Source organism: Micromonospora noduli (genome assembly GCF_003264475.1).
Taxonomy (GTDB): Bacteria; Actinomycetota; Actinomycetes; order Mycobacteriales; family Micromonosporaceae; genus Micromonospora; species Micromonospora noduli.
This window is the reverse complement of the sequence record NZ_PYAC01000040.1, coordinates 1-92,051: the sequence shown is the minus strand read 5'-3', so window position 1 is coordinate 92,051 and position 92,051 is coordinate 1. Positions and strand designations below refer to the sequence as shown.

Annotated in this window: 90 protein-coding genes; 25 read left to right on the top strand and 65 right to left on the bottom strand. The window is 71.5% G+C overall.

The window, feature by feature from the left end:
- Nucleotides 1-189 precede the first annotated feature (189 nt).
- Complete coding sequence (locus MED15_RS34375) at nucleotides 190-675, bottom strand: hypothetical protein (RefSeq protein ID WP_146763244.1); 486 nt, start codon at nucleotides 673-675, stop codon at nucleotides 190-192.
- 290 nt (nucleotides 676-965) lie between these two features.
- Between MED15_RS34375 and MED15_RS27485 the strand changes: the two genes are divergently transcribed.
- Nucleotides 966-1,262: a thiamine-binding protein gene (locus MED15_RS27485; RefSeq protein WP_030336432.1), complete on the top strand. Its 297-nt coding sequence runs from the start codon at nucleotides 966-968 to the stop codon at nucleotides 1,260-1,262.
- 189 nt (nucleotides 1,263-1,451) lie between these two features.
- Nucleotides 1,452-2,894, top strand: coding sequence for an NADP-dependent phosphogluconate dehydrogenase (gene gndA / locus MED15_RS27480; protein WP_112588251.1), 1,443 nt, complete (start codon nucleotides 1,452-1,454; stop codon nucleotides 2,892-2,894).
- A gap of 125 nt (nucleotides 2,895-3,019) precedes the next feature.
- Here the strand turns inward: gndA and MED15_RS27475 are convergent, their stop codons facing one another.
- The 5 genes from MED15_RS27475 to recO all read right to left on the bottom strand — a co-directional run bounded on the left by MED15_RS27475 (nucleotide 3,020) and on the right by recO (nucleotide 6,149).
- Entirely contained in the window at nucleotides 3,020-3,781 is a 762-nt protein-coding gene (locus MED15_RS27475; protein ID WP_112588253.1) for a pirin family protein, read from the bottom strand.
- The gene (locus MED15_RS27470; protein WP_225855276.1) at nucleotides 3,778-3,978 is read right to left on the bottom strand and encodes a thioredoxin reductase; all 201 of its coding nucleotides are present in this window, start codon (nucleotides 3,976-3,978) and stop codon (nucleotides 3,778-3,780) included. Before MED15_RS27470 ends, MED15_RS27475 begins: the two co-directional genes overlap by 4 nt.
- A 230-nt stretch (nucleotides 3,979-4,208) precedes the next feature.
- Nucleotides 4,209-4,394: a hypothetical protein gene (locus MED15_RS27465; protein WP_112588255.1), complete on the bottom strand. Its 186-nt coding sequence runs from the start codon at nucleotides 4,392-4,394 to the stop codon at nucleotides 4,209-4,211.
- Nucleotides 4,395-4,465: 71 nt separating this feature from the next.
- A complete protein-coding gene (locus MED15_RS27460) occupies nucleotides 4,466-5,278 on the bottom strand; it encodes an isoprenyl transferase (protein ID WP_091409745.1) in 813 nt (270 codons plus the stop codon).
- Between the two features lie 4 nt (nucleotides 5,279-5,282).
- Nucleotides 5,283-6,149 carry a DNA repair protein RecO gene (gene recO / locus MED15_RS27455; protein WP_091409749.1) on the bottom strand — a complete coding sequence of 289 codons (867 nt, stop codon included), beginning with the start codon at nucleotides 6,147-6,149 and terminating at the stop codon, nucleotides 5,283-5,285.
- A 102-nt stretch (nucleotides 6,150-6,251) separates the two neighbouring features.
- Here recO and MED15_RS27450 point away from each other — a divergent pair, with 102 nt between their 5' ends.
- The gene (locus MED15_RS27450; protein WP_112588326.1) at nucleotides 6,252-7,061 is read left to right on the top strand and encodes a DUF4097 family beta strand repeat-containing protein; all 810 of its coding nucleotides are present in this window, start codon (nucleotides 6,252-6,254) and stop codon (nucleotides 7,059-7,061) included.
- On the opposite strand, the gene MED15_RS27445 is transcribed toward MED15_RS27450, so the two are convergent.
- From MED15_RS27445 to MED15_RS27410, 8 genes are all read right to left on the bottom strand, one after another.
- Nucleotides 7,048-8,220: an acyltransferase family protein gene (locus MED15_RS27445; protein WP_112737325.1), complete on the bottom strand. Its 1,173-nt coding sequence runs from the start codon at nucleotides 8,218-8,220 to the stop codon at nucleotides 7,048-7,050. The genes MED15_RS27450 and MED15_RS27445 overlap by 14 nt on opposite strands.
- A gap of 152 nt (nucleotides 8,221-8,372) precedes the next feature.
- Nucleotides 8,373-9,269 carry a GTPase Era gene (gene era / locus MED15_RS27440; RefSeq protein WP_091409997.1) on the bottom strand — a complete coding sequence of 299 codons (897 nt, stop codon included), beginning with the start codon at nucleotides 9,267-9,269 and terminating at the stop codon, nucleotides 8,373-8,375.
- A 5-nt stretch (nucleotides 9,270-9,274) separates the two neighbouring features.
- Nucleotides 9,275-9,661, bottom strand: a complete 387-nt coding sequence (locus tag MED15_RS27435) for a cytidine deaminase (RefSeq protein ID WP_112588259.1) — start codon at nucleotides 9,659-9,661, stop codon at nucleotides 9,275-9,277.
- Nucleotides 9,654-11,078: a hemolysin family protein gene (locus tag MED15_RS27430; RefSeq protein WP_112588261.1), complete on the bottom strand. Its 1,425-nt coding sequence runs from the start codon at nucleotides 11,076-11,078 to the stop codon at nucleotides 9,654-9,656. Before MED15_RS27430 ends, MED15_RS27435 begins: the two co-directional genes overlap by 8 nt.
- A complete protein-coding gene (gene ybeY, locus MED15_RS27425; RefSeq protein WP_030491788.1) occupies nucleotides 11,054-11,527 on the bottom strand; it encodes an rRNA maturation RNase YbeY in 474 nt (157 codons plus the stop codon). The genes MED15_RS27430 and ybeY overlap by 25 nt, the downstream gene beginning before the upstream one ends.
- A 15-nt stretch (nucleotides 11,528-11,542) precedes the next feature.
- Entirely contained in the window at nucleotides 11,543-12,601 is a 1,059-nt protein-coding gene (locus tag MED15_RS27420; protein ID WP_091409765.1) for a PhoH family protein, read from the bottom strand.
- Between the two features lie 130 nt (nucleotides 12,602-12,731).
- Nucleotides 12,732-14,126, bottom strand: coding sequence for a serine hydrolase domain-containing protein (locus tag MED15_RS27415; protein ID WP_112737324.1), 1,395 nt, complete (start codon nucleotides 14,124-14,126; stop codon nucleotides 12,732-12,734).
- A gap of 76 nt (nucleotides 14,127-14,202) precedes the next feature.
- Entirely contained in the window at nucleotides 14,203-14,562 is a 360-nt protein-coding gene (locus MED15_RS27410) for a histidine triad nucleotide-binding protein (RefSeq protein WP_088988083.1), read from the bottom strand.
- 96 nt (nucleotides 14,563-14,658) lie between these two features.
- On the opposite strand from MED15_RS27410, the gene MED15_RS27405 reads away from it, so the two are divergent.
- Together MED15_RS27405 and ppk2 are read left to right on the top strand one after the other, a co-directional pair.
- Nucleotides 14,659-15,420: an SDR family NAD(P)-dependent oxidoreductase gene (locus MED15_RS27405; RefSeq protein WP_112699482.1), complete on the top strand. Its 762-nt coding sequence runs from the start codon at nucleotides 14,659-14,661 to the stop codon at nucleotides 15,418-15,420.
- A 72-nt stretch (nucleotides 15,421-15,492) separates the two neighbouring features.
- Nucleotides 15,493-16,404, top strand: coding sequence for a polyphosphate kinase 2 (ppk2, locus tag MED15_RS27400; protein ID WP_112737323.1), 912 nt, complete (start codon nucleotides 15,493-15,495; stop codon nucleotides 16,402-16,404).
- A gap of 21 nt (nucleotides 16,405-16,425) precedes the next feature.
- On the opposite strand, the gene MED15_RS27395 is transcribed toward ppk2, so the two are convergent.
- The 4 genes from MED15_RS27395 to MED15_RS33875 form a co-directional block, all read right to left on the bottom strand.
- Complete coding sequence (locus MED15_RS27395; protein ID WP_112737321.1) at nucleotides 16,426-17,160, bottom strand: 16S rRNA (uracil(1498)-N(3))-methyltransferase; 735 nt, start codon at nucleotides 17,158-17,160, stop codon at nucleotides 16,426-16,428.
- A gap of 1 nt (nucleotide 17,161) precedes the next feature.
- Nucleotides 17,162-18,307, bottom strand: a complete 1,146-nt coding sequence (gene dnaJ, locus MED15_RS27390; RefSeq protein ID WP_181518639.1) for a molecular chaperone DnaJ — start codon at nucleotides 18,305-18,307, stop codon at nucleotides 17,162-17,164.
- Nucleotides 18,308-18,382: 75 nt separating this feature from the next.
- A complete protein-coding gene (gene hrcA, locus MED15_RS27385) occupies nucleotides 18,383-19,405 on the bottom strand; it encodes a heat-inducible transcriptional repressor HrcA (RefSeq protein ID WP_112588271.1) in 1,023 nt (340 codons plus the stop codon).
- An 84-nt stretch (nucleotides 19,406-19,489) separates the two neighbouring features.
- Nucleotides 19,490-19,633, bottom strand: coding sequence for a hypothetical protein (locus MED15_RS33875; protein WP_181541894.1), 144 nt, complete (start codon nucleotides 19,631-19,633; stop codon nucleotides 19,490-19,492).
- On the opposite strand from MED15_RS33875, the gene MED15_RS27380 reads away from it, so the two are divergent.
- The gene (locus MED15_RS27380; RefSeq protein ID WP_145792539.1) at nucleotides 19,632-20,258 is read left to right on the top strand and encodes a DUF4870 domain-containing protein; all 627 of its coding nucleotides are present in this window, start codon (nucleotides 19,632-19,634) and stop codon (nucleotides 20,256-20,258) included. The genes MED15_RS33875 and MED15_RS27380 overlap by 2 nt on opposite strands.
- 63 nt (nucleotides 20,259-20,321) lie before the next feature.
- On the opposite strand, the gene hemW is transcribed toward MED15_RS27380, so the two are convergent.
- On the bottom strand, nucleotides 20,322-21,545 hold the full coding sequence (gene hemW, locus MED15_RS27375; RefSeq protein WP_181541895.1) for a radical SAM family heme chaperone HemW: 1,224 nt from the start codon (nucleotides 21,543-21,545) through the stop codon (nucleotides 20,322-20,324).
- Between the two features lie 19 nt (nucleotides 21,546-21,564).
- On the opposite strand from hemW, the gene MED15_RS27370 reads away from it, so the two are divergent.
- Nucleotides 21,565-22,353 (top strand): enoyl-CoA hydratase-related protein, encoded by a 789-nt coding sequence (locus tag MED15_RS27370; RefSeq protein ID WP_112588330.1) that lies wholly within the window; start codon nucleotides 21,565-21,567, stop codon nucleotides 22,351-22,353.
- 42 nt (nucleotides 22,354-22,395) lie between these two features.
- On the opposite strand, the gene MED15_RS27365 is transcribed toward MED15_RS27370, so the two are convergent.
- Nucleotides 22,396-23,160, bottom strand: a complete 765-nt coding sequence (locus MED15_RS27365; RefSeq protein ID WP_112604296.1) for an SDR family NAD(P)-dependent oxidoreductase — start codon at nucleotides 23,158-23,160, stop codon at nucleotides 22,396-22,398.
- A 383-nt stretch (nucleotides 23,161-23,543) separates the two neighbouring features.
- Here MED15_RS27365 and MED15_RS27360 point away from each other — a divergent pair, with 383 nt between their 5' ends.
- From MED15_RS27360 to MED15_RS27350, 3 genes are all read left to right on the top strand, one after another.
- Complete coding sequence (locus tag MED15_RS27360) at nucleotides 23,544-24,344, top strand: hypothetical protein (protein ID WP_373861104.1); 801 nt, start codon at nucleotides 23,544-23,546, stop codon at nucleotides 24,342-24,344.
- A gap of 221 nt (nucleotides 24,345-24,565) precedes the next feature.
- Nucleotides 24,566-25,468, top strand: coding sequence for a phytanoyl-CoA dioxygenase family protein (locus MED15_RS27355; protein ID WP_112604298.1), 903 nt, complete (start codon nucleotides 24,566-24,568; stop codon nucleotides 25,466-25,468).
- Between the two features lie 185 nt (nucleotides 25,469-25,653).
- Nucleotides 25,654-26,838, top strand: a complete 1,185-nt coding sequence (locus tag MED15_RS27350) for a low temperature requirement protein A (RefSeq protein ID WP_112737319.1) — start codon at nucleotides 25,654-25,656, stop codon at nucleotides 26,836-26,838.
- Between the two features lie 20 nt (nucleotides 26,839-26,858).
- Here the strand turns inward: MED15_RS27350 and MED15_RS27345 are convergent, their stop codons facing one another.
- From MED15_RS27345 to MED15_RS27305, 10 genes are all read right to left on the bottom strand, one after another.
- Nucleotides 26,859-28,052, bottom strand: a complete 1,194-nt coding sequence (locus MED15_RS27345) for a low temperature requirement protein A (RefSeq protein ID WP_112737317.1) — start codon at nucleotides 28,050-28,052, stop codon at nucleotides 26,859-26,861.
- 149 nt (nucleotides 28,053-28,201) lie between these two features.
- The gene (locus MED15_RS27340) at nucleotides 28,202-28,843 is read right to left on the bottom strand and encodes an MOSC domain-containing protein (RefSeq protein WP_112737315.1); all 642 of its coding nucleotides are present in this window, start codon (nucleotides 28,841-28,843) and stop codon (nucleotides 28,202-28,204) included.
- Between the two features lie 84 nt (nucleotides 28,844-28,927).
- Nucleotides 28,928-29,761 (bottom strand): carbohydrate ABC transporter permease, encoded by an 834-nt coding sequence (locus MED15_RS27335; RefSeq protein ID WP_112588332.1) that lies wholly within the window; start codon nucleotides 29,759-29,761, stop codon nucleotides 28,928-28,930.
- Nucleotides 29,755-30,741, bottom strand: a complete 987-nt coding sequence (locus MED15_RS27330; protein WP_091409821.1) for a carbohydrate ABC transporter permease — start codon at nucleotides 30,739-30,741, stop codon at nucleotides 29,755-29,757. Before MED15_RS27330 ends, MED15_RS27335 begins: the two co-directional genes overlap by 7 nt.
- The gene (locus MED15_RS27325; RefSeq protein WP_112588286.1) at nucleotides 30,738-32,021 is read right to left on the bottom strand and encodes a sugar ABC transporter substrate-binding protein; all 1,284 of its coding nucleotides are present in this window, start codon (nucleotides 32,019-32,021) and stop codon (nucleotides 30,738-30,740) included. The genes MED15_RS27330 and MED15_RS27325 overlap by 4 nt, the downstream gene beginning before the upstream one ends.
- 251 nt (nucleotides 32,022-32,272) lie before the next feature.
- Nucleotides 32,273-32,557 carry a GlsB/YeaQ/YmgE family stress response membrane protein gene (locus tag MED15_RS27320; protein WP_091410004.1) on the bottom strand — a complete coding sequence of 95 codons (285 nt, stop codon included), beginning with the start codon at nucleotides 32,555-32,557 and terminating at the stop codon, nucleotides 32,273-32,275.
- 107 nt (nucleotides 32,558-32,664) lie between these two features.
- The gene (locus MED15_RS33650; RefSeq protein WP_167457745.1) at nucleotides 32,665-32,823 is read right to left on the bottom strand and encodes a hypothetical protein; all 159 of its coding nucleotides are present in this window, start codon (nucleotides 32,821-32,823) and stop codon (nucleotides 32,665-32,667) included.
- Between the two features lie 250 nt (nucleotides 32,824-33,073).
- Nucleotides 33,074-33,358, bottom strand: a complete 285-nt coding sequence (locus MED15_RS27315; protein ID WP_091409827.1) for a GlsB/YeaQ/YmgE family stress response membrane protein — start codon at nucleotides 33,356-33,358, stop codon at nucleotides 33,074-33,076.
- A 320-nt stretch (nucleotides 33,359-33,678) separates the two neighbouring features.
- The gene (gene lepA, locus MED15_RS27310) at nucleotides 33,679-35,556 is read right to left on the bottom strand and encodes a translation elongation factor 4 (protein WP_112588290.1); all 1,878 of its coding nucleotides are present in this window, start codon (nucleotides 35,554-35,556) and stop codon (nucleotides 33,679-33,681) included.
- A 116-nt stretch (nucleotides 35,557-35,672) separates the two neighbouring features.
- Nucleotides 35,673-36,209: a DUF4240 domain-containing protein gene (locus tag MED15_RS27305; RefSeq protein ID WP_112588292.1), complete on the bottom strand. Its 537-nt coding sequence runs from the start codon at nucleotides 36,207-36,209 to the stop codon at nucleotides 35,673-35,675.
- A gap of 61 nt (nucleotides 36,210-36,270) precedes the next feature.
- Between MED15_RS27305 and MED15_RS27300 the strand changes: the two genes are divergently transcribed.
- Together MED15_RS27300 and rpsT are read left to right on the top strand one after the other, a co-directional pair.
- Nucleotides 36,271-37,257, top strand: a complete 987-nt coding sequence (locus MED15_RS27300; protein WP_112737313.1) for a phosphotransferase — start codon at nucleotides 36,271-36,273, stop codon at nucleotides 37,255-37,257.
- A 298-nt stretch (nucleotides 37,258-37,555) separates the two neighbouring features.
- On the top strand, nucleotides 37,556-37,822 hold the full coding sequence (gene rpsT, locus MED15_RS27295; protein ID WP_030491765.1) for a 30S ribosomal protein S20: 267 nt from the start codon (nucleotides 37,556-37,558) through the stop codon (nucleotides 37,820-37,822).
- Nucleotides 37,823-37,947: 125 nt separating this feature from the next.
- Here the strand turns inward: rpsT and MED15_RS27290 are convergent, their stop codons facing one another.
- The 10 genes from MED15_RS27290 to nadD all read right to left on the bottom strand — a co-directional run bounded on the left by MED15_RS27290 (nucleotide 37,948) and on the right by nadD (nucleotide 47,132).
- Nucleotides 37,948-38,370: a hypothetical protein gene (locus MED15_RS27290; protein ID WP_112737311.1), complete on the bottom strand. Its 423-nt coding sequence runs from the start codon at nucleotides 38,368-38,370 to the stop codon at nucleotides 37,948-37,950.
- A complete protein-coding gene (holA, locus tag MED15_RS27285) occupies nucleotides 38,367-39,347 on the bottom strand; it encodes a DNA polymerase III subunit delta (protein ID WP_112737309.1) in 981 nt (326 codons plus the stop codon). The genes MED15_RS27290 and holA overlap by 4 nt, the downstream gene beginning before the upstream one ends.
- 135 nt (nucleotides 39,348-39,482) lie before the next feature.
- Complete coding sequence (locus tag MED15_RS27280; RefSeq protein ID WP_112737329.1) at nucleotides 39,483-41,924, bottom strand: ComEC/Rec2 family competence protein; 2,442 nt, start codon at nucleotides 41,922-41,924, stop codon at nucleotides 39,483-39,485.
- Between the two features lie 11 nt (nucleotides 41,925-41,935).
- Complete coding sequence (locus MED15_RS27275) at nucleotides 41,936-42,772, bottom strand: ComEA family DNA-binding protein (RefSeq protein WP_112737307.1); 837 nt, start codon at nucleotides 42,770-42,772, stop codon at nucleotides 41,936-41,938.
- 330 nt (nucleotides 42,773-43,102) lie between these two features.
- Nucleotides 43,103-43,477, bottom strand: coding sequence for a VOC family protein (locus tag MED15_RS27270; protein ID WP_112604312.1), 375 nt, complete (start codon nucleotides 43,475-43,477; stop codon nucleotides 43,103-43,105).
- A gap of 234 nt (nucleotides 43,478-43,711) precedes the next feature.
- A complete protein-coding gene (locus tag MED15_RS27265) occupies nucleotides 43,712-44,485 on the bottom strand; it encodes an SDR family NAD(P)-dependent oxidoreductase (RefSeq protein ID WP_112588304.1) in 774 nt (257 codons plus the stop codon).
- A gap of 3 nt (nucleotides 44,486-44,488) precedes the next feature.
- Nucleotides 44,489-45,343, bottom strand: coding sequence for a DegV family protein (locus MED15_RS27260; protein WP_112588306.1), 855 nt, complete (start codon nucleotides 45,341-45,343; stop codon nucleotides 44,489-44,491).
- 48 nt (nucleotides 45,344-45,391) lie between these two features.
- Complete coding sequence (locus tag MED15_RS27255) at nucleotides 45,392-46,021, bottom strand: histidine phosphatase family protein (protein WP_112588308.1); 630 nt, start codon at nucleotides 46,019-46,021, stop codon at nucleotides 45,392-45,394.
- Nucleotides 46,018-46,425, bottom strand: coding sequence for a ribosome silencing factor (gene rsfS, locus MED15_RS27250; RefSeq protein WP_091409872.1), 408 nt, complete (start codon nucleotides 46,423-46,425; stop codon nucleotides 46,018-46,020). Before rsfS ends, MED15_RS27255 begins: the two co-directional genes overlap by 4 nt.
- A gap of 110 nt (nucleotides 46,426-46,535) precedes the next feature.
- Nucleotides 46,536-47,132 carry a nicotinate-nucleotide adenylyltransferase gene (nadD, locus tag MED15_RS27245; RefSeq protein WP_112588310.1) on the bottom strand — a complete coding sequence of 199 codons (597 nt, stop codon included), beginning with the start codon at nucleotides 47,130-47,132 and terminating at the stop codon, nucleotides 46,536-46,538.
- 170 nt (nucleotides 47,133-47,302) lie between these two features.
- On the opposite strand from nadD, the gene MED15_RS27240 reads away from it, so the two are divergent.
- Together MED15_RS27240 and MED15_RS27235 are read left to right on the top strand one after the other, a co-directional pair.
- Nucleotides 47,303-48,046, top strand: coding sequence for a PadR family transcriptional regulator (locus MED15_RS27240; RefSeq protein ID WP_112588312.1), 744 nt, complete (start codon nucleotides 47,303-47,305; stop codon nucleotides 48,044-48,046).
- Between the two features lie 186 nt (nucleotides 48,047-48,232).
- A complete protein-coding gene (locus MED15_RS27235) occupies nucleotides 48,233-49,438 on the top strand; it encodes an FAD-dependent oxidoreductase (RefSeq protein WP_112737305.1) in 1,206 nt (401 codons plus the stop codon).
- 103 nt (nucleotides 49,439-49,541) lie between these two features.
- On the opposite strand, the gene pepN is transcribed toward MED15_RS27235, so the two are convergent.
- Complete coding sequence (pepN, locus tag MED15_RS27230; protein ID WP_112737303.1) at nucleotides 49,542-52,058, bottom strand: aminopeptidase N; 2,517 nt, start codon at nucleotides 52,056-52,058, stop codon at nucleotides 49,542-49,544.
- 69 nt (nucleotides 52,059-52,127) lie between these two features.
- Between pepN and MED15_RS27225 the strand changes: the two genes are divergently transcribed.
- On the top strand, nucleotides 52,128-52,346 hold the full coding sequence (locus MED15_RS27225) for a DUF397 domain-containing protein (protein WP_030336536.1): 219 nt from the start codon (nucleotides 52,128-52,130) through the stop codon (nucleotides 52,344-52,346).
- Between the two features lie 120 nt (nucleotides 52,347-52,466).
- Here MED15_RS27225 and MED15_RS27220 read toward each other — a convergent pair whose 3' ends face one another.
- Nucleotides 52,467-52,862: a hypothetical protein gene (locus tag MED15_RS27220; RefSeq protein ID WP_112737301.1), complete on the bottom strand. Its 396-nt coding sequence runs from the start codon at nucleotides 52,860-52,862 to the stop codon at nucleotides 52,467-52,469.
- Between the two features lie 147 nt (nucleotides 52,863-53,009).
- Here MED15_RS27220 and MED15_RS27215 point away from each other — a divergent pair, with 147 nt between their 5' ends.
- Nucleotides 53,010-54,257: a cytochrome P450 gene (locus MED15_RS27215; RefSeq protein ID WP_112588320.1), complete on the top strand. Its 1,248-nt coding sequence runs from the start codon at nucleotides 53,010-53,012 to the stop codon at nucleotides 54,255-54,257.
- Between the two features lie 45 nt (nucleotides 54,258-54,302).
- Here the strand turns inward: MED15_RS27215 and MED15_RS27210 are convergent, their stop codons facing one another.
- Nucleotides 54,303-55,472, bottom strand: coding sequence for a zinc-dependent alcohol dehydrogenase (locus MED15_RS27210; RefSeq protein WP_112588322.1), 1,170 nt, complete (start codon nucleotides 55,470-55,472; stop codon nucleotides 54,303-54,305).
- On the bottom strand, nucleotides 55,469-56,107 hold the full coding sequence (locus MED15_RS27205) for an SRPBCC family protein (protein ID WP_112734290.1): 639 nt from the start codon (nucleotides 56,105-56,107) through the stop codon (nucleotides 55,469-55,471). The genes MED15_RS27210 and MED15_RS27205 overlap by 4 nt, the downstream gene beginning before the upstream one ends.
- Nucleotides 56,108-56,264: 157 nt before the next feature.
- Between MED15_RS27205 and MED15_RS27200 the strand changes: the two genes are divergently transcribed.
- Nucleotides 56,265-57,335, top strand: coding sequence for a glycosyltransferase family 2 protein (locus tag MED15_RS27200; RefSeq protein WP_112604359.1), 1,071 nt, complete (start codon nucleotides 56,265-56,267; stop codon nucleotides 57,333-57,335).
- 106 nt (nucleotides 57,336-57,441) lie between these two features.
- On the opposite strand, the gene MED15_RS27195 is transcribed toward MED15_RS27200, so the two are convergent.
- The 3 genes from MED15_RS27195 to MED15_RS27185 are packed head-to-tail and all read right to left on the bottom strand — an operon-like array spanning nucleotide 57,442 to nucleotide 59,400.
- The gene (locus MED15_RS27195) at nucleotides 57,442-58,059 is read right to left on the bottom strand and encodes a DUF3618 domain-containing protein (RefSeq protein WP_112585984.1); all 618 of its coding nucleotides are present in this window, start codon (nucleotides 58,057-58,059) and stop codon (nucleotides 57,442-57,444) included.
- Nucleotides 58,056-58,523, bottom strand: a complete 468-nt coding sequence (locus MED15_RS27190; RefSeq protein WP_112585986.1) for a phage holin family protein — start codon at nucleotides 58,521-58,523, stop codon at nucleotides 58,056-58,058. Before MED15_RS27190 ends, MED15_RS27195 begins: the two co-directional genes overlap by 4 nt.
- Nucleotides 58,524-58,554: 31 nt before the next feature.
- Nucleotides 58,555-59,400: a hypothetical protein gene (locus MED15_RS27185; RefSeq protein WP_112737299.1), complete on the bottom strand. Its 846-nt coding sequence runs from the start codon at nucleotides 59,398-59,400 to the stop codon at nucleotides 58,555-58,557.
- A gap of 229 nt (nucleotides 59,401-59,629) precedes the next feature.
- On the opposite strand from MED15_RS27185, the gene MED15_RS27180 reads away from it, so the two are divergent.
- Both MED15_RS27180 and MED15_RS27175 read left to right on the top strand, forming a co-directional pair.
- Nucleotides 59,630-60,121, top strand: a complete 492-nt coding sequence (locus tag MED15_RS27180; protein ID WP_112585990.1) for a DUF4383 domain-containing protein — start codon at nucleotides 59,630-59,632, stop codon at nucleotides 60,119-60,121.
- 66 nt (nucleotides 60,122-60,187) lie between these two features.
- Nucleotides 60,188-60,847: a DUF6766 family protein gene (locus MED15_RS27175; protein ID WP_112585992.1), complete on the top strand. Its 660-nt coding sequence runs from the start codon at nucleotides 60,188-60,190 to the stop codon at nucleotides 60,845-60,847.
- Nucleotides 60,848-60,877: 30 nt separating this feature from the next.
- Here the strand turns inward: MED15_RS27175 and MED15_RS27170 are convergent, their stop codons facing one another.
- The 11 genes from MED15_RS27170 to MED15_RS27120 all read right to left on the bottom strand — a co-directional run bounded on the left by MED15_RS27170 (nucleotide 60,878) and on the right by MED15_RS27120 (nucleotide 74,156).
- Nucleotides 60,878-61,327: a GNAT family N-acetyltransferase gene (locus tag MED15_RS27170; RefSeq protein WP_112737327.1), complete on the bottom strand. Its 450-nt coding sequence runs from the start codon at nucleotides 61,325-61,327 to the stop codon at nucleotides 60,878-60,880.
- A 70-nt stretch (nucleotides 61,328-61,397) separates the two neighbouring features.
- Nucleotides 61,398-62,864 (bottom strand): GTPase ObgE, encoded by a 1,467-nt coding sequence (gene obgE / locus MED15_RS27165; RefSeq protein WP_112585995.1) that lies wholly within the window; start codon nucleotides 62,862-62,864, stop codon nucleotides 61,398-61,400.
- 97 nt (nucleotides 62,865-62,961) lie between these two features.
- Entirely contained in the window at nucleotides 62,962-63,216 is a 255-nt protein-coding gene (gene rpmA, locus MED15_RS27160; RefSeq protein ID WP_030491740.1) for a 50S ribosomal protein L27, read from the bottom strand.
- Between the two features lie 11 nt (nucleotides 63,217-63,227).
- Nucleotides 63,228-63,542, bottom strand: a complete 315-nt coding sequence (rplU, locus tag MED15_RS27155) for a 50S ribosomal protein L21 (RefSeq protein ID WP_007464063.1) — start codon at nucleotides 63,540-63,542, stop codon at nucleotides 63,228-63,230.
- A gap of 166 nt (nucleotides 63,543-63,708) precedes the next feature.
- Nucleotides 63,709-64,191, bottom strand: coding sequence for a hypothetical protein (locus tag MED15_RS27150; protein WP_112585996.1), 483 nt, complete (start codon nucleotides 64,189-64,191; stop codon nucleotides 63,709-63,711).
- A 116-nt stretch (nucleotides 64,192-64,307) separates the two neighbouring features.
- Nucleotides 64,308-67,421: an Rne/Rng family ribonuclease gene (locus tag MED15_RS27145; RefSeq protein ID WP_112737296.1), complete on the bottom strand. Its 3,114-nt coding sequence runs from the start codon at nucleotides 67,419-67,421 to the stop codon at nucleotides 64,308-64,310.
- A gap of 131 nt (nucleotides 67,422-67,552) precedes the next feature.
- Nucleotides 67,553-68,365 carry a TIGR03936 family radical SAM-associated protein gene (locus MED15_RS27140; RefSeq protein WP_112586001.1) on the bottom strand — a complete coding sequence of 271 codons (813 nt, stop codon included), beginning with the start codon at nucleotides 68,363-68,365 and terminating at the stop codon, nucleotides 67,553-67,555.
- 156 nt (nucleotides 68,366-68,521) lie between these two features.
- A complete protein-coding gene (gene mycP / locus MED15_RS27135; RefSeq protein ID WP_112586002.1) occupies nucleotides 68,522-69,946 on the bottom strand; it encodes a type VII secretion-associated serine protease mycosin in 1,425 nt (474 codons plus the stop codon).
- A 10-nt stretch (nucleotides 69,947-69,956) separates the two neighbouring features.
- Nucleotides 69,957-71,441, bottom strand: coding sequence for a WXG100 family type VII secretion target (locus tag MED15_RS27130; protein ID WP_112737294.1), 1,485 nt, complete (start codon nucleotides 71,439-71,441; stop codon nucleotides 69,957-69,959).
- A 10-nt stretch (nucleotides 71,442-71,451) separates the two neighbouring features.
- Nucleotides 71,452-71,892 carry a hypothetical protein gene (locus MED15_RS27125; protein ID WP_112586006.1) on the bottom strand — a complete coding sequence of 147 codons (441 nt, stop codon included), beginning with the start codon at nucleotides 71,890-71,892 and terminating at the stop codon, nucleotides 71,452-71,454.
- Nucleotides 71,893-72,155: 263 nt separating this feature from the next.
- Nucleotides 72,156-74,156, bottom strand: a complete 2,001-nt coding sequence (locus MED15_RS27120) for a TIGR03960 family B12-binding radical SAM protein (protein ID WP_112642074.1) — start codon at nucleotides 74,154-74,156, stop codon at nucleotides 72,156-72,158.
- Between the two features lie 107 nt (nucleotides 74,157-74,263).
- On the opposite strand from MED15_RS27120, the gene MED15_RS34370 reads away from it, so the two are divergent.
- Nucleotides 74,264-75,601, top strand: coding sequence for a hypothetical protein (locus tag MED15_RS34370; RefSeq protein ID WP_244220611.1), 1,338 nt, complete (start codon nucleotides 74,264-74,266; stop codon nucleotides 75,599-75,601).
- A 262-nt stretch (nucleotides 75,602-75,863) separates the two neighbouring features.
- On the opposite strand, the gene MED15_RS27110 is transcribed toward MED15_RS34370, so the two are convergent.
- Complete coding sequence (locus tag MED15_RS27110) at nucleotides 75,864-76,553, bottom strand: lysophospholipid acyltransferase family protein (protein WP_091409949.1); 690 nt, start codon at nucleotides 76,551-76,553, stop codon at nucleotides 75,864-75,866.
- 105 nt (nucleotides 76,554-76,658) lie between these two features.
- Complete coding sequence (ileS, locus tag MED15_RS27105) at nucleotides 76,659-79,805, bottom strand: isoleucine--tRNA ligase (protein WP_112737292.1); 3,147 nt, start codon at nucleotides 79,803-79,805, stop codon at nucleotides 76,659-76,661.
- A gap of 310 nt (nucleotides 79,806-80,115) precedes the next feature.
- Here ileS and MED15_RS27095 point away from each other — a divergent pair, with 310 nt between their 5' ends.
- On the top strand, nucleotides 80,116-81,135 hold the full coding sequence (locus MED15_RS27095) for an ArsR family transcriptional regulator (protein ID WP_112604346.1): 1,020 nt from the start codon (nucleotides 80,116-80,118) through the stop codon (nucleotides 81,133-81,135).
- A 317-nt stretch (nucleotides 81,136-81,452) separates the two neighbouring features.
- Here the strand turns inward: MED15_RS27095 and MED15_RS27085 are convergent, their stop codons facing one another.
- Nucleotides 81,453-83,003 carry an alkaline phosphatase D family protein gene (locus MED15_RS27085; protein WP_112604348.1) on the bottom strand — a complete coding sequence of 517 codons (1,551 nt, stop codon included), beginning with the start codon at nucleotides 83,001-83,003 and terminating at the stop codon, nucleotides 81,453-81,455.
- Between the two features lie 230 nt (nucleotides 83,004-83,233).
- Here MED15_RS27085 and MED15_RS27080 point away from each other — a divergent pair, with 230 nt between their 5' ends.
- A complete protein-coding gene (locus MED15_RS27080; RefSeq protein WP_208646735.1) occupies nucleotides 83,234-83,665 on the top strand; it encodes a carboxymuconolactone decarboxylase family protein in 432 nt (143 codons plus the stop codon).
- On the top strand, nucleotides 83,662-84,540 hold the full coding sequence (gene sigJ / locus MED15_RS27075) for an RNA polymerase sigma factor SigJ (RefSeq protein ID WP_112737290.1): 879 nt from the start codon (nucleotides 83,662-83,664) through the stop codon (nucleotides 84,538-84,540). The genes MED15_RS27080 and sigJ overlap by 4 nt, the downstream gene beginning before the upstream one ends.
- Nucleotides 84,541-84,578: 38 nt before the next feature.
- Here the strand turns inward: sigJ and ndk are convergent, their stop codons facing one another.
- Nucleotides 84,579-85,004, bottom strand: coding sequence for a nucleoside-diphosphate kinase (ndk, locus tag MED15_RS27070; RefSeq protein WP_091409968.1), 426 nt, complete (start codon nucleotides 85,002-85,004; stop codon nucleotides 84,579-84,581).
- A 141-nt stretch (nucleotides 85,005-85,145) separates the two neighbouring features.
- Here ndk and MED15_RS27065 point away from each other — a divergent pair, with 141 nt between their 5' ends.
- The gene (locus MED15_RS27065) at nucleotides 85,146-86,645 is read left to right on the top strand and encodes a VOC family protein (protein ID WP_112586020.1); all 1,500 of its coding nucleotides are present in this window, start codon (nucleotides 85,146-85,148) and stop codon (nucleotides 86,643-86,645) included.
- A 38-nt stretch (nucleotides 86,646-86,683) separates the two neighbouring features.
- Here the strand turns inward: MED15_RS27065 and MED15_RS27060 are convergent, their stop codons facing one another.
- The 3 genes from MED15_RS27060 to MED15_RS27050 are packed head-to-tail and all read right to left on the bottom strand — an operon-like array spanning nucleotide 86,684 to nucleotide 91,064.
- A complete protein-coding gene (locus MED15_RS27060; RefSeq protein ID WP_112586022.1) occupies nucleotides 86,684-87,118 on the bottom strand; it encodes a DUF4233 domain-containing protein in 435 nt (144 codons plus the stop codon).
- Nucleotides 87,115-88,449 (bottom strand): bifunctional folylpolyglutamate synthase/dihydrofolate synthase, encoded by a 1,335-nt coding sequence (locus MED15_RS27055; RefSeq protein WP_112586024.1) that lies wholly within the window; start codon nucleotides 88,447-88,449, stop codon nucleotides 87,115-87,117. The genes MED15_RS27060 and MED15_RS27055 overlap by 4 nt, the downstream gene beginning before the upstream one ends.
- A complete protein-coding gene (locus tag MED15_RS27050; protein WP_112737288.1) occupies nucleotides 88,446-91,064 on the bottom strand; it encodes a valine--tRNA ligase in 2,619 nt (872 codons plus the stop codon). The genes MED15_RS27055 and MED15_RS27050 overlap by 4 nt, the downstream gene beginning before the upstream one ends.
- 69 nt (nucleotides 91,065-91,133) lie before the next feature.
- Between MED15_RS27050 and MED15_RS27045 the strand changes: the two genes are divergently transcribed.
- A complete protein-coding gene (locus tag MED15_RS27045) occupies nucleotides 91,134-91,820 on the top strand; it encodes a hypothetical protein (RefSeq protein ID WP_112737286.1) in 687 nt (228 codons plus the stop codon).
- Nucleotides 91,821-92,051 lie beyond the last annotated feature (231 nt).

Here is a 92,051-nt window from a genome sequence, read left to right as displayed (position 1 = left end):
GCCACTACATCCCTGATGTTGCTGTCACCACCCAGCGCCCACGCGCCGCCCTCGCCGATCTTGCGGTTTCTGTCGTTGATTCGTCCCGTTATGCCGGTGATGCGACGACAGGTAGTGCAAGATCGCCGGGCCAGGCCAGGCCGGGCCAGGCCAGGCCGGGCCGGGCCAGGCCGGGCTGGGGTGGCTCGGTCAGCTGCGGCGGAAGGCGTAGCGGCGGGCCTGGCCGGCTTGCTGGCTGCGGCCGCCGCCGGAGCGGTTGCCGCCACCCTGCGGCGGGCCGGCCGTCGGTGCCTTCGGTCGACCGGTCGGCTTCGGCAGATCTCGCATCGTCGGCGCATCGACGACCGCCGGCACGTCGACGACCGTCGGAACATCGACCGCTGTCGGCACGTCGACCGGCGGCGCCACCTCGTCCAGGACCGCCGCTGGCAGCGCCGGCTCGGCGAGCACCGCCAACAGCGCCGGCTCGGCCAGTGCCGTCGGAAGCGCCGGCTCGGCAAGCACCGCCAGCAGCGCCGGCTCGGCCAGCGTTCCCGGTTCCACAAGCACCGCCGGCAGGGCCGGGTCGAGGGCGGGGAAAGCGGTTGGGAGCGGGCCGTGGCCGGCCGCCGGGTCGACGCCGAGCGGCATCGCTCTCGGGATACGGGTCTTCTTCGGGTTACGCCTGGCAGGCATCCGGGCCTCCTTCAATGCCGACCGGCACGGCCGGTCCCGCGCTGCGGCGGTCGGTCGGATCGGCTGGTGACCGTCGTTGCGCGACGGTCGAGTGGGGAAGGGACTGCTCACCGGGGCCAGGCAGGGCCATCGCCGCCGAACGGCGGGGAGGGAATGCGGGACGCCCGGGAGCGCACGGACCGCGACGCGGGACGGCGGGCCGGCTCGGAAGTGGGGCGTCAGTTACGCATGTTCGTACCGTAGCCACCGCCGGACCGACGCGCATCCGTTTTTACTGGCACGATCGGCACATGCTGATCGCGTTCTCGATCACCCCGCTCGGCGGTGACGACTCCGTGGGTGACCTGGTCGCCGAGGCGGTGCGGGTGGTCCGTGCGTCCGGCCTGCCCAACCGGACCGATGCCATGTTCACCACCGTCGAGGGCGAGTGGGACGAGGTGATGGCGGTGGTGAAGCGGGCGGTCGACGTGGTCGCCGCGCGGGCGCCCCGGGTGAGTGTGGTGCTCAAGGCCGACGTCCGGCCCGGGGTCACCGACGCGCTGACCGGGAAGATCGCCCGTATCGAAGCCCGTCTCGCCGAAGGCTGACGCGCGCGGCGCGGGATGACGACAACTTTCCCTGCGCGGGGCATACCGACTACCGAAATGAGGCCGAGCCGCCAGCGGCAACGTCCACATTACGTGCAGTAACGGGACGTCCATCACTGGTCCGCATCGGCTCACATCACGGTAAGTTTCCAAACGCTGATAGTGGTGTGACGAGAGGTGGCGGCACGGATGGCTGATCAGGCGAGGGCACAAATCGGTGTGACCGGGCTGGCGGTGATGGGTCGCAACGTGGCCCGCAACCTGGCCCGCAACGGCTTCACGGTGGCAGTGCACAACCGCTCGCCGGAGCGCACCCGCAGCCTGGTCGCCGAGCACGGCGACGAGGGCACGTTTCTGCCGGGCGAGACGATGGCCGATTTCGTGGCGTCACTGGAACGACCCCGCGCGGTCATCGTCATGGTGAAGGCCGGCGCGCCCACCGACGCGGTGATCGACGAGTTGGTGCCGCTGCTCGACGAGGGCGACATCATCGTCGACTGTGGCAACGCCCACTTCGCCGACACCCGTCGCCGCGAGGAGGCGCTGCGGGCGCAGGGGCTGCACTTCAGCGGCACCGGCGTCTCCGGCGGCGAGGAGGGCGCGCTGCGCGGGCCGAGCATCATGCCGGGCGGCTCCGTCGAGTCGTACGCGAAGCTCGGGCCGATGTTCGAGAAGATCGCCGCCCAGGTGGACGGCGTGCCGTGCTGCATGCACGTCGGGCCGGACGGCGCCGGGCACTTCGTCAAGATGGTGCACAACGGCATCGAGTACGCCGACATGCAGCTCATCGCCGAGGCGTACGACCTGCTCCGGGCCGGCCTGGACGCGACGCCGGCCGAGATCGCGGAGATCTTCCGGGAGTGGAACAACGGCGAGCTGGAGTCGTTCCTCATCGAGATCACCGCCGACGTGCTCGCGCACACCGACGCGGCGACCGGCCGGTCGTTCGTGGACATCGTGCAGGACCGGGCGGAGCAGAAGGGCACCGGCCGGTGGACCGTGCAGAGCGCCCTGGACCTGGGCATCCCGATCACCGGGATCGCCGAGGCGACCTTTGCCCGTTCGCTCTCCGGGCACGTCGACCAGCGCGAGGCGGCCCGCCGGGCGTTCCCCGACGCGGGTGAGAAGTGGCAGGTGACCGACCGGGAGACCTTCGTCGAGGACGTCCGCCGGGCGCTGCTCGCCTCCAAGATCGTCGCGTACGCGCAGGGCTTCGACCACATCCGCGCGGGCAGCCAGGAATACAACTGGGACATCGACCTGGGCGGCACCGCAACGATCTGGCGGGGCGGCTGCATCATCCGGGCCCGCTTCCTCAACCGGATCCGTGAGGCGTACGACGAGCAGCCGGACCTGCCGACGCTGCTGGTGGCGCCGTACTTCGCCGAGGCGGTCAGCGCTGGCGTGCCGAGCTGGCGGCGGGTGGTGGCCGACGCGACCCGGGCGGGTGTGCCGACGCCCGCGTTCTCGTCGTCGCTGGCGTACTTCGACGCGTTGCGCGCGGAGCGGCTGCCCGCCGCGCTGATCCAGGGTCTGCGGGACAACTTCGGCGCGCACACCTACCAGCGGGTGGACCGCGAGGGCTCGTTCCACACCACCTGGGCCGCCGACCGCACCGAGTCGCCGGCGTAGCCGGGGTGGCGCCCTGCGCGCCGCCGTGATCGTGCTCGATCCCTGATGTAGTGGTCTCCCCCGGTGGGGAGGCCACTACATCCATGTTCGGGCGAGATCATGGGGGTAGGCCGCGCGGGTGACGGTCAGGCGACCGTGGCGTGCATCTCCCAGACCAGGATCTCGGCCGGTTCGTCGGTGGTCACCCGCCGGCCACCGGTCATGGTGAGCCGGGCGGCGTCACCACTGCCGAGCGGACCGCTGCCCTCCAGGGTCACAGTGCCGTCGGGCACGTAGAGGTGCACGTAGGGCGCGTCCGGGATGGTGACCTCGTCGCCGGGGGCGAGGCGGGCGGCGTGCAGGGTCGCGTACCGGTTGCGGATCCGGATCGCGGACGCGCCGTCGTAGCGGTCCATCCCGGAGGCGATCGGCACGAGGCCCCCGCGGAGCAGTTCGTCCTCGATCTCGAGTTGCTCGTAGCCGGGGTCGACGCCCTGCTCGTCGGGGAGCACCCACATCTGCACGAAGTGCACCGGGTCGGTGTGCGGCTCCTGGTTGTTGAGCCGCCAGGCGTCGTTCTTCTCCGAGTGCAGGATCCCGGTGCCGGCGCTCATCCGCTGGGCCAGACCCGGGTAGATCACCCCGGAGTGCCCGGTGGAGTCCTGGTGCACCAGGGAGCCGCGCAGCACCCAGGTCACGATCTCCATGTCCTGGTGCGGGTGGGTCTCGAAGCCGGCCCCCGGTCGGACCACGTCGTCGTTGTTGACCAGCAGCAGGCCGTGGTGGGTGTTGGCCGGGTCGTAGTGCCGGGAGAACGAGAAGGAGTGCTTGGAGTCCAGCCAGGAGATCCGGGTGGCGAAGCGGTCATCGGCACGACGGATGTCGACAGCGGGTGCGGGCGCGGTCACCAGGCACGCTGCCCGGCGTCGGGGGTCGACGGCGCCCAGGTCAGGGCCGGCTCGCCGGTGGCCAGTTCGGCGATCTCACCGGTGCGCAGCTGCGGTGTGTGGCCGAATTCGGCGCAGTGCTGCTCGGCGATCTCGGCACAGATCTCGGCCACCTGCTCGCAGATCGGGTCGCCCAGGTCGGCGGCGTTCAACGCCATGATCATCTTAAAGCGGAGATCACGCATCTGCCCCCCAACCACCGTCGTCCCACCACCTCCGGACCCTACCCGCCGCCCTTGCGCAGGACCCCGAAACGAGCACACCACCCCCGCTCGGTGCCCAGCCTGATGGTCGCCGTGGTGCCTGCCCAGGCCCTCGGCACTGCGGGGAATGCGACAACGCCGCCCGCATGGGGGGTGCGGGCGGCGCTGGGACAGCCTGGGGTCGGTCAGAAGAAGCGGCGGCGCTTGGCCTTCTGCGGACGGATCAGGTCCGCACCCTTGGTCAGCAACCGGGTCGCCCCGGAGGGACCACGCCGGGCCTCCAGGGTGTGGCTGAGCCGGCGGGCACCGGCAGCGGCCAGCGGCACCGCGATCGCCATCACCGCCCACTGGGCAACGCGCTTCTGGATCATGTGGGTTCACCTCCGTCAGTGGCTTCTGACGTCTCTGATACCCAGAGTGACGTGCGGGTAAGCGCGTCGGCTCAGATAACCGGGGCGACCGGGTTGGGCAGCGCGCCGCCGAACCGTCGGTCCCGCTGGGCGTACAACTCACACGCGTACCAGAGGTGGCGGCGGTCGAAGTCGGGCCAGAGCGTGTCCAGGAAGACCAACTCGGCGTACGCGGTCTGCCAGAGCAGGAAGTTGGAGATCCGCTCCTCCCCGGAGGGGCGCAGGAACAGGTCCACCTCCGGGATCTCCGGGTGGTAGAGGTACTTCGCCACGGTCTTCTCGGTGACCTTCGCCGGATCCAGCCGGCCGGCCGCCACGTCCCGCGCGATCGCGGCGGCGGCGTCACCGATCTCGGCCTGCCCGCCGTAGTTGACGCAGAACTGCAGGGTCAGCGTCGAGTTGTCGCGGGACATCTCCTCGGCGGTCTGCAACTCGGAGATGACGCTCTTCCACAGCCGACCGGGCCGGCCCGACCACACCACCCGTACGCCCAGGTCGACCAGCTGGTCCCGGCGGCGACGGATCACGTCCCGGTTGAACCCCATCAGGAACCGGACCTCGTCGGGCGAGCGCCGCCAGTTCTCGGTGGAGAACGCGTACGCCGACAGGTACGGGATGCCCATCTCGATGGCGCCCTCGATGGTGTCGAAGAGGCTGTGCTCGCCCGCCTCGTGCCCCTTGGTGCGGGGCAGCCCGCGGTCCTTGGCCCAGCGACCGTTGCCGTCCATCACCACCGCCACGTGCTTCGGCACCGCCTCGGTGGGCAGCGCCGGAGGGCGGGCCCCGGACGGGTGTGGCACCGGCGGCGTCGGCTCGCGCCGGCCGGCCTTCTTCGATCGGATCACGTGGTCACTCCCTGTTCGCGCCGTCCGCCCCGGCCTCGACGTCGCCACGTGGCCGGAGCACCACGGCCCCGGTGCCCTCCGGCGGCGGGGCCGTGCCGGCCGCCGAGGAACCCCGGTCGACCAGCGGCAGCGAGCGTAGCGCGCGCTCCAGGTGCCACTGCAGGTGAGCCGCGACCAGCCCACTGCACTCCCGACGGACGGCGGCGTCGGTGGCGTCGGCGATCACCCAGTCGCCGGAGGTCAGCGCGGACATCAGATCGATGGTGGCCGGGGCGGGATGAGCCGCCCCGGGTGGCCGACAGTCCGGACAGACCGCGCCTCCGGCCGGCACCGAGAACGCCCGGTGCCGGCCGGGCGTGCCGCAGACCGCGCAGGCGACCAGCGCCGGCGCCCAGCCGGCCAGCGACATCCCGCGCAGCAGGTACGCGTCGAGCACCAGGGTGGTGGCGTGCTCGCCCCGGGACAGCGCCTTCAACGCGCCGATGGTGAGCTGGAACAGCCGCAGCGATGGCTCCCGTTCCACCGGGGTCAGCCGCTCGGCGGTCTCGGCGATCGCGCTGGCCGCCGTGTAGCGCGGATAGTCGCCCAGGAACCGTTTGCCGTACAGGTCGATGCCCTCGACCTGGCTGACGGTGTGCAGAGAGCTGCCGTGATTGCCCTTCGGGTCACCGGCGAGCTGGAGGTCGACGTGGCCGAACGGCTCCAGCCGGGCACCAAACTTGCTGGTGGTGCGGCGGATCCCTCGAGCCACCGCGCGCAGCCGGCCGTGCCGGCGGGTGAGCAGGGTGATGATCCGGTCGGATTCGCCGAGCTTCTGCACACGCAGCACCACCGCGTCGTCGCGGTAGAGCTGTCGGCGATACCCGGCCATCGGGCCATTCTCCCTCGGGGTGTGAAATCAGGGTTGGTTCGGGGTGCAAGCGCGGATGAACCCCGATGCGGCCGCCTCGTGCCCGGCCGTAGCGTGCTGGTCATGGCACTGCACCTGACCACCACCCCCCGCCGTCGTCGCGTCGCCGCTCCCGTCGCGCTAGGGCTCGCCACCACCCTCATCGTGCTCGCCGGGTGCGACAACCTGTCGTTCCGTCGACTCGACTACGACAACACCGAGGCGGTCCGGATCACCACGGTCCGGGTCTCCGGGGGCTCGGGCGACGTGGTGGTCCGCGGCACCGGCCCGGCGTCCGAGGTGCGGATCAAGCGAGTGGTTCGCTACCAGGGCGGTGAACCGGACAACACCCGCTACGAGATCAAGGGCAGCGAGCTGGTGCTGGACACCGACTGTGGCTCGCGGTGCAGCATCTCCTACGAGGTGACGGTGCCGGAGGGTGTGGCGGTGCAGGGCGAGACCAGCTCTGGCAACGTCGAGCTGAGCCGGGTCGGCACCGTGGACCTACAGGTGAGCTCCGGCGACGTGCGGATCTCCGGTGCGTCGGGTGCGGTCGGGGTGGAGGCCCGTTCCGGCAACATCGAGGTGAGTGAGGCCGCCGCGGCGGTACGGCTGCGCGCCTCGTCCGGAGACATCAGCGCACGTCGGCTGGGCGGCACTGTCGACGCCGAGGCCAGCTCGGGCAATGTCAACGTGGAGCTGGACAAGCCCGCCTCGGCCCGGGTCCACGCCTCCAGCGGTGACGTCACGCTTGTGGTGCCGCAGGGCAGCTACCGGGTCCGGTCCAGCGCCGACTCCGGCGACAAGACCGTCACCGTCTCCGACAACCCGGCGGCGTCCCTGGTGCTCGACGGTTCGGCCGACAGCGGCAACCTCACGATCAGCGAGCGTTGATCTCGACGTTGGCCCCGGCCGTCCGCTGCGCCGGCACCACCGCTCGTCCGACGGTCGCCCCGGCACCGCCCGCCGCTTCGGTACCCGGCCGGGCCGCACCCTCGGCACCCGGCCGGGCCGCACCCTCGGCATCCGGCCGGATCGCCGCGTCGGCGGACTGCGCCGGGCCGCCGGGAATCAGCTCCGGGCGGCGGCGGGCGGCGACGTCCTCGACCCAACCGACGGCCAGGGTGACCAGGCCGACCAGGGCGAAGACCAGCAGCACCCGGACGGCCAGGCCCACCGGGTCCTGGTGGGACCAGCCCACCACGTCGACCAGCGGAGTGAGCGCCACCACGAACGGCATGTGCCAGAGGTAGACGGTGAGCGCCCGCCGGTTGAGCACTGTCACCGCCCGGTCGGCCAGTCGGCTCCGACTCAGCCAGGCCACCGCGGCCGGTGCCCGGCCCAGCACGATCAGGACGAACGCGGCCGACCAGAGGGCGTTGCCCAGGGGGTTGTCGTTGAGGTCGTACCCGCGCGGCCCGGGATGCGCGACGATCCAGGCGCCGCCGCCAACGGCGAGGGCGAGCGCCACCGGGTACAGCACCCGGCCGGAGAGTCGGCGCAGCATCCCGGCGTGATGGGCGAAGCCGAGCAGCCACGCGCCGAAGTAGAGCCCGAACTCGCGCAGCACCGGCGGCGCCGGGTAGATCCCCACCTCGATCGTCACCAGCAGGAGGTACGGGGCGAGCAGGGTCATCAGCGGGGCACGCCGGAACAGCCAGAACGCGACCGGCGAGGCGAGCACGAACCAGAGATAGTCGCGCAGGTACCAGATGACGCTCAGCGCCAGCGCGCCCCAGTGATTGGCCGGCGGGTCGGCGACCGGGAACAGCCACAGCAGCACCCCGGGGCTCACCGACAACCCGCTGAACAGCATGGCCGGCACGAAGACCACCGCGAGCACCCACAGCGACGGCAGCAGTCGACGCAGCCGATGCCCGACCGCCGCCGGTCCGACCCGGGTCAGCGACGCGGCCATCAGCGAGCCCGCCAGCGCGAACATCACCGACATGGCGGGGAAGACGAGGGTGAGGGTCGCCCATCCGGTGACGTGGTAAACCACCACTCGAACGATGGCCAGGGCACGGAGGAGGTCGAGGTACCTGTTGCGCATCAGCCTGCACTCGGTCGGGGACGCGGGGCACAACTTTCCTACCCTGCGTGGCGCCCGCACCAAACGACAGCTACCTCAACCGAGCGTGAACATCCCCGGCTGCCCGACCGAAGGCGATCGTGCCGCCGGTCGGGCACCGCCGACGAGGTGGGTCAGAAGCCCAGCTTGCGCAGTTGCCTCGGGTCGCGCTGCCAATCCTTCGCGACCCGCACGTGCAGGTCGAGGTAGACCCGACCGCCGAGCAGCTCCTCGATCTGCTTGCGGGCGTTGGTGCCGACCTCCTTGAGCCGACTCGCCTTGTGCCCGAGCACGATGGCCTTCTGGCTGGGCCGCTCCACGTACAGGTCGGCGTAGATCTTCATGACCTGACCCTCGGGGATCATCTCCTCCACCACCACGGCGATGGAGTGCGGCAGCTCGTCGCGGACCCCCTCCAGGGCGGCCTCGCGGATCAGTTCGGCGACCAGCACCTGCTCGGGGTCGTCGGTGAGCATGTCGTCCGGGTAGAGCTGCGGCGACGGCGGCAGGTACTTGGTCATCACGTCGACGAGGGTGTCCACCTGGTGCCCGGACACCGCACTCACCGGCACGATCTCGGCGAACTCCCCCATCTTGCTGACCGCCAGCAGCTGCTCCGCCAGGCGACGCTTGTCCACCAGGTCGGTCTTGGTGACCACCGCCAGCACTGTCGCCTTCAACTCGGCCAACTCGCCGGTGATGAACCGGTCACCGCGCCCGACCGGCTCGTCCGCCGGGATGCACAGGCCGATCACGTCGACCTCGGTCCAGGTGGACCGGACCAGGTCGTTGAGACGCTCGCCGAGCAGCGTACGAGGGCGGTGCAGGCCCGGCGTGTCGACGAGGACCAGCTGCGACTCCGGTCGGTGCAGCACCGCCCGGATGACGTGCCGGGTGGTCTGCGGCTTGTTCGAGGTGATGGCGATCTTGGTGCCGACGATGGCGTTGGTCAGCGTCGACTTGCCGGCGTTGGGGCGACCGACGAAGCAGCCGAACCCGGCCCGGTACGGACGCGCCTCCGGATCCTGCACCGGGCTCACTGGGTCACCGTGCCGAGGACAGTGCCGTCCGGAGCGGCCACGTGGACCGGTGCGTCCGCCGCGAGGTCCCGTACCGCCGCGTGCCCGGCACCATCCAGCGTCGACGCCTCGGTCACCACCACCGCCGCCTCCAGCCGACTCGCCCCGGCCGCCACTGCCGAAGCCACCGCCAACTGCAACGCGGTGAGCGTCAGCGACGGCAGCGCGACACTGGCCGCCGCGTACGTCCGGCCGTCCTGGTCGCGGACCGCGGCGCCCTCCACGGCGCCGACCCTCGCGCGGGCTCCCCGGGCCAGGACGACGAGCTTGCCGTCCTCGGCGCTCAGCGCGCCCGACGCTGTGGGGGTGGGCCGGGCGACAGGCGCGGCGGGTGTGTCAGGCATCGGCGGGTTGCCTCTCATCGTCTCGATAGTTGTCAGTGTCGTCCCCGGGGCCGGCGTGCTCGCCGCGCCCCGCGGTGTCGTGCTCATCGCCCGGCTCCACCCGGCTGACCAGGACGGTGTCGATCCGGTTGCGCCGGCCGGTGGTGCCCTCGGCGACCAGGCGGAGACCGGCGACCTCGGCCTCGGCACCCGGGATCGGCACCCGCCCCAGCGACTGGGCGAGCAGACCGCCGACCGTCTCCACCTCGTCGGTGGGCAGGTCGGTGTCGAACATCTCGCCGAGATTCTCCACCGGCAGGCGAGCGGTCACCCGCACCGAGGAGTCCGCCAGACGTTCGACGGGCGGGCGCTCGACATCGTACTCGTCGGTGATCTCACCGACGATCTCCTCGAGGATGTCCTCGATGGTGACCAGACCGCCGGTGCCGCCGTACTCGTCGACCACGATGACCAGGTGGTTGCGGGCCGCCTGCATCTCGGACAGCAGGTCGTCGACCGGCTTGGACTCCGGCACGAAGGTCGCCGGGCGCATCAGCTCGGCCACCGGCAACTGCTCGGCCCTCGGGTCCCCGCCGCGGGAGCGCCGGATCAGGTCCTTGAGGTAGAGCACCCCCAGCACGTCGTCGACGCTCTCGCCGATCACCGGGATGCGGGAGAAACCGGAGCGCAGGAAGAGCGCCAGCGCCTGCGCGAGCGTCTTGCCCTCCTCGATCCACACCATCTCGGTACGCGGCACCATCACCTCACGCGCGATGGTGTCGCCGAGCGCGAAGACGGAGTGGATCATCTGGCGTTCGCCGTGCTCGACAACGCCGCGCTGCTCGGCCAGGTCGACCAGCTCCCGCAGCTCCACCTGGGTGGCGAACGGACCTTCCCGGAAGCCGCGCCCCGGGGTGACCGCGTTGCCGATCAGGATCAGCAGCGACGCGAGCGGGTTGAGCGCCCGGCCCAGCCAGCGGACCAGCGGCGCCACCGCACGACCCACGGCGTAGGCGTGCTGCCGGCCGATGGTGCGCGGGGCCACGCCCACCACCACGAAGCTGACCACTGTCATCGCGCCGGCGGTCACCAGCGCGGCCCGCCAGCCGGCGCCGAAGCTGTCCACCGCCACGAGCGCCACCAGTGTGGTGGCGGTCAGCTCGGCGAGCAGCCGCAACAGCAGGAGCAGGTTGAGGTGTCGGACGACGTCGCCGGCCACGACCTGGAGGGTGCGGGCGCCGCGCACGCCGTCGCGGGCCAGTTCGGCAGCTCGGGCCGGTGAGACAGCGGCGAGGGCCGCCTCGGTCATCGCGATCAGGCCGGCCAGCACCACCAGACCGGCCGCGAAGACGATCAGCTGAAAGTCGGGAAGGCCGGCGGTGGCGCCGGCCGCGAGTAACGGAGGAGTGGACATCACTGGGTGCGGGTCGACCGCCAGCTCGCCAGCAGCCGAGCCTGGAGTGCGAACATCTCCCGCTCCTCCTCCGGCTCGGCGTGGTCGTAGCCGAGCAGGTGCAGCACCCCGTGCACGGTGAGCAGGTGCAGCTCGTCGGCCGGCGCGTGCCCGGCGGTAGCGGCCTGCTTGGCCGCCACCTCCGGGCAGAGCACGATGTCGCCGAGCAGGGCGGGCTCGCCGCCGGCCGGTGCGGACTCACCCGGGCCGTGGTCGACGCTGCCCTCGTCCATGGGGAAGGCGAGCACGTCGGTCGGGCCGTCGCCACCCATCCAGCGGTGGTTCAGCTCGGTCATGTAGTCGATGTCGACCAGCAGCACGGACAGCTCGGCGAGGGGGTTGACCCCCATCTCGTCGAGGGCGTGCCGGGCGACGGCGAGCACGGCGTCGGTGTCGACGTCGACACCGGACTCGTTGGCGATCTCGATGGACAACTGCTTTCCTCTGCTTTAGCGGCGGCGGGCGGCCCGGCCGCCCTGGGCGGGTCGCCCAGGCACGGCGTGAACGCCCTGCGCCTGCTGGTTCTCCCGCTCGGCGTCCCAGCGGGCGTACGCGTCGACGATCTCCCCGACCAGCTGGTGGCGGACCACGTCAGAGCTGGACAACTGGGAGAAGTGCACGTCATCGACGTTTTCCAGGATCTCCCGAACCACCCGCAGGCCGCTGCTCGTCCCGCCGGGAAGGTCCACCTGGGTGATGTCACCGGTCACGACGATCTTGGAGTTGAAGCCGAGTCGGGTGAGGAACATCTTCATCTGCTCGGGCGTCGTGTTCTGCGCCTCGTCCAGGATGATGAACGCGTCGTTGAGCGTCCGACCCCGCATGTAGGCGAGGGGGGCGACCTCGATCGTGCCGGCGGCCATCAGCTTCGGGATGGTCTCCGGGTCGAGCATGTCGTGCAGCGCGTCGTAGAGCGGGCGCAGATACGGGTCGATCTTCTCGTTGAGCGTGCCGGGCAGGAAGCCCAGTCGCTCGCCCGCCTCGACCGCCGGCCGGGTGAGGATGATCCGGTTGACCTGCTTGGCCTGCAACGCCTGGACGGCCTTCGCCATCGCCAGGTAGGTCTTTCCGGTGCCCGCCGGGCCGATGCCGAAGACGATGGTGTGGGTGTCGATAGCGTCGACGTACTTCTTCTGCCCGAGCGTCTTGGGACGGATGGTGCGCCCGCGCCGGGAGAGGATGTTGAGTGTCAGGACCTCGGCGGGCCGCTCGGCGCTGCCCTGCTCGAGCATGCCGACGGTACGCCGGACGGCGTCAGTGGTCAGGGTCTCGCCTTTCTCGATGAGTTCGAGGAGCTCGCTGAAGACCCGCTCGGCGAGGGCGTTGTCCGCGGGGTCACCGGTGATGGTGATCTCGTTGCCGCGAACGTGCACGTCACTGGTGACCGAGCGTTCGACGAGTCTGAGGATCTCGTCGCCTGCGCCGAGCAGATTGACCATGATCTTCGGGTCGGGCACGGTGATCCTGGTCTGCACCCGGGGCGGGCCGGGAGGTGGGGTGCCGGTCATAGGTTGGGCCGAAGGGCCCTGCGCACCTGCTCTCGATCTCGGCGCCGGCCTGCTGGCCTGGCGTGCGGACGTTACACCCATCGTATCGGTTCAACGCGGGGCGCATCGCGCCCATTTCCGCTGGCCGCGATCAACTCCCGGCCCGGAAGTCGTACCGGTCGAAGGTCTCCTGGTGGCGGGTGAACCGGTACGTCGCCCAGTGCATCCGGACCACCGCGCCGGCCTCGTCCCGGGTCAGCCGCAGCAGCTCACCGACCTCCCGACCGGAGACCACCCGGAACACGTCCGGCTGGTCCGGCAGCGGGGTGAAGATCGCCGGCAGACGTCCGGCCGGGTCACCGACCCCGCGCGCCCGCAGGGTCCCGTCGTGCCAGGAGAAGACGTACTCGGAGCCCTCGCCCCACCAGCGGCCGAGCGCACCCCGCAGGGCCGCCGGCGCGGGTGCGCCGGGTCGCCAGGGCTCGATCTCAGCCGGATCGTGCTCGACCGCCGCGGCGAGCAGCCGGTGCGACAGGTCGAACAGTTCGCTTGCCGTGCCGGACGAGCCGAGCACCGCCGCGCCCATCGCCTTGGGCGTGCCGTCACCGCCGCGACGGCCGTACGCCCCGGCGAGGAACCCGGGCATCGCCCCGTCGTGCCCCACGTGCATCACCCGCTCCCCCTGCGGGATCAGGATCAGCCCGAGCCCGAAGCCCGCGCCCCACAGCGTCTCGTCGGTGGTGGTCACCGGCCAGCGCATCTCGTCCAGGGTGGCCGGGGCGAGGACCGCGCCGGCCGGGTCCAGCGCCGCCGGGTCGGCCAGGAACGCCGCCCAGCGGGCCATGTCGGTCGCGGTGCTCCAGAGCTGGGCGGCCGGGCCGACCGCGCCGAAGTCGGTCGGCGGCTCCGGGTGCGCCTCGTCGGAGTACGCGTCGACCAGGAACCCGGTGGCCGCCGTCGGCCGTGGGGTCACCGTGGTGTCGGTCAGCCCCAGCGGCGTCAGGATCTGCTCGGTGAGCGCCTGCGCCCAGCTGCCGCCGCGGAGCCGGGCGACGAGTTGGCCGAGTACGGCCACGCCCAGGTTGGAGTAGTGGAACCGCCGGCCGGTCGGCAGCACCCGCTCGGCCCGGTCGAGCTCGGCGACCAGTTGGTCGTCGTCCGGTGCGCGCAGGCTGTCCCACACATCGCCGAACGGCTCGCGTTGCAGGCCACCGGTGTGCGACAGCAACCGGCGTACGGTCAGCTCGCCGTGCGCCGGGAGGTCCAGGTGCCGGCCCACCGGGTCGTCCAGGTCCAGCAGCCCGTCGTCGCGGCACCGCAGGACCAGCACCGCGGTGAACGTCTTGGTGATCGAGCCGATCCGGAACTGGGTGCCCGCGTCCAGGGGGCTGTCGGTGCCGGTCTCGCCGACGGTGCAGCTCCAGAGCGGTCGGTCGGCCCGGTGCAGCGCCGCCGACACCGCCGGCACCCGGGCTTCGGCCTGTACCCGCCGGACCAACCGGTCCAGGTGCTCAGTACCGCGACCGTCGGGACCGCGCTCGCTCACGCCGTCGCTCCGCTTCGCTGCGCGCCGGCGCGAGGCGCCACGCTACTGAGCCTGCTGGTTCGCTCGCTGCGCTCGCTCACGCCAGGTCCCGGGCGAGCATCGGGCCGAGCGGTGCACCGCCGAGCAGGTGCGCGTGCACGTGGAAGACCTCCTGCCCGCCGTACGCGCCGGTGTTGAACATCAGCCGGAAACCGTCGCCGAGCAGCCCCTCGTCCTCGGCCACGGCGGCGGACGTCGCCAGCACGTCGGCGGCCAGCGCCGGGTCACCCTGGGCGAGCGTGGCGACGTCGGCGTAGTGCTCCTTCGGAATGACCAGGACGTGCACCGGCGCCTTCGGGTCGATGTCGCGGAAGGCGAGCGTGGTGTCGGTCTCCCGGACCACGGTGGCCGGGATCTCCCCGGCGACGATGCGGCAGAACAGGCAGTCGGATCCCATCGGGGCAGTGTAAGGACTAACGGGCCGGGGGCGCTCCAGCGCAGCAGGCGCCGCCGGCCTTCGCAGGCACGGCACGGCTGAGGCAGGATGGCCGGCATGACGGATCGGGCGGTACTCGTGACCGGGGCCTCGCGCGGGATCGGCCGCGCGGTGGCGAAGGCGTTCGCGGCCGGCGGCGACCGGGTGGCCATCCACCACCGCGACTCCGCCGACGCGGCCGAGGAACTACGCGCGCAACTGCCGGGCACCGGGCACGTGGTGGTCCGCGCCGACCTCACCGATCCGGACGCGGTCCGGGTCATGGTCGACCGGGCCGCCGAACTGCTCGGTGGGCTGGACGTGCTGGTCAACAACGCCGGGACGTACGGCGACCGCGACGACCCGCACCCGATCTTCGGCGCCTCCTACGAGGAGTGGCAGCAGCGCTGGCGGCAGGTGCTGGAGACCAACCTGACCGGCGCCGGCAACGTCACCTGGTGCGCCGCCCAGCACATGCGCGAACGCGGCGGGCGGATCGTCAACGTCTCGTCCCGTGGCGCGTTCCGTGGCGAGCCGGAGCAGCCGGCGTACGGCGCCAGCAAGGCGGGGCTGAACGCGCTGGGCCAGTCCCTCGCCGTGGCGCTCGCGCCGTACGGCATCACTGTCGCCACCGTCGCGCCGGGCTTCGTGGCGACCGACATGACCACCGAGCACCTGCGCGGCGAGCGGGGCGCGGCCATCCGGGCGCAGAGCCCGTTCGACCGGGTGGGCCGACCGGAGGAGATCGCCGCCGCCGTGCACTGGCTGGCCTCGCCGCACGCCGAGTGGGCCTCCGGCACGATCGTCGACCTCAACGGCGCCTCCTACCTGCGCAGCTGAGGTCGACGCCGCAGGCAGGTCACCCGGCCGGGGAGGTGGTTGGCGGTTCGCGGGAGGGTAAGTCCCACCGACATGGCCGACTCCGCGCTGCTGGACCTCACCGCCGACTACCGGGTGGCCGATGGCCACGACGACGACCCTGTCCTGCTCCGCCCCGACGGCACCCCCGTCGACACCTGGCGCGAGGACTACCCGTACGAGGAGCGACTGGATCGCGAGGAGTACGACCGCGACAAGCGGCTGCTCCAGATCGAGCTGCTGAAACTCCAGGACTGGATCAAGGAGTCCGGTGAGCGTCTGGTGATCCTCTTCGAGGGCCGGGACGCGGCCGGCAAGGGCGGAACCATCAAACGCTTCATGGAGCACCTCAACCCGCGTGGCGCGTCGGTGGTGGCGCTCGCCAAGCCGGACGAGCGGGAAGCCGCCCAGTGGTACTTCCAGCGCTGGCTGGCACACCTGCCGGCGGCCGGCGAGATCGTGCTGTTCGACCGTTCCTGGTACAACCGGGCCGGCGTGGAGCGGGTGATGGGCTTCTGTAGCCGCAAGGAGTACCTGGAGTTCCTGCGGCAGGCCCCGGAACTGGAACGGATGCTGGTGCGCTCAGGCATCCGGCTGGTCAAGTTCTGGTTCTCCGTCTCCCAGAACGAGCAGCGCACCCGGTTCGCGATCCGCCAGGTCGACCCGGTCCGGCAGTGGAAGCTGTCCCCGATGGACATCGCCTCACTCGACCGGTGGGACGAGTACACCGAGGCCAAGGAGGCGATGTTCTTCTGGACCGACACGGCCGACGCGCCGTGGACGGTGGTGAAGAGCAACGACAAGAAGCGGGCCCGGCTCGAGGCGATGCGGCACGTGCTGCACCGCTTCGACTACACCGGCAAGGACGCCGACGTGGTCGGCACACCGGACCCGCAGATCATCGGGCCGGCCGGGCTGGACCTGGGGCCGGAGGAAGAGGTGGTGCCGGTGTTTCCCCGGCCCTGAAACGAGCCGGCCGCCGACGGGTCACCAGCGGCCGAGGCGGGCGGCGAGCACGCTGAGGGCCGCCACGCCGGCGGTGGAGGTGCGCAGCACGGCCGGCCCGAGGCGTACGGGTCGCCCGCCGGCCTCGGCGAAGGCGGTCAACTCGCCCGGAGCGATGCCACCCTCCGGGCCGATCACCAGCACGATCTCGCCGGTGGAGGGCAGCTCGGCGGTGGTGAGCCGCTCTTCGGCCTCCTCGTGCAGCACGAACCCGGCGGCGGCACCGGCGATCCGACGGGCCACCGTGGCGGTGGACTCGTCCGGCGCACCGGCCACCACCGGCAGCCACGGCCGGCGGGCCTGCTTGGCCGCCTCCCGGGCGGTGGCCACCCACTTCTCCCGGGCGCGTACGCCCCGGTCACCGCGCCACTGGGTCACCGAACGCGAGGCCGCCCAGGGCACGATCTCGTCCACCCCGACCTCGGTCATCGCCTGTACGGCCAGCTCACCCCGGTCGCCCTTGGCGATGCCCTGCACTGTCACCAGCCGGGGTACGGGCGCGTCCGCGTACCCCCGGGAGGTGATGGTGACCTCCAGGCTGCCCCGGCCGACGGCAGTGACCACGGCGGCGGCCGTGCCACCCCGGCCGTCGGCGAGCAGCAGTTCCTCGCCGACGCGCAACCGCTGCACGGTGGCGGCGTGATGCCCCTCCGGGCCGTCCAGGGTCAGCGCGTCGCCGGTGGGCAGCGCCTCGACCAGGAACAGCGGTGCGGACACCTCAGGCGTGCCCGTTGAACGCGTCGCGCATCCGGGAGAAGAAGCCGCCCTGCTTGGACAGCTCGGCGACCTCCTCACCACGGGTCTTGGCGAAGTCGCGCAGCATCTTCTCCTGGTCCGGGTCGAGCTTGGTGGGCGTCCGCACGTCGAGGTGGACGTAGAGGTCGCCTCGGCCGGTGCCGCGCAGGTGCGGCACGCCCCGGGCGCGTAGTCGCAGCGTGCTGGCCGGCTGGGTGCCGGCCTTGACGTCGACGGTCTCCTCGCTGTCCAGCGTCTTGATGGTCAGCCGGGTGCCCAGCGCCGCCGCCGTCATCGGCACTGTGACCCGGCAGTGCAGGTCGTCGCCCTTGCGGGAGTACACGTCGTGGGGGCGCTCGTGGATCTCCACGTAGAGGTCACCGGCGGTGCCGCCGCCGGGGCCCACCTCGCCCTGCTGGGCCAGCCGGATCCGCATGCCGTCCTCGACGCCGGCCGGGATCTTGACGGTCAGCGAACGGCGGGTCCGCACCCGGCCGTCGCCGGCGCAGGTGGGGCAGGGGTGCGGGATGGTGGTGCCGTAGCCCTGGCACACGGTGCACGGCCGGGCGGAGACCACCTGGCCGAGGAAGGTGCGCTGCACCGACTGCACCTCGCCCCGACCGCCGCACGCCTCGCAGGTCGCCAGGTGGGTGCCGGCGGCCGTGCCGGCGCCGGAGCAGGTGGTGCAGAGCACCGCCGTGTCGACGGTGATCGGGGCCTCCACGCCGAAGGCCGTCTCGTGCAGGTCGAGTTCGAGCCGCAGGATCGCGTCGGCGCCCGGGCGGGTACGCGGCCGTGGGCCACGGGCCCCACCTCCGGCACCGCCGAAGAACGCGTCCATGATGTCCTGGAAACCGACGAACGGGCCGGCGCCTCCGGGGCCACCCGGGCCGCCGGCACCGCCGCCACCCGGGGCGAGCGGGTCGCCACCCAGGTCGACGATCTGCCGCTTCCGGTCGTCCGAGAGGACCTCGTACGCGGCGTTGATGTCCTTGAACTTCTCCTGAGCCTCCGGGTCCGGATTGACGTCCGGGTGGAACTGGCGTGCCAGCTTGCGGTAGGCGCGCTTGATCTCGTCATCGGAGGCTTCCCGGCTCACACCGAGAATGCCGTAGTAGTCCCTGGCCACTGCGTTCCGTGTCCTCATGTTCGTCTCGCGTTGCGCCGGTCGGCGGCCGCAGCCGGCCGCATCGGCCCTGACCAATCAGTTCTGGGCCAGCAACTCGCCCACGTAGCGTGCCACGGCGCGCACCGTGGCGATGTTGCCGGGGTAGTCCATCCGGGTGGGCCCCAGCACCCCCAGGCCGCCCACGATGGTGGCACCCGGGCCGTACCCGGTGCTGACCACCGAGGCGGCGCGCAGGTTGTCGAACTCGTTCTCGTCGCCGATCAGCACCCGGGTCGTGCTCGGCTCGGTCTCACCGATGAGCTTGAGCAGCACGACCTCCTCCTCCAGAGCTTCGAGGATCGGCCGCAGGGAGCCCTGGAAGTCGAGCAGGCCACCCCGGGTGAGGTTCGCGGTGCCGGCGAGCGCGATCCGCTCCTCGTGCCGCTCGACAAGCGTCTCCAGCAGGACGGTGGCGAGCGTGGTCATGGTCGGACGCAGCCCGGTCGGCGCTTCCTCGACCAGCGCCTGCACCAGCGGCGGCGTCTCGGACAGCCGGGCGTTGGCGAGCTTCTCGTTGATCAGTCGGCGCAGGTCGGTGACATCGTCGGCGGGCACCGGCCCGGGCAGCTCCACGAGTCGCTGCTCCACCCGCCCGGTGTCGGCGATCATGACGAGCATCAGCCGGGTGGTGGAGATCGGCACCAGCTCCAGGTGACGCACCGAGGAGCGGGCCAGGCTCGGGTACTGCACGACGGCGACCTGCCGGGTCAGCTGCGCGAGCAACCGCACCGTGCGGTGCACCACGTCGTCGAGGTCGACCGCGCCGACCAGGAAGCGCTCGATGGCCCGGCGCTCGGCCGGGCTGAGCGGCTTGACCCGGGACAACCGGTCGACGAAGAGGCGGTAGCCGCGGTCGGTGGGCACCCGGCCGGCACTGGTGTGCGGCTGCCGGATGTAGCCCTCCTCCTCCAGCACGGCCATGTCGTTTCGGACCGTGGCCGGGGAGACCCCGAGCTGGTGCCGCTCGACCAGCGCCTTGCTGCCGACCGGCTCCTGGGTGGAGACGTAGTCTTCGACGATGGCGCGGAGCACGGCTAGTTTCCGGTCGTCGAGACCCATCCTCCGCACCTCCTGTCGCACGTCGGCCGCCGGCGCTCTGGGCCGGCCGGGCCGTCCTGGCACTCGACTGTAACGAGTGCCAGTCTACGTCGGCGGGCCCGCCGACGCGATGATCAACGGCCACCCGTCGGTGCGGCCCACGCCACCGGCGTTGGGCCGATCGGCCCGCACTGCCAGGCGGTGTCGCTCTGGTGCGGCGTTGCCACGGGCCCCTACCGTGACATCCATGACTGAACCTCCTCGCCCTCCCGGGTCGGGCGACCCCGGCAACTACCCGCCGGAGCCCACCTCCCCAGGCCCGTCCCCGTCGGCCGAGCCGCCCACCGCACCACTGTCCGGGGCGCCCGGCCCGGCCGGCTATCCCCCGCCCGGTGGCTATCCGCCGCCCACCGGTGACCAACCGCCGTCAGGCGGCTACCCTCCGGCAGGCGGTTACCCCCCGCCCGGGGGCTATCCCCCGCCCGGCGGTTACCCGGCCGGTGGGGCCTACGGCGGCCCCGGCGGCGGCTACGCCAACAACGAGGACAAGACCTGGGCGCTGGTCGCGCATTTCGGCGGCGCTCTCGGCGCGCTGGTCAGCTTCGGTCCGCTGGGCTTCGTCGCCCCGCTCATCGCCTACCTGGCCCGCGGCCAGCAGTCGCCGACCGTCCGGGCACACGCCCTGGCCGCCCTGAACTTCCAGATCCTCTGGTCGATCATCGCGTTCGTGCTGCTCTTCGTGAGCTGGTGCCTGCTCTTCCTGCCCAGCATCGCCGTCGTGGTGATCCAGATCCTGTTCGGGATCATCGCCGGCATCAAGGCCAACGAGGGCACCCCGTACCGCTACCCGATGACTGCCAACTTCATCAAGTGAACCGGGCCGGCCGCTCCCCCGGCCGGTCCGGAGCACCGCAGTCCCGGTCCGGGGGTGGGCCACTCAGGGCAGCAGGTCGCGGACGACCGCGTCGGCGAGCAGCCGCCCGCGCACTGTGAGCACGGCCCGGCCGGCGGCGTACTCGTCGGCGGCCAGCAGGCCGCCGGCCAGCGCCCGCTCGGCGCCGGCCCGGCCGGTGGCGTCGAGCACCGCCAGCGGGAGGCCGCTGGCCAGCCGCAGCCGGAGCATCACGTCCTCCATGTGCGCCTCGTCGACAGTGAGCACCTCCCGGGCCAGACCGGGAGACGCGCCAGCGGCCAACCGCTGGGCGTACGCCGAGGGGTGTTTCACGTTCCACCAGCGCACCCCACCGACGTGGCTGTGCGCCCCCGGCCCCAGCCCCCACCAGTCCGCGCCGGTCCAGTAGAGCAGGTTGTGCCGGCAGCGGGCTTCCTCGGTGCGGGCCCAGTTGGAGACCTCGTACCAGGAGAGCCCGGCCGCGTCGAGCGCGGCCTCCGCGGCCAGGTAGCGGTCCGCGGCCACGTCGTCACTGGGGTACGCCAGCTCGCCGCGCCGCATCCGGGCGGCGAGCCGGGTGCCGTCCTCGACGATCAGGGCGTACGCGCTGACGTGGTCCACTCCGGCGGCGACGACCTGTTCCAGCGAGGCGGCGAAGTCCTCGGCCCGCTCCCCCGGCGTGCCGTAGATCAGGTCCAGGTTGACGTGCTCGAACCCGGCGTCGCGCGCCTCCAGGGCGGCGGCGGTGGCCCGGCCGGCGCTGTGTTTGCGGTCCAGGATCGCCAGCACCCCCGGGGAGGCGGACTGCATGCCCAACGAGATCCGGGTGTAGCCGGCGGCCCGCAGCAGTTTCAACGATTCCGGGGTGACCGACTCGGGGTTGGCCTCGGTGGTCACCTCGGCGTCGGCGGCCAGCCCCCAGGTGCGGTCGATGCCGTCGAGGATGCGGGCCAGGTCGTCGGCGGGGAGCAGGGTGGGCGTGCCGCCGCCGACGAAGACGGTGTCGACCCGGGGCGGCGGGGTGTCGCCGAGCACCCGGGCGGCGAGCTTCAGCTCGGCCAGCACAGTGTCCGCGTACCCCTCGCGGCTGGCGCCGCCGCCCAGTTCGGCGGCGGTGTAGGTGTTGAAGTCGCAGTATCCGCAGCGGCTGGCGCAGAACGGCACGTGCACGTACACGCCGAAGCCGCGCGCGCCGACCGCTGCGGTGGCGGTGGCGGGCAACGATCCGTCGACGGGGACGGTCTCACCATCTGGAAGGACGCCGGGCATGGCCACTAGTGTGCCCGGCATGACCTCTCCCGACGTCCTCGTGCGGGTCGCCACGGCCCGTGGGGTGACCACCCTCACCCTGGACAGCCCGCACAACCGCAACGCGCTCTCCACCGGCCTGATGACCCAACTGCTGGCCGGGCTGGCGGACGCGGTCGCCGACGAGGCGGTCCGAGTGATCGTGCTCGACCACACCGGCCCGGTCTTCTGCTCCGGGGCGGACCTGAAGGAGACCGCCGCGGCGTACGCCAGCGGGACGGTGCCGGCCGGGATGCTGGGTGACGTGCTCGCGGCACTCTGGGAGTGCCCGAAGCCGGTCCTGGCCCGGGTCGGCGGGCCGGCGCGGGCCGGTGGGCTGGGCCTGATCGCCGCCGCCGACCTTGCGGTTTGCGCCGACGAGGCGACGTTCGCGTTCACCGAGGTACGCATCGGGGTGATCCCGGCGGTGATCTCGGCGACCGTGCTGCCCCGGCTGCACCCCCGCGCCGCCGCCGAGCTGTACCTGACCGGCGACACCTTCGACGGTCGCCGGGCCGCCGAGATCGGCCTGGTGACGGCCTCGGTCCCGGCGGACGGGTTGGACGACGCGGTACGGGGCTACTGCGACTCGCTGGTGCGCGGCGCGCCCGGGGCGTTGGCCGGCGCGAAGGAGTTGCTGCGCCGACCGGGTACCGCCGAGTTGCGCGCCGACCTGGCCCGACTCTCCGCCGTCTCGACCGGCTACTTCCTCTCCGACGAGGGGCGCGAGGGGGTCACCGCGTTCCGCGAAAAACGACCGGCGCGCTGGGTGCCCGCTCTCGACGCCTGACGGTCGGGGCGCCACCGGGAGCGGCGGCGCCCCACTGTCGGGTCACCAGGCGGTCGCGCCGCCGTCGACCGGGTAGTTCGCCCCGGTGATGTACGACGCCCGGTCGGATGCGAGGAAGACCACCAGTTCCACGACCTCCTCGGGGCGCGCGAAGCGCTTGAGGAGCGTCTTGGCGGTGATGGCGTCCCGGGCCTCCTGGTTGTCACCGAGGTCGCGTTCGCTGGCCGGGGTGAGGGTGGGTCCGGGGCTGACCGCCACCGCGCGGATGCCGTGGGGCGCGCCTTCGAGGGCGAGCTGTCGCGTCATGCCGATGATGCCGGCGTTCGCGGCGGTGTGACCGACCATCGGCGGGACGTGGCCGCCGATCATTCCGGCCATGGAGGCGGCGCTGATGATGACACCGCCGCCGCGTTGGACCAGGTGCGGCCAGGCGAACTTCGACACGAAGTACGGAATGTCGAGTTCTCCGGTGATGGTGTAGCGCCAGTCCTGCACGGAGAAGTCGGGCATCGGGCCGAAGCGGAGCGCGGCCGCGTTGTTGTAGACCACGTCGAGCCCGCCGTAGGTGGCCGCGGCGTCGTCGACGAGCTTGCGTACCTGCTCGGGGTCGGTGAGGTCGACCGGCGCGATGCCGGTCATCTCGCCGCCGGCGCGACGGACGAGTTCGACAGTCTCGTCGTTACCGGCGACCTGGAGGTCGGCCCCGACGACCTTCGCGCCCTCGCGGGCGAAGGTCAGCGCCGCGACGCGGCCCAGACCACCGCCGGTGCCGGTGATCAGCACGACTTTGCCATCGAGCGTTCCCATGGAACTCCCCCTCGATCGACGACCAACACGCCCGGGTATGGGAGGGTAGGTCGGATTGATATGTCAACTGGCTCAAGTCCTTGACCGATCAATCGCTTCCCGTTGTCGGTTACCCGGTGACGCTCATGACAGCCCTGCACCGGGACGAGCGACAGAACGACGTGGCAGGTGAGATCGCCACCGGAGCGGGAACGTCGCCAACCGGCACGCGACAGCGGAGCCGCCCCCGAACCGGTCGGAGTCGGCCAGGCCGGGCCCGAACCACTCGGACGACCCGCGGAGGGCCAGCGGGGACGTACGCTTGTCAGACTGTCGATCTGGGGGTGTGGGTGCGAACTCGGGCAACCGTGGCGGGTGGAGTGGCGCTCATCCTCATCGCCGTGATCGCGATCTGGCTCGTCGTACGGCAGGTCGGCGACAATCTCACGTTGCCACTGATGGCACGGAAGTGCACGGTGCAGGCCGACGGACGGGTCGCGCTGGACGCCGACCAGATGGCCAACGCGGCGACCATCGCGGCGATCGGCGCGAAGCGCGGAATGCCCGAGCGGGCCGTCGTGGTAGCGCTCGCCACCGCGTACCAGGAGTCCGGGCTGCGCAACCTCGCCGACGGCGACCGCGACTCGGTCGGCCTGTTCCAGCAGCGACCGAGCCAGGGCTGGGGCACCCCGGCGCAGATCCGCGACCCGCGTTACGCGGCCAACCGGTTCTACGCGGCCCTCAAGAAGGTGCGCGGCTGGGAGGAGATGCGCGTCACCGACGCCGCCCAGCGGGTGCAGCGCTCGGCGTTCCCCGAGGCGTACCAGAAGTGGGCCGACGACTCCGAGGTGCTCAGCCGGGCCCTGCTCGGTGACGCCAGCGGCGCTGTCGCCTGCACGGTCGGGCGCACCCCGGCGATGCACGGCGCGGCGGCGGCCGCGCAACTGACCCGCAACCTGGTGCTGGACTGGGGGCTCAAGGGCACCGACCCGACCGACCCGACCGGGTTGGCGGTGACTCCGGGCGACCAGCGCGACGGCTGGCGGTACGCGCACTGGCTGGTCTCACACGCCCAGGACCACGGGGTGAAGCGGGTCCGCTTCGGCGACCTGGAGTGGACCGCCCGCGACGGCTCGTGGGGCCGTGTGGACGCCCGGCAGAACCCCGCCGGCCAGGTGATCGCCGAAGTGTTCAACGAGGGTTGACCGACCTGGATCTCTTAACCGGCAGTCACCGCACAATCGGGCAATACGCATCGAATCGCACTATTGATCACCCGGATCTCACTCTGTGCGTTTCTCTCGCTGCGTGGGGTCCCGCCTTGGCCCAATCCCGCGCCACACCCTCCCCGCTGCCTGGGCCGCCGCGTTACGATCGGCGGCCTGTGCCAGAAAAGGTTTCACCTCATGGGGAGGGGTACGACGCGGTGTTCGATTACGGCGACCGGACCGGTTACGAACCGATCAGCGACATTGACCGCAAGGAGTTCCACGAGCAGGGCTTCCTCCTGCTGCGCAACGTCCTGACGGAGGACCACCGGGCGGCGCTGGAGGCGGCGGTCGACCGCGTCTACGCGGAGGAGCAGGCCAAGGGCACCACCAAGAAGGACGGCACCCTGCACCTGCTGGGCTTCCTGGAGCGCGACGAGCTCTTCGGTGAGCTGCTGACCCACCCGATCGCCTTCCCGTACATGTGGGGGCTGGCCGGCTGGAACATCTACACCCACCACAACCACCTGGACGTCACCCCGCCGGCCGCCGAGCCGGAGAAGCCGTACTGGGGTTGGCACCAGGACGGGTACCGGCAGAACTCCGACCCGGAGACGATGGACCCGAACCTGCCTCGGCCGATGTTCTCCCTGAAGGTCGCGTACGTGCTGTCGGACCTCTCCGAGACCGGCCGCGGCGCCACCAAGGTCATCCCGGGCAGCCACCTGAAGAACTCGCTGCCCCGGCCGGCGGACCTCACCGTGCAGAACCCCGACCCGGAGGGCACGGTGGAGATCACCGCCAACCCGGGCGACGCCTTCATCTTCGACCGCCGGCAGTGGCACTCGCGGTCGACGAACCTGTCGACCATCACCCGCAAGATGCTCTTCGTCGGCTACACCTACCGGTGGATCCGTCCGCTGGACGAGCTGCACCCCGACGTGAACGGCGAGTGGTACCGCAACCGCACCCCCGTGCAGCGCCAGCTGATCGGTGAGGGCACCCACACCGCCAACTACTGGGGCATCAACTGGGACGGGTACGTCGACGACGAGATCCCGCTGCGCAAGGAGCTCAAGGAGCGCGGTCTGCTCGACCGCAACATTCCCTGGCTCCGCTGACCCACTGCTCGTAGGACGGCCCCCTGCCGACGCTCAGCGTTGGCAGGGGGCCGTTCCGCGTCTGCGGACCCGACCGCTCCGGCCCAGCCCGTTCCCGACCACCGGAGACCGCACTGTCGGTAGCGTGGCGGGTGCGCAGGTCGGGGCGCGGCGCCAGGGCGTGGGGTGGCACAGGAGGCAGCGCAGTGACATCCGCTCCGCTCCCCCGGATCCTCCGCCGCCGCGGCGAGCCGGAATACCCGACCTTCCTGGAACTCTTCTTCGATCTCGTCTACATCTTCATGTTCTCCCGGCTCGCTGCCAGCCTGGCTGAGAACCTCACCGTCCGGGGCGCGGCGCAGACCGCCGTCCTGCTGCTGGCCGCCTGGTGGGTCTGGGTGCTGACCGCGTGGCTCACCGACCTGTTCAACCCCCGACTGCCGATCATCCAGGCGACCACCCTGCTGGTCATGCTCGGCACCCTGCTGATGGCGATCGCGACCCCGTACGCCTTCGGTCGGTACGGGTGGCTCTTCGTCGCGGCCTACTTCGCCATTCACCTGGTCCGCGACGCCGTCCTGATCCCCGGCACCCGGGTGAACCGGCCGATCCAGGCAAGAAGCATCCGGGTGTTCTTCTGGTTCGGCATCACAGTGATGCCCTGGGTGGCCGGGGTGTTCGTGGAGGAGACCGCCCGACTGGTGCTCTGGTCTCTCGCGGTGGTGGTCGACCTCGGCTCGGCCCGGGTCGGCTGGCCGACGCCGAGGCTGGGGCGTACCGAGCTGGCCAGTCAGATCTTCACCGGGGTGCACCTCTCCGAGCGGCACCGTGCGATCTTCATCGTCGCGCTCGGCGAGTTGATCCTGAGCACCGGCACGGGGCTGGCCGGCAGCGGATTCACGGCCGGCGCGGTGGCCACCAGCGCCGTCGCGTTCCTCAGCGCGGTACTGCTGTTCCAGCTCTACTTCCAGCGGGTCCAGCGGATCCTGGCACCACCGAGCGTCGCAACTGTGGAACGGGTCCGCTCCGGCACCTCCACCTCGTACAGCCATCTGGTCATGGTGGCCGGGGTGGTCCTGGTCTCGACCAGCACCTCGCTGGTCATCGACCGGCCGTTCGGCCGCGCCCCGGTCGAGCTGATGGTCGCCACCCTCGGCGGACCGGTCCTGTTCCTGCTCGGCAGCGTCCTGTTCGATGCCGTGGTGACCGGCCGGACCCTCTGGTCCCGGGTGCTGGCGATCGCGGTGTTGTGTGCCCTGGTGGCACCCGCCACCCTCCTGTTCCCGCCCCTGGCCGCCCTGATGCTGGCGAACCTGGTCCTGCTGGGCACCCTGGTCGGGGAAGGGCTGGTCGCGCGCAGACGCCTGGTCGAGGCCGCCGCGCCATCGTGATGAAGGGCCGTCGTAGAGAGTCACCGCAGCATCGGTGGTGCCGGCGTACGCGTGTTTCGCCGGGTGCTCACCAGGTTCGCCACGGCGATGAGGAGCAGCACCGCCATGGCGAGCAGGGCGAGCAGCACCGGCGGCAGCAGGGGCGTGGCCGGTGCCACGCCCGCCAGCAGCACCAGCCCGGCCAACCGGGACCGCGAAATCCGCCCGAACACGGTGAAGTCGAGGACGCCCCGGCCGACCAGGTACAACGCGGGTCCGCCGAGGATCACGGCGGCCCACGAGGGCGGGGTCTCGCCCAACGGGCGGCTCACCACGAGACGGCTGGTGACCGCCGCGCCGATGATTCCGGCCACCATGATCAGATGGGTGACCGCGGCGGACTGGGTGAGCAGCGCCGGGTTGGACGATCGGGCGATCGCGTCGGTCAGCAACTCACCGGCGCGGTAGATGTAGATCCGCCACATCAACACGATGGTGGTGAACACCACTAGTAGAGCCGAGGCTCGCTCCAGCGTGTACTCGCTCATGCTGAAGGTCGTTCCGGTCACGAAGATCGAGACACCAAGCGCGACGATGACGAACTGCCGGTAACGCTCGGCTACCCGGGCGCCGACCAGCCGCCAGTCGCGCGGTCGTGAGCGGCCGATCCCGGGTACCGGCCAGCCCAACGCCGCCGAGCCGTACTCGACGACGGAGGCGAGCACCCAGATCGCCAACTGCCCCGAACCGCCCAGGAGCGCCCCACCGATCCAGCCGACGCCCGCGACCGCCTCCCAGATCAGGATCCGGATGCTGCGCCGCGGCGGCCTCCTGCGCGAGATGACCAGGATGTAGTAGGCCGCGGTACTGAGGTGGATGACCACGTACGTGGTCGCGAAGAGCAGCCGGCGATCGCCGTACGCGTCGGCCGCGACCGCGGCCAACAGCAGGCTGGCCGCCGCCACCCAGATGAACTGCCCCTGCCCGGCCGGGCGGGTCAGGTCGACGCTGTCCGCCGTCCACACGGTCAGCGCCCAGATCATCGTGAACCCGAGCAGCAGCACCAGCGTCCCGACGACGCCCGTCCAGGTCAGGTTGTCGGCCAGTACCGTCGCCAGGGTGACAAGCGCGAAGACGTAGACGAGGTCGAAGAAGAGCTCCAGGAACGCCGGACGCTCCAGGCCCGGGTCGGAGGGTGACGCCGCCCCGGCACCGCCGTCCGTCGTCATCGACATCGCGCTCCACCCGGTCCCCGCCGCACGCCCTCCGTGGGGACAATACGGGCAAGTCCGTCGCTGGGCCCGTCATCGGGGTTCTTCCGGGCCGGATCCGCCGAGCCCGCCGGTGCTCGTCGCGGCGTCGCGGCGGATGCCGTCGCGGGCGGTCAGCCCCGGGCGGCGAGGCGTCGACGGGCCTTCTCCCGGATCGGCTCCGGCAGGTCCTCGGCGTCGAGCAGCCGCGGCAACAACTCCGGCTCCAGGCTGTTCGCCCGGAACACCTCGCCGATGGTGACACCGTGCGCCGGCCGGTCCACCACCTCGACCGGGTCGCCCGCGCCGACCTCCCCCTCGCGCAGCACCCGCAGGTAGGCCCCGGGCGACGCGCGGACGGTGAACCGCTTGATCAGATCCGGTACGCCCCAGAACCCGGCGAAGGTGGTGCAGGGGGTGCGCGGCTTGGTGACCTGGAGCAGGGCGGAGCCGACCTGCCACTGCTCGCCAATCACGGCACCCGTCACGTCGACCGCGTAGGTGGTCAGGTTCTCGCCGAAGCCGCCGGGCGGTATGGCGCGGCCCAGGTCGGCCACCCACCAGGCGGCGTCCTCCTCCGCGTAGGCGTAGACCGCCTGGTCCGGGCCACCGTGATGGGCCGGCTCGCCAATGAAGTCACCCGCCAGGCCGCCGGTGAGCACCGAAACCGGGCCGTCGACCGGCCGCTTGTCGATGCCGCTGCGACCGCTCGCGTCGCCGGCCCACCCCGCCTCGGTCACGATGCCGAGGTTCACCGCTGCCACCCTGCCCGTCATGACCGCCAGCCTAGTTGGCGGTCCAACGCCGGCCAGCCCTCCCGGCCGCGGGTCAGGACCGCCGTCGGCCCTCGCGGCGCGGGGTCAGCCCTTGACGGCGCCGGCCACCAGGCCGGAGACCATCCGACGCTGCACCAGCAGGAAGAAGATGATGACCGGCAGGGTGAACAGGGTGGACGCGGCCATCACCGGCCCCCAGTTGGTGTCGTCCCGACCGAAGAAGAAGGTCATCGCCACCGGCAGCGTGTAGCTGCCCTGGTCGTTGATGAACGTCAACGCGAAGATCAGCTCGTTCCACGCCGTGATGAAGGAGAAGATGCTGGTGGCCACCAGGCCGGGCGCGACCAGCGGGAAAAGCACCCGGCGGAAGATCTGGGCCCGGCTGGCCCCGTCGATCGCCGCCGCCTCCTCCAACTCCTTCGGCACCGCGGCGACGAAGCCGCGCAGCATCCAGACCGCGAACGGCAGCGAGAAACCGAGGTACGTGAGGATCAGGCTGGGCAGGGTGTTGTAGAGCCCGAGCCGCTGGATCATCAGGAACAGCGGGATGACCAACGCCTCCAGCGGGATCATCTGCACCACCAGCAGCATGATCAGGAAGCTGGTCCGCAGCTTGAAGCGGAACCGGGCCACCGCGGTCGCGGCGAGCAACGCCACCAGACCGCTGAGCACCACAGTGGAGACGGCTACCAGCGCGCTGTTGAGGAAGAAGTCGAGGAAGCTGACGCCGGGGATCAGATTGCCGGTCAGGATCTCCCGGTAGTGCGCCAACGTCGGATGCGTCGGCACCGGCTGCGGGGTGGCCGAGAAGATCTCGCTGCTCGGCTTCAGCGAGGTGGAGATCATCCAGTAGACCGGGAACGCCGCGAAGAGCGCGACCAGCAGCCCGGCGCCGTTGAGGGCGATCTTCTTCACGATTCGTCCTCCTGCCTGAGCACCATCCGTACGTAGAAGCCGGTGACCACGAGCAGGATCAGCGTGAGGATCACCGCGATGGCCGCGCCGAGCCCGTACTTGGGCGGCGGGGAGAAGGCTTCGGCGTACGAGTAGATGGCGAGCATGAACGTCGGCCGGTCCTGGGTGCCGCCGGCCAGTACGAACTGCTGAGTGAAGACCTTGAAGTCCCAGATCGTGGAGAGCACGATCAGGATCCCGAAGACCGGGCGCAGCAACGGGAAGGTGATCTTCCAGAAGACCCGCCACGGGCTGGCGCCGTCCACCCGGGCCGCCTCGTGCAGCTCACTCGGCACGCTCTTGAGACCGGCCAGCACGCTCACCGCGATGAACGGGAACGAGTGCCAGACCACCACCAGGGTGAGGATGGCGAAGAAGAGCAGCGGCGAGTTGAACCAGCCGTAGCCGGTCCAGTCGCTGCGCCCGAACAGGCTGTTCGAGAGCCCGTCCGGCAACGCGTTGAACAGCCAGGTGACCAGGCCACTCGTGTCGTCGAAGATCCACTTCCAGACGATGGTGCCGGTCAGCGCCGGCGTGGCCCAGGCGAGCATCACGCAGCTGGCCACGAATGTCGCCATCTTGCGACCGAGCCGGTTGAGCAGCAGCCCCACGAGCGTGCCGAGCACCATGGTGAGCAGCACGTTGGCCGCGGCGAACAGAACCGTGTTGCGCAGCACGGTCAGGAAGAACGGGTCGGAGAGGATGTCGACGTAGTTGCCGAACCCCACCCACGGCCACTCCCGATCGCCGCGCAGCTGCCGGACGCTGTTCAGCCGGTAGAAGGACATCACCACCACCTGGCCGAGCGGCCAGAGCAGCAGCACCCCGATGATCAGCAGGGCGGGCAGGAGCAGCAGGTAGGGCAGGCGGTCCACCCGGCGACGCCGCCGCGCGGGGTTCTCCCGCGCGGCGGCCGTCTCCGGGCTTTTTGTCTGGGAGCTCACTTGCTGTTCAAAATGCCTTCCATCTCACCGGCCGCATCGGCGGTAGCCTTCTCGACCGTCTTCTGACCCTTCATGACCGAGCTGTTCATCGCCTGGGTCACCGTCTTCGTCCGGCTGACCTCCACCCACTTCGGGGTGAGCGGCGTGAGCTTGGTGTTCTGCATGGTGGTGGCGAACGCCGCCATCACCTTGTCGTTCGCGTACGCGTCACCGGAGACCAGGTCCTTGTAGACCGGGAAGAAGCCGAGGCTGCTCGCGAAGCTCTGCGCGTTCTTCTTGTTGAGCAGCACGGTCAGGTAGTCCCAGGCCAGGTCCTGCCGCTCGCTGTCCTTCCAGATCGCCACGTCCGAGCCGCCCGCGAAACCAGGCGCCGCCTTGCCGTCCGGGCCGGGGATCGGGAACGTACCCCAGACCTTCTCGATCTCGGGGTTGTCCTTCTTGATGGCGCCCTGCTGCCAGCTACCGGCGAAGGCCATCGCGGCCTTGCCGGTGGCGAACTGGGTGCGCGCGTCGATCTCGTTCCAGCCCGCCGCCGCCGGCGGGGCAACCTTGTGCACGGTCACCAGATCGGTCCAGAACTTGACGGCCCGCTGCGCCTCGGGCGTGGTGTAGCCGGACTTCCAGGTGCCGCCCTGGTTGCTGGCGATCTCGCCGCCGGCACCCCAGAGGAAGGAGTAGAAGGGCAGCTCGGAGTTGCCGGGCAGGGCGATGCCGTAGGTGCCCTTCTTCTTCGCCTGCACGGCCTTGGCCACCGTGACCAGGTCGTCCCAGGTCTTCGGGGGCTGCACGCCGGCCTCGGCGAACCAGTCGGTGCGGTAGTAGATCGCTCGCACACCGGCGTACCAGGGCACGCCGTACTGCTTGCCGTCGAGCTGCGCGTTGCGCACCAGGTCGGGCAGCAGATCCTTGCCGTCGGCCCAGCCGCCCATCCGACCACTCACGTCGGCGAGCGCCTCCTGGGCGGCCCAACCCTGAGTCTCGGTGTTGCCCAGCTCGGTGATGTCCGGCCCTTCCCCGCCGGCGAGCGCCGCCTGGAACTTCTTGGGCGCCTCCAGCCAGGGGATGTACTGCACGACCACGTCGGTGTCGGGGTGCTTCTGGCGGAACTCGGCCTCGACCCCGTCGAGGAAGGAGTTCTGCGCGTCCCCGCCCTCGCCCATCATCCAGACCGTGAGCTTGCTGTCGTCAGCCGCATCGTCGGAGCCTCCACAGCCGGTCAGCACCATCGCGGCCGAGGCCACCATGGCGGTGACCGGGGCCAGCCGCTTCCACCTGTTCACGCCACTTCTCCCCTCGCGCCGCCTGGAACTAACCTTCTCCGCCGCACCCTAGTACGGAGAATTCCTTTACGACAGTGGGCAGGACTGGCCGAAGCGTGGCGACCGTACCGCAGCGGCCCGACGACCGGCACTCCAACATCCGGCCAAAGTTGGGCCTTCCAACACGAAAGAGCGCCCGGCTCTCGGCCGGGCGCTCTTTCCAGTCGTGCTGTCCTACCAGTGGTGCTGTGTCGCCAGATGATGCCGGGTCGTTATCGGGTGACGCTGCGGCGGCGACCCACACCGGCCACCAGCGCGACAGCGATCGCGGCCACCACGACCTGCACCAGCAGCTCGGCCCAGTCGATACCGCTCGTCTCGGTCGCGATGCCGATGGCCCGCGCCAGGACGGTGCCCAGCAGCGCGGCACCGACACCGATCAGCAGGTGCAGCCAGATCGGCATGTTCTGCCGGCCCGGGACGACCAGGCGGCCGAGCGCGCCGACGATGAGACCAACAACGATCGCAGTGATGATGCCCCACACGGTGAGCTCCACGGCCACCCTCCTTCAAGAATGTCTGACACACGGTGCGTGTGCTTCCTGTCGTGACCGTTAATTGCCCTACCCACCGAAAATCCAAACCGACTTCAATCACCAAACGATCACGACTTGGTCGACAGGAACAGGTTCCACAGCGGTCCCACCAGCCCCTCAGGCCACCCCGGCCACCCCGGCCGCCGGGCCGCCACCGGGCCACCGGGCCACCGGGCCACCGGGCCACCGGGCCACCGGGCCACCGGGCCACCGGGCATGATCAACACGAGATCATTGAATCCGCGGTATTGGACCCACCGGGACACCGCGACATCACCAAAACCGAGTCGATCACCGCGATCCAGCCCCGCCGGAGACGTCGAGCAGGAGGCGGCGAGCAGGAGGCGGCGAGCAGGAGGCGGCGAGCAGGAGGCGGCGACGTCCGTTGCGGCAGGCAGAACGCCGATGGGCGCCCGGCCTGCCGGCCGGGCGCCCATCGGAGGTGTCGCGGTGGTACGAGTTGATGCTGTGGTGGTGTTACCGGGTCACGCGGCGGCGGCCACCCACACCGGCCACCAGCGCGACAGCGATCGCGGCCACCACGACCTGCACCAGCAGCTCGCCCCAGTCGATACCGCTCGTCTCGGTCGCGATGCCGATGGCCCGCGCCAGGACGGTGCCCAGCAGGGCCGCGCCGATACCGATCAGCATGTGCAGCCAGATCGGCATGTTCTGCCGGCCCGGGACGACCAGCCGGCCGAGCGCGCCGACGATGAGACCGACAACGATCGCAGTGATGATGCCCCACACGGTGAACTCCACGGTCGCCCTCCTTCAAAGAATGTCTGACACACGAGTTGTGTGCTTCCTGTCGTGACGGCTAAGTGCCCGACCCACCGAAAGCCCAAACCGACTCACCTCAATCGACAACGCCAGCCGTCAATGTTCCGGCGGTGCGTCGGTTGACACGTGAGTACGTCCACACAGGTAGGAGCCCACTTCGTCGATCCATCGGCCCCACAACAGCGACAAAAAATTTTCGGCACCCGGTGGTCACAATCCCCGCAACGGGGCACTCGAGGCGTCCGGAAACGCGACGCGCCCGGGTGCGGATGGCACCCGGGCGCGTACGGCGGCGCGAACTACTTCTTGCCGGCGGCCTTGCCGTCGCCGGAGTCGGAGGAGAGGGCGGCGATGAAGGCCTCCTGCGGCACCTCGACCCGGCCGACCATCTTCATCCGCTTCTTGCCTTCCTTCTGCTTCTCCAGCAGCTTGCGCTTACGGCTGATGTCGCCGCCGTAGCACTTGGCGAGCACGTCCTTGCGGATCGCCCGGATGGTCTCCCGGGCGATGACCCGGCTGCCGATGGCCGCCTGGATCGGTACCTCGAACTGCTGGCGCGGGATCAGGGTGCGCAGCTTGGCGGCGATGGTGACGCCGTAGTTGTACGCCTTGTCCTTGTGCACGATGGCGCTGAACGCGTCCACCGGCTCGCCGTGCAGCAGGATGTCGACCTTCACCAGGTCGGACGCCTGCTCGCCGGAGGGCTCGTAGTCGAGTGAGGCGTAGCCCTTGGTACGGCTCTTCAACTGGTCGAAGAAGTCGTAGATGATCTCCGCCAGGGGCAGCGTGTAGCGCAGCTCCACCCGGTCGGCGGAGAGGTAGTCCATGCCGAGCAGGGTGCCGCGCCGACCCTGGCAGAGCTCCATGACGGCGCCCACGTAGTCGTTGGGCGTCAGTACTGTGGCCCGGACCACCGGCTCGTACACCTCGGCGATCTTGCCGGTGGGGTACTCGCTCGGGTTGGTGACGACGATCTCCTCGCCGTCGTCCGTGATCGCCCGGTAGACGACGTTGGGCGCGGTGGAGATCAGGTCGAGGTTGTACTCGCGCTCCAGCCGCTCCCGGATGATCTCCAGGTGGAGCAGGCCGAGGAAGCCGCAGCGGAAGCCGAACCCGAGCGCGCCGGAGGTCTCCGGCTCGTAGTCCAGGGCGGCGTCGTTGAGCTTGAGCTTGTCCAGTGCCTCGCGCAGGTTGGGGTAGTCGGATCCGTCGATCGGGTAGAGGCCGGAATAGACCATCGGCTTCGGGTCCTTGTAGCCACCCAACGCCTCGGCCGCCGGCCGGCTGTTGATGGTGACCGTGTCACCGACCCGGGACTGCCGGACGTCCTTCACACCGGTGATCAGGTAGCCGACCTCGCCGACGCCGAGCGCCTCGGCCTTGACCATCTCGGGTGAGATGACACCGATCTCCAGCAGCTCGTGCACCGCGCCGGTGGACATCATCTTGATCCGGTCGCGGGCGCTGATCCGGCCGTCGATGACCCGGACGTACGTGACGACACCGCGGTAGACGTCGTACACCGAATCGAAGATCATCGCCCGGGCGGGCGCCACGGCGTCACCGACCGGCGGGATGAACTGCCGGACGATCTCGTCGAGCAGGTACGGAACGCCCTCGCCGGTCTTGCCGGAGACCCGGATGCAGTCGGCGGGGTCACCGCCGATCAGGTGGGCCAGCTCCTCGGCGTACTTCTCCGGCTGCGCGGCCGGCAGGTCGATCTTGTTGAGCACCGGGATGATGCGCAGGTCGTTCTCGAGAGCCAGGTAGAGGTTGGCCAGGGTCTGCGCCTCGATGCCCTGCGCGGCGTCGACCAGCAGCACGGCACCCTCGCAGGCGGCCAGCGACCGGGACACCTCGTAGGTGAAGTCCACGTGCCCCGGGGTGTCGATCATGTTGAGCACCGCGTGCTCGCCAGCCCGCTCACCCTCACGGATGGTCCACGGCATGCGAACGGCCTGGCTCTTGATCGTGATGCCACGCTCGCGCTCGATGTCCATCCGGTCCAGGTACTGGGCGCGCATCTGCCGGGGGTCGACCACACCGGTGAGCTGCAACATCCGGTCGGCCAGGGTCGACTTCCCGTGGTCGATGTGGGCGATGATGCCGAAGTTCCGGATGCGACCGGGGTCGGTGGAACCAGGGGCGTTCGCGCCGGGATCGAGCTTCGGTGGCACAGCGGTCCGTTCTGGTCGGCTGACGTGAACAGGCCGGCGCGCCGCCGACCCCCTCTATGTTCCCACGCCGCCGGGGTGCGCCCACTGCGCGGGCGATGGAACGGCCCGAGGACCTCTCACTCCATCGGCGGCTCGACGAAGAGCGCGGCCAGTCGGGGCAGCCGGCGACGCGCCTCGTCCTCGTCGTCGAAGTCCCAGAAGTCGTTGAGATCCGGCGTCCGCACCGGGTCGCGGTCCGCCGGCAGTTCGGTCGCGGTGGCCTTGCGGTACGCGTCCCAGGGCACCGAGAGCATCTGCTCGGCGGAGAACTCCTCGCCGCTGAGCGAGGCCGCCCGCACCTGGGGCAGTTCGGCCAGCGAGTCCGGTTCGGCGACCGCGCGGGCGAAGACGGCCCGACCCTGGGTCATCAGCCAGCCCCGGAAGTGTTCGAAGCCGTCGGCCGAGGCGCCACCGTTGATCAGGTACGCCGCACCCCACAGATCCGCCTTGTGCGAGGCGGCCAGCACCCGCGTCTGGTGCCGCGCGTACCCGATGATGTCCTCCGGGTCGCGCTCGGCGAGCAACGCCACGGCCCGTGCGGCGACCGGGCCGGGCTCACCCCCGCCGCCGGCCCGCGCCTCGTCGATCAGCTGCCAGAAGTCCTCGGTCCTCATGGCTTGGCAGTCTGGCAGTGTCGTCGTGCGTCGCGCACGTACCCCGGGGCAGCATGGTGGGATGTCCCCTCCCCTGCTGCCGCCGGTGCCGTACCACGCGAGCGCCCTACGCCCGTCGTGGCCGGCGTTACCGGCGGCGCTGCGGACCGCGGTCGCCGAACGGCTCGGCGCGCCGGTGGTCACCGCCCGGATCGCGGGCGCGGGCTTCACCCGCGGCTTCGCCGCCGTGCTCGACACCGCCGACGGAGGTCGGGCCTTCGTCAAGGCCGCACCCGCCGCCGAGCAACCGCATCTGGTCGACTGGTACGCCCGAGAGGCCGCGATCCTCGACCGGCTGCCGGCCGACCTGCCGGCGCCCCGCCCCCGGTGGACCCTCTCCGCGGCCGGCTGGTTCGTGCTCTGCACCGACGCCGTCGACGGGCACACCCCACGCCTGCCCTGGGTGCCCGCCGAGCTGGACGCCACCCTCGCCGGGTACGCGCAGATCGCCGCGGCCCTGGCCGACCCGCCGGCCGAGCTGACCGCGCTCGGTCTGCCGCACCTGGCCGACCTTGCCCGGTCGGACATCCTCTGGTGGGAGGAGGTCGCCGCCGGTCGGGAGCCGACCCCACCACTGCCCGCGCCACTGCTGGGCCGGCTGCCCGAGCTGGTGGAGTTGGAATCCCTCCTACCCCGGTACGCCGCCAGCGCGACCGGCCTGATCCACGGCGACCTGCGGGTCGACAACGTGCTGATCGACTCGGACGGCCGAGCCTGGTTCTGCGACTGGACCTGGGTCTGCTCCGGGCCCGCCTGGTTCGACCTGGCCGGCCTGCTGCTCACCGCGTACGCCAGCGGGCTGGACGCGGACCGGCTCTTCGCCGCGCACCCCGCCACCGCCGGCGCGCCCCCGGACGCGCTGGACGCGACCCTGGCCGCGTTGGCCGGCTACTACCTCACCGGCGCTGCGGCGGCACCGCCGACGGCCTCGCCGCACCTGCCCGCCCACCAGCGGTGGAGCGGCGAGCAGTCGCTCGACTGGCTGGCCCACCGCCAGGGCTGGCGGTGACGCGGGCCGGTCTGGGGCGCGCTGGCGGTAACGCGGGCTGACCTGGGGCGGGCTGGCGGTGACGCGGGCCGGGCTGGCGGTGCGGCGGACCGGCCTGCCGTCGCGCTGGCGGTGAGCCGCCGCCGTGTTCGAGGGCGTAACCTGGTCCCCGACGGGCCGGGTCCGTCCGCGCGAAGGCCGAGCCGTTTTGGCTCGGCCCCGGCGACCTGGTAACCTGGCTCTTCGCGCAGCGATGACGCACGTTCGTCATCACGCGCAATAAGCTGACCAACCCGAGCTATCAAGACGAGGCTGTCGCGTGGCGAACATCAAGTCCCAGATCAAGCGCAACCGGCAGAACGAGAAGGCCCGGCTGCGCAACAAGTCGGTCAAGTCGTCGCTGAAGACCGCCGTCCGGAAGTTCCACGAGGCTGCCGAGGCCGGTGACGTCGAGAAGGCGACCGCGCTCATGCTGGACGCCTCGCGCAAGCTGGACAAGGCCGTCAGCAAGGGCGTGATCCACTCCAACCAGGCCGCGAACCGCAAGTCCGCGATCGCGAAGCGCGTGGTGTCGCTCTCCGCCTGACGACTTCACCGTCAGACTGATTCGGAAAACCCCGGGCCCCAGGCCCGGGGTTTCCGTGTGTCCAGAGGCCGGCCGTGTTCATCCGGACCGGCTGTTCGGTGCGTGGGCCCCCACGGGGTCGGCGCTCAGTCCGACGGGTTGGCCCGCCGGGGCGGTGGCACCTGGTCGGCGGTGATCACCACGCCGGTAACGCTGTGCGAGACCCACTCCACCCGGGCTCGGCCGACCACCGGTTCCATCTGCCGGCGAAACCGGTCCCGTTCCTGCTCGGGCACGAGCGCGGCGGAGCGGACCACGATCGCGGCCACCATGTCGTTGAGCTTCACCATGGCGGCCACCACGACCGGCAGCACCAGCACCGCCCACCAGCTGACCAACTCGGCGAGGGCGAGCAGCACCGCCAGGGCGATGGCACCCTCGAAGAAGAGAAAGCACAGCACGCCGCCGGGGTTGACGAACCGCAGGCCGAGGAGCCGGGCGTAGAGCGGCCGGTAACGCTCCTCGTCCACGGGAATGATGGCCCACGCCGGGCGGTTCGCCCCCGTCACCTGGTGCTGCCCTGCCGGGCCGCCGCGACCGAGAAGACCGCACGCTCCAGGGCGTACGCCCGGTCGTCGGAGCCGCCCTTGACGGCCGCGTTGCACTCGGCAGCGACCTGCATGGCCCGGACCAGGCCCTCCGGCGTCCAGCCCCGCCCCTGCCGCTGCGCCCGCTCGATCTTCCAGGCGGGCATTCCGAGGCTGCTGGCGAGCTGGTACGGACTACCTCGCCCGGCCGACGCCACCCGGGCCACAGTGCGCACCCCGTCGGCCAGGGCGTCGGCGATGGGCACCGGGTCGACCCCGACGTGCAGGGCCCAGCGCAGCGCCTCAAGCGCCCCCGGCACGTCGCCGACCATGGTGGCGTCCGCCACCGTGAAGCCGGTCACCTCGACCCGGCCCCGGTAGTAACGGGAGACCGTCTCGGCGCTGATCCGCCCATCGGTGTCGGCGACCAGTTGGGAGCAGGCGGCGGCCAGCTCACGCATGTCGTTGCCGACCGCGGCGATGAGCGCCTCGGCGGCGTCGTCGGTGCACTTTCCGCCGGCTCGGCGGATCTCGTCGCGAACGAAGGCCACGCGGTCGCGGTGCCCCTTGAGCTTGGCGGCCGGGACCACCGTCGCGCCGGCCGCCCGCAGACCGTCGGCGAACGCCTTGCCCTTGGCACCGCCCAGGTGCAGCACCAGCAGCTGGACCTCCGGGTCGGGATTCTTCGCGTACGCCAACAGCGCGGTGACCAGGTCCTTGCGGGCGTCCTGGCCGGAACGCAGGATCAGCAGCCGCCGACCGCCGAACAGCGAGGGGCTGAGCATCTCGGCGATCTCGCCGACGGTGAGCGCACTGGCCTGGTACTCGCGGACGTCCACCTCGGGGTCGACACTGCGAACCTTCGCGACAGCTTCGGTGACCGCGCGCGTGGCGAGCAGTTCCTCGTCACCGAGGACGAGCAGAATGGGGGCGAGGCTGGCGGGGGTCACGCCGCCCATATTCGCACGGCCTGCGGCGGGATCGTGCCTGCTCATTCGCTGCTTGATCGGCGCAGCCCGCACACAGCGCAAATCCAGACATCCAAGTCAATTCCCCGTTTAATCCGCAAGGCGGACGATTAATCGGAGACAAATTCAAGGCCGTCGGCCCGCGGGCACACCTCGCCGGGCTACCGCCAGACCGTCGCCCGTTCGGACCGCCGCCACGTCGCCGTCCGTGTCGGTGCGCAGCACCCGCACGCCGCTCCTGCCCAGGTGGGCGAGCAGCCCCGGACTCGGGTGCCCGTAGGTGTTACCGGTGCCCACCGGCACGAGCGCCACCGTCGGCCGCACCGCGTCGAGGAAGCCCTGGTCCTGGTACGCCGACCCGTGGTGCGCGACCTTCAACACGTCCGCCCGTAACTGGCCGGGGGCCGCCCGCGCCACCATCGCGTGCTGCTCCTCGGTCTCCGCGTCGCCGGCCAACAGGATTCGTACCCCGGCCACAGTGGCGCGCAGCACCAGCGAGTTGTTGTTCGGGTCGGACCTGGTTCCGGCCAGCGGGTACGGCGGGCCGAGCACCAGCAGGTCGACCCCGCCCACGGGGTGGCGAGCGCCGGCCACGGTGGTCCGCAGCGCGGCCCGTCCGCCGATGGCCGCCGCCCGAACCAGGTCCCGACCGTTCTCCGGGTCGGTGGACGACGGCGTCAGCACGGCACCCACCCGCCGCCCCCGGAACACCCCGGCCACCCCGCCCACGTGGTCCGCGTGGAAGTGACTGATCACCAGCAGGGGCACCTCCCGTACGCCGAGCCGACGCAGGCAACCGTCCACCGCGCCCGGTTCCGGCCCGGCGTCCACCACCACGGCCCGGCCGGGGTCGACCGGGAGCACCAGGGCGTCGCCCTGCCCCACCGCGCAGGCCACCACCACCCAACCGGCGGGCGGCCAGCCAGCGGCCAGCAGCCGAACCGGCAGAGCACCCAGCACGGCGGCGACCCCAACGACCGCCACCAGCCGGCGTACGAGTGGCCGGCGCACCGCGGTCAGCAGCGCGACGGTCAGCCCGGTCAGCAGCAGGGCACCGGGCACCCCGCCCGGCCACGGCACTGTGCCACCTGGCAGTCGAGCACCCTGGCGGGCGATGAGCACCAGCCACCAGGCCGGCCAACTCGCCAGCCACGCGACGAACTCGGCGCCGGCCGGCCAGATCGGCGACACCATGGCCGCCAGCACGCCCAGCACTGTCGCCGGCGCGATGGCCGGCACCGCCAGCAGGTTTGCCGGTACCGCCACCAGGCTCACCGTCCCGGAGATCCCGGCGACGACCGGGCCGCAGGCAAGTTGGGCAGCAGCCGGCACGGCCAGCGCCTCGGCCAGCCCAGGCGGGACGCCTCGCCGACGCAATCCGTCCCGCCAACGCGGCGCGAGCAGCAGCAACCCGCCGGTGGCCAGCACGGAGAGGGCGAACCCGGGATCCCCGGCCAACTCGGGGTCGACGAGCACCAGCACTGTCACGGCGGCGGCCAGCGCGGGCAGCGCCGCCCGAGGTCGACCGGCAGCGAGCGCGGCGAGCCCGATCGCTCCCATCGTGGCGGCCCGTACGACGCTCGGCGACGGGCGGACCAGAATGACGAACCCCACCAGCGCCACCCCACACAGCGCGGCGGCGAGCCACGGGCCGGCGCGCGACCACCGGGCCAGCAACAGCACAGCACCCACAACGATCGCCACGTTGGAGCCGGAGACCGCGTTGAGATGGGTCATTCCGGTGGCCTGGAAGTCCGCCTCGACGGCGGGTGGCAGTCGGCTGGTGTCGCCCACCACCAGACCGGGCAGCAGCCCACCGGGGTCGTCGGGCAGCGGCGCGCAGGCCCGTTGCAGGCCGGTACGCAGCGTCCCGGCGGCGCGCTGCGCCCAGGACGGCGCGCCGTGCCGCTCCGGCGGATCGTTGGTGCTGAGTACCGCCGCGGTGAGGTCGCCGCCGCGCGGAACGCCGAGCCGGCCGTCGACGGTGAGGCGCTGCCCGGGCAGCAGGCCCCGCCACGCCGGGTCGGTCGCCAGGACGAGCAGCCGCACCGACGCGTGGATCCGTCGACCGTCCGGGCCGGTGAGCCGGACCAGCTCGGACGACACCAGCAGCATCCCCGGCCGCCCGGCGCTCCGGATCGGGCGCGGGTCGTCCCGGACGACCAGGTCGGCGGTGATCGGAGCGCGTTGCTCCGCGAGGGCACCGATCGCCGGCGCGTCGCGAACGGCGAGCCGGGCGGCGGTGGCCGCACCACCGCAGACCACACCGAGGCCGACCGCCACGGCCACCCACCCGTAGCGCCGCACCATGGCTCGGGGACGGCCGAGGCGGCCGAGCAGATGCGCAGCACCAATTGCCGTCAGACCGGCCCCCGTGCCGGCGACCAGCAGCGTGGCGCGGCTGCCAAGGTGCAGGCCGGCGAGCGCCGTGAGCCAGGCCGCCACGGCGAGCCCAGCCAGTCGCAGATCCGGCGGCTCCGACCGGGCCCCGCCAACCGGTGGCGCGGCCTGCGCCGACCCAGCCGGCGGCCCGGGCTGAGCCCCGCCGGCCGGTGGGTCAGCGGTCACGGAAAACCCGCTCACACCGTCACCAGATCCTTGAGCTGCTCATACCGTGCGTCGCCGATCCCGTCGACCTGGCGCAGGTCGCCAACGGACTTGAACCCGCCGTGCTGATCGCGATGGGCGAGGATCCGTTGGGCGAGCACCGGCCCGACCCCGGGCAGCGCGTCGAGCTGCGCCAGTGTCGCGGTGTTGAGGTTCAGCGGCCCGGCGGCGGGTGCCGCACCGCCCGCCGCAGGCCGGGCCGCACCGCCCGGCACCGGCGGTGGCGTCACCCCGACCACGATCAGCTCGCCGTCGGTGACCTTGCGGGCGGGGTTGAGCAGCGCCACGTCGACCCCCGGGAGCGCGCCGCCGGCCGCCTGCACCGCGTCGGCGAGACGGGACCCGGCCGGCAGGCGTACCAAACCGGGTTTTCGGACCTTGCCGGCGACCGCCACCACCAGCTCGGCGGAGCTGGACACGCTCGGATCACCCACCGGTGCGGCCGACGCGGCGTCGCTGGCCAGCGGGGCGACCGGCTCCGACTGCGGCCGGGCCTGCCAGGCCCAACCTGCCGCACCCGCGACCACCACCACGGCGACCACCGCCAACGCCCGCACGCCCCGCCGCCCAGGGTCGAACGCCGACGGGCCGGGCAACCGCGACTCGGGCGGGACCGCAGGGCCGTCCGAGGACGGTTCCGCGAGCGGCACTGCGGGCCGGAAGGACGGTACGTCCGCGGGCTGCGCGTGGACCAGGGACGACGGGGGCACGCCCGCGAGCGGCACCTCCGGCCGGGGCAGCGGTGCGACAGCCGCCTCCGTCAGCCGGCGCAGGCGCTGGCGTACCTCTGTCTCCTCGTCGTGCGACACAGCGCGACGCTATGGCGGCAGCCGTGATGGTGGAGGTAGACGGCGTCGTCCTGTGGACAAGCAACGCCACTGTGGACAACGCCCTGATCATGCCTCGATCTGCTATGGGCGCAGACGGCAGCTACGCCGAGCGCCGCGACGTCAAGGCCGCAACGCCGGGCGCGCTCGGCCGGCCCGCCATGTCGAACTGCCAAGGAGCGGTATACCTCAGAGGCATAAATATGCCTCTGAGGTATACCGCTTATGCCGGATCCGCCCCGACGAAGGTGACCGACGGTGATCGGCCTTGCCGCACTCCGTCCACAGGTCGGTGTGTGCCGCGATCAGCCCCTACAGGTACGGCCGGGTGATGATCTCGATCGCGTGGCCGGCAGGGTCGAAGAAGTAGAAGCCCCGGCCACCGTGCTCGGTGTTGGTCTCCCCCTCCCGCTTCAGCTGCGGGTCGGCCCAGTACGTGATGCCGCGTCCCTCGACGAACGCCAGGCACCGCACGAACAACTCGTCGTCGACGAGGAACGCGTAGTGCTGCATCTGGATGTCCACCGGCGGCTCGGCGAACTGGAGCAGCACACCCTCGTCCAGTTGGACGTTGGCGAACGGCCCCCACGATGGCGCCTCCGGCAGCTCGAACAACTCCCGGTAGAACGCGGCCGAGGCGCTCTTGTCCTTGCTGGCGATGATGGTGTGGTTGAACGTGACTGTCATCCGTACCGTCTTCTTCCCGGTCGATCCGAAGACCCGACCGGAGGCCCACAGCGTTCACCCAGCCAACAGATGACGAAGCCCCGAGGGCACCGACGCCCCGGATCCCGCACGAGAGACGCGTACATCGCGTCGATCTCGGCGTGGTGGCTGAAGTAGCCAGAACCTCCGGGGGGTAGGCCCATCTGGGGCGCGCACGGAGGCTAACACCAGCGGCGCGGAGCAGCTACGCGGCGGTCAGCGGGCCTCCGGGTCGAGGCCGAGTACGGCCCGTCCGCCGTCCACCGGCAGCGTCACCCCGTTGACGAAGCTCGCCGCGGGCGACAGCAGGTACGCGACCGCCTCGGCCACCTCCTCGGCCCGCCCGATGCGGCCCACCGGGTGCAGCCGGGTCAGCTCGGCGTCGATCCACTGGGCCTGGGTGGGCTCCTGGGTGGCGAGGAATTCGGCATGCCGCTCGGTGGCGATCGAGCCGAGCGCTACCGCGTTGGCCCGGATGCCGTGCCGGCCGTACTCGACGGCCAGCGCCCGGGTCAGCCCTTCCACTGCGGCCTTCGCCGTCGCGTACGGCAGGGCACCGGACACCGGTCGGCGGGCCTGGTGCGACGAGACGTTGACGATCGCGCCGCCGGCGGCGCGGGCCAGGAAGCGGCGGACGGCGACCGCGGCGCCCACCACGGCCGGGCGCAGGTTCAACCCGATCAGGTCCAGCACCGTGTCGGCGGACGCGGTGTGCAGCGTGGCGTCGCGGAACACCGCTGCGTTGTTCACCCAGCCGGTCAGCGGCGCGGCGCGGTCGGCCAGCTCGGCGGCGCGCTCGGCCACCTGCTCGTCGGCGGCGTCGCCGACCACCGCGACGAGCCGATCGGCGGCCGGATGGTCGGCCAACCAGTCGACCGCGTCGGCGTCGCGTTCGAGTACGACGATGGTGGCGCCGGTCGCCAGCAACCGTTCCACCACGGCCCGGCCGACACCGCGACCACCTCCGGTCACCACGCACGACGTGGGCACGGCTCAGCCCTCCGGTCGGCGGTGGACGACCACGCAGGCCAGGCCCGGCCCGGCGTGCGCGGCGACGACGGCACCCGCCTCGGAGACGTACGTGTCGTGCAGCCGGCCGCCGAACCGCTCGGTCAACGCGGCGCGCAACGCCTCGGCCCGTTGCGGCGCGGCCAGGTGGTGCACCCCGAGATCCACGTCGTCGCCGTCGGCCGCCTCGACGGCCAGGTCCACGAGACGGGCCACTCCCCGGCTGGCGGTGCGGACCTTCTCCCGCAGCACGATCGCCCCGTCCGGCATGTGCATGATCGGCTTGACGGACAGCGCGGTGCCGACCAACGCTTCGGCCGCGTTGATCCGGCCGCCCCGGCGCAGGAACTCCAGCGTGTCGACGTAGAACCAGACGGTGGTGCGGGCGATGGCGGCGAGCGCCGCGTCGCGTACAGCGGCAAGGTCGGCGCCGGCCTCGGCGGCGGTGGCGGCGGCGATGGCCGGGAAGCCCAGCCCCATGCCCGCCGAGCGGCTGTCCACGACCTCGACCCGGCCGTCCAGGTCGGCGGCGGCGAGCCGGGCGGCCTCCACCGTGCCGGACAGCGCGGCGGAGATGTGCACCGAGACGATCCCGTCGGCGCCGGCGTCGAGCAGTTGGCGGTACGTCCGGGCGAACTGCTCGGGTGCCGGGCGGGAGGTGGTCGCGGTGACCCGGCGGGCGCTCAGCGCCAGTGTGGCGTCGGCCGGCTGGGTCTCCACCCCCTCCAGCCCTTCCGCGCCGTTGAGCACGACGGTCAACGGCACGACGGTCAGCCGGTGCGCCTGCACCAGCTCGGACGGAAGGTAGGCGGTGGAGTCGATGACAACCGCGACGGGCATGCCCGGCACGCTAGCCGATCGAGGCCGGGAACGCCGAGGCGCGAGTGCTCAGACCGCGTCGACGGCGACCGGGGCGGTGATCAGGCCGACGTTGTGCGCCCGCAACTGCCAGCCGCGGACGTCGTCGTGGCGCAGCTCGGTCCAGTGGCAGTTGGCCAGCGAACCGATGGTGCGCAGCACGGCAGTGTCCCAACCGAGCAGGTGACCGATGCCCTGCCGGGAGCCGCCACCGTGAGTGGCGATCACCACGGTGCCGCCCGGGGCCGCGTCGGCTGCCTCCTGTAGCGCGGCACCGACCCGCTCACCGAGGTCGTGCAGGGGCTCCAGATCCGCGCCCGGGTCGGGGTCGCCGGCCCGCCAGCGCGCGTACTCCTCGGGGAAACGCTCGGCGACCTCGGTGAGGTGCAGACCCTGCCACTGGCCGAAGTGCCGCTCGCGCAGCCGGGCGTCGGTGCGTACCGGTAGACCCGTCAGCGCGGCGAGCGCGGCGGCGGTGTCGGCGGCGCGGCTCAGGTCGCTGGCCACGATGGCGTCGGGCCGCAGCCCCGCGAGCAGCGGGGCGGCGGCGCGGGCCTGGTCGCGGCCAAGCTCGTTGAGGGGTACGTCGGTCTGCCCCTGGACGCGGTTGGCGGCGTTCCAGTCGGTGTTGCCGTGCCGCCAGACGATCAGTCGGGTCATTCGGCGGTGGCGGACCCGCTGGCGTCGGCCTCGACCAGGTCGCGATCGACGAACGGGATGGTGGGGCAGTCCTTCCAGAGGCGGTCGAGCCCGTAGAACTCGCGCTCCTCGGTGTGCTGGACGTGCACCACGATGTCGACGTAGTCGAGCAGCACCCAGCGGCCACCACGCTCGCCCTCGCGCCGCACCGGCTTCGCCTTCTCCGGCAGCTCCAGCAGGCTCTCCTCGATGGCGTCGACGATGGCCAGCACCTGGCGCTCGTTGGGGGCAGCGGCGAGCACGAACGCGTCGGTGATGGCGAGCTGGTCGCCGACGTCGATGATCGTGATGTCCTGCGCCTTCTTGTCGGCGGCGGCCTGGGCGGCCGCGATAGCCAGCTCGTGAGCGCGTTCGGAAATCGTCACCGTTCTCCTTTGATCAAGCGTGCGATCCTCCAAGCGTCTCATACCCGGCGGCACCCCGATCGTCCAGTTCTGGTCGGTTAGTGCCACGAACCTGGGCATAACGGGTGCGCTCAGTGCTGATAGAGGCTTCGCTTGGCGATGTACTGCACCACACCGTCGGGCACCAGATACCAGACCGGCTCGCCTCTGGCGACCCGAGCACGACAATCGGTCGACGAGATGGACATCGCGGGCACCTGGATCAGGCTGACAGTATCCGCCGGAAGGTGCTTGTCGCTCAGCGGGAAACCGGGTCGGGTCACGCCGATGAAATGGGCCAGCTCGAAGATCTCGTCCAGGTCCTTCCAGGACAGGATGCGTTGCAGGGCGTCCGCGCCGGTGATGAAGAACAACTGCACCTTCGGGCCGTACTCGGCGTGCAGGTCGCGCAGGGTGTCGACGGTGTAGGTCGGCCCGCTGCGGTCGATGTCGACCCGGCTGACCTGGAAGCGAGGGTTGGAGGCGGTGGCGATCACGGTCATCAGGTACCGGTCCTCGGCCGGGCTGACCGGCTCGTCGGCCTTCTGCCAGGGCTGCCCGGTGGGCACGAAGACCACCTCGTCCAGGCCGAACCGGTCCGCTACCTCGCTGGCCGCGACGAGGTGCCCGTGGTGGATCGGGTCGAAGGTGCCACCCATGATCCCGATCCGCCGGATATCTTCCTCCACCCAATGATCGTAGGCCGGGCGTCATGGCCGACCGTTCCGGCCCAGCGCAATGATCAACTCAACTGCCGGGCCATGCCCCGCCCGCAGAGCGCCGCACGTAGGGGTCGCAGCATTCCGCCCGTCGGCGTATATTCGTCGACGAGTAACCGTCGACGAGCGAGGGGGTCATCGTGCCGAAGCGGCGCAAGGTCGGCAATCTGCTGGCGCTGGCCGTGCTGTCCGCGCTGGTCCAACGGCCGATGCACCCGTACGAGATCGCCACCGCACTGCGTGCCTGGGGCAAGGACCAGGACATGGAGTTCAAGTGGGGGTCCTTCTACACGGTGATCGGCAACCTGGACAAACACCACCTGATCGAGGCGGTGGAGAGCGTGCGCGAGGGCCGACGCCCGGAACGCACCGTCTACCGGATCACCGACGCGGGGCGGGCGGAGCTGGTCGACTGGGCCCGCGAGCTGGTCTCCACCCCGATGGCGGAGCATCCCCGTTTCCGGGCCGGGTTGTCCGTGCTCGCCGCGCTGCACCCGGACGAGGCCACCGCCCTGCTGCGGCAACGGCTCGATCTGCTGGAGGCCGCGATCCGCCAGGACCGCGAAGCGCTCGACGCGCACCTGCGGGAGATCCCGCGACTGTTCCTGGTCGAGTCGGAGTACGACCTCGCCATGCGCGACGCGGAGGCGGCCTGGCTGCGGGCGCTGCTCGCCGAGCTGACCTCGGGCAGCTACCCGGGGTTGGACACCTGGCGGACCTTCCACGAGACCGGCGAGATGCCGGCCGAGCTGACCGAGTTGGCCGAGAAAAGCAGCACCCCGAAGGCCAACCCCGAGACCCCAACCACCCACACCCCGGAGGCAAGCCCCGACAGCTCCGAACGCCCCGACAGCGGCAGCCGGAGAGCCGACGCCACCGGCTGAAGAGCGGCCCCGGCGAGGTGCGCCAACACCTCACCGGGGCCCTGACCCCGAACCGACACCTGGGAAGGCACCCGGCCCGAAGCGGCAACCACGAGGATAACCGGGCTCCCTCCCAGGTCCGCGCGCACGCGCACCGACCACACCAGGTCCGCGCGCCCGCGCACCGACCACACCCAGGGAGAGAGCATGACCACGGTACGAACCGCGATCGTCATCGGCGGTGGCATCGCCGGGCCGGTGACAGCGCTCGCGCTGCGCCGCGCCGGCATCACCGCAACCGTCTACGAGGCGTACCCGACCACGGCCAGCGGCATCGGCGGCACCCTCGCCCTCGCGCCCAACGGCGTGGCGGCTCTGCGTACGGTCGGCGCGCACGAGGCGGTGACGGCGATCGCCACACCGATCGACCGCAGCGCTCTGGCCGTCGGCCGCCGCCGCATCGACATGCCCACGCTGACCGGGGTGCCACCGCTGCACGTGGTGCACCGGGCCGAGCTGTACCAGGTGCTGCACGACCAGGCATTCGCCGAGGGCGTGCCGTTCGCGTACGGCAAGCGGCTGGTCGATGCCGAGCAGACCGGCGACGGCGTGACCGCACGTTTCGAGGACGGCAGCACGGCGACCGCGGACATCCTGGTCGGCGCGGACGGGATCCGCTCCACGGTCCGGGGTCTCATCGACCCGGGCGCGCCCGGTCCCCGGTTCACCGGGCTGCTCGGCGTCGAGGCGGTCGCCCGCCACGAGGTGGACGCCGAGCCGGGCACGATGACGTTCGCGTTCGGTCGGCGCGGCTACTACCTGTACTGGCCGGAGCCCGGCGGCGGCACCCGCTGGGGGGCCAACTTGCCGCAGCAGCGGCCGATGAGCCTCGTCGAGGCCCGGGCTGTGCCGGCGGAGCAGTGGTTGGACACGCTGCGCGCCACCTACGGCGACGACGACCCGGGCCGGGAGCTGGTAGCGACCAGCAACGCCGATGATCTCCAGGTGGTCGGGTCATTGCAGATCATGCCGCCCGTGCCGCACTGGTATCGGGGCCGGATGGTGCTGGTCGGCGACGCGGCGCACGCACCGTCGAACAGTTCGGGGCAGGGTGCGTCGTTGGCCATCGAGAGCGCTGTGCAACTCGCCCGCTGCCTGCGCGACCTGCCGGACGTCGAGGCGGCGTTCGCCGCGTACGTGCGGCTGCGTCGTACCCGGGTGGAGAAGGTCGCGGCCCGCGCGGCCCGGATCAACCACGCGAAGGCCCCCGGTGCGGTCGCGCGGACGCTGATGCCGTTGCTGATGCCGCTGATGGTGCGCACGGTGCTGGACCCGGAGAAGACCGTCGCCGACGAGCAGCGCTACGTCATCGACTGGGACGCGCCGGTCACGGCGGAGCCCACCCTGCGCTGAGCTGTGGCTGCGGGGTGGCCGGCCAGCCACCCCGCAGCGGCCCGCCCGCGCCGGGTCAGCCCGCGCCGGCCACCCCACGGCGTCAGCCCGCGCTGCTCAGCGGTCAGGCCGAGGCGGCGGCCACCGCCGTCCGGGCGACCAGCGCGCGACGCAGGTCGTCGTCGGCGTCGGTCACCGCCCGGCGCAGGCCGGGGGTCAGGTCGTCGCGGGACAGCAGGGCTGCGGCCGCCTCCCGGGTGGGCTGCGCCACGGCGTAGCGGGGGAACGCCAGGGCGGCAACCCGGTCGGCCGTCCAGGGGGTACGGCGGTGCGCGGCGGCCGGCATCTCCGCGAAGTACCGATCGACGTACGCGGCGGTCAGGTCGGCCTGTTCGGGTTGCCAGAACCCCTCGGTGATCGCCTCCAGCAGCCGACCGGACAGCTCGGTGTCCCCCACGATGATCTCCCAGGTCGCCTGCTTCGTCACCGGGTCGGGCAGGGCCGCCCGGCAGTGGGCCGCTCGTTCCGCGCCAGTGGAGCTGTTGTCGGCGGCGGCCTCGATGGCGATCTCCGCCTCGCCGGCGGCGCCCAGCACCACCAGGCGACGCAGCACCGCCCAGCGCAGCTCCGCGTCGACCTTCAGACCGGCCGGCACGTCCCGGCCGGCGAGCCAACCGACGAGCAGATCGGCGTCGGTGGTCGCGGCGATCCAGCCGCGTGCGGCGGCGAGCTGCAGCGACTCACCGGCCGGCGCGCCGTCGAGCAGCCGCTGGCACGTCCCCGCGACCCTGGCCAGCGCCGTGGAGCGGGCCAGCGGGTCGAGGTAGCGGTCGACCAGGGACCGGCTGAGTGTCAGCACGTCCTCCGCGATGATCACCTCGGTCTCGGTGGGCAGCGCGGCGGCCATCAGGTCGATCAGGCCGTTGACCGGCCGTTCGCCGTCGGTCACCGCGTCCAGTGCCTCGCGCCAGAGCACAGCTCGTGCCAGCGGGTCGGCCAGACCGGGCAGCACCTGCGGGACGGCGTCCGCCGACGCCGGGTCGAGGCGTACCTTCGCGAAGGTGAGGTCACCGTCGTTGAGCAGCAACAACCGGGCCGCCGGCTCGCCGGTCAACGCACCGAGCAGGGTGCGGCCCCCGTCGGCGTCCGGGTCGATGTCCACCTCGTCGCGTCGCCCGGTGCCGTCCAACGAGTAGCGGCCCACGCCGATCCGGTGTGGGCGCAGCACCGGGTACGACTCGGGCGCGGTCTGCACCACTGCCACCTCGGTGTAGCGGCCCTCGGCGTCGACGGCGACCTCGGCACGCAGCGTGTTGACCTGCGGGCGGCGCAACCACAGCTCGGCCCAGTCGGACAGGTCCCGCCCGCTGCTGGCGGAGAGGCTGGCCAGCAGATCGGCAAGGGTGGCGTTGCCGAAGCGGTGTCCGGCGAAGTGCGCGTTCAGGCCGGCGAGGAATGCCTCGTCGCCGAGCCACGCGACCAGCTGCCGCAGCACGCTGGCGCCCTTGGCGTACGAGATGCCGTCGAAGTTGAGCAGGCCCGCCTCGGCGTCGACGACCTCCTGTGGAGCGATCGGGTGGGTGGAGGGCCGCTGGTCGGCGGCGTAACCCCAGGCCTTGCGCCGCATGGCGAAGGTGGTCCAGGCCTGATCGAAGCGGGTCGCCTCGGCGGTGACCCGGGTGCCGAGGTACTCGGCGAAGGACTCGTTCAACCACAGGTCGTCCCACCAGCGCATGGTGACCAGGTCACCGAACCACATGTGGGCCATCTCGTGGGCGATGGTGCCGGCCCGCTGCTCGCGCTGGGTGTCGGTGACCGCCGAACGGAACACGTAGTCGTCGCGGAAGGTGACCAGGCCCGGGTTCTCCATCGCGCCGGCGTTGAACTCGGGCACGAACGCCTGGTCGTACTTGCCGAACGGGTAGCGTTCGGTGAAGAGCTGGTGGAACCGGTCCAGGCACTGCCGGGTGATGGTGAAGATCTCCTCGGCGTCGGCGTCCAGGTGCTCGGCGAGCGACCGACGGCAGTAGATGCCCAGCGGTACGCCGTCGTGCTCGGCCCGCCGGACGTGGTACGGCCCGGCGATCAGCGAGAAGAAGTACGTGGCCAGGGGCTCGCTCGGGGCGAACTCCCAGCGCCCGGGTGCCGGGTTGGCGGCCAGCTCGGCGTTGCCTGCGACGATCCACTGCGGCGGCGCGGTGACCGAGAGCGTGAACGGGGCCTTGAGGTCGGGCTGGTCGAAGGCGGCGAAGATGCGCGGCGCGTTGTCGAGGAAGGACTGGGCGTAGAGGTAGGTCTCGCCGTCGGCCGGGTCGACGAAGCGGTGCATCCCCTCCCCCGTTCTGGAGTACGCCATCTCGGCCTCGACGACGAGCGTGTTCTCCTCGGCCAGGTCGTCGAGCGGCAGCCGGTTGTCGCTGAGCAGGCCGGGGTCCAGGTCGCTGTCGTTGAGGCGTACACCGCGCAGTTTGGCGGGCTTGACCTCGACGAAGGTCGCGGCGCCGGCGGTGGCTCGGAACCGGATCTGGACGCGGGAGCGGAACAGGTCGCCGTCACCGGTCAGGTCCAGGTCCACCTGATAGGACTCGACGGTAATCGCCGCGCCACGCGCGGTCGCCTCTACACGGGTCAGGCTCGGCATCCGCTTATCCTGCCCGATGGGGATCGGCACCCGGTCACCACACGACCCTCGGCACTGGAGGAAAGAACCATGGCGCAGCACCCCAAGGGCGACTTCGACCTCTCTCGGGCGGTCTGGCAGCGGGCCGAGGGGGACACCTCCGACAGCGCCGTCGAGGTCGCCTTCGTCGACGATCTGATCGGGATGCGCAACTCGGCCGAGCCGGACGGGCCCGTGCTGGTCTTCACCCAGGCCGAGTGGGACGCCTTCGTGGCCGGCGCGCAGGACGGCGAGTTCGACCTGGACTGACAGTGCCCGACGACCCGTCGGTGGTGGATCGCCGTGCCGGTGCCCGTGGTCGGGACACCGGCACGGCCACGCTGGCCGGTCGGCCGGCGCACCCCCGGATCGGCCACCCGGGGCTGGTGGTCAACCATGGCCGTCGCCGTCGCCCCAGCCGAGGCCACCTGGGCCCGGGGCGTGGTGGAAGCCCGGATGGTCGGCCACGTCGACGCAGCGTTCGCCGTCCGGACCGACCGCGCCGCAGAACAGCCGCTCGGCCCGCTGCCAGGCATCCGCCGGTGACACTGCCGCCGCACCGAGTGCCACCTCCGAGCGGAGCAGGCTCAGCGCCTCCGCGTACGCCACGGCCAGCTCGCGGGCCTCGGCCGGGCCGGGCGCGGTGAAGCCCAGGTGCACTGTGAAGAACCGGTGCGGACGGGTGGGCCGCCGCGGCGGCCCGATCAGTGACCGCCCGTCGCGGCCTCCGCCGAGTGCCCCGGCCGCTCGCCTCTGCCGCCAGTGCGGTGATGTGTTGTCGCGCATTCCGCCCTCCCCGTGCTCGTCCCCACCAGCAGCAAACCAGGTTCCGCCGCCCCTGGGAGGGGCCAGCCGGGCGGGGTTCAGCGGCGTGGACGGGGGTAAGCGCACCGGCAAACGGCGACCAGCCGCACCTGCGCGTGAGGAGACCCGATGGCGACCATGCCGGCCGACCGCAGCCCGGACAGCACCCTCGCGCTGCTCCGCGCCGGTTACCGGTTCATCGGCGAGCGCTGCGAGCGGTACGGCAGCGACGTCTTCAAGACCCGGATCCTGCTCGCCCCGACCATCTGCCTGCGCGGCCGGCCGGCGGCGGAGCTGTTCTACGACAATGACCGCTTCCAACGCGCCACAGCGATGCCGCTGCGGGTGCAGCGAACCCTGACCGGGCGGGGCGGGGTGCAGGGGCTGGACGGGCCGGAGCACTCCGACCGCAAGGCCATGTTCATGTCGATCATGACGCCGGCGGCGATCCAGCGGCTCGGCCAGCTCTTCGACGACGAGTGGCGGGCCCGGGTCGCGGCCTGGGAGGGCGCCGGACCGGTGTCGCTCTACGACGAGCTGGGCCGAATGCTGACCCGGGTGGTCTGTGCCTGGGCCGGGGTGCCGCTGCCCGCGTCACAGGTCGAGCGCCGCTCCGTCGAGCTGCACGCCATGATCGAGGCTCCGGCCGTGCTGGGACCCCGGCACTGGAGGGGACGGCTGGCCCGGTACCGCGCCGAGCACTGGCTCGCCGACCTCATCGAACGGACCCGGGTCGGTTTCGCCCCGGCGCCGGCCGGCACCGCCCTCGCCGTGATCGCCGAACACCGGGACGTGCGCGGCAACCTCCTCCCCCGGCGGATCGCGGCGGTGGAGCTGCTCAACGTGCTGCGCCCGGTGGTCGCCGTCGACCAGTACATGACCTTCGCCGCGCTCGCCCTGCACGACCATCCGGCCTGGCGGGAACGCGTCCGCGACGACGACGAGGCCACCGAGCACTTCGTCCAGGAAGTACGCCGCTACTACCCGTTCTTTCCGATCGCGGCGGCCCGGGTCCGGCGGTCCTTCGACTGGCAGGGCCACCACTTTCCGCGCGGCCGGCGGGTGCTGCTCGACCTCTACGGCACCAACCACCACCCGACGCTCTGGCCGCAACCGGAGCTGTTTCGCCCGGAGCGGTTCGCCGGCCGCCGGGTGGACCCGTTCGAACTGATCCCGCAGGGGGGCGGCGACCACTGGGCCGGGCACCGCTGCGCCGGCGAGTGGATCACCATCGACCTGATGAAGCGGGCAGTCACCAACCTCGTCACCACCATGCGCTACGACGTCCCCGTTCAGAACCTGGCCCTGGATCTGCACCGGATGCCCGCGCTGCCGCCCCTCGGGCTGACAATCATCAACGTCCGCCGCGCCGGCTGACCCGCCCCGCCCGATCGCAACCGGCGAGGCGGGTACGCCCAGCCGTCAGGGATGCAGAACGCTGCGCAGACAGCCGTCCTCCTTCTTCTCGAACAGCTCGTACCCCTGGGCGCCCTGCTCCAGGGAGAGCGGGTGGGTGGCCAGATAACCAGGGTCGATCTCGCCGGCGGCGAGCCGGTCAAGCAACATCGGGATGTAGCGCTGCGCGTGCATCTGCCCCATCCGCAGCACCAGGGCCTTGTTCATGGCCGCGCCAAGCGGAAACTTGTCGACCAGGCCGGCGTACACACCGACGATGCTCACCGTGCCGCCCTTGCGGCACGCCATGATCGCCTGGCGGACCGAGGTCGGGCGGTCGGTCTGCAACCGCGCCGCCTGCTTCACCCGGTCGTACGCGTAGGTCGGTCCGACGTCGTGCGACTCCATTCCGACGGCCTCGATGCAGGCGTCCGGCCCGCGCCCGGCGGTCAGCTCACGCAGCGCCTCCAGCACGTCGGTCTCCGCGTAGTTGATCGTCTCGACCCCGATCCGTTCGGTGGCGGTCCTGAGCCGATCCGGGAATCGGTCGATCATGATGACCCGCTCGGCGCCCAGGAGTTGCGCCGAACGGGCCGCCATCTGACCAACGCCCCCAGCACCCCAGACGGCCACCACCTCGCCACCGGTGAGCCCGCAGAAGTCCGCCGCCATCCACCCGGTGGGCATCGCGTCGGAGGCGAACACCACCGAGTCGTCCGGCACCCCGTCGGGTACGGCGAAGGCGCCGATGTCGCCGAACGGCACCCTGATGTACTCGGCGTGTGATCCCGAGTAGCCGCCGGCGGCGTGCGAGTAGCCCAGGATGCCGGCCGGCGAGTGCCCCCACAGCTTCTCGGTGAACACCGGTTGCGGATTGGAGTTGTCGCAGAGCGAGTACTGCTCGGTCCGGCAGTACCAACAGCCACCGCAGGCGACCACCGACCCCACCACCACCCGGTCGCCGACCCGGTGCCGCCGTACGCCGGGCCCGGTCTCCACCACCTCGCCCATGAACTCGTGGCCGAGGATGTCCCCCTCCCGCATCGCCGGCAGGTACCCGTTGATCAGGTGCAGGTCGGAGCCGCAGACGCTGCTGGCCCGGACCCGGACGATGATGTCCCCCTCGGCGCGGATCTGGGGCTCCGGCACGTCCCGGACGGCCAGCTTGCCGACGCCTTCCCAGCAGAGCGCCCTCACGCCCGTCCTCCCGTCATCAGCTTCTCCCGCACCTTGTCGGTCGCCTTCTCCTGGGCGGGGCTCCGGCCGGACGGGTCTTCCCGGGTGTCCACCACCTGGCCACACTCGATCAGCGCCTTCACCCGCCGCAGCGCGTCCCGCAGCGCCAGGTCCGGCTCGTCGCCGCTGACCAGGCCAGCCAACCGACGCACCGGACCGGAGCGGTAGCGCAGCTCGGCCCGGATCTCCGTGCCGTGGCCCTGGGGTGCTTCGGTCAGCTCGATCCGTCCCAGCTGCGGCGTCGGCCCGTCCTCGACCCGCCACATCAGGGTGCCCGTCCCCTCGACGGTGATTTCGGCCTGCCACTGCGTCTCACCGCCGGCCCGGTCGCGGGCCACGCACCGCCAACGCCGCTCGTCGAGCTGCTGCAACGTGGCCCACCCGGCCAGCGCGCGGTCCAGCCGTTCGCGGTCGGTCCAGAAGCCGATCACCTCGTCCCGGGACCGGTCCACTGTCACCCCGCGACGCACCACGTACCAACCGTCCTGTCGCTCCGGCTGATGCCGATGCCGGCGGCGGGCCGCCGCCCGCCCCACGCCGACCGCCGTCGCCGCGGTGACGCCGAGAAGCGCCCACCTGGTTCCGTTGTTGGTCATCACGTCTATCTCCTCCACCCGGACAACCGGGCATGGACAGCTCTTAGGGCAGCGCTACCCGGGGTCCGGCAGTCGAAACGACCCGCTGTTTGATCGACGGAAATGCGGGCAGATGCTGCTCAACACCGACCGCGACCCTGTCCGCCACGGAGTTGCCATGTCCTCGTTCAGCCCTACTGAAGACGCCACCCGCCGGTGGGAGGTCGCGCCCGAGGGCGCCGGCACGTCGCCGGTCCGGCTACCGATGACGTACGTGCTGCCGCTGCGCTGGCACACCGACAGCGGCCTGGCCGAGCTGACCGACTACCTGCGCTGGCTCGGTCACCGGGCGGAGGTGCTCGTGGTCGACGGCTCACCTCCGGACATCTTCGCCCGGCACGCCGAGGCGTGGCGGGGGCTGGTCCGGCACCTCCCACCGGATCCGAGTGAGCGTGGGCTCAACGGCAAGGTGCTGGGCGTACACACCGGCGTCCGCGCCGCCGGCCACGAGCACGTGGTGATCGCCGACGACGACGTCCGGTACGACGAGTCCGCGCTGAGCGCGGTACACCGGCTGCTGGGCCGGGCCGACGTGGTACGACCGCAGAACTACTTCGACCCTCTGCCCTGGCACGCCTGGTGGGACACCGGCCGCACGCTGCTCAACCGGGCGCTCGGGGCGGACTACCCGGGCACCCTTGCCGTGCGGCGCAGCACCTTCCTCGCCATGGGCGGGTACGACCCGGACGTGCTCTTCGAGAACCTGGAGCTGATCCGCACGGTGCGCGGGTACGGCGGCACCGAGGCCGCCCCGGCCTGGCTGTACGTCCGCCGGCTGCCTCCGGAAGCCGCGCATTTCCGTGGTCAACGGGTCCGACAGGCGTACGACGATCTGGCTCAGCCGGCTCGCCTGCTGATCGCGCTCGCGGTACTGCCGGCGCTGGCGGCGGCGGTCGCGTCGCGCCGCCCCAGGCTGCTGCTCGGCGCGGCGGCCGGGGTCGTCGCCCTGGCCGAGACGGGTCGCCGCCGCGCCGGCGGCACCCGGGTGTTTCCGCCGGCCACGGCACTGGCGGCCCCACTCTGGCTGCTGGAACGCGGTGTGTGCGGCTGGCTGGCGGTCACCCAACGCCTCCTGCTGGGCGGTGTCCGCTACGGCGACACCCGAATCCGCCGAGCCGCCAACCCCGCCCCGCGCAACCCACGGCTCCCCGCGATCTTGCACTTCCGGTTGGGACGAAACCGCCGGTAGGCCCACAGAACTCCAGCCGAGTACCGCAAGATCGCGCTGACCCCAACGCGACAGCTCGCGGGCACCAGAGGGTGACCGCGAGCTGTCGCGCTGGTTGGGGGTGGGGTCAGGGAGTGGCGTGGTCCTTTACCTGGTGGGCGGCGGACTTCGTGTCGTCCTTGACCGCGTGCACTGCGTCCTGAGCGGTGGACTTCACCGACTCGGCGGCCTGCTGGGCCGGCTCGCGCAGCTCGCCGGCCACCTCGCCCAGCTTCTCCTTCACGGCCCCGCTGTGCTCGCTGACCTTGGCCTTCACCTGGGTGGCGGCCTGCTGCTCGCGGCGGGAGGCCGGGATCAGCGACGAGGCCAGCCAGCCGACCCCGAACGCGATCAGGCCGGCGGCGAGAGGGTTGCCCTGGGACTTCTGCCGGATCACCCGCGGCGCGCTCTGCGCGGCATCGCTGACAGTGGTCGCCGCCGAGTGCGCGGCGTCGCTGACGCTGGAGGCCGCCGACGAGGCGCGGTCACCCACCGAGTGGGCGGCCTGGCCGGTGCCGTGGCCGAGGTCAGACGCGGTTCCCATGACCTTGTCCCTCACATTCTGCAGAGCGGAACGGGCCCGCTGCTTACGGTCGTCGACGATGCGGCTCGGGCTGACCTTGTACGCCAGCGCATCCACATCGGAGCTGAGACTGTTACGGGTGGCTTCGATCTCCCGGCGGATCTGATCGGGATCGGTGCTCATCGGGTGACTCCCTCCGGGTGCGGCTTGAGCGCGTCGGGGATCCGCTGCACGCTGTCGTTGGTCTGCTTGAGCCCGCGTACGTGCTGGGCGTTCTTCTTGGCCTTCGAGTAGAGGACCGCGGCGACCACGGCCCAGATCACGGCCACGATCAGCGCGGCCAGGCCGGAGTCCATGACGTTGTCCAGGAACTGCCAGATGGCGATGGACACGAAGAGGGCCACCATGTAGCCGCCGAAGCCGGCACCGCCGAAGAGGCCCGCGGCCTTACCGGCCTTCTTGCCCTCCTGGCGGATCTCGGCCTTGGCCAGCTCAACCTCCTGACGCATCAGCGTCGACAGATCCGTGGTGACCTGACGCATCAGGTCACCCAGCGAGCTGCCCTTCACCTCCGACGCGGTGTGCGGGGCACCCGCGTCGGGGTGGTAACCGGAGTCCAGTCCGGACCCCTGCGTCGGCATGCTCATGCCGTCGCCTCCCTTCGGATGACTCGGCGGCTCACGGGCGAGGGCTGCCGCTGGACGGCACGCCCGGCAGCGGGTCGGTCTGGGTCACCGGCGGCAGAGGCTGGCCGGTGCCGGAGTGCTCCGGGTAGTCGCCCTGGCCCGGCTCGACGGAGCCGCCGGGCGCCGGGTCGGCGTAGGTACCAGGCGTCTGGTCGGTGTAGCCACCGGACGTCGGCGGGGTGTGCGTACCGGGGGTCGGGTCGAGGTAGCCACCCGGCGGAACGGCGTCCGGCACCGCGCGGGCCGCCGGCGGCTGCGTCGGGATCACTGCGGTCTGCTCCGGGTCGTACGCCCCGGAACCCCGGAAGGTCGAGGAACCGTTGCCCGACTCGTCGCCGGCGGCCGAGATGCCACGGGTCAACCGGCCGGCCAGCACACCGAGCACCGCCGCGCCGACCAGGAAGGTGCCCGGGTTACGCCGCGCGTAGTCGCGTACCTCGGTGATCAGGTCGCCGGGCTCGCGCTGCTCAAGCCAACCGGCGACGCCCTGCACCCGGTCGGCGGCCTGGCGGGCCAGCTCGGTCACCGGGCCGGCCTGGCCACCCTGCTCGGCCATCGAGCGCATCTCGTCGGCCAGCGAACGCAGCCCACCGGCGGCCCGACGCTGCTGCTCACCGGTCTGGCTGGCGAGCTGGCTGCGGGCCTCGCCGTACAGGTTGCGGGCCTGCCGGGCCGCCTCACGGCCGACCTCGGTGCCCTGCTCCTTGGCGGTCTGGGCGACCGCACCACCAGCCTGCGCGGCCTCCGACCCGACCTGGCGCGCCTGGTCGCGGACGCCACCGCCGTTGGTCGACTGCTGCCCGTACGTGGAAGACGTGGGTGAAAGATCGTAAGTCATGATTTCCCTTCCGCTCAGAAAGTCGTAGCGGTTGTGCTGGGGGGATGCGACGCGTTGCCGCCGCCGCTGACCATTCACCTACCCTGCGTTCTGGCTTCCATACCTCTTCGTGCATTTATCTGCGCGGCCCACCGGTTGGTCTTCAAAATGGAGGATCGTCGGGCTGCGTCACGTCGCCGCTGCGGACAGTGAGGTTCGCGAGGCCGGTAGATCCACGGAGGGGGCAGCGATGGCACGAGACGCACGAGGCGGCCGAGCGGCCGGCCCACGACCCCGGGTCCAGCTGGCCGCACTGGTAGTGGCCGGGGTCTTCCTGTTGATCGGCGTCCTCGGCTTCATCCCCGGCATCACCACCGAGTACGGCGAGCTGCGGTTCGCCGGGCACCACTCGGACGCCAACCTGCTCGGGCTGTTCCAGGTGTCGATCCTGCACAACGCGGTGCACCTGCTCTTCGGGTTGGCCGGCCTGGTGCTGGCCCGCAGCGTCGCCGGTGCCCGCGTCTTCCTGGCCGCCGGTGGCGCGACCTACCTTGCTCTCTGGCTGTACGGCCTGGCGATCGAGGCGGTCAACCCGGAGGCCGGGGCGAACATCCTGCCGGTCAACGACGCCGACAACTGGCTGCACCTCGCGCTCGGCTTCGGGATGCTCGCGCTCGGGCTGCTGCTGTCGAACCAGGCCGGCACCGGCGGACGCCTGGACAGCCCCGCCGACCGGCAGTGAACTGGACTTTTGTGGTTTCGCGGTCACGCCCGCAGGGGTAAATCGACCGGCGAAGGAGGTACGACCATGCCTCGTTGGCTACGTGACAACGCCCTGGCCGTCGCCATGCTGGGGGCGTTCCTGGTCTTTCTGGTGTTGCAGAGCGTCTTCGGGTGGCAGACCCACAATGAGGAGCTGACCGAGTTCGGGGCCGCGCCGCTGAGCTGGCCGGCGTACCTGACCAGTGGGCACTTCGCCGAGTCGGTCTTCGAGAACTGGGAGTCCGAGTTCCTCCAGATGGGCGGGTACGTGCTGCTCACCGCGTACCTGGTCCAGCGGGGCTCGGCCGAGTCGAAGCCGATGGACCAGACCGACCGACCGGAGGACGACGAGCGCCGGGCGACCCCGCAGTCACCCTGGCCGGTGCGCGTCGGCGGCCTGCCTCTGGTGATCTACCGGAACAGCCTCTCCCTCGCGCTGCTGCTGATCTTCGCCGGTTCGTTCGTCGGTCACCTGCTCGGTGGCACCGCCGCGTACAACCAGGAGCAGGCGCTCCAGAGCGGGGCGCCGCCGATCGGGGTGTGGGAGTTCCTCGGCACCAGCGAATTCTGGTTCCAGTCCATGCAGAACTGGCAGAGCGAGTTTCTCGCGGTCGGCGCGCTGATCCTGCTGAGCATCGTGCTGCGCCAGCACGCCTCGCCGGAGTCGAAGCCGGTGACCGTCGAGCACGCCAGCACCGGCGCCTGAAACGGGGACGCGGCAGCGGCGACGCGGCCGTCAGGCCGCGACCGGCAACCGCTTGGCGAAACAGACGCTGTACGGGTTGCCCACGTACTCGCCGTAGACCGGGATCCGCTGGTAGCCACACGCGGTGTACAGGGCGACAGCGGCCGGCAGGTAGGTGCCCGTCTCCAGGCAGACGACCGAGTGCCCCTGCCGGAACGCGCACTCCTCCAGCGCGGCGAGCAACTGGCGACCGATCCCCCGCCCCCGGTACGCGGGCCGGACGTACATCCGCTTGACCTCGCCGGTCTCGGCATCGAGCGCCTGGAGTCCGCCGCAGGCGACCGCCCGACCGTTCACCACCACCGCCAGGTAGCGGACGTCGTCGTGGGGGACGAAGACCTGCCCGTCCAACCCCCCATCGGCCTCGCGCAGCTCACGCTGCTGCGCGATGACCAGGGCGGCGATCTCCGGATCGGTGGCAGGCCGGGACTCGATCAGCATCACCCCACGCTAGGACGCGTGGATTTCGGGGAGGTTTCCGGAAATCAACCCCACCACGGACCGCAACGGACTACTCGGCGTCGTCCTCGTCGTCGATGTCGTCGTCGGACGCGTCCGCGCCCAAATCGTCGGCCGAGCGCACCCGGCGAGCCTTCCGGGCGGCGAGCCGATCCGCGGCGGAGGCCCGGTTCGACTTCTCCTCCAGGCGGACGTCGGTGCCCCGGTTGCCGGGTACGAAGTCCACACCGGCGAAGAGCGTCGGCTGCCAGTCGAACTCGCGCGCGCCGATCCGGACCAGGTCACCGGGCTGGGCGCCGGCCTTGGCCAGCTTGTCCTCCACCCCGAGCCGGGCCAGCCGGTCAGCCAGGTAGCCGACCGCCTCGTCGTTGTCGAAGTTGGTCTGCTTGACCCAGCGTTCCGGCCGCACACCGCGCACCGTGAACGAGCCGTCCGCCTCGGCCGTGATGGTGAAACCGTCGTCGTCCACGGCGATCGGGCGGATCACGATCCGGGTCGGCTCGGCGGGCGGAGCGGCCTTACGCTCTGCGTCGACCAGCTCGGCCATCGCGTAGGTCAGCTCCTTGAGCCCTTCCCGGGTGGCCGCGGAGACCTCGAACACCTGGTAACCGCGCTCCTCCAGGTCGGGGCGCACGATCTCGGCGAGGTCGCGGCCGTCCGGCACGTCGATCTTGTTGATGGCGACCAGCCGCGGGCGGTCGGTCAGGCCGCCGTACTGGCTCAGCTCGGCCTCGATGGCGTCGATGTCGGCCACCGGGTCACGGCCGGGCTCCAGGGTCGCCGAGTCGATGACGTGCACCAGCACGGCGCAGCGCTCGATGTGCCGCAGGAACTCCAGGCCCAGGCCCTTACCGGTGGCCGCGCCGGGGATCAGGCCCGGCACGTCCGCGACGGTGAAGGTGTGGTTGTCCATCCGGACCACGCCGAGGTTGGGCACCAGGGTGGTGAACGGGTAGTCGGCGATCTTCGGCTTCGCGGCGGAGATCACCGAGATCAGCGACGACTTGCCGGCGGACGGGAAGCCCACCAGGCCCACATCGGCGACGCTCTTCAGCTCCAGCACGATGTCCAGTTGGTCGCCGGGCTCCCCCAGCTCGGCGAAGCCGGGCGCCTTGCGCTTGGCGTTGGCCAGCGAGGCGTTGCCCCGCCCGCCGCGCCCGCCGCGGGCGACCTCGAAGGTCGTGCCGGCGCCGACCATGTCGGCCAGCACGGTGCCGTCGGAGGTCTGCACCACTGTGCCGTTGGGCACCTTGAGCACCAGGTTGTGGCCGTTGGCCCCGTCCCGGTTCGAGCCGGCGCCACCCTTGCCGTTGTCGGCCTTGACGTGCGGGTGGAAGTGGAAGTCGAGCAGCGTGGTCACCTGCGGGTCGACCACCAGGGACACGCTGCCCCCGTGCCCACCGTTGCCGCCGTCGGGCCCGCCGAAGGGCTTGAACTTCTCGCGGTGGATCGAGGCACAACCGTGCCCGCCATCGCCGGCCTGCAGATGCAGAACGACCCGGTCAACGAACGTTGCCACGGCGTCAATCCTTCCAGCGAGGCTCGACCTCGCACTTCGCGCGAAAAAGGCTAAGCGGGCCGGGACCCGGAGGTCCGCGGCCCGCTTAGCCCGAGAACTACTGCTGCGGAACGATGCTGACGGTCTTGCGACCGCGCTTGGTGCCGAACAGGACCGAGCCGGCGGACAGCGCGAACAGCGTGTCGTCGCCGCCACGGCCGACCAGGTCACCGGGGTGGAACTTGGTGCCACGCTGCCGGATGATGATCTCACCGGCGCTGACGACCTGACCACCGAAGCGCTTCACGCCGAGTCGCTGGGCCGCGGAGTCACGACCGTTACGCGAGCTGGACGCACCCTTTTTGTGAGCCATTGGAGGACGACCTACTTCCCGCTGGAGATGCCGGTCACCTTGACCTGGGTCAACGGCTGGCGGTGACCCTGGCGCTTGTGGTAGCCAGTCTTGTTCTTGAACTTGTGGATCCGGATCTTCGGGCCCTTGGTGTGCGCGGCGATTTCGCCGGACACCGCGACCTCGGCAAGCTTCGCCGCGTCGGTCACCAGGTCGTCACCGTCGACGAGGAGCACCGCGGTGAGCTTCACCGCGTCACCGGGGGCACCGGTGAGCTTCTCGACCTCGATCACGTCGCCCTCGGCGACCTTGTACTGCTTGCCGCCGGTCTTGACGATCGCGTACATCGGAGGCGGACTCCCTGTCGTTGAGGCTGCTGGCGGTCGTTCCCGCAGCGGCTCGCCGGGTAGCAGTGCACGGCGGCGCGGGCACACGGGAACTCGGCACACCAAAGGTGGGCCGCAGGCAAGAGTACGCCATCGCTGGCCCGGACCCCAAACCGGCCCGCCCTGGTCAGCGCGCGCAGAGCTGGTCGAGGCGCTGCTGAAGGCGGTCGAGTTCGGTCTCGTCGATCGACCCGACGTCGGCACCGAGCGCGGAAACCTCGGCGCCGAGGTCGGTGAGCAGCGTCTTGAGCTGCGGATCGTCGGTCCGCTCGGACTGCTCCCGCAGCACGGTCCGCCAGTTCGCCAGCGCCGCCTCGGCCCGTCCCCGGGCGGCCTCGGCCGTGCGGCTGTCCCCGGCGCCCACCGCCGCGAGCATCTGGCCCAGCTCAGCCACGTACGTCCGGACGGCAGTGGTGCTTGCCTCCTGCGCCGCGGCGCAGACCTGGGTGGCGTTGCCGCCCGCCACACCACCGCTGGCCGGCATGCCGGTCGGGCCGGGAGGGGTGCCAGCGGCCGCCGAGCCAGCGCCCTCGGCCGTCCCACCGGTGGAGCAGCCGGTCGCGCCGGAGAGCATGGTGAGCAGCACGGTGACGGCGAGCAGACGGCGCATCTTCTTCTCCTGACCTGGGACGGCCGATCGAGGGCCGGGTGGCCGCAACGGCGAGGTCCCTCCCCCGTCACTTTGCCGGGAGAGGGACCTCGTCAAACACGTGGCCGGTCAGGCGCTCAGGGGCGGGTCCGTCGACGGGCGCCACCGCGACGCGACCGGCGACGGCCGCCACCACCCTCGGTGGTCTCCTCGTCGCCCTCACCGTCAGCGAGCGCGTCCGGGTCGTCCGCCGCGGCCAGCCGCGCCGACTCGCCCTGCTGAGCGTCGGAGATCGCCGGTGCGGCGGCGGTGTCCGACTCGTAGCGGGACAGGTCGTAGCCCATGGTGTCCTGGTAGTCGGCGTCCGGCTCGGCCGTGGTGTCGGTGTCGACGACCTCGACCGCGGTCCGCTCGGCCACGGCCGGGGCGTTCTTGCGCGCCCGGCGACGGGGCGAGGTGGCAGCCTGCTCGGCCGCCGGAGCGGGAGCCACCGCCGAGGCGACCGCCTTGACCTTCTCCCCCGCACCGGCGGGACGCGGCTTCTCCGGCACCGGCTCGGTGTGGATGATGACGCCCCGGCCCTTGCAGCACTCGCAGGTCTCGCTGAACGCCTCCAACAGGCCCGCGCCGATGCGCTTACGGGTCATCTGCACCAGGCCGAGCGACGTGATCTCGGTGACCTGGTGCTTGGTGCGGTCCCGGCCCAGGCACTCGGTGAGGCGGCGCAGCACCAGCTCACGGTTCGACTCCAGCACCATGTCGATGAAGTCGATCACCACGATGCCGCCGATGTCCCGCAGCCGGAGCTGACGGACGATCTCCTCCGCCGCCTCCAGGTTGTTGCGGGTGACGGTCTCCTCCAGGTTGCCCCCGGAGCCGGTGTACTTGCCGGTGTTGACGTCGACGACCGTCATCGCCTCGGTGCGGTCGATCACCAGCGAGCCGCCGGAGGGCAGGAAGACCTTGCGGTCCAGGCCCTTGATGATCTGCTCGTCGATCCGGTACTCGGCGAAGACGTCGCTCGTGCCGACGTGCCGGCGCACCCGGTCGACCAGGTCCGGGGAGACGTGCGACAGGTACGACTCGACCATGTCGTACGACTGCTCACCCTCGATCACCAGCTCGCGGAAGTCCTCGTTGAACAGGTCCCGGACCACCCGGATGACCAGGTCGGGCTCCCCGTAGAGCAGCACCGGAGCGCCACCCTCGGCGGCCTTGGCCTGGATGTCCTCCCACTGCGCCTGGAGCCGCTTGACGTCGCGGGCCAGCTCGTCCTCGGTGGCGCCCTCGGCGGCCGTCCGGACGATCACGCCGGCACCGTCCGGGACGAGCTTCTTGAGCACGTCCCGCAGCCGCTTGCGCTCGTTGTCCGGCAGCTTGCGGCTGATCCCGGAGGCGTTGCCGTTGGGTACGTAGACCAGGTGCCGGCCCGAGAGCGCGATGTGGCTGGTCAGCCGTGCGCCCTTGTGCCCGATCGGGTCCTTGGTGACCTGGACCAGCACCGAGTCGCCGGAGCGCAGCGCCTGCTCGATCGAGCGGGCCCGCCCCTCCAGCCCGGAGGTGTCCCAGTTGACCTCACCGGCGTACAGCACCGCGTTGCGGCCCCGACCGACGTCGACGAACGCGGCCTCCATGCTCGGCAGCACGTTCTGCACCTTGCCGAGGTACACGTTGCCGGCCATTGTTCCCGAGGAGTTGCGGGTGACGTAGTGCTCGACCAGCACGCCGTCCTCCAGGACGGCGATCTGGGTGCGGTCACCGCGCTGGCGGACCGCCATCACCCGGTCGACGGCCTCCCGGCGCGCCAGGAACTCCGACTCGCTGAGGATCGGCGGGCGGGTACGGCGCTGCTCCCGACCGTCCCGGCGGCGCTGGCGCTTGGCCTCCAGCCGGGTCGAGCCGGACACACCCTGCACCTCGTCGACGGTCCGGCGCGGCTCGCGGATCTTCACCACGGTCGGCACGCCGTCGTCCGCCGCACCCTCGGTGTCACCGGCGCCGCGACGGCGACGGCGGCGACGACGACGGGTCAGACCGTCCCCGCCCTCGGACTCCTCGTCCTCGTCGGCCTCGGCCTCTGCCTCGGCGGTCTCTTCCTCGTCGGCCTGCGCCGCTTCCTCGGACTCCTCGTCCTCGGCGTCGTCGGCCCCGCCCTTGCCCCGGCCCCGGCCGCGGCGACCACGCCGGCGGCGGCGGCGCGCGGCGGCGCTGTCCTCGTCGTCCTCATCCGCCTCGGCGGCCTCGTCGGCCTCCTCGGTCGGCTCCTCTTCGGCCTCGATCGCCTCGATCGGCTCCACCGGCTCGACCTCGCGGCGACCACGCCGACGGCGGCGGGACGGCTCGGCGGCCTCCTCGACGGCCGGCTCCTCGGTCGCCGCGGCGGGCTCCACCGGTCGGGTCACCGGAACGGCGTCCGGCTGGGGTGCCATGAACAGCACGGTGGGCGCGGAGAGCGCGGCACGTCGACGACGGGTACGCGGCTGCTCCGGCTCGATCTCTGCCGGCTCAGCTGTCACACCGGAGACGGCCACACCCGGTGGCACCTCGCCGGAGCGGTCCTGCGCGCCACTGCTCCAGGCCAGATCGGCGGCGGACGTGCCCGGCAGAGCCGGGGAGTCGCTCAACTCGGCCTCGGCCTCGCGCAGGTCGGACTCCGCCGGCTCCTCGGTGAGGTCCGGCTCCTCGACGACCGGCTCCTCGACCGCGGGCGACTCGTCGACGGCGGCCGGCTGCTCGGTGGCGGGCGGCTCCTCGACGGCCGCCGGTGTGGCCTTCTTGCGCCGGGTACGGGTCACCTTGACCGGTGGCACCACCTCGGCCGAGGCCTCCTCCGCGGAGGCGGCGACCAGCGGCTCCTCAGCGGTCTTCTCGACGGGGGTGGCCTTGCGGCGACGCCGGGGGGTCTTCGGTGCGACGTCCAGGTCGCCGGAGACCGGGGCAAAGACCTCCGCCTGCGGCGACTCGACGTGGCCGGCGCCACCGGTGGGCGCCTCGATCGGGGCGTCGGTCTGTTCCGGCTGGTTGAGCGGAGCGGCCCGACGACGGGTCGTCCGGGTACGCCGCACCGGCGCGGCCGGTTCGGCTGCCTCAGCGGGAGCGCTCTCCGCGCCGGCCGGTTCCACCGAGGCCGAACCGACGGCCGTGGTGGAGGTCTCGACGGCGGCGCCGTCGGCCGTGGTGCTCTGGTCGGCGGTATCACCGGCCGGCTGTGAACCGGTCCGTTCGCCGCCCTCGGGCTCGTTCTCGAGCATGGACGTTCTCCAGTTCTGGCTAGCCCGGGCGCGGGTGAGCGCTGCCACGCAGGGTCGCCGCAAAAGTGTTTCCGCCGGGCGCGCGTGGTGCGCGACCGCCGAAGTCTGCCTGCCAGAACACCGACCGTCGGTCAGTGCCCAACGATGGCTGCCCCGTCGCGGTCCGCATCCAACGGATCCACGATCGCACCCTGCGCGGTCAACGTGCCCTGAGCCAGCCGTGTCACCCTCGGCGAAACCGGCGGCTCCAGGTCGGCCACCACGCGGAGGCCGGAAAGGACGTCATCGGGCCGTACGGACGGGGTGACCTGCCGCACGACCAGTTCGAGTATCGCACACGGTACGGCCGGCGCCCCGGAAGGCGTCGGCGTAGGCAGTTGGACATCGATCGATATCACGGCGGCCCGGGCGTCGAAAGTACGTCGACCCTGCTTGGTCATCCGCTCGACCAGCACCTCCTCGGCCGCGACGAACGCGTCCACCGCGGCGCGCAGCACCGCCGTGTCGACCTCAGGCAACTCGATGTGCCAGTGCGACGCCTCGATCCGGTCCGGCAGGTTGCCCCCTTCGGCGATCACGGCGTCCAGGACGTCCAGCCCCGGCGAGAGCGCGGCGTCCAACGCGGCGCGCAACGCCTCCGGGTCGACGGCCGCCTGAAGGGCGATTTCCAGGTACTCCGCCTCACTCGCCACCCCGGTCGGCGCGGCGCTGGCGTAGGAGATCTTCGGGTGCGGGTGGAAACCCTGGGAGAAGGCGACCGGCACAGCGGCCCGGCGCAGCGCGCGCTCGAACGCCCGGGCGAAGTCCCGGTGCGAGGTGAATCGCAGCGGGCCGCGCTTGGCGTACCGGATGCGGACGCGCTGGACGACCGGTGCCTGGCCGCCCTCGGGTTGAGGCTTTCTGGCGATCGTGGGCTCCTCGGGTGTACCTGCGTGTCCGCCCATCCTGGCGCAGGGCTCGTGACGGTACGCAGCCGGGGCGGCCGAACCTCCCGGCAGACGGGCACAAAACGGTCGCCAGGGTCACGGCCACCCGGCGCGGAAAGCCAATGGCCGGCTGGCGACGCGGAGGTCACCAGCCGGCCAGATGATCGGGACCGGTTACCGCTCCCTCGGCGGCGCGGGCGGTGCCCCGCCCGGCGGCGGGCCGTAGCCGGAGGGCGGGGTGTAGTCCGAGGGAGGGGCGTAACCCGATGGAGGGGCGTAGCCGGAAGGCGGGGCATACCCGGCAGGAGGCGCCTGGCCGGGTGGGGGCGGGTAGCCCGGCGGTGGGGCGTAACCCGCGTCAGGCGGCGAGTAGGCGCCCTGGGCCGCCCGGTCGAGCACCTCGTCCGGGATGTCGGCGGCCCGGGCCGCCTCCCGCCGGTACCGACGGCGGTTCCAGATGAGGAAGACCACCAGACCCAGCAGCAGGACCAGCACCACTGCGATGCCGATGCCGACCACCATGACCTGCTGGTCGGTCGGACCACCGCGGTCGCCGTGCTGGGTGACGTCGAACTCCTCGTCCGCACCTCCGGCACGGGCCGGGCCCGGGTCGGTCGCTGCGGCGGCCGGGTCGAGCAGCGGGTTGGCGGTGACCGGCGGCACGTTCGCGGTCAGCGCCTTGGTCGGGTCGATCACCCCGAAGCCGTACTGCGGATCCCGCCCGGACACACCGGCGTCCCGCGCGGTCCGGATGATCCGGTTGATCACGTTGGGAGCGCTGAGATCCGGATATTTCGACCGGATCAGCGCGGCGAGACCGGAGACGATCGCGCTGGAGTCGGAGGTCCCGTCGCCCCAGCCGTAGCCCCCCTCGTTGGCGACGTTGTAGATGCCGTCGCCGGGAGCGGCGACCACCGCCTCCGGCCCCTGGACCGAGCCGGACCAGAACGCGCCGCCCCTGGTCGTCCCGGTCACCGCGATCACGCCCGGGGCGTTGGCGGGGCTGCCCACGGCGGTGCGGCCGCTGGCGGTGTTGCCCGCGGAGGCCACCACGACGACGTCATGGTCCAGGGCGTACTTGATTGCGCTCTCTTCCACGGGGTTGGCGAGGCCCGCGCCACCGATGGAAATGTTGATCACCTTGGCGCCGCCGTCGACGGCCATCCGGATGCCCCGAGCCATCCCGGCGCTCTTGTAGACCCCGTCCTCCTTGCGCAACTTGATGGGAAGGATCTTCACACCAGGGGCGATGCCAGTCACACCGTCGCTGCTGCCCTTGGCCGCGATGATGCCGGCCATGTGTGTGCCATGCCCGTCCTCATCGGCTCGACCATCTCCGGAGGCACCGTAGCTGCGACCACCGGCGAGCACCTGACCGCGCAGGTCCGGATGGCCGGCCTCGACACCAGTGTCGATCACGGCCACGACCACGCCTCGCCCGGTCGAGATCTTGTGCGCCTGATCGATCCGGAGTTCGTCCAGATACCACTGCTCGGCCCGTCGGGGCGCGGCTGCCGCCGGCTGAGCGGCCCCCACCACCAGGAGCCCCGCCAGCAGGCAGGCGGTCACTGGCCGGAGGCTTCCGACGTTCACCCTCATCCGTCCATCCTCATCGAAGGACACCCGGGGACGCCCCGTCACCAGGGCCCCACGGATCGTCATCCTCAGTCAACCACGACGAGTGCTCGGAGCCGGTGCCGCCACCGTGCCCGGCGCCGCCCGCGCCGCCCATCATGCCGCCGCCCATCATTCCGGCACCGCCGACGCCCGCACCACGCGCGCCGCCCGCCATCCCGGCGCCGCCGGCGGCCTGGGCCGTGCGCAACGCGTTCGCCGCGCTCGTCATCGGCGGCAGTTTTCCGTTGCCGCCACCCACCATGCCGGGGATGCCGCCCACGCCGATCCCGGCACCGCCGCCGAGGCCACCGCCGGCACCGCCGCCGATCCCGCCGGCCGAGCCGACGCCGGCACCGCCTCCGAAACCGCCGCCGGCGCCACCAAGACCGGCGCTGCCGACCCCGCCGCCGCCGATGCCGCCACCCAGTCCGCCGACCCCGCCAGGGGTGGCGCCAGCCAGACCGCTGCTGTAGCCGGCGTCGCCGTCGGTGTAGCCCGGCAAGCTGGAGCCCGTCGACGGTGACGTGAGCTGACCCGTGCCGCCGGTGGGCGAGCCATCGCCGAGCCCACCGGGCTTGGTCGGGGAGAACGGGTCGACGGTGGACGTCGGACCGCCCGTGTCACCGATGCCCGGCGGCCTGCTGCCTATCGTGGGGCCACCACCGATGTCGGGCTTCCCGCCGATTTCGCCACTGCCGATGTCGGGCCGCCCCGACGGGGGGACCCGGGGGTCGCGACGGAGGTCATCCTCGACGATTCCACTTTCCGGCCTGTTCACGGTGAGCTTCGGACGCTCGGTGTAGACCGCCTGGGGCAGCGGCGCCATCGCGGTGTTCGCCGCGTTCTGATTGTCCCGGTACCAGTTGTCCAGGTGGGCTCCGGTGTCCCACCAGCCGCCCCGCTTCTGGTCACCGGCCTGACCGTCGACCTTCATCGTCGCTTCCAGGTCGTCGGCCTTGTCACGAAACGCGCCGTCGGCGTACGAGCCGGGGTTGCTCTGGTAGTCCTTGCGCAGCGCGGCGAGGAACCCCGACGAGCTCTCGCCGTCGCGGGCATCGTCGAGCTCGGTGCCGTTGGGCAGGCTCCACTCGTTGAAGCCGAAGTCGTCCATCAACGGAATCGGGATCGTGGAGACCGACTTGCGGATGTCGCCCTCGATCCGCGTCAACGCGCCACTGACGTTCGTCGCGTCGGTGATCAGATCCTCGATCTGCTTGCCGATCTTGCTCAGGTGCTCGCGGTACGCGTCACCACCGCCGCCCTTCCAACCGGCGAGCATCCCGGGCAGACCGCCGACGTGCGGGCGTTCCTGGCCCGTCGCGATCGGGCCGACGAACGAACGACCGACGAGCGCGTCCCGCAGTTGTTGCAGGCCGCTGGAGAGGTTGCTCCAGCCCGCTCCGACCGATCCGACCGTTTCCGGGTCCGCGGAGAGCGTCACCTCACGGACGCACCGCTCCCAGGTTCCTCCAGCCATGACGTCCCCCTCAGGCCGTGTACGGGTAGGTGGGTGCACCGCTGGCAGTGGGCGGCGGCGCCGCCGACTCCAGCAGCCGCTCGATCTCCTTGCCGTTGGCGCCGTTGCGCGCCTCGGTGTCGCGGAACGCCTTGGCGATCTCCTCGGTGCCCTCCTTGAGCGCGGCGAGCTTCTGGGAGAGCGTGGTGAGGTGCGCTTCCATGTTCACCGTTGACGCCTCCAGGGCCCGCCACTGCATGACGGCGTCCTCGTACGCGCCGAACGGAGTGCCGTTCGGGACGGTCTGGGCGTTGTTGCTGTCGCCCTTCATCCGCGTCTTGATGCGTTCCATCTCGTACTTGATGGTGTCGTCGATGTACTGCCTGAGCCGCTCGACGTACGTGGCGGCGGCGTCCAGGTCCTCGACGCTGACTTGCAGATCGCCGATGCTCGGCGGCGGGATGCTCCCCATGCGATTCCTCCCCCGTCCCCGACCCGCCGGGTCGGTCCATGTCAGACGCAGCGTATCGAGTCTGACCTAGTCGAGGCAGCCCCAGCCACCAGCACGTGGTACAGATGGCGGCCGATCTCGCGGAAGATCCGGTGCGGGGGCCAGCGCGCGGGCCGAGCCCGAACAACGCCAACGGGCCCGCGAGACGCGGACCCGTTGGGCGACATGTCGGATGTGGAGGGTGGTGGGTCACCGCCAGCAGGCGCCGCCCGAAGGCGGCGCGGTCAGGGGTGCGAGTGCGAGTGGCCCGACGGGACCTTCATGCCGTTGCCGCCCAGCGGGGTGAGCGGCAGAAGCTTCTTGCCGGTGGGGCCGATCTGGATCTCGGTGTCCATCGATGGGCAGACGCCGCAGTCGAAGCAGGGCGTCCACCGGCAGTCGTCCTGCTCGAACTCGCTGAACGAGTCCTGCCAGTCCTGCCAGAGCCAGTCTTTGTCGAGGCCCGAGTCGAGGTGGTCCCAGGGCAGGACCTCCAGCTCGTCGCGCTGACGGGTGGTGTACCAGTCGAGGTCCACCCCGAACGCGGGCAGCGTCTCGGCCGCCGCATCCACCCAGCGCTGGTACGAGAAGTGCTCGCTCCACCCGTCGAACCGGCCGCCGTTCTCCCAGACCTTGCGGATGACCGAGCCGACCCGGCGGTCACCCCTGGAGAGCAGCCCTTCGATGAGCGACGGCTCACCGTCGTGGTAGCGGTAGCCGATGGCCCGACCCAGCGAGCGGTCCGCGTTGATGGCCTGCTTGAGGATCTTGAGCCGGTGGTCGATGACCTCCGGACGGTCCATCGCTGCCCACTGGAACGGGGTGTGCGGCTTCGGCACGAACCCGCCGATGGAGACCGTGCAGCGGATGTCCTTGGAGCCGGTCGCGGCCCGGCCGGCCCTGATCACCTCGTGGGCCATCTCGGCGATCTCGAGGACGTCTTCGTCGGTCTCGGTGGGCAGGCCGCACATGAAGTAGAGCTTCACCTGCCGCCACCCGTTGGTGTACGCGGTGACGACCGTACGGATCAGGTCTTCCTTCGACACCATCTTGTTGATGACCTTGCGGATCCGCTCCGACCCGCCCTCCGGGGCGAAGGTCAGGCCGGTACGCCGCCCGTTGCGGGACAGCTCCTGCGCGAGGTCGATGTTGAAGGCGTCCACCCGGGTCGAGGGCAGCGACAGCGAGACGTTCGTGCCCTCGTACTGCTGGGCGAGGCCCGAGCACATGTCGCCGATCTCGGAGTGGTCCGCCGAGGAGAGCGACAGCAGGCCGACCTCGGAGAAGCCGGAGAACTCCAGGCCCTCGCGGACCATCTGCGCGACAGTGGTGATCGACCGTTCGCGCACCGGGCGGGTGATCATCCCGGCCTGGCAGAACCGGCAACCCCTGGTGCAGCCCCGGAAGATCTCCACCGCGTACCGCTCGTGCACCGTCTCGGCCAGCGGAACGAGGGGCTTTTTCGGGTACGGCCAGGCGTCCAGGTCCATCGTCGTGCGCTTGTGCACCCGGAACGGCACGTCCGCCCGGTTCGGTACGACCCGCTGGATCCGGCCGTCCGGCAGGTAGTCGACGTCGTAGAAGCGCGGCACGTAGACGCTCTCGGTGCGGGCCAGCCGCAGCAGCAGCTCGTCGCGGCCGCCCGGGGAGCCCTCGGCCTTCCACTCCCGGACGATCGCGGTGATCTCCAGGACCGCCTCCTCGCCGTCGCCGAGCACCGCGGCGTCGATGAAGTCGGCGATCGGCTCCGGGTTGAACGCGGCGTGCCCGCCGGCCACGATCACCGGGTCGGCGTCGGTGCGGTCGGCGGCCAGCATCGGGATGCCGGCCAGGTCGATCGCGGTGAGCATGTTGGTGTAGCCCAGCTCGGTGGAAAAGGAGATGCCGAACACGTCGAACCCGCGCACCGCCCGGTGCGCGTCGACGGTGAACTGCGGCACGCCGTGCTTGCGCATCAGCGTCTCCAGGTCCGGCCAGACCGCGTACGTCCGCTCGGCGAGGGTGTCGGGCAGCTCGTTGAGCACCTCGTAGAGGATCTGCACGCCCTGGTTGGGCAGGCCCACCTCGTAGGCGTCGGGATACATCAGCGCCCAACGCACGGTGGCCGCGTCCCAGTCCTTCGTCACCGCGCCCAACTCGCCACCGACGTACTGGATGGGCTTGGAGACCTGGGGTAGCAGCGGCTCGAGCTGGGACCACACGGAGTTGGTCGCGGCCGCGCGCGGCGTCGTGGACGGGGCACTCATGATGCCCAAGGGTACGCGTTCGTCCGGCGGCGATCGCGCGCACGCCCGATCGGCGGTGGTGGCGGCGCGGTACTAACCTCGGATCGGCGCGAGAGGAGATTGCCGCGATGCCGGAGCCCCAGCCGGGAGCACGGCCGGCCGACGGGAGCACCCCGGGCGCGGAGCCGGAGCGGGACCGGGCGGTCGCCGACGAGCCGACCTCCCCACCCGTACCCCCGGACCAGCCGGAACCCTCGGACCAGCCAGAACCCCCGGACCAGCCGGAACCCTCGGACCACCCGGAACCCTCGGACCACCCGGAACCCTCGGACCACCCGGAGTCCTCGGACCAGCCGGAGTCCTCGGACCAGCCGGAGCCTGCCGCGACCGCGGAGGTCCCGACGCCCAGGTGGAGCGGTTCGGCCCCGGTACCACCGCCGCTGCCCCGCCGACCCGTCTGGGGCGAGTCGGCCGAACCGACCCCTCCCCCGCCGGTGGCCGTCGGGCCGCCGGAGCACCAGACACCGGTCGACCCGTGGGCCGGCGTGGACACCGGCGGCTGGGACCTGCCCTCCGCCGAACTGCCCCCGCTGCCGCCCACGCTGTCGTATCCGACGCCGCCGGACACCCGGCAGTGGTCCGGGCCGCCCGCTCCTCCGGCCGTATCGCGGGACACCCGGCAGTGGTCCGGGCCGCCCGCTTCCCCGGCCGGGCCCCACCCGGTGCCGCCGGCCGCCCCGGGCGCACCGCGGGCCATCGGACCCATGGTGCCGGCCAGACCGATGTCACCACCCGCACCACCCGCGCCGCCGAAGGTGCCGAAGCAACGCCGGGGCCGGCGATCCACCGCGCCACCGCCATCGGCACCGCCGGGCTGGCAGGCCCCCAAGGGGTACGTGCCGGTACCGGTCCGCCGTCGACGCCGCTGGCCGTGGCTGCTGCTGCTCAGCCTGGCCTGCTGCTGTGGCTGCCCCGCCTACTACGGGTTCCCGATCTCGGCCCAGTACCCGGCGCGCGCGGCGCTGCCCGTCCAGGTGGACGACCTCAGCCTGCGACAGGACGGCCGCAGCACGGAGACCGCCAAGAAGTTGGAGGGCGAGGTACGCAAGGAGCACTGGCTCGCCGAGGACACGTTCGCCGGCGTCTACGCCACGACGAGCGGCAAGCGGGTGACGGTCTTCGGCGGCACCGGCTTCCGGCTGAGCCCGGAGTCGGATGCGGAGGCCGAGATCAGCCGGCTCACCGAGCGGTACGCCCTGGATGCCCCGGAGACCGTGGACACCGGTGTGCGGGGCAGGCACGAACGGTGCGCGGTGGGTAGCGCCGACGGCAGTGCCGTGGTGGTCTGCACGTCGGTCGACCACGGCAGCATCGCCACCGGCGTGTTCACCCGGCTCTCCGTCGCCGACAGTGCCGAACTGCTGGGCACCCTGCGCGCCCAGATCGTCCAACCCGAGCGGGGCTGAGCCGCACCCGGGGCGGCCGGGGCGCGGTGATCCGCACCCGTGGCGTTCGGCCCGCGCGCCCGCACCGGCGGCAACAGTCGTGACGTAGCGTCACGCCATGCCGAGGCCACAAGGCAAAAGGCGGTATACCTCTGAGTCATATTTATGACTCAGAGGTATACCGCCTTTTGGACCGGGTGCCTCCCGGCCGGGAGGCACCCGGTCGGGACCATGCAGGGCTGTTTCGATACTGCTGGCAGATCTGCCAGCAGAGGGCACGCGGTCAGGCGTCGCGGGTCGGGTCCGGGTGGGCGCGCGGCGGGGCGTAGCGGGGCACGTACTCCTGGCCGGTGAGCTTCTGGATCTCACTCATCAACTCGTCGGTCATCTGCCGCAGCGAGGTGCGGTCGTCCGGTCGGCCGGTGAAGTCCAGCGGCTTGCCGAATCGAACCGTGATCTTGGCAGTGCCCGGCCGGGGCACCCGGGCACCGATCGGCTGCGCCTTGTCCGTGCCGATCATGCCGACCGGGATGATCGGCACGCCGGCCGAGATCGCCAGCCGGGCCGCGCCGGTCCGCCCCCGGTAGAGCTTGCCGTCCGGCGAGCGGGTGCCCTCCGGGTAGACCACCACCAGGTCACCGCCCTTGAGCGCCGGGATCGCCGCGTCGAACGCGGACAGCGCCGCCCGGCCACCGGCCCGCTCGACCGGGATCGCACCGAGGCCGGTGAGGACAAACTTGGAGATCGCACCCTTCACGCCGGTGCCCTTGAAATATTCCGACTTGGCCCAGAACGCCAGGTGCCGGGGCACGACCGTGCCGAGGAACAACTCGTCGGCCACCGAGAGGTGGTTGCCGGCAAAGACCGCGCCACCGATCTCCGGCACGTGTTCCAGCCCCTCCACGGTCGGGCGGAACGCCAACCGCAGCGTGGGCGCCACGGTGAGCTTGCCGATGGTGTAGAGCAGGGGCACTGGTCCTCCGGCAGATCAGGTGCGAACAGGCGGTGTCACGGTAGCGGACGCCTCCACACCTCCCGGACGGAGGTGGTGAGGCGCCCGCACCCTGGCGATGGTCCCTTATACCCGGCGGACGACCACCGTTACCCGCTCACCATCGCCGACCTCGCCAGCGAAGCCCTCCAGGCCCTCGGTGAAGTCCACCGAGTCGGCCAGCACCTCCGCGGATACGAAGTCGACGTACGCGGACACCGCCGCGTGTACCTCGTCGGACGCCGACACCGACACCACGATCCGGTCCGAGACATCCAGGTCGGCGTCCCGGCGGGCCTGCTGCACCACCCGCACCACGTCGCGGGCCAGCCCCTCGGCGGCCAACTCCGGGGTGACATCGGTGTCCAGCAGCACCACGCCCTCGCCGCCGGGCAGCGGCGCGGACTGCTCGGCGTCGGCGGCGACCAGGCGCAGCTCGTACTCACCCTCGGCGAGGGTGACGCCGGCGGCCACCGGGGCGCCGTCGACCAGCTCCCACTCGCCCGCCTTGACCGCCTTGATCACCTGCTGCACCTGCTTGCCGACCCGCGGGCCGAGCGCCCGCGGCACCACCGTCAACACCTGCTCGCAGTACCCGGACAGCTCCGCACTGAACTCCACAGTCTTCACGTTGACCTCGTCGGCGACCAGGTCGGCGAACGGCCGCAGCTGCTCCGCGGCCGGCGAGGCCACTGTCAACTTCGACAGCGGCAGTCGCACCCGCAGCCCCTTGGCCTTGCGCAGCGACAACGCCGCCGAGGCGACCGCCCGCACGTTGTCCATCGCGGCGACCAGGTCGTGGTCGGCCGGGAACTCGCTCGCATCCGGCCAGTCGGTCAGGTGCACCGAACGTTCCCCGGTCAGGCCACGCCAGATCTCCTCAGCGGTCAGCGGCGCGAGCGGCGCCACCACCCGACAGAGGGTCTCCAGCACCGTCGACAGGGTGTCGAAGGCGTTCGCGTCACCGGACCAGAACCGGTCCCGGGACCGGCGCACGTACCAGTTGGTCAGCGCGTCCAGGTAGGACCGGACGGTGGCGCAGGCACCGGAGATGTCGTACGCGTCCATCTGCGCGCCGACAGTGGACACCAGCTCGTTCGTCTTCGCCAGAACGTACCGGTCGAGCAGGTGTGTGGAGTCGGTGCGCCGCCGCGCCTGGTACCCGTCGGCGTTGGCGTAGAGCGTGAAGAAATACCACACGTTCCACAGCGGCAGCAGCACCTGCCGGACGGCGTCGCGGATGCCCGCCTCGGTGACCGCCATGTCCCCACCGCGCAGCACCGGCGAGGACATCAGCATCCAGCGCATCGCGTCCGAGCCGTACGCGTCGAAGACGTGGTACACGTCCGGGTAGTTGCGCAGGCTCTTGGACATCTTGCGCCCGTCCGAGCCGAGCAGGATGCCGTGGCTCAGGCAGTTGCGGAACGCCGGCCGGTCGAACAGCGCGGTGGCCAGCACGTGCATCGTGTAGAACCAACCGCGGGTCTGCCCGATGTACTCGACGATGAAGTCACCCGGGTAGTGGTGCTCGAACCAGTCGGCGTTCTCGAACGGGTAGTGCACCTGGGCGAACGGCATCGAGCCGGACTCGAACCAGCAGTCCAGCACCTCCGGCACCCGGCGCATCATCGACTGCCCGGTCGGGTCGTCCGGGTTGGGGCGGACCAGGTCGTCCACCGCCGGCCGGTGCAGGTCGGTCAGGCGTACGCCGAAGTCCCGCTCGATGTCGGCAAGCGAACCGTAGACGTCCAGGCGCGGGTAGTTCGGGTCGTCGGACTTCCACGCCGGGATCGGCGAGCCCCAGAACCGGTTCCGGCTGATCGACCAGTCCCGGGCGTTGGCCAGCCACTTGCCGAACGAGCCGTCCTTGATGTGGCCGGGCGTCCAGTTGATCTCCTGGTTCAGCTCGACCATCCGGTCCCGGAACTGCGTCACCGCGACGAACCACGACGACACCGCCTTGTAGACCAGCGGGGTGTCGCAACGCCAGCAGTGCGGGTACGAGTGGGTGTAGGTGTCCTGCTTGAGCACCACCCCCCGGTCCTTCAGCTCCCGGATCACCGGCTTGTTGACGTCGAAGACCTGCTCACCCTGGTACGGCGGGACCAGCGCGGTGAACCGGGTGTGGTCGTCCACAGTGACGATGGTGGGGATGCCGGCGGCGTTGCAGACGTTCTGGTCGTCCTCACCGAAGGCCGGGGCCAGGTGCACGATCCCGGTGCCGTCCTCGGTGGTGACGAACTCCGCGCCGAGCACCTGGTAGGCGTTCTCCCCGGCCTGCTCGACGAGGAAGTCGAACAGCGGCGTGTAGCGGCGTCCGGCCAGGTCCCGGCCGTACACCGTGCCGACCTGCTCGTAGCCTTCCAGCTCCTTGGCGTACGCGGCCAGCCGCGCCGCGCCCACCAGGTAGCGGTCGCCGTCGCGCTCCAGCACCGCGTACTCGATGTCGGGCCCGACGGCGAGCGCCAGGTTCGACGGCAGGGTCCACGGCGTGGTGGTCCAGACGCCCAGCTTGACGGGCCCGCGCACCAACTCCGGCGCGGACTCGTCGGCGGTCAGCTCGAACCACACCGACAGTGTGGGGTCGTGCCGGTCCCGGTAGACGTCGTCCATCCGGGTCTCGGTGTTCGACAGCGGCGTCTCACAGCGCCAGCAGTACGCCAGCACCCGGAAGCCCTCGTAGATCAGACCCTTGTCGTGCAGGGTCTTGAAGGCCCACATGACGCTTTCCATGTAGTCCAGGTCGAGGGTCTTGTAGTCGTTGGTGAAGTCGACCCAGCGGGCCTGCCGGTTGATGTACCGCTCCCAGTCCTGGGTGAACTCCAGCACCGAGGCACGGCAGGCCTCGTTGAACCGGTCCACGCCCAGGTCGATGATCTCCGCCTTGCTGGTGATGCCGAGCTGCTTCTCGGCCACCACCTCGGCGGGCAGGCCGTGGCAGTCCCAGCCGAAGCGCCGCTCGACGTGCCGGCCGCGCATGGTCTGGTAGCGCGGCACCACGTCCTTGACGTAGCCGGTGAAGAGGTGACCGTAGTGCGGCAGGCCGTTGGCGAACGGCGGGCCGTCGTAGAAGACGTACTCGTTCTTGCCGTCCGTGCCGGCGGGGCGGGCCTCGATGCTGGCCTCGAAGGTCTTGTCGGCCGTCCAGTGCTCCAGCACCCGGCGCTCGACCGCGGGCAGGTCCGGGCTCGCCGGCACACCGGCGGCGGTCGGGTCGTGCAACGGATAGGCCATCGGGGGTCGCTCTCCTCGTGCAGTCACTCAACGTGGGACTGCGAGGACGAACCTTTCCGGGGTACGCCTCAAACGGCGCTCCCGGGTGGCCCGCGGTACCACCCCGCTTGGCGGTCAGGATCGACCGCCCGCTCATTGTCGGCTGTGACGGGCCGCACCCGTCCGGTTCTACTGGGCCGGTTGCCCGGCTGTTCTTCCGGAGGCTCACCGGTGATGGCCGGGTCATCGCCTTACGGTGCCCAACGATACAAGACCCGCCCCCCAACCCGCCGCCGAGTGAAGGCACGCGCCGGCACCCTAGGCTGTCCGGATGATCCGGATCGAATTGGACGAGCCGACGCTGGCCCGCACCCGGATCGCCACCAGCCCGCTCTGGGAGGTGCTGACCAGCCTGTTCGTGCTGCAACGCCATCCGAAAGAGGCGCCCTGGCCGTACACCGCCTGGGCGCGGCACGCACGGCGGGTGCTCGACGAGGTGCCGGCGACCGGGCCGGCCCGGCTGCTGACCGTCGGCCTACCCGCACCGGACTTCCTCAGCCCGCTCCCCACGTCGGCCGCGCCGACCCTGGCCGACCAGCTCGCCGAACTGCGCGCGACGCCAGCTGAGGTGATCGCCGAGCAGATCCCCCGCTACTACGACCCGGACGACCTGCCGGGATGGCTCGGCCCGTTCGTCACGGACCGGCGGGCCGCCCTGGACCGGCTCGCCGACGGCATCGAGGCGTATTGGGACGCGGCCATCGCGCCGTGGTGGCCGGCGATGCGGGCGGCGCTGGACGAGGAGGTGCTGCACCGGGCGCGGGCGCTCGCCGCGCACGGTCCGGACGCGTTGCTGGCCGACCTGCACGAGCGGGTGCGCTGGGAGAAGCCGGTGCTGACGCTGGTGAAGCCGTCGGAGCAGCAGTTCACGGCGGTCGACCAGCGGCTCCTGCTGATTCCTCTGATCTTCTCGCAGGGAGCACTCATCTGCGCCACCGACCATCCGGAGATCATCGCCGTCTCCTACCAGGCGCGCGGCGCGGTGGTGCTGGCCGAGGGTGGGCCCAGCTCGGCGCCCCGGACGACACCGGCCACGGATCGGCTGGCGGTGCTGGTCGGCCGAGGCCGTGCCCAGGTGCTGCGGGCGCTGACCCGGCCGGCGACCACCGCCGGCCTCGCGGCCACCCTGGGGCTGGCCCCGAGCACCGTCTCGGAGCAGCTCTCCGCGCTGCTCACCGCCGGTGTGGTGCATCGCCGTCGGGTGGGCCGACGGGTGCTGTACGGCCTGGAACCGGCCGGCGTGGCACTGGTGCAGCTCATCGGCGACGAGCCGGCGAGCGCCTCGGCCTGAGCATTCGGCTCGATCCGAATCCGTTTCCCACCCGTCCCGGTCGCTCCTAGCGTGCGGGTCACGAACTAACACGCGATCGAGGCGGTCGGGCTGCGCCGCAGGTACCGCAGCCGCAGGGGATGGTGGCGACCCAGCGTCGGGAGGTTCAGGCAGTCCGCGGCGTCAACCTGACGGTTGGCAACGGGGAGCTGTTCGGCCTGCTCGGGCCGAACGGCGCTGGGCACCCTCCAACCCCGGCCCCGACCCGGTTGACCATGAAGTTGTCGCCTTCCCTCGTCGGCGTGTCGTGGCAACAACTTCATGATCAACCGAGGGGGTCAGGGGGCCGGGAGGGTCGTGGACCAGAGGGAGGCGCCGTCTCGGTCGCGCAGGTGGACCGTCAGGGCCTCGGACTCACCGTCGATGGTGACCTCACCGAAGTGCTGGAAGCCTCCCGCCGGGCCCGTGTTGGCCACCGGCGGCGCGTGCACGAAGGCCGCCTGCGGCCCGAACGTGCCGTCCAGCGCGTTCGGGCCGAACGCACCGGCGTGCGCCGGGCCGGAGACGAACTCCCAGAACGGGGTGAAGTCGCCGACCGCCGCGCGGGACGGGTCGTAGTGGTGCGCGGCCGAGTAGTGAACGTCGGCGGTCAGGAAGACCATGCCGGTCACCCCGGCCCGGTGGGTGGCCCGCAACACCTCGGCGAACTCCAACTCCCGGCCCGCCGGCGCGCCCGGATCGCCCTGCGCGACACCCTCCTGCGCGCCCGGACCGTCCGGCACCACCACGCCGATCGGAAGGTCGTTGGCGATCACCTTCCAGGTCGCCGTGGAGCGCTTCAGCTCCCGGATCAGCCACTCCCGCTGCTGCCGGCCGAGCAGACCACGCTTCGGGTCGGCGTACGTGTTGCCGTCGTTCGGGTCCTTGTGGGTACGCATGTCGAGCACGAACACGTCCAGCGACGGCCCGTACGACAGCCGCCGGTACATCGGCCCGTCGACCGGCACCGGTAGCCACTCGTTGAACGCCTGGCGGGCCCGGGCGGCGAGCACGTCGACCCGCCGCTCGGTGTAGCGCGGGTCGTCCAGGATCTCGCCCGGGTACCAGTTGTTCAGGACCTCGTGGTCGTCCCACTGGTTGATCTGCGGCACCGCCGCGGCGAACTCCCGCAGGTGCTCGTCGAGCAGGTTGTACGCGAACTGCCCGCGGTACTCGGTCAGCGTCTCGGCGACCTTGCTCTTCTCCGGGGTGACCAGGTTGCGCCAGATCCGCCCGTCGGGCAGCGTCACCGACTCGACCAGCGGGCCGTCGGCGTACACCGTGTCGCCGCTGCACAGGAAGAAGTCCGGCCGGGTCTGCCGCATCGCCCGGAAAATCGACATGCCGCCGAAGTTCGGGTCGATCCCCCAGCCCTGCCCGACCACGTCGCCGGTCCAGACGAACTTCACGTCGCGTCGCCGGTGCCGCCCCGGCGCGGTGGTCAGCGTCCCGGCCAGCGGCTCGCTGACCACCCCGTGCCGATCCAGGCTCTCCACCCGCACCCGGTAGTGCAGCCGCTCGGCGTCCGGCAGGCCCCGCAGCCGGACCTTTCCGGTGAAGTCGCCGTTCGGGCCGAGCACCGGGCCGCGCAACTTGCGCGCCCCCCGGAAGTCCGGCCGACGGCTCACCTCGACCAGCATCCGGCCCGGCCGGTCGGCCCGCGTCCAGACCAGCGCCGAGTCCGCGGTCACGTCACCGCTCTGTACGCCGTGGGTGAGCACCGGGCGCGCCGCCGGGCGCCAGGCCGGGGCGGCGTTCGCGCCGGCACCGCCCAGCAGGGCGCCGCCGGCGGCTCCGGCACCGACCATCAGGCCGGTCCGCAGCAGGGTACGTCGATCAAGCTCGGTCATGCTTCCTCCCGATCATGGGTTGACCCCGTGGGTCTATCGGGCGGAGGTGACCGTGAGCGGCGGCCCGGGTGACGCGAACACGAACGCCGGTCGTCGGTCGTTCGGTCGACGTGCCGCCCACCCCGGCCACCTCGGCGACATGAGCGGGATCACAGCCGGTGTTGTCACAACCCGGCCCGGCCCACACGTCGTACCCGCGTCGGACCGATTAGGAGGTAGTCGTGCAACGGATGAACCCGGCCGAGGTCGCACCGCAGGCGTACAAGGCCGTCATGGGGTTGGAGAAGTACGTCCAGACGAACGTCGACCGCACCGTGCTGGAACTGGTCAAGCTGCGGGCGTCGATGATCAACGGGTGCGCGTACTGCGTGGACATGCACAGCCGGGACGCGCTCGCCGGCGGCGAGTCGAGCCAGCGGCTCTTCGCGGTCGCCACCTGGCGGGAGGCGCCCTTCTTCGACGAGCGGGAGCGGGCCGCGCTGGCCCTCACCGACGCGGTCACCCGCCTCGGCGAGCACGGGGTGCCGGACGAGGTGTGGAATGACGCCGCGAAGGTCTGGTCGGAGAAGGAACTGGCCGACCTCGTCATCGCGATTGCCACAATCAACGTGTGGAATCGGATCGGTGTGACGATGCGGCTGGAGCCTCCGGCTCAGGCGTGACCACCGAGGCGGCAGCAGAGGCGGCCGGTGCGCTCGAGGCGCACCGGCCGATGCTGCTTGGGCTCGCGTACCGCCTGCTCGGCAGCCGGCACGACGCGGAGGACGTGCTCCAGGAGGCGTACCTGCGCTGGCTGGGTGTGGACCGGGCCCGGGTCGAGGAGCCGCGACGGTACCTGTCCAGGGTGGTCACCCGGCTGGCCCTGGACCGGCTGCGTGCCCGACAGGCGGCCCGCGAGACGTACGTCGGGACATGGCTGCCCGAGCCGGTGCCGACCGCGCCCTCGCCGTTCGGGCCGTTGGACCGGGTGGAGCTACGCGACTCGCTCTCCACCGCGTTGCTGCACGTCCTGGAGCGGCTCACCCCGCCGGAGCGGGCGGTGTACGTCCTGCACACGGCCTTCGACCTGCCGTACGCGGAGATCGCCGAGATCCTGGACCGGTCCGTCGCCGACTGTCGGCAGCTGTACCACCGGGCGACCGCGCGGGTACGACACGAGCAGCGTCGGTTCACCGCCAGCCGCCCGGAGCGGGAGCGGCTGCTGGACGCGTTCCTCGCCGCCGCCCGCGACGGTGACCTGGCAAGGCTCACCGACCTGGTGGCCGCCGACGCCACCGCGTGGAACGACGGCGGCGGTCGGGCGCGGGCCGCCCTCAACCCGGTCACCGGCGCGGATCGGATAGCCCGGTTCTACGCCGGGGTCTACGGCCCGCGTCACCGGGTGGCGATGGATCCGGTCGAGCTCAACGGGGAGCCGGCGATGCTGATCACCCGCGCGGACGGCAGTCGGTACACGCTGACCATCGCTGCGGCGGACGGACGGATCACCGGGATCTACGTGGTCGGCAACCCGGCGAAGGTGCCGGCGCTCGGCTGAACCCGGGCGTCGTCGGTCGGCCCCCGGGCCGGTGGGCGTCAGCCCAGCTCGGGGAACCAGAGCGCGATCTCGCGCTTGGCGCTGTCCGTCGAGTCGGAGGCGTGCACCAGGTTCTCCCGGTTGGACAGCGACAGGTCACCCCGGATGGTGCCGGCCGCGGCCTTGCGTCCGTCGGTGGCGCCGACCAGCCCGCGGACCACGTCGATGACCTGGTCGCCGGAGAGCACCAGGGCGACCAGCGGGCCGCCGGTCATGAAGTCCTTCAGCGGCGGGTAGAACGCCTTGTCGACGTGCTCGGCGTAGTGCTCGTCGGCGAGCGCGGCATCCATCGTCCGGTGCACCATCGCGTCGATCCGCAGCCCCTTGCGCTCGAAGCGGGAGAGGACCTCGCCGACCAGGCCGCGGCGAACCGCGTCGGGCTTGATCAGAACGAGGCTGCGCTCATCCGGGCTGTTGCTGGACACGCTGGGTTCCTCCTGTACGCGCAGAACGCTTGGGATCGGTACGGTCAGCCTAGCGACCCGGTCCCGGTGCCGGCGCGGCGGCCGGTCTTTCCCCCGGTGGCCGATCCGGCCTAGCCTGGTCCTGACCCCGGGAGGTCCACTGTGGCGAATGGCGGGAACCGACCCATCGCGCCGGTACGCAAGCTGATCGGCGCGGTGCTGGGCACCGTGGCCACGTTCGTCGTCCTGTTCGGGCTCGGCATGACGAGTTGGGCCATCGTGGCTCTCGGGGTCGCCCTGCTGGTGCTGGCGATCGCGCTGGCGACCGTACGCGGCGGCGGTCGCACGTGGGTCGTCGGCGTCGGGCACGTGCACAGCGCCTCCGAACCACCCACCCAGTACGCGTTCGGCCGCTGCGAACTGCAACTGGTGATTGACGCCCCTGGTCTGCCGCCGCGCTCCAAGAAGATCATTGAGCCGAGGGTGCCGGTCTCCAAGTGGCCGTCGCTGGGCCAGACCCTGCCGATCCGGGTCGCGTTGGACGACCAGCGGCACGTCAAGGTCCTCTGGGACGAGGTGCCGACCCATGCCGAGACCGCCGCTGCCGTCGCCGATCTTCCGCCGGAGTTCGCCGACGCGGAGGCGATGGACGAGCTGTTGATCCAGCAGGACGCGCCGCCGTGGGCCGACCGCGCACCCGACGACGACTTCCGCGACGACTTCCGCGACCCGGTCGGTGACCCGTTCCGGGACCCGGTCGGTGACCCGTTCCGCGACCCGCTCGGTGACCCGCTGCGCACCGACCCTTCGCGGGACGACCTCCGGCGCGACGATCCGGGCGTCATGCCCGAGGAGCGCGAGCCCGTGGTGATGCACCAGAGCCCGGGTGGCCCGGTGGTGTTGGAGGGCGTCGTCGTCGAGCCGCAGTCCGGTGGGCTGCCCCGACGGGCGACCACTCCGGCACCGCGCCCGCCCGCCGAGGAGCGCTTCGACGAGCCCGCCGCCGACCGGTTCGACGCCTCGGAGGAGGGCGGCACGACCGCCCCACCCGCCGAGGACCCCGTCGACCCGCCCAGCGCGCAGCGCTTCGAGCAGGCCGGCGCACAGCGCTTCGACCCGCCGCCCGCGCAGCGGTCCGGCCCGGGCGGGGCCGACCCGCTGGACCCACTCGATCTTCCGCTGGACGATCCCTCCCCGGCCGGGGCCGCACGCACGACCGTGACCGACGAGGAACTGGACCAGGCGATCTTCGGGTTCGACGCCGGCTCGGGCGCGGACCCAGCCGGGCCGATCAGCGGGGTGGGCCTCACGCTGCTGGTCACCGACCTGCCCCGGTCGCTCAATTTCTACCGCGACGTGCTCGGCTTCAGCGAGGTCGACCAGGGTGCCCACAACGCCGTCCTGGCCTCCGGGTCGACCCGGATCGTCCTGCGCGAGGTGACCGGGGCGGCACCCATCAGCCGCCGACTCGTACACGTCAACCTTGAGGTGAGCGACATCGAGGCGGCGTACGAACGGTTGCGCGAGTCGGGGGTCCGCTTCACGTACGCGCCCCGGGTGGTCAACCGGGGCACCAAGCTGGAGGGGTGGGCTGCGGCCTTCCGCGACCCGGATGGCCACGGCGTCGCCCTCACCCAGTGGCGCGAACGCGCCGACGCCTGACCCGGCCCGCCTTCGGACGGCGCCGGCCGGGCCGGGCGTCAGCCGAGAATGACGCGGCGAACGTGCAACGCGTACGCCCAGACCAGGGCGAAGATGATGCCCAGCCCGAGCAGCGACCAGTGCAGCAGACCGCCCAGCAACAGCAGGCCCTGAAGCACGGTGCCGGCGTTCCAGGCCCACTGCCGACGCATCATGCCGGCGAGCACCACGGCGGCCACCGCCAGTGCCACCACCGCACCGATCGCGGCGCCGCCGAGGTCACCGCCGACCACCCGGATCGGCTGGATCGCCAGCAACAGCACCAGCGCCTCCAGGCTGAGCGTGCCAGCGCCGAGACCGCGTACCGCCCGCTCCGGGTTGCGCAACCCGGAGCGTCGCGGCTGCCCGGCCGTGGGCTCCTCCCCCACCGGCTGCTCGACCGGCGGGCCGGTCGGGTCCTCGGTGGGGTGCGGGTCCCGCTCCGGGCTGGTCATCGCTTCAGCAGCCGGCGCGCGTCGGCGACCGTCACCACGGACCCGGTGACCAGCACCCCGACGCCGCTCAGCTCACCGGGGACGTCCTCCTCGGCCATCGCCACCGCCAACTCGATGGCGTCCGGCATCTCCTCGGCCGAGGCCACCCGCTCCTCGCCGAAGATCTCGGCGGCCAGCGCGCCGAGTTCCTCCGTCGGCATCGCCCGTGGCGAGCTGTTGCGGGTGACCACCACCTGGTCGACGACCGGCTCCAGCAACTCCAGCAGCGCTTCGGCGTCCTTGTCGGCCAGTACGCCGATCACGGCCACCAGCTTGCTGAACGCGAACTCCTCCTGGAGCGCGGTGACGGTGGCCTTCATGCCGTGCGGGTTGTGCGCGCCGTCCAACAGGATGGTCGGGGCGTTACGGACCCGCTCCAGCCGACCCGGGGAGCTGGTCGAGGCGAAGCCCTCCCGGACCGCCTCGATGTCCAGCTGACGTCGAGCCCCCGCACCCAGGAACGCCTCCACGGCGGCGAGCGCCATTGCCGCGTTCTGCGCCTGGTGGGCACCGTGCAGCGGAATGAACACGTCGTCGTACACGCCACCCAGCCCCTGGAGGGTGAGCACCTGGCCCCCGACCGCCACCGCCCGACCCAACACGCCGAACTCGCCGCCCTCCCGGGCGAGCGTGGCCCCGACCTCGGCGCAGCGTTCGAGGAGGGGACCAGCGGCCTCCTCCTCCTGGGCCGCCGAGATCACGGTGGCCCCCGGGTGGATGATGCCGGCCTTGGCCAGCGCGATGTCCTGCAGCGTGTCACCGAGCCACTCGGTGTGGTCCAGGCCGATCGGGGTGATCACGCAGACCCCCGCCTGGAGAACGTTCGTGGCGTCCTCGGCACCACCGAGGCCGACCTCGACCACCGCGATGTCGACCGGCGCGTCGGCGAACGTGGCGAACGCCAGCGCGGTGGTCATGTCGAAGTACGTCAGCGGCTCGTCCGACCGCGCGTCGACCAGCTCGGCCAGCGGCTTGATCTCCCGGTACACCGACGCGAACCGTTCCTCGCTGACCGGCTCCCCGTCCAGGCTGATCCGCTCCCGGACGGTCTCCAGGTGCGGGCTGGTGTACCGCCCGGTGTGCAGCCCGTGCGCCCGCAGCAGCGAGTCGATCATCCGCGCGGTGGAGGTCTTGCCGTTGGTGCCGGTCAGGTGGATCGCCGGGTACGCCCGCTGCGGGCTGCCGAGCAGGTCGAGCAGTGACTCGATCCGGTCCAGCTCGAAGACCATGCGGGTGAAACCGCGGGCGTTCAGCTCGGCTTCGACGGCGGCGAATTCGTTACGGTCGGTCACGAGGGCAGTGTCTCCAGAGCAGCGTCGATCCGGACCAGGTCGGCCTCGGCGGTGGCGAGCCGGTCGCGGATCTTCGCGACCACCGGCTCGGGGGCCTTGCCGATGAAGGCAGGGTTGTCGAGCTTCGCCCGGGCCTGCGCGACCTCCTTCTCGGCTGCCGCGCGGTCCTTCGTCAGCCGGGCCCGCTCGGCGGCCACGTCGATCGACCCCCGGGTGTCCAACGCGACGCCTACCGCGCCGGGCATGGCCAACGTGGCGCTGGCCTGGAAGTCGTCACCGGCCGGGTCCAACCGGACCAGCGAACGGATCAGCGGCTCGTGGGCAGCGATACCCGCACCGGACAGCCCGTCCAGGCGGGCAGCCACCCGCTGCGTGGGGCGCAGCCCCTGGTCGGAACGGAACCGGCGGATCTCGGTGACCACCCGCTGCACGCCGACCAGCTCGGCCTCGGCGGCGTCGTCGACCAGCGACCGGTCGGCCACCGGCCAGGCCGCGGCCTGCACCGTCTCGCCGCCGGTCAGCGCGAGCCACAGCTCCTCGGTGACGAACGGGATGACCGGGTGCAGCAGCCGCAGCAGCTGGTCGAGCACGTGCCCGAGCACCCGGCGGCTGGCCTCCGCGCGCTCACCGCCCTCGGCGAGCACCGGCTTGCTCAGCTCGACGTACCAGTCACAGACGTCGTCCCAGGCGAAGTGGTACAGCAGGTCACACACCTTGGCGAACTCGTACGCCTCGAACTGCTCGTCGACCTCGGCGGTGACGTGCGCCAACCGGGACAGGATCCACCGGTCGACGGTGGAGAGCTGCTCGGTGGGAGGCAGGTCGCCAGTGGTGTGCGCACCGTTCATCAGGGCGAACCGGGTGGCGTTCCAGAGCTTGTTGCAGAAGTTGCGGGAGCCCTGGCACCACTCCTCGCTGACCGGGACGTCCTGGCCGGGGTTCGCGCCCCGCGCCAGGGTGAACCGGGTGGCGTCGGCGCCGTACCGGTCGATCCAGTCGAGCGGGTCGACCACGTTGCCGAACGACTTCGACATCTTCTTGCCGAACTGGTCACGGACCATGCCGTGCAGCGCGACCACGTCGAAGGGCGGCCGGCCGTCCATCGCGTAGAGGCCGAACATCATCATCCGGGCGACCCAGAAGAACAGGATGTCGTACCCGGTGACCAGCACGCTGGTCGGGTAGAACTTCGCCAGGTCCGGGGTCTGCTCGGGCCAGCCCAGGGTGGAGAACGGCCACAGGCCGCTGGAGAACCAGGTGTCCAGGACGTCCTCGTCCTGGTGCCAGCCCTCGCCGGTCGGCGGCGCCTCGTCGGGGCCGACGCAGATGATCTCACCCGCCGGGCCGTACCACACCGGGATGCGGTGCCCCCACCACAGCTGCCGGGAGATGCACCAGTCGTGCATGTTGTCGACCCAGGCGAAGTAGCGCTTGGCCAGCTCGGCCGGCTCGATGCGGACCCGGCCGTCGCGCACCGCGTCACCCGCGGCCTGGGCCAGCGGGGCGGTGTTGACGAACCACTGCAGCGACAGCCGCGGCTCGACCGTGGTCTTGCACCGCGAGCAGTGCCCGACCGCGTGCACGTACGGGCGCTTCTCGGCGACGATCCGGCCCTGCTCCCGCAGCGCCGCCACGATCGCCGGTCGCGCCTCGAACCGGTCCAACCCCTCGAACGGGCCGGGCACGGTGATCACACCGCGCTCGTCCATCACGGTCAGCGCGGGCAGGTCGTGCCGCTGGCCGATCTCGAAGTCGTTCGGGTCGTGCGCCGGCGTCACCTTGACCATGCCGGTGCCGAAGGACGGGTCGACGTGCGCGTCGGCGACGATCGGGATCCGGCGGCCGGTCAGCGGCAGCTCGACCTCGGTGCCGATCAGGTGCTGGTAGCGCTCGTCGTCGGGGTGCACCGCCACGGCGGTGTCGCCGAGCATCGTCTCGGCCCGGGTGGTGGCCACCACGACCTCGTCGCTGTAGCGGATCGAGATCAGCTCGCCGTCGTCCTCGGTGTGCTCGACCTCGATGTCGGAGAGCGCCGTGAGGCAGCGCGGACACCAGTTGATGATCCGGTTGGCCCGGTAGATGAGGCCGTCGTCGAAGAGCTTCTTGAAGATCGTCTGGACGGCACGGGTCAGCCCCTCGTCCATGGTGAAGCGCTCGCGGTCCCAGTCGACGGAGTCGCCGAGGCGGCGCATCTGGCCGAGGATGGCGCCACCGGACTCGGCCTTCCACTGCCAGACCCGCTCGACGAACTTCTCCCGGCCGAGATCGTGCCGGGAAAGCCCTTCGGCGGCGAGCTGACGCTCGACCAGGTTCTGGGTGGCGATGCCGGCGTGGTCCATGCCCGGCAGCCACAGCGCCTCGAAGCCCTGCATCCGCTTACGCCGGGTCAACGCGTCCATCAGCGTGTGCTCGAACGCGTGGCCCATGTGCAGCGAGCCGGTGACGTTCGGCGGCGGGATGACGATGGTGAAGGGGGGCTTGTCGCTGTCGGCGGAGGCCCGGAAGTGCCCGCCGGCTACCCACTGCTCGTACCGTCGCTGCTCTACCTCACCGGGCTGGTACTGGCCGGCAAGGGTCGGGGCGTCGGGGCGTCGGGCATCCAGTCTCTCGGTCACCGGACAAGTCTACGGAGGGCTTCCGCAGACCCGACGTGCGCCACCTGCCGTTCGCGTACGGTGTCGGCTATGTCCGACGCACATCTCACCGAGCGGTCGCGCGACGGCGGCCGCGAGCCGGTTGAGCTTTCCGAAGAGCCGATCCAGCTGAGCACCCGGGACTCCGGAGGCGACCCCGACGAGCGGTCCAGCGGCTGGTCACGCCGCCGCAAGATCGGTTGGACGGTCGCACTGGTGGTCGGTCTCGCCGGTGCCGGCGTGCTTGGTGTCGGTGGGTGGCGGGTGGCGCAGCAGAAGGACACCCAACTGGCGTCACCCGATCGGGTGGCGGGTCTGACCCGCGACGACAGCGAGCGCGCGAAAAGCACGGCCGACTATCTGCGCAGCGGCCTGGCGGCGAACATCGAACTGGACCGAAGTTTCGGCACTGTCTACCGCGACCCCGCCGACGACAAGCGCTCGGTGCTCATCTTCGGGGGCACCACCCTGCTCTGGCAGCCGGAACGGGACCTGGACAGCCTCTTCCGCCTGATGTCGGACGAGACCGGTGCGGTGAACGGTCTCCGGGACCTCCCCGCGGGTGATCTCGGCGGGGTGCTGAAGTGTGGCAGCACCAGCGGCGAGGGCGGGGACTTCGCGGTGTGCGGCTGGGCCGACCACGGCAGTGTGGTGATGGCGATGTTCCCGGGCCGGTCGGTCAGCGACGCAGGCGGCCTGCTGCGCAACCTCCGCGACGGCATGCAGACCCGAAACTGACCGGCACCGCCGATCCGTAGGCCGCAAGATCGCGCAACATCCCGGTTGTAGTGGTGTCCGCACGCCGTAAGGCCACTACATCCAGGATCGAGGGTGATCTTGACGGCTTCGAAGCAGCTCGGACCCCCGTGCACGCCCTCACCAGGCCATCGGGGTAGCCCGGGATATCGGGAGCCCCGGGCCGATCAACCAGGCAGGGAAACGTAGGAAAGGGAAACGCAGAAAAGGCCA

Coding starts and splice junctions, on each gene's coding strand:
- MED15_RS34375 (WP_146763244.1), bottom strand. CDS start 675: ATGCCTGCCAGGCGTAACCCGAAGAAGACCCGTATCCCGAGAGCGATG.
- MED15_RS27485 (WP_030336432.1), top strand. CDS start 966: ATGCTGATCGCGTTCTCGATCACCCCGCTCGGCGGTGACGACTCCGTG.
- gndA (WP_112588251.1), top strand. CDS start 1,452: ATGGCTGATCAGGCGAGGGCACAAATCGGTGTGACCGGGCTGGCGGTG.
- MED15_RS27470 (WP_225855276.1), bottom strand. CDS start 3,978: ATGGCGTTGAACGCCGCCGACCTGGGCGACCCGATCTGCGAGCAGGTG.
- MED15_RS27465 (WP_112588255.1), bottom strand. CDS start 4,394: ATGATCCAGAAGCGCGTTGCCCAGTGGGCGGTGATGGCGATCGCGGTG.
- recO (WP_091409749.1), bottom strand. CDS start 6,149: ATGGCCGGGTATCGCCGACAGCTCTACCGCGACGACGCGGTGGTGCTG.
- MED15_RS27450 (WP_112588326.1), top strand. CDS start 6,252: ATGGCACTGCACCTGACCACCACCCCCCGCCGTCGTCGCGTCGCCGCT.
- MED15_RS27445 (WP_112737325.1), bottom strand. CDS start 8,220: ATGCGCAACAGGTACCTCGACCTCCTCCGTGCCCTGGCCATCGTTCGA.
- MED15_RS27435 (WP_112588259.1), bottom strand. CDS start 9,661: ATGCCTGACACACCCGCCGCGCCTGTCGCCCGGCCCACCCCCACAGCG.
- MED15_RS27420 (WP_091409765.1), bottom strand. CDS start 12,601: ATGACCGGCACCCCACCTCCCGGCCCGCCCCGGGTGCAGACCAGGATC.
- MED15_RS27410 (WP_088988083.1), bottom strand. CDS start 14,562: ATGGGATCCGACTGCCTGTTCTGCCGCATCGTCGCCGGGGAGATCCCG.
- MED15_RS27405 (WP_112699482.1), top strand. CDS start 14,659: ATGACGGATCGGGCGGTACTCGTGACCGGGGCCTCGCGCGGGATCGGC.
- ppk2 (WP_112737323.1), top strand. CDS start 15,493: ATGGCCGACTCCGCGCTGCTGGACCTCACCGCCGACTACCGGGTGGCC.
- hrcA (WP_112588271.1), bottom strand. CDS start 19,405: ATGGGTCTCGACGACCGGAAACTAGCCGTGCTCCGCGCCATCGTCGAA.
- MED15_RS27380 (WP_145792539.1), top strand. CDS start 19,632: ATGACTGAACCTCCTCGCCCTCCCGGGTCGGGCGACCCCGGCAACTAC.
- MED15_RS33875 (WP_181541894.1), bottom strand. CDS start 19,633: ATGGATGTCACGGTAGGGGCCCGTGGCAACGCCGCACCAGAGCGACAC.
- hemW (WP_181541895.1), bottom strand. CDS start 21,545: ATGCCCGGCGTCCTTCCAGATGGTGAGACCGTCCCCGTCGACGGATCG.
- MED15_RS27370 (WP_112588330.1), top strand. CDS start 21,565: ATGACCTCTCCCGACGTCCTCGTGCGGGTCGCCACGGCCCGTGGGGTG.
- MED15_RS27365 (WP_112604296.1), bottom strand. CDS start 23,160: ATGGGAACGCTCGATGGCAAAGTCGTGCTGATCACCGGCACCGGCGGT.
- MED15_RS27345 (WP_112737317.1), bottom strand. CDS start 28,052: ATGTCGATGACGACGGACGGCGGTGCCGGGGCGGCGTCACCCTCCGAC.
- MED15_RS27340 (WP_112737315.1), bottom strand. CDS start 28,843: ATGACGGGCAGGGTGGCAGCGGTGAACCTCGGCATCGTGACCGAGGCG.
- MED15_RS27305 (WP_112588292.1), bottom strand. CDS start 36,209: ATGAGGACCGAGGACTTCTGGCAGCTGATCGACGAGGCGCGGGCCGGC.
- MED15_RS27300 (WP_112737313.1), top strand. CDS start 36,271: ATGTCCCCTCCCCTGCTGCCGCCGGTGCCGTACCACGCGAGCGCCCTA.
- holA (WP_112737309.1), bottom strand. CDS start 39,347: ATGGGCGGCGTGACCCCCGCCAGCCTCGCCCCCATTCTGCTCGTCCTC.
- MED15_RS27270 (WP_112604312.1), bottom strand. CDS start 43,477: ATGACAGTCACGTTCAACCACACCATCATCGCCAGCAAGGACAAGAGC.
- MED15_RS27260 (WP_112588306.1), bottom strand. CDS start 45,343: ATGCCCGTCGCGGTTGTCATCGACTCCACCGCCTACCTTCCGTCCGAG.
- MED15_RS27255 (WP_112588308.1), bottom strand. CDS start 46,021: ATGACCCGACTGATCGTCTGGCGGCACGGCAACACCGACTGGAACGCC.
- MED15_RS27235 (WP_112737305.1), top strand. CDS start 48,233: ATGACCACGGTACGAACCGCGATCGTCATCGGCGGTGGCATCGCCGGG.
- pepN (WP_112737303.1), bottom strand. CDS start 52,058: ATGCCGAGCCTGACCCGTGTAGAGGCGACCGCGCGTGGCGCGGCGATT.
- MED15_RS27225 (WP_030336536.1), top strand. CDS start 52,128: ATGGCGCAGCACCCCAAGGGCGACTTCGACCTCTCTCGGGCGGTCTGG.
- MED15_RS27220 (WP_112737301.1), bottom strand. CDS start 52,862: ATGCGCGACAACACATCACCGCACTGGCGGCAGAGGCGAGCGGCCGGG.
- MED15_RS27215 (WP_112588320.1), top strand. CDS start 53,010: ATGGCGACCATGCCGGCCGACCGCAGCCCGGACAGCACCCTCGCGCTG.
- MED15_RS27205 (WP_112734290.1), bottom strand. CDS start 56,107: ATGACCAACAACGGAACCAGGTGGGCGCTTCTCGGCGTCACCGCGGCG.
- MED15_RS27200 (WP_112604359.1), top strand. CDS start 56,265: ATGTCCTCGTTCAGCCCTACTGAAGACGCCACCCGCCGGTGGGAGGTC.
- MED15_RS27195 (WP_112585984.1), bottom strand. CDS start 58,059: ATGAGCACCGATCCCGATCAGATCCGCCGGGAGATCGAAGCCACCCGT.
- MED15_RS27190 (WP_112585986.1), bottom strand. CDS start 58,523: ATGAGCATGCCGACGCAGGGGTCCGGACTGGACTCCGGTTACCACCCC.
- MED15_RS27185 (WP_112737299.1), bottom strand. CDS start 59,400: ATGACTTACGATCTTTCACCCACGTCTTCCACGTACGGGCAGCAGTCG.
- MED15_RS27180 (WP_112585990.1), top strand. CDS start 59,630: ATGGCACGAGACGCACGAGGCGGCCGAGCGGCCGGCCCACGACCCCGG.
- MED15_RS27175 (WP_112585992.1), top strand. CDS start 60,188: ATGCCTCGTTGGCTACGTGACAACGCCCTGGCCGTCGCCATGCTGGGG.
- MED15_RS27170 (WP_112737327.1), bottom strand. CDS start 61,327: ATGCTGATCGAGTCCCGGCCTGCCACCGATCCGGAGATCGCCGCCCTG.
- rpmA (WP_030491740.1), bottom strand. CDS start 63,216: ATGGCTCACAAAAAGGGTGCGTCCAGCTCGCGTAACGGTCGTGACTCC.
- rplU (WP_007464063.1), bottom strand. CDS start 63,542: ATGTACGCGATCGTCAAGACCGGCGGCAAGCAGTACAAGGTCGCCGAG.
- MED15_RS27150 (WP_112585996.1), bottom strand. CDS start 64,191: ATGCGCCGTCTGCTCGCCGTCACCGTGCTGCTCACCATGCTCTCCGGC.
- MED15_RS27145 (WP_112737296.1), bottom strand. CDS start 67,421: ATGCTCGAGAACGAGCCCGAGGGCGGCGAACGGACCGGTTCACAGCCG.
- MED15_RS27140 (WP_112586001.1), bottom strand. CDS start 68,365: ATGGGCGGACACGCAGGTACACCCGAGGAGCCCACGATCGCCAGAAAG.
- mycP (WP_112586002.1), bottom strand. CDS start 69,946: ATGAGGGTGAACGTCGGAAGCCTCCGGCCAGTGACCGCCTGCCTGCTG.
- MED15_RS27130 (WP_112737294.1), bottom strand. CDS start 71,441: ATGGCTGGAGGAACCTGGGAGCGGTGCGTCCGTGAGGTGACGCTCTCC.
- MED15_RS27125 (WP_112586006.1), bottom strand. CDS start 71,892: ATGGGGAGCATCCCGCCGCCGAGCATCGGCGATCTGCAAGTCAGCGTC.
- MED15_RS27120 (WP_112642074.1), bottom strand. CDS start 74,156: ATGAGTGCCCCGTCCACGACGCCGCGCGCGGCCGCGACCAACTCCGTG.
- MED15_RS34370 (WP_244220611.1), top strand. CDS start 74,264: ATGCCGGAGCCCCAGCCGGGAGCACGGCCGGCCGACGGGAGCACCCCG.
- ileS (WP_112737292.1), bottom strand. CDS start 79,805: ATGGCCTATCCGTTGCACGACCCGACCGCCGCCGGTGTGCCGGCGAGC.
- MED15_RS27095 (WP_112604346.1), top strand. CDS start 80,116: ATGATCCGGATCGAATTGGACGAGCCGACGCTGGCCCGCACCCGGATC.
- MED15_RS27085 (WP_112604348.1), bottom strand. CDS start 83,003: ATGACCGAGCTTGATCGACGTACCCTGCTGCGGACCGGCCTGATGGTC.
- MED15_RS27080 (WP_208646735.1), top strand. CDS start 83,234: ATGAACCCGGCCGAGGTCGCACCGCAGGCGTACAAGGCCGTCATGGGG.
- MED15_RS27060 (WP_112586022.1), bottom strand. CDS start 87,118: ATGACCAGCCCGGAGCGGGACCCGCACCCCACCGAGGACCCGACCGGC.
- MED15_RS27045 (WP_112737286.1), top strand. CDS start 91,134: ATGTCCGACGCACATCTCACCGAGCGGTCGCGCGACGGCGGCCGCGAG.